Consider the following 115,343-nt stretch of genomic DNA (forward strand, 5'->3'; position numbering starts at 1 on the left):
TGTTGGTCAGGGCCATCCCCCCTTCAGCCGTAGTGACAATTTTTACAGGGTGGAAGCTGAACACCGTAATGTCGCTGTAACGGCCGTTACCGATAAACTCGCCCTTGTACATGCCACCTATAGCATGGGCGGCGTCTTCGATGATGCGGAAACCGTATTTCTGACTCAGCTTGTGGATAGCTTCCATATCACAAGACTGCCCGCAAAGGTGAACCGCCACCAATACTTTTGGCAGACGATCTTCGCGTTCTGCCTGCTCTAGCTTGGCTTCGAGAGCATTAGGGCAGAGATTATAGGTTTGTCGATCAATATCCACAAAATCTACTTTGGCGCCACAATATAGGCCACAGTTGGCCGAAGCCACAAAGGTAATCGGCGTGGTCCACAACCAGTCGCCCTCACCCAAGCCCAACGCGAGACAAGCTATGTGCAAGGCGGACGTTGCGCTGTTAACCGCCAACGCATACTTTGCACCCACGTGGCCAGCAACTTTTGCTTCAAATGCCGGTACCTTGGGCCCTTGAGTGAGGAAGTCTGACTGTAGCACCTCAAGGACTGCGTCAATATCTGCCTGGTTGATGTCCTGCTTACCGTAGGGAATCATACACTCTACCTAAAGTTCATTACTGCAACAGCTCGCTGGTGCCCCATGGACTGCGGGAAGCCTCGATGACTACCTCCCTGATCAGAAATCACCAACGCCCCTTTCTTCGCGAGAATTGGCACTATGTTCCGTAGTGGGACACACGGCGTCTCTGTATTATTTGGGAGCACCGAAGAAATATGTTTGTTTATCCTCGTAAAGGAAGATTCCAAATGACTCTTTTTTACATATGTATACGGGCCATCGTCGAGGCGGAGGCAGTCTTCAAGGTACACGAAACCTTTTAGTTGCTTACTATACGAATCCACATGGAATCCACGTGTTTGTGTGACACCGTTGTTTAGGTAAAGATTAAGATTTCTAGCCTCGGGACGAGCATCTCCCATATCCATCACCTGGCTTATAAGTTGCTGCTCAAAATATGGCCTCAACCTCTCTCCCAGAGAGGCCTGCCATTCATCAATGTTGAAGATGTCAATCATCCCCTGATCTTGTCCGTGACGAACCTGCACGACCGTTTTCCCATAACCCGAGAGCGCTACGTACCCGGATAACTTGGCATTTCCTTGCTGGAAAAGAACGCTTTCTTCTTCATTGACTGACTGGCCTGTTGACATAAATGCAGAAATTTTTTCTCTGATTTCGCTTAACTCCAGAGCCACGTCCTTCAATATATTTTTTGGAATAAAGTCAGGGATGATCACGACCCCCTCACTTGAGAGGGTCTTCTTGATATTCTCCTCTCCCTGATCAACTGTACAAATTACAGACTGAATCCTATCGGCAATATCTTGATTGGCAAGATTTTGTATATAATGCACCAGTTCATCATTGGTGAGTTTCACATCCGACAATGCCAGACAAGCCTCCTTGGACTGCTGCCTTGTTAACATAATCTCTAAGCCCAGAAAAGAGAACTTCACTTTACAACCTCACGTTATTCACTCTTGCGTTTCAGATCTTGCCAATTTCTGAGTAGTTTTTGTCGAGCCAAGCTTTTAAATGCGCATCGGTCATCCATTCAGTATTGTTATCACTGGAATAAATAAAACCCTCAGATACCCGTTTCCCATCCTTAATCCGATCAGCGCATGTCCCCCAATTATTGATATTCGGAAGAATCTTAAAATGCTCATGATACTCATAGGTAAAGTATGAATCTTCCGAACCAATCATCTGCTCGTGCAACTTCTCTCCAGGCCTTATACCTATAACCTCCTGTTTTGCATCCGGCGCAACAATTCGGGCTAGGTCGGTCACTTTCATTGAGGGAATTTTTTTAACATATATTTCACCGCCGACCATGTCTTCAAATGCGTGCCAGACAAGCTCTACACCTTCCTCAAGGCTAATCATGAAGCGAGTCATACGAGGATCCGTTATAGGCAGCACTCCCTTATTTTTTATGGACATAAAAAAGGGAATCACAGAACCCCTAGAGCCCATCACATTGCCATAGCGAACTACCGAAAACTTTGTCTCGTGCCCTCCCGAATAGGAGTTTCCGGCTACAAACAGCTTGTCCGATGCCAATTTTGTAGCGCCATAAAGGTTAATAGGACTACTTGCTTTGTCTGTGGAAAGCGCCACAACACCTTTTACTCCCTTATCGATAGCGGCATCAATCAGGTTCATCGCTCCATGGATATTGGTTTTCACGCATTCAAACGGATTATATTCGGCAGTGGGGACAATCTTAGTTGCAGCTGCATGAACAACATAGTCTACGCCATCCAGCGCCCGATAGAGACGCTCTTTGTCACGTACGTCGCCAATGAAGAAACGGAGTCTATCATCATCCTTGAATAACTTTGCCATCTCCCACTGCTTCATTTCGTCCCGGGAGAAAACAATGACTTTTTTTGGGTTGTACCTATCGAGGGTCATCGGGATAAATTTGTGACCGAATGAACCTGTCCCACCAGTTACGAGGATAGTGGAGTTTTCTAACATAATCAGCTCTTTTTTCTGAAGTTAAACCAAGGCATCGGATGCCGCTTCTGAGCGACCGCCCACGTAAGAAAGAATCGAAACGCCATTGAAATACAAAATGAATATGCTGCCCCTTCCAAACCAAACCTATTAATTAATAAGAGAAGGAGCAACACATTTAATCCACCGGAAGTTAAGGTGGCTAACGCTAGCAACCCGGTTTTTTTTGAAAAGAAAATATAACTGGTTTGCATATGATACATACCACCAAAAACCTGGCCTAATACAAGCCACCCAACCACAGCCCCGGCCCTTGCAAATGATTCACCAGCTACGAATGTAATTAGCCAAGGCCAAACTATAAATCCAAAACCTGCTCCACAAAGGATAAGCACATACCAAATATAAGTCATTCGAACGATCCGGCACTTCATACGTTCGTCGTCATACTTTAATTGCTCATAAATCCAAGGTACATAAGCCTTATTAATCGCATCAAATACCAAGGCCACTGCCATCGAAAACTGAACGGCCACCATGTAAACGCCAGTTTGGGCTAGACCGAGTTCGGCGTTAATGACAAATCGGTCTACAGCCGATAAAAGGAATACACTCCCTACATGAGGGATGAGCGGCACACCAAACCTTAAGGCTTCCCGAATATAATCTGGCCGCCAACTTAATAAACCAAGTAGATTGCCTCGCCTCAAAAGCCAAAGGGCTACAAACGCAAAGATTACGGCCGTCCAGACTTGCGCTGACATGCGGCCATCCGAGCCTTCTAAAAGTGCCACAACCAACCCCAAAGAGAGGGCAACATTCAGCAGGCTACGCGAGATTTGAAGCATGCCATACTTTAGGGCTTGTTTTCGAACCTGCCACTGCCCAAGCCGTAACTGAACGATTACGTTTGCTACACACACAAGGACTGCCAGCAGTATCCATTTTCTATCCAGGCCGAGCCACTCGGAAAACTTTGCGCTAAATAGTACCAGCACAATCAAAGATATAACGCTGGTTACCATAAGGATTTGCAGACAGGCCCCAATGAATTCGGCCAGGTCGTTTCTACCGAGGTTACCATCGTAAAACTTCCTACCCGCCGCGCCGTGCATACTAAGGCCGATAAAAGCAGAAAGCGCACTTATCAGAGTCTGGAACATAGCCACTTCGCCATATTCTTCCGGGCTCAGGTAGCGTGTGAGTATTGGTAATAGAGCGAAGGGAATTATCGCATTCAGGATATTCGAAATCAGATACACTGCAGAGCCGGCAAGCAATGTATTGCCTTTAAGTTTTTTTAACAACTGGAGCCTTTGGTTCTAGTGCTTTGCCATGAATTTATTGATCATCGATAGTCTTATGGGAGCGCCCAATAAGTCACATCATTTTTTACATTGCCAATTTCGAGACTAGGCCACTGCCTGAGAGTAGCTAAATTGGCTAGCCGTGCCAGCCATAGAATGCTTGCCTGATTTTTTGGCCTAGAAAGGGCCGCTCATAGAGTTTATGTCGTATAACCACGTTACAGCTTTTCTGCAACACCTTCTTTTCCCGAGCGTATAAATGCAATCACAAATACAGTAAACACACCAAGCATCCCACCTAACATAGTAGCCACAACTACTATCAGCGCCCGTTTAGGCTCACTTTTTTCCTGTGGCACAACAGCTGGATCCACTGTTGTGAACACATACTCGCTTTGGGCATTCGCCAGCATCACAGTACGGGTTTCGCTTTCAATAAGCTGGTAGAACACTTGCTGCATGCCGGCGATGTTAGTTTCGCTAAGTTTTCCTTCCAGGTATGCAATACGGGCTTCGGCTTTTTCTATGTCCTGCTTTCGCATGTATTCGTTAATGTCGTGCACGAGCTTTTCAGCCCACCCTTGAGCCACTTGCGGAGATTGGCTCTTGATGCTGATGGTGATCATTCCGGTGTCTTTGTTATCAGAGATGCTTAGGTGCTCTCTGATAGTCTTAACAAGATCCCAATCGGTAGGCTCAAGGCTTTTCCCGTCTTCATTTTTTGCCCATTCCCCAGTATCGGGATTATAGACTTCACGATTGATCACCCAGGTTTCCTGCTCCATGTTCCAGCTTTTGACTGCCATAAGTGGAACGACAAGGTTGTGGCGGTGTATGAAGCCCTTGAGGAAGGCTCTGGATTGCAACACCTCTTTGGCCATAACAGTCTGGTTGCCGCTCCCCCCACCAAGGCTGATACCAGCCAGGCTGGCCAGGCCGCCGAGCTGGCCACTAAGCCCCGCACCTCCACCCTCATCCTGTGCTGGAGCCAGGAGTACACTGGCCTGATAAATATTTGGTTTACTCAAAGCGTAGAAGACACCTGCGGCAGCAAAGATGACAGTAAAAAGAACGATGATCCACTTTCCGCGCCACAGGGTCGCAAAGAGTTCGCGGAGATCTATTTCATCGTCGGGGTAGCAAGACTGTTCTCTTACCTGAGGCCTGACTACTTCCTGGTTACCCATCAAAGATTCCCCACCGCTGCAGCACCCAGAGCCATCTGGTACACAATCTGACTTACGTTCGTCCACAACTCCAACTGATTCAGGCGGTCTACATCGATCGGCATGATAATGGTATCGCCTGGCTCCAATTGCTGGCTGCGGCCACCAAACCAGGCACTTTTCTCAGGCAACATCACTGAGCCGTCTGCTTTCACCACGTAAACCCGGTTCTCGTCTGCCTGGCGCGTGGGCCCGCCAGAGCGTTCCAGGTAGTCGTCTACCGTCAAACCTGCTGAGTGCAGGTGGCTTGTGGGGAACTGCACTTCGCCGAACACACTCACTGCCTGAGGGATAGTAGGAACGGTTAAAGCATCACCATCCTGGAGGCGAATGGATTGATAGCTGTCATCTTCCAGCACTGAAGCAAGGTCAATCACCATCCGCCCAACCGGGCGACTGCTCTGAACATCATCTAACAAGTCCTGCACCTGCTCTACACGCTGTGCAGTCTGACCACCGAAGCTATCGCCCTCTAGCTGAACCCCTAGCAGATCCCCCTGAAGTCGCTCTTCAGCTTCCCGCAAACGCCGGGCTTCCAGCTCACGCAGTTTTTTACGGGTAAATACCGCGCCACGGGGAAATGCATTGCTTGTAAGTCCTCCTGCTCGTTCAAGAACGTCTACAAGAGTCTCGCCGTCGCTGAAAGTGTATTCACCAGGATAGACCACCTCTCCGGCCAGCTTTATAGTTCGCGTTGCCCCAAACATCGGGATAGAACGGATCATCAAGCGGTCGCGGCTTTGCAACAGCAGGTCAACCCGGCCATTCATTGCATCAGCCAGACTGAACGTGCGCAGCTGAGTTTGTTCTATTCCATCACTATCCAGCTCCCTTCGGGCCAGCTCCGCATCAAACATCAGCGCAGAGTCGGTCAACCCGCCAGCCATAACAATGGCATCTTTTACCTTCCCTGTTGCTGGTAAAGGATATTCACCCGGATAGCGAACCGGACCACTGATGGTCATGGTTTGCTGAGGCGCCAAAGGCGTTGCCTGGGCTTTCAGGCGTTTGACTACGGGAGCCAACAAGGTTCTCCGGCTGTAGCGCTGGAAAGACTCGGTAGTTTTATCTGCTTCGTCTTGAGTGAGTTCATTTCTTCCCTCATCCGCAAATATCATCAACTGGTCTTTTTCCTGTAACACCAGGTCTTCTGCACCACCAGGATTGGCCATGGCGGCCTTAAGTTCCAGGCTTAGTACGGAGATTTTATGGGTTTCAGCATCTGTTCTGACCAAAGCCGCAAAATTCGTATCTGCGATTGGCAGTAGATCTGCGTCCAGGTTCCGTATTATGGAACTTACCCGCATACCCGGCACCCAGGCGAACTTACCTTCACGGGTTGCTGCACCGGTTATTTCAACATATTGCCCTGTTACATCCGCAATAGAGGCAACTGTAATCCTGTCGCCGGCTTTTACCTTCGCACGCTTGCCCTGGCTATCCGTGAGATCAGCCTCTGCTATTACGCGCAGAAACTCCTCGTTTGTCCGTTCAATGCGAGTTATCTGCGGATAGGCTTGCGACGTGAGGCCACCCGCCAGATTGACCAGTTCTTCCAGTGTGGTAGCGCCGGCAATTTCATACAGGGCCGGGCGATAGACTTCACCATCTATTCCGACACGAGGGCCTACGGAAGGAATAAACACGGCATCACCTGGTTGAAGGCGCACGTCACCACTGGTGTCTCCCTTGAGCAACAAGTCGTAGAGATCCAGAGTACTGACAACCTTCCCATTGCGCTTCAACTGAATGTTACGCAGCGAGCCCGTATGGCGGATACCGCCGGAAACATAGAGAGCGTTTGTTATGGTGGAAAGAGAGCTGACGCTGAACGATCCAGGCGTGCGCGCCTCACCCAAAACAAACACTCGCATGCTTCGCAACTCTCCCAGAGATACAGCCGCTTTCACGCCAATGTATTGCTCTGCAACAAGCCTGCTGATTTCTTCCCGGACCTGCTCAAAACTCATACCCGCCACATTGACCGGCCCTCTTTCGGGCATCTCTATTGTGCCGTCCCGTGACACAACCAGCGATAATTGGCGATTCTCGTTACCCCAAAGCTGTACCTTTAACTCATCGCCCGGGCCCAGTATATAGTTGGTTGGAACCGGGATTTCTGTCACTGGAGCAAAGGTGCTGGGCTTACCCTCAAACAGTTCGTAACCGTAGGGTTTCAAGCCATTATTCTTCTCGGTGAATGCCAGCTCCTCTGGAGATGATTTACTATCGTCTTCATCCTCATCCCTATCTTTGTCCAGCGGCTCAACGACCGATATCTGCTCGTTCACTTTCGGCCGGGTTTGTGTAGCACTCCCCGAAATCTGATCCAGGTCTACTCCATATTGCTGTGCCAGAGCCTCCTGCTGAGCTTTGGGCAGGGATTTAAACTGTTCGATCTGGGCAGATGTTATTGATTGAGCAGAAACACATAGCGGCATCAGGAATGCCAGAGGAAAAAGAAAGCGCTTCAGGTTCACAGCGGGTATCCAGTATATGTTTTGAATAAGAGTTTTGTATTATCGATTCGATGAAACACGTTAGAATCTGTATCGCCAACTGGCACCAACAGACCACTGCCCTGCTTCATTGTCTGCCGGATTGACCAGTTCAAGTTTTTTATCAGCAAGCTGTGCACTCAGGTCCAGCCAGCCGCTCAGAAACTCCGTGCCATACCCCGCCTTTGCGATCACTTGTCTGGCATTTTCAGCGGGGACCATCAGCTTTATGTCCTGATCGATTACCGGGGTTCGGCTTATGCCATCTTTGTTGAACTCTGCAAAACTGAGACTAAGGGACAGGTTGCGGCCGTCATCAAAAAAATGAAATCCCCCCAGTGTAATAGCCTCTGCATCACCACTGAAACTGGCACCCATGGTACGACCGTAATAGCGGTAGCCACTGGTGTAACGAGAGTGGTCGTAGGTGATATTGGGCATGGCATCTCCCAAAAAATCATCCGCTAAGGTGTTCACATATTCAACAAACCACTGCTGTTCACCGCTGAATAACTGGCTTGTCCAGTCTGCACCTAACAGCCAGGATTTACGTGCAGGAAATGCACCAGCTTCGTCTTCACCCATCATCTGGCCATACAACCCCATAGATTGCCCGCCCAGAGCTAAACCATAACGCGCATCTATGCTGGCAAGCTGATTGCCTGGATCGTCTTCTTCCAACTGGCCGTTATCCTTGCCGATCAGCGCATTCCAGATGGTAGACGCACCCTCTGGCCGGCCTTGCCCCCCGAGCATGATCGCCCGTGAAAAACCCAGCTCCAGACCATCCAATGGGCGCAGATTCAAACGCATACCAATCAGTTTAGCTTCCGGCACTTTGCGCTCTTTTTCGTACTGTCCGGCAAGCACTGTCAGTTGCCAGGGCCCAATCCAGCTCAACCAGCGACTTGCAGGCGCAGAGGCATCTTTACGATTTAACCATACGGAGGGCATCGGCCGGGCATTACTGGACAGGATAAGGCTGGATTGCCAGCCAGGGCCCCACCAGCGATCAATAGCGCCTGCACCAAACACCCAGTTGCCTGTGGTTGCTGCCAGATATGAACCATCGAAACGAACGTTTTCATCATCATCGGCGTTGTAGGCGTATGAAGGACTGAGCCCAAATGCCCAGTTTTGTCCCTGCCACTGCACATCTACTTCAGCGGATGCCTCTGCCATTTCACTACGGTCAAATCCTTGAACCATGACAACTTCACTGGTGCCGGATACTTCAAGCTCAGCCCGAAACCCCGGGGATGCTTGCTGGCCGAGTTCGAACTCGAGGTATTGGCGGGCCAGTCCCGTCGCGGAGTCAGGCCTGCTCCCTGCGTCACTCAGACCATTGGTTATGGAACCCCACATCAGCGGCCAACTAGTAATGGGTCTCGACAGTTGTCTGTGGTCAGCCAGCTTCTGAACGGCATACCGTGCACGTGTGTCACCTGGTTCAAGCCAAGGGGCAGCCCCTGCCAAATTGCTGATCAGGCACGCTACCGCCCCACCGACCAGAGTCCAGTGCTTTAAGGTCATATACGAATTGCCGGCAATAACAGGAAAACAACAAGGAGGGGACAACACGCTCCCAACTGCATCCCTGTCAGTGTGAATGTTCGATATCCGAAGCGTGGCGATTCTACGGGATAGTATGAGACAAACAAGTGACGGATAATCTGACACACGAGCTTTCAAGGACTTACCACGGTTAAGATTTGTTAAAGGGTGACTATCGCAATTAACTTGATTAAAAAGCACACCAATACAGAGCAATTGGTGGAACAGCCTAGAAATCTTAGATTTTAAGTGCAGATACCGGCACCCTGATCCGCTGCTGTTTCTGCATAAAATTTATCAGCACAATTGCCCGCTCTTCTCCCTCATACGCCTGAAAAACTGCATTGATACCTTCAAACGGCCCTTCACTCAACTGAACTATAGCTCCCGATTTTAGCCCACCCTGCTGCGCGAGCGAGTCAAGCCCCGCTTTTATATGCTGGATAATCTCATCTGAGATGGCAGCCGGCTTATTAGCAAAGCTGACAACACGGATTACTCCACGAGTCGAGCGGAGCTTTGCCCAGCTTGGGTCTGTCTGCTCCAGTTTCACGAACAGGTATCCAGGAAAAAGCGACTCAAGTTTCTGAGAACGCTTTCCGGCTTTAATTTTTTCTACCTGGATCTTCGGGTAGAAACAGACGATATCCTGATTCTGCAGGTGGGCAACTGCCCGGTCACCCTGGGCGGGCTTGTGTTGAAGCGCATACCAGGTCATGGGCTTGGCACGTATCCGTTTCCCGCAGCAATAAAATGCGGGTTCAGAACGTCCTCTTTGCCATATTGCAAAGACTTTCCATCTAAAGCGCGCACATTCCCACCTGCGGCGAGCAGCACTGCATGGGCAGCACCCGTATCCCATTCGCAGGTGGGCCCCATGCGCGGATAAATGTCGGCGTGACCTTCAGCTATCCGGCAGAACTTGAGCGAGCTACCGGCCTGAACAGTTTCATGTTCGCCAAGCGTCTCGATATAAGCTCGCGTCTCATCGTTCAGATGGTTTTTACTGGCAACCACACGCTTGGTTTCTCTCGGCTCCGACACCCGGATGCGATGAATCTGCCCGGTGCGGTCGCGCTTGTAAGCGCCCTCCCCTCTAATCCCCCAAAAGGCTTCTTTTAAGGCAGGAGCTGTGACCACACCCATTACCGGCACTCCATCTTCAATCATGGCAATATTTACCGTGAACTCGCCGGTGCGCTGGGTAAAGTCCTTGGTCCCGTCAATAGGATCAATCAGCCAGAACCGACGCCAATGCTTACGCTCCTCCCATGGAGCCAGCGCACTTTCTTCCGAAAGAATTGGAATATCCCGACTAATGGCACGCAATCCTTTGACGATGATGTCATGGCTTGCAATATCTGCGGCCGTAATCGGAGATTCATCTTCCTTGTAGCTCACCTTGAAGTCAGACTGGTAGACATGAAGCACCTTCGTACTGGCCTCATCCGCCACCTTAATCACTTCCGGAAGTATGGAACTGTAGTGCATAGTCTGCATCCTGCGTCTTTGATATTTTTGGAATAGTAGCAAATATTGTCAACTGTCCGTATTCAGTCTTTTTTGTGTCAGCGCTTTCAGGCACTCTGGCATAACCTGTTTAAAACGCGTTCCAATGCAAGCATTGAAAAGGTCCTTTGTGTATGAAACTTCGTTTCCTCGGCGGCACTGGCACAGTAACCGGCTCACGCTATCTGTTATCTGACGACAACCATCGCGTATTGATCGATTGCGGCATGTATCAGGGCGTTAAAACCCTGCGCCGGAGGAACTGGGCCAAGTTTCCTGTAGACCCGGGCACTATAAATGCGGTGGTTCTCACTCACGCCCACATCGACCACTCCGGTTATCTGCCTGCGCTGGTAAAAAATGGCTTCAAGGGCAAGATCTACTGCACCCAGGGTACTCATGACTTGTGCAAAGTGCTCCTTCCGGATGCCGGGTATCTCCAGGAAGAAGACGCAAAATACGCGTTCCGCAAAAAATTCTCAAAACATGAGCATCCGGAACCCTTGTTTACCGAGAAGGATGCCTGGGAAGCCCTGAAACACTTCGAGCCCCTTCACTACCACGAGACCTTTGAGCCGGTGAAGGACTTTGAAGTAACCTTTACCCCCGCCGGCCATATTCTGGGCTCTGCCTGCGTACACGTTCACCACAAAGCCGACAACCGTACAGTTGTATTCAGCGGTGACGTGGGCCGGCAGAATGACATGATCATGCGGGCACCGGAGCCTATCAAAGAAGCCGACGTGCTTGTGTGCGAATCCACCTACGGAGACCGGCTGCATGAGGAAACCGACCCGGAAACCGAACTGGCGGAGATCATTACCCGCACTGCGAACCGTGGCGGTATTGTACTAATACCCGCTTTTGCGGTTGGGCGTGCTCAGATGCTGCTCTACGCAATTCATAAGATCATGAAAGAAGGGCGAATTCCCAAGTTACCGGTTTTCCTTAACAGCCCTATGGCTATCAAAGCTACAGAGATATTTTGCAGGCATCATAAAGAACACAAGCTGAGCGCCAGTCAGTGCGAGATGATCGATAACCACACCGAGTTCGTCCGCACTGTAGATGAATCCATAAAACTGGATTCTGCCCGCTACCCTTGCATCATCGTATCAGCCAGCGGCATGGCCAGCGGAGGCCGGGTTCTCCACCATTTGAAAACACTGCTGCCAAACTACCGGAACAGCGTTATTTTTGCTGGCTTCCAGGCGCCAGGGACCCGGGGCGACAGACTGGTTGCCGGCGTAGATTCCGTGAAAATCCATGGGGAATACTGGCCTGTGAAAGCAGAAATCCACAACATAGGATCACTCTCCGCCCACGGCGATTACAACGAAATCCTGCAATGGCTCGAGCAGGGAACCCTGAAGCCAGAGAAAGTGTATGTCACCCACGGTGAAATGCTGGCCAGCGACATCATGCGCAAGCGGATCACAGAGAAGTTTGGATGGGACGCTGAGGTACCGGATTTGTATCAGGAGGTTGAGATTTAAGGTTTACTGGGTTCTTCTTTGGCTTCTTCTTACTCTTCATCGCCACTGGCACAGCCCTTGACGCTATCTGGCAGATCCGGGCTTTCAGGCGGAATCTTCACAAACTGCACTGAAGGCATCCGGTGGACAGGGCCTGCTGGGTGCTTTGGCTGTCTGAACGACACCACTTATTACCCCAGTTATAAATGGGGGGTTCCCCGGATAGCTCCACCGTCGACCTGACCTTCTGCTTTGGAGAAACTTCCATCAATATGCTTCAACTGAGTTGATTCATCGATTTACCTTCGTTCAAATTCTCCACCCATTCCAATGCGTATCCGTTCGAAATCATGCACCAGCCTCACAATTACAGCTACACCAAAAATCAAGAGCCGACGCGTGAGAGGAAGCTTACGTGCACACAAGATGACTTTAATCTTATCCAACAGGCCTTTGTTTGGCTGAATTTTCTCCAAGCCAACAACAGCTACAATCTCCGCATTATCTTCCAAACTCATGCGTCCACCAGCAACTCTTCGAGCCTGGATAAGAGCGCCTCTCAAGGTCGTTCGAGGCTTAGTCCATACCATTGCATCCTTAGAGAAATAAATCGGCACACCAAGCTTCCCGGCTCTCCACGACCATTCTCGGTCACCGCCCGACAAAAGGTCTTCATTAAATGCCCCCACTTGCTCAAATACCTGCCGAGAGACAAATAAGTTGGCCGTGGCAGAAAACTGCAACTCACTAATAGAGCGCTCTTGTCCGAATCCCATTAAAACCTGATAAGACTCTACAACACTCGGGTGCGGTGCCGTCTCGAAACGGACATCCCCACCAACAATGCTATCTTTCCCGTTCCTGCATAAAGCGTCTAACCCAGCACGAATCCAAAGCTTTTCTGGCCAACAATCAGCATCCAGAAAAACAAGAACTTTGCCGTTCGCCATTTTTACACCGGCATTCCTCGCGGAGTAGGCACCTTTTCTACTACAAATCAGCAACTTAACTGGAAAAGGAAGGCTCTTTGATACAGTCAACTTAGGTTCTGAACCATTATCAATAACGATCACTTCAATATCAGACATAGCTATGCCGTCTTGCCGAGCAATCGCCGCGAGGCAGCGCTCCACGCCTATCTGATTTTGAAAAACTGGGATTATGACACTGACCTCAGGAACCATTTGAACCTCCAATGCCTGAGAAATGCATTTAAATGAAAATAAATGATATTTTAACTTACATAAAAGTAACTCGTTATCTTAATGCTCCGGTTGTGCCGTGAAAAAAAGCCAATGCAGAGCTCACTTTAACGAGTGACTTCCAAACCAGGTAAGGTAAAAACTCATTGTCCATCAATTTTTTTAACGCAAATACATTTTTATCAATCGAAAGCCACAAAACAGACAGAGGAAAGCAATAAGCCACCGAATGCTCACGCGCATCAAAATACCAATAGCCTGTCTTACGGTAACAAGCTGGAAAGCGCTGAGAGAACACCTTGGCACTATAGGCTCCCGATTCAGAAGCCTTTGTCAAGACAGCTTCCACGCTGGTGGGAGGAGAGTGCGTCGCATAAACATCTGCAAGAAAAAGGGGGGAAATTCCAAACGATTTGATAAGGTTTTGAATCAGATCTCGATCTTCAAACCCATATCGTGTGTATTCCTCACTGAACCCGCCAATGCGGTCCAGCAGCTCCCGGCGGAACATACAAAAGGGCGTATTAAAATCTCGCGACCCTTTCAAATACGCGCTGGCTTTTTTTGCGTAAAGTTCATTGAGATATCGTGACCAATAGGATCGTCCATCAGCTCTAAGGTTTCCAAAGATACAATTTGCACCCGACTGCGCACCCCAAAAAAAGTGATCCAACCAACCGTCTTGAGGGACGCAATCCACATCGAGAAAAATAACGAACTCTGAGTTACCTGCGCGAAAACCGGTATTGCGCGCTGACGCTCTACCTCGATTTTTCATATGTCTAATCAAAGTCAAACGCGAATTCCCGCTAAACACGGGGGGCCATTCGAATCCAGGTTCTGATGAACCATCGTCGATAACGAACACATTCAACAAAGGGTATACGTCTAGCCAGCGTTCGATCTCGGATGATAAGGCAACTAGCGCTGACCAATTATTGTAGAGAGGGATTACTATGTCAGCGCTATAATTTTCAAAGCTCATAGAAATAGTCAAAACGCCCCCCAACATGAAGTACACACTAGTTTTTCGCCTTCTGTACGATTGCCCTATTAAGGATTGCGACGTAACCTTCGGTCACAACATTCCATCCAAAGTTATCACACAGCTTGGAATGGGAGCGCTTGACCTCAGTCAACCCCATATCCACATCTGAAAACACGGTGGTAATGGCATTAGCGATAGCTCCGCTGTTCCTGGTTGGCACTAAGTGGATATTCCCGGAATGCTCTATAATATCGGCGAGGGCTGGTATATCTGAAGCGATTACTGGACAGCCGCATCCTAGAGCTTCGATACAAACTAAACCCAAACCTTCTTGCAGAAAGGGCGCCACGAATACTGAGCTGGAACGGTATAGCTCTGGAAGTTCATTATGTGAGACCTTGCCCGCGAACTCGCAGCAATTTAACACGCCAAGCTTCTTGGCCATGTCTTGCAACCGAGTTTTATCTGGGCCATCGCCTACAATCAAAACAGTGGAATCAGGAAACCTTTGCAACAGTTCAGGAAGCGCCCCGATTAGATACTCCACACCTTTACTTTCAATTAGACGACCTACGGTGATAATCCGGCGCGCCCCGCCTTCTTCGTTGGTTGCTGGTCGGAAACGGTTTTCCAAATCAACCCCCATCGGCGCAACAACAACGTTTTTGACCGCGCCCACCTGATTGGCCAACTCCTTTAACATAGCCCTGCTAACAACGGTCACGGTAGAAGCTCTATGGGCGACCCATCCTTTAATCCCACACCAAATGCGACCCTTGAAAGACCAGAGGTCTGTTCCATGAGAAGTAACAACAAATGGAATCTTCCAACGGAAACACATCGATACCAATGCAGCAACCGCACCCTGAGGAACCAGCCAATGTGCATGCAGAACATCTGGCCGAGAACGAAGGCACAACCAAAGCGCAGTAAAAATCTGAGAAAGCACAAATGAGGGTAAAAGAACGGCTTTCCACGGCTTCGAGCGAATATTGTTGACTATGCCACCGTTATGCACCAACGTCTCCCATGCATTCGGAGCATATCGGTACCTGACAATGTTCACATTATCCATCGTCTCAACTCTGCTCGCGCCTTTAGCGCTTGGGCATAAGACCGTGACTTCCATGTTTTCAGCAAGCCGTCTGGACAGGTCGTGCACGAACGAGGGCTCGGTGTCGCCACTCCAGCGGGGATAGGTTGACGAGAGCACCAAAAGCTTTTTACGCATCATTAAGAGCTCACGCTCGACATCAGTCACGATCTTTATATATCAGGGACGTTATCTGCTCAGAGACAAGTCCTATGAGAAAAATTTGAACTGCAGCGACCATCAGAAGAGCAGACATATTGGTAAACGTCCCGAAATACCAATACGTATATCCATACCTAGACAGTCCCAACGCGAAACAAATCGCCGCCAATGGAACAAAAACTTTGAGCGGAGAGTATAAGGTTGCAACCTTAAAAATTATCAGAAGAAAACGAATTCCATCCCTAATGGGCCGAATATGGCTTTTTCCTTCTCTTTTAGCGACCTCAATTGGCACAAACCTGACGCTGTAGCCACTCCGCAGGAACGCCATCGTGCTTGTTGTTGGATAGGAAAAGCCATTCGGCAAAAGGTTGAGGAATTGTCTGAACTTGTTCGCATTTACGGCGCGAAAGCCGGAAGTAAGATCCTGAATCTTAAATCCCGTAACAAGGGACGCAAACCAGTTGTAAAATTTGTTCGCCAAGCTTCTTCCTATGTTGGCTTGCCCCCCAGAGTGTCGAGCACCCACAACAAGATCGGCACCTAGATCAATTTTTTCAAGCAAAAGCCTGATTTGCCTGGGATCATGTTGACCATCACCATCCATAAAAACAATCACTTCACCCTTTGCGGCACGGGCCCCGCTCTTAATTGCAGCACCATTCCCAACACTGTATTCATGATTGACACACCGTGCACCGGCCCCTTCGGCAACCTCCCTTGTATTGTCTGTGGAGCCATCATTAACAACAATGATTTCTGCACCCGGCAATTCCTCTCGAATGCTGAGTAACAGTTTCCCAAGATTTCGGGCTTCATTTTTAGCTGGTATAACCACACTGATTGATTCAGTCATTGGCGTGTTCCTGACTAGACAAACTCTTTGTCACTGACTCGAAGTCCTCTCTTAAATGCAAACACTTAACCGACCGCGCTTTCGCGCATTGCGCTTCAGCCTTAACCAAATAATCGCGAGCGGAGTCAAAATTCTGTCTGGTAATTTCGATTTGGGCTAAAGATAGCTTCACATCCACCCGGTCAGAACTTTCATTCGCAATAGTCATAAACTCGTAGGCCTTTCCCAATTCACCCTGGTAAAAATTAATTTTGGCCATAGAAATCAATAGATCAATGCGATCTCTACGAAAATTATCATTAGTTATCAGAGCATCAACGGTATCTTCGAGGTCCTGAATAATCTTCCCACTGCATTGTCCCGACTCGGACTTCCGGAGTATGGCTCCAATAATATTCTTGGCTTCCTTAAAATACTCAGACTCGCGCGCGTACTCCAGTAAAAACCTTCTGATTTTAATGTCTCCGAAATCTTCCCCCTGTGTGCATTGGACCTCGAGCCAGAGCAGCGGTTTTGTTATATCATTTTCGAACTGATCAACCGTCTGAGCATAAAACTCCGATGCTTTCTTGCTATGACCGCCAGCAATCAGCTCAACCGCCAGATGCCCGTGCGCGCGGTTTGAAGTGGGATTATTCTGGTACCAAATGATTGCCTGCTGGAGCGGGCGACCCCAAATCTTGCTTTCCTGAAACGTAATAAACGCGTTAACTGAGCCAAGCACTGCAAACACGGACAAAACCACTGGCAACTGGATTTTTTGCGGTATCCGGATCAGCCCTTCTAGCACGACGAAAAGCAACCCAATCGACGGGAAGTAGTTCCTGTGCTCAAAATACAATTCAAGCGACAGAAAACTAGACTCAAGAAGTTGGCCTACCGTATAAAAGAATGCACCCAAGAAAAACAAGGGGAATCTCGCACGGAATCGCCAAGCAAAAAAATGCAACACTGTGAAAGCTATACAGCTAACAATAACCACCCAAGATTCTAAAAAATCTCTGACAACAGGATAGTTCTCGTAGAAAAGGATGAAATCCTGTCCGACTGGGTAAAAAAACTTAAAGATATAACCCGGCACAATTTCAAACTGCGTCAGCATCCGTTCATAAGAATTGAAATCGCGAAAGTTAAAACCTGTAATAAAATATCCATCAAAATCGATGATCATTACGATCATGAGAGCAATGACAGGTGACATCATGAATAGAATCAGCGGAACCCTGAAAGCCCGGAGTCGCTGGAACACAGAGTTATCAATGAAAAGATACAAAAGGCACAAAAGCGGCAACAAAATGGCATTTTCTTTCGAGAGCACGCCGAATGTCGTGCAGATCAAGACAGCAAGCGCAGCGCCAAAAAAAACCTTCCTAGGATTTTGGGCATTCTCCATCCGAGCCAACAGTAAAACCCACACATTAAGCCCAAGCAACATCCAGAATGCTGCAAGAAGTGTCATTCGCTGAATGACATACTGAACCGCTGTGGTGTGAATTGGCGCTGACGCCCAAAAAAATGACAGTCCAACCCCTAGTGCAACCAATAAAATTGGATTATCACGTGCCCAATTAGGCTTAACCCGTCGAACAGTGGCAATTAACAAAAAGAGGACAAGCGCAAAATTAACTATGTGAAGGGCATAGTTAAACAATTTTAAAGAGACAATATCTGGCCAGGACTGGTATTGAAGAGCAAACGTCAGCAGGGAGAAGGGACGGCCGAGAGAGCCTATTCCCCCGAAAATAAACGCCACCCAATCTCTTAAGGTGCCCCCCTCAAGCTCTGCCATCCCTCTAAGGTTGCCAAGATCATCGAGAAGAAAAGCGCCATTCAATCCTGGAGAATAAATCAGATAAATAATAAATGTCAGGAGAAGAAAAAGAAGTGCGTAAAAAAAATGTACTGTTTGTTTATTTTTCATAAATAAAATGCCCGGCGTCACCACCGGGCAAGCCTATCATCAAGCTTTGTCTTACTTACAAGAGGAAGGCAGGTACGCTACACCGATGTCAGTTTGATTGGCAGCTTCACCACCAGACTCACCGCACTCCCACGAAGAACCACCATCAGTGGTAGAAATTGCGAACGTACCACCAGAGATGTTGGTGTTCACGTCACTGGTCTTCATGGTTGCTTGAATGTACCAAGTGTTTGTAGAAGCAGTGCCTATAGTCATCGAAGCCACGTAGCGACCTGAGTCTGTAGCGCCCAAGTCAGCAAGTGACGGAACACTGCCAGTACTTTGGAAAAATTCAGCAGCTGGCGCCTTAAGACCTGCTGTCAGGTTGACTGCTTCAGTAACCTGAGAGCGAGCAATGTAATCCTGATATGCAGGAATTGCAACTGCAGCCAAAATACCGATGATCGCAACAACGATCATAAGCTCGATCAGTGTGAAACCCTTCTGGGCGTGATTGATTTTCATGTTCTTCATATATGACCTCTATGATTGTCGTTGACCAACTCAGTTTGGCCCGGGGCCGGTGGAGCCTTGCCCCTAAAACCGGTTTTTTTGAGCCTACCTAGCCCAAGCATTCCTCATGCCAACCAAACGGAAAAATAATTAAATCTATATAAATCATTAGCTTATATTAAATCCAACTACCTAACGCGACATATCAATCCAGAGACCCTGGAGCCGCCCCCCGTCATTCGTTGACAAAATTTGTCACCCCTCTGCCACTCTCAGGCTTGCTCATTTGCAAACCCAATCCCAAATGGAACCCCAAATCAACTAGACACCTTTCCAAACCAACACCAGCCATCTAAACTCTCCTCAATCATGAAAACCTTCTTTCAGTCACTTAGACGGCATTCCTTATACAGTTTATGGCTACTAACCAAAGTAATATCACGCTTACCGGCCTGGCCCGGCGCTTTGTAGACGACGGACTCCTGGACGAGGCCATCGCCAAGGACGCCTTCGTTCAGGCCTCCCAGAACCGGATCCCTCTGATCACCTATCTCACCCAGAACAAACTGGCAGACAGCTCCAAGCTGGCATTTTCTGCGGCAATGGAATTTGGAGTGTCCGTTCTGGACCTTTCATCATTCCTCCCGGAAATGATGCCAGAGAAGATAGTCGACGAAAAACTAGTGCGAAAGCACAATGCCCTTCCGCTCTTCAAAAGGGGAAATCGTCTTTTCATTGCTGTGTCCGACCCCACAAACATTCAGGCACTGGACGAGATCAAGTTCAACACTGGCCTCAGCACAGACCCGGTCCTGGTTGATGATGAACGACTTCGTGAAGCGATCGACAAGTATCTTGAGTCCCATGACACCAGCATGGGAGACCTCGATGATACGGATCTGGAGGGTATTGAAACCGAAGGTGGCGAACAGGAGGATGATGAAGGCGACGTTTCTGCGAATGAGATAGACGATGCCCCGATCGTAAAATATGTAAACAAGATGTTGCTGGATGCTATTCGCGGCGGGGCCTCGGATGTACATTTCGAGCCTTATGAAAAAATCTACAGGGTGAGATACAGAACTGACGGCATGCTGAAGGAAATGTCCCGCCCCTCAATCAAGCTGGCACCAAAGATTTCAGCCCGTATAAAAATCATGGCACAACTGGATATTTCCGAACGCCGGGTACCTCAGGATGGCCGGATCAAGATGAAGCTATCCAAAACCAAAGCCATTGATTTCCGGGTGAACACCCTCCCTACGCTCTGGGGCGAAAAAATTGTACTTCGGATTCTGGATCCCAGCCAAGCCAAACTGGGTATTGATGCACTAGGCTACGAAGAAGACCAGAAGCAGCTGTATCTTGACGCACTCGCCCAGCCGCAAGGTATGATCCTGGTTACCGGCCCAACCGGCTCGGGTAAAACCGTATCCTTGTATACCGGCCTGAACATTCTCAATACTGAAGATATCAACATCTCGACAGCGGAGGATCCGGCCGAGATTAACCTTGAAGGCATCAACCAGGTAAACGTGAATAACCGAGTTGGATTAGGTTTCGCTGAAGCACTACGCGCCTTCCTCCGGCAGGATCCCGATGTAATCATGGTAGGTGAGATCCGGGACCTGGAAACAGCCAACATTGCTATCAAAGCTGCACAGACGGGCCACCTGGTTTTATCCACACTACACACCAACAGTGCACCGGAAACCCTTACCCGGATGATGAACATGGGCGTACCCGCCTTCAACATTGCAACATCCGTAAGCCTGATCATTGCCCAGCGGCTGGGCCGCCGTCTGTGCAGTGCCTGCAAACAGCCCGGCGATGTGCCAAAAGACGTACTTTTGACCGAAGGGTTCACACAGGAACAAATTGATACAGGCTTCAAGTTGTACCACCCCAAGGGCTGTGATAAATGCAATGGTGGGTATAAAGGCCGCGTCGGTATTTACGAAGTGGTCAAGGTTACTGATAAGCTGGCGAGCATGATTATGGAAGAGGCCAGCTCCATTCAAATTGCAAAACAGGCTGAAGCCGAAGGCTTCCGAAACTTACGCCAATCCGCACTGATGAAAGTGATTGAGGGCGTAACCAGCCTTGAGGAAGCCAACCGCGTGACGAAGGATTAAGCATGGCAGAGAAAGCGCAAAAGCTGGAATCGTACATCTGGGAAGGTAAAGACCGGAAAGGCAACAAGTCCAAAGGGGAACTTACCGGTTCCAATCTTGCCCTGGTGAAAGCCCAGCTACGCAAGCAGGGGATCATTCCGGACAAGGTAAAGAAAAAACCAAAGCCGTTGTTTGGTGGCAGCAAGAAGATCACGGCTTTCGACATTGCCATGCTTACCCGGCAACTGGCGACAATGATGAAAGCTGGCGTGCCCTTGGTTCAAAGCTTTGACATTGTTACCGATGGCCTTGAAAACAAAGGCTTGCAGGAACTGGTTATGGCAATCCGGAACGATATTGCGTCCGGCACCAGCTTTGCCGGAGCACTCCGCAAGCACCCGAAACACTTCGATGACCTCTACTGCAACTTGGTGGATTCCGGCGAAAAAGCCGGTGCGCTGGAGCAAATGCTGGATCGCATCGCCACTTATCTGGAGAAAACCGAGCTTCTCAAGAAAAAAGTCAAAAAAGCGATGACTTATCCCATTGCAGTTATTGTTGTTGCAATCGTTGTCACCGCAATTCTTCTGGTAAAGGTTGTTCCTCAGTTTGAAGCTTTATTCCAAGGATTTGGCGCAGAGCTTCCTGTATTTACCCAGATGGTTGTGAAGCTTTCCGAATGGATGCAATCATGGTGGTTTATCGTACTTTTGGGTATTGTGGCCACAATATTCCTGTTCAAAGAGGTCAATCGCCGCTCCCAGAAGTTCTCGGACTTTGTGGACAAATATGTCCTCAAACTTCCAATTGTCGGCGAAATTCTGGACAAATCAGCAGTAGCCAAGTTCGGCCGGGTTCTCTCTACTACCTTTGCCGCAGGTGTCCCCCTTGTAGATGCCCTGGATTCAGTGGCCGGCGCCACTGGCAATGCTGTTTATAGGGATGCCATTCAACGCATCAAAAATGATGTCTCCAGTGGCACCCAGTTGCAGGCATCTATGCGACAGCAGGATATCTTCCCTGTTATGGCGGTGCAGTTAACATCGATCGGTGAGGAATCCGGTAACCTGGATGAAATGCTGCAGAAAGTTGCCGAACATTATGAAGCGGTGGTTGACGATATGGTTGATAACCTGACAGCGCTGATGGAGCCGATGATCATGTCCGTACTAGGGGTTCTCGTGGGCGGTTTGATTGTTGCAATGTACCTGCCAATCTTCCAAATGGGGCAGGTTGTAGGCTAAATCCCACCGCGCGCAGATCATTGTGCCCCTCCCTGCTCCCTCGAAGGAGCAGGGAGAAATGCAAGAGAATCACTCAGAGCTTTTGAATGTCTACATTAAACGTCTTCCTCGCAACGCCGTGGCTCCTGTACCCCTCAGTAATCTTAGTTTCTCTCTGCATTGGCAGCTTTCTGAATGTGGTCATCCTTCGACTGCCGAAGATGATGCATCAGGAATGGCGCTGCCAGTGCGAAACTTTTCTGGAGATACCGGAAGCCCAACACAAGCAGGAAGAGCGCATCACTCTTTCCAGCCCCGCTTCCACCTGCCCTTCCTGCGGCCATAAAATCCGGGCCTGGGAAAACATTCCGGTTATCAGTTACCTTATTCTTCGCGGGAAATGTGGCAACTGCAAAACTCATATATCTGCCCGTTATCCGGTTATCGAGGCAGTAACCGCTCTGTTTTCTGTCATCACTGTTGCAGCCGGCGGCCCTACCGAGACAACGTTGCTTACCCTGCTGCTGGTGTGGGCTTTGGTCGCCCTTACCGTGATCGATTTCGACACGCAGCTTCTGCCAGACAGCATCACCCTGCCCTTGATGTGGCTAGGGCTGCTACTGAGCTACTTCGGATATTCAGGCGATTTCAACAGCGCTTTCCTGGGTGCGGTTTTCGGTTACCTTTCCCTTTGGTCTGTTTACTGGCTGTTCAAACTTGCCACTGGGAAAGAGGGTATGGGGCATGGCGATTTCAAGCTGCTGGCTGCCCTGGGTGCCTGGCTGGGCTGGGAACTTTTACCGGCTATTATTCTTTTATCCTCGGTGGTCGGCGCAGTTGTAGGCATCAGCCTGATGGTGTTCAAAAAACATGGCCGCGAAGTACCTATTCCCTTTGGGCCTTACCTCGCGACCGCAGGCTTGTTATGTTTATGGTTTGGAAGTGAGATCCAGGAATTCTGGTACGGACTACTGGGAGTTTGAGGGACTGAATGAACATTATCGGGCTCACAGGTGGAATAGGATCTGGTAAATCCACGATCGTCCGTCTGTTCGGAGATCTTGGCGTCCACTGGGTGGATGCAGACGATGTGGCCCGCGAAGTGGTAGAGCCTGGCATGCCAGCATTGGCCGCTATAGCCGACCACTTCGGGCAGGATATTCTCACCGCAGAAGGAGCTCTCGACAGGGCACGTCTCCGGCAGATTATTTTCGAGCAGCCTGAGCAACGAGCCTGGCTTGAAAGACTGTTACATCCAATCATCCGTGAAGAGTTGATCCGCCAGCTTCACCCCACCGACTATTGTTTGCCTTATGTTCTGTTAGTGTCTCCCCTGCTGCTGGAAACCGACCAGCACAAACTGGTTGATAGAATACTGGTAGTGGATGTTCCGGTGGATGTGCAGATTGAGCGCACCATGGCACGGGATACGAATTCCCGGGAGCAGGTTGAAAGGATTATTGCCGCGCAACTGCCCAGGGAACAACGTATCGCTCAGGCTCATGCCATAATTGATAACAGCCAACCCACAGATAAAGTTGCTGCCGAGGTTCGCGCATTGCATGAAAAGTTCATGGTGGACTTTGGCTAAACATTTTCGCCTGAAAAGTAGCTCTGCTTTTGCCTGGATCACAACCGCATCATGTTTCTTCATCAGCGCAAACAGTTACGGCATGGAGCCTGTGTTCAGGATACGGGAACACTCAATACCGGAGACTCTGGCCCCGGCAAAACTGCCGCTGTCGTTCTATACGTTCGAGCCTGAAGAGTATTGGGCTGAACCTGACGACTCCTACTGGATAGGCTTCAGCAATTTCATTCTGCGCCAGGAGCGTATTCAGGGCCCAAAAGTGCAGTCCTTCGGGCAGTGGGCAGACAGAACCCTTTCCGGCGAGACCCATGATCTCCCACATAACGAAAGCTACCTGCGCCTGGGCTTCGCTACTGAATCTGAATACGGCGATCCAGCCCAGTTCGAGCCGGAGGTTCGTTTCCGCCTGGATGTACCGACCACAAAGCGCAAACTGCGCCTGGTTATTGAAAGTGAAAGCGACGAACTCATTCCTCTGGAAGAACGCCAGCGTGACCGGCAACTCACGGAGCCTGACCGCACTACCGGAACTATGACAGGTGCTTTCAGGTACCTCTCACAAATAGGCGATGCCATTAACCTGTCAAACGACATAGGTGTCCGCCTCCACTTTCCTCCGGATGCCTTCTGGCGTGCCACTGCTGAAAAACGCTGGCGAGCGAATGCTGACTGGTCAGTGCGTGTGCAGCAGCGCTTTTACTACTACCATCAGGATGGCTGGGGTGCCCGCACCTGGTTCAGCGCCAGCAGGGATATTGGTAATGGCTGGCGCTTCTGGTCTTCTTCTGAACTTGAATGGGTGCACAGCGATAGCGAATTTGTTGCTTCGCAAATTTTCAGCACCAGCAAAGGCCTCAACAATCGATCAACGCTTACCCCACGCATAGGCGTTCTCGGCGAGAGCAAACCTGGCTGGCGGACCACGTCTGTATTCGCCGATCTTACCTGGCGTTACAGGCTACATAGCGACTGGTTGTTTGCCGAAGTAATCCCGGCTTTGACTTTCCCCAGAGAGGAGAGTTTTAAAGATCAGGGTTCAGTTCTTTTTCGAGTAGAAATGTTTTTTTCCGGTAGCATTAACCGCGACTTCTAGCATAAAAACCCGCTTTTAAACCTCAACCACTCAGTGTGAACCAGGACCCATGCCCAGACACCCTTCTATTCCTGCCGAAGACGCTCTGACCCTTGCTCCCATAGCCATCACACGCTCCTGTTTCAAAGACAAATTCGGGGTTCCTCGCCAGCCTGGGCTGACCCGTTATGCCAGAGCCGATCTGCTTATCCAGCCGCCTTATGACCGGGAAGACGCATTCCGCGGTCTGGAAACAGCCAGTCATCTGTGGCTGATATTCCAGTTTCACGAAGCTGTCCGGGCCGAGTGGCGGCCTGTAGTTCGCCCGCCGCGCCTGGGAGGCAACCGTAAAGTTGGCGTATTCGCCAGCCGTTCGCCTTTCCGGCCCAACAGCCTCGGGTTATCTGTCGTGCGTAACCAGGGGCTTGTCCGCAAAGATGGCCAGCTAGCACTCCAGATAAGTGATCATGACCTGATTGAAGGCACGCCAGTACTGGATATCAAACCGTATCTGCCATTTGCAGATGCTGTAGCGGACGCTGGGCTGGGCTGGGCTGAATCGGCACCCACTGAACGCCTGGAAGTCAGTTTTTTGCCAGAAGCCGAGGCTCAGCTTGCCAGGCTTCCACCGGAGCAGTATCCCGACCTGAAACTACTGATTACGGACATTGTGAGCTACGACCCCCGCCCCTCCTTCCGGCGAGGCCGAGACGAGGAGCGCATATATGGTGCTCATCTGTACGATCTCAACGTTCGATTCCGGTTCATGAGCGATCATTCACAGAAAAGTGTCGAAGTGCTGACGGTCTGTTAGACTTCGTTGACGATTAAGTAGTCAAAACGGGGAATTCCTTCATTGCCTTCAAATCGAATGTTCACACGCATAGGTATTCGACCGCTCGCTATGCGGTTGCTTGCGTATGTTCTGATGTTCAGCCTGGTAATTTCTCTGGTCGCCACCGGCGTACAGATGATCGGCGAGTTTGAGCGCCGCAAGGCTGATCTCCAGGAAACCCAGAAGCGTGCCGCCGGGCTTGTTTCTGGAGCTATGAGCAACAACATATGGCTGATGAATTTCAGCGAAGTGGCTAACAGCCTGGATGACATGCGTACGGTTGAAGCCATTGATTACGCCAGCGTTACCACCTCCACCGGGGAACAGTTCAGCACTGGCAGCCATCCTGAAGGCCGGGTTATTTCTCAAACCTTCCCGTTGGTGTTCAACCGCTCCACCTTTCACGGCCCGGAAGATATGGGCACCCTGACCATCACCTCCTCAATCGAGCAGGTTTATTCAGAATTGCGTAACGGCGCCCTGATAAACCTGCTGTTCCAGTCGATTGTGGTAATGCTGGGTACCCTCGGGCTGGTCGTCATTGTTCGCCTCACCCTCTCACGCCATCTGGAAACCATGGCAGATTATGCTGCCCGGCTGAATCTGGATGCACTGGTAGAGCCATTGAAGCTAAGGCGCAAACCACCGCGCAAACCAGATGAACTTTCAGAGCTGGAGCATGCACTGAACAAAATGCGCCTGCAGATTCTGGAAGATACACGCTCCCTCCGGCAAACCACCATTCAATCCCAGGGCGAACGGGATGAGGCCATCCGGGCCAACCGCGCAAAGAACCAGTTTCTCGCCAATGTAAGCCATGAACTACGCACCCCCCTTCAGTCCGTTCTCGGCTATGCCAATCTGTTGACGGATACGCCGCTGGATCAGGAGCAGAGCGAGTACGTACACACGCTGCTCAATGCCTCGGAAAGCCTCTCGGCCATCATCAACGACCTGCTGGATATATCCAGCATGGAAGCTGAGAAACTTGTGCTTGAAGACATCCCCTTCAACCTGAGAGAAACCCTGAACGATCTGGTACACATGCTGGGCGACCGGGCACGGGAAAAAGGGCTGGCACTGGAGTTACGTATTGATGAAGAGCTTCCCTGGGCTTTACGGGGCGACCCTGTCCGGGTACGCCAGGTTTTACTGAACCTGGTTTCCAACGCCATAAAATTTACTGATTCCGGGCACGTGCTGATCAGCATTGAAGTGCTGGGGCGCCGGGAGGAGAAAGTCCGGCTGCGCCTGGCAGTTGAAGACACAGGCATTGGCATCAACCCGGAAGATATACCCCTGGTATATGAACCCTATGTGCAGCTAGGCCAGAGATTCCAGCGCCAGCTTCCCGGCGCAGGGCTTGGGTTGACCATCTGCCGGCAACTCGTCAACCTCATGCAAGGCTCTCTGGACCTGGAAAGCCAACCTGGCGGCGGCTCCACATTCTGGGTTGAACTGACGTTGCCGGTAGCCCCGGAAAACACCTCCCGCCTGCGCCCGGATACACGTCTGGTGAAAGGCAAACGCATACTGGTAGCCGATTCCTACGAGCTTTCCCGCAAGATAACGCTGGAAATGCTATCCCGCCATGATGCACATATCGAAGCTGTAAAATCTGCGGGGGAGGCCCTCACATCGCTACGGTTGGCCTTCGACAATATGGAGCCGTTTGACGCCATTATCCTCGACGGCTTTTTACCAGACATGGACAGCGACCTGCTGTGTCGTCAGATTCGCAGTAACCCCTTATGGGCCGGCATGCGCCTCTTGATTCTCTCATCCAACCCTCAACGCGGCGATGCGGAACATTTCCGACAGGCCGGAGCGGATGCGTTTCTGAGTAAGTCCCTGCGAGAATCCTGCCTGACGCCAATTCTGAACAAGCTCTTTGAAGATGCCACTAAAGATGAACGGTGTTTTCTTACCCGTTTTTCTCTGCAGGCCGGTGACGATACTGAAAAACGCCGCGAACTCACATCTCGTCGCATGAAGGTGCTGTTGGTAGAAGATAACCCGGTAAACCGTACGCTGACCCGAAGGCTACTGGAAAAGCTGGGGTGCGATGTGATGACGGCAAATGATGGTGAGGCAGCCTCCAGCCTATGGCAATGGCATCCCTTTGATCTGATATTTATGGACTGCGTGATGCCCAGAGTTGACGGCTTTGAGGCCACCCGCCGCTTACGGGAATGGGAGAAAACCCGAAAGCGATCACGGGTGCCTGTCGTCGCCCTTACCGCCAGCGCAATGGAAGAAGATGAAGAGCGTTGCCGCCAGGCTGGCATGGATTCATTTGTTGCCAAGCCTGTCAATATTGAAATGCTACGTGCAGTACTGGAACAATACGCTCACGGAGTTCCTGCAAAGGCTCCTGTATAACGCCACAAAGCTGCCCGCGGCAGTTGCCGACTCGACACACGGATTCGAAAGGTCTCCATGAACGTAGAATGCCCCACATGTAAAAAAACCGTAGAATGGACGGATGCAAACCCTTTTCGACCATTCTGTTCAGAACGCTGCAAACTGATTGATCTTGGAGCCTGGGCCAACGAGGAGTACCGGGTTCCTGCGGAAAATGCGTCTCCGGACGATCTGGACCAGGGTGGCGAAACAACGCGTCACTGAATACCACAAGCACCCCCGTGCAAGCTTACAATGGACTTACACGCTTGTAAGTTGTGGTACCCAGGGTAGCCCGTTACCATTCCCTCACAATCAATACCGCCCCGCAATCAAGAAGGTAAAAGAATGAAAGCATCCCGTATTTCCGTGTTGGTTCTTTCCCTCGCTGCTGCCCCTGCTTTTGCCAGCGACGTGGATCTGAGCCTGACCAGCGATTCCGTAAAAGGCCAGGTAAACTTCTTCGGCACCAACAACGATCTTCAGCTTGGCGCCGGTTACACCTATCATGAAGGCAGCCGTCATATTGGCAACGTGGATTTTCATGCTCAGGGTCGTACCGCCCTGGGCAACCTGCCCACTACCGCCGGTATCGGCTTGCGCGCCATAGGATGGGATGACGACCATGTTGATGGCGGCGCAGTGGGCCTGGGTGGTTTTGCCACAGTGAACATCCCGGCTGTTCCGGGCCTTTCGTTCACCGGCGGATTGCACTATGCACCCAGAATTCTCTCGTTTGGAGACTCCGAAGAGCTGACCAGCCTTGAGCTGCGCGCCAGCTATCGGGTTATCCGCAACGCTGAACTTTTTGCCGGTTACCGCTACCTGAACACCGAACTTGACGAGCCGTACCGGGGTGATATCAACCTTGATGAAGGCGTTATGGCTGGCATGAAGATTTTCTTCTAAGGCCTGTTCGTCAGCTTTACAGGGCGCCCCGGGGCGCCCTTTTCCTGTCCTTCTCTCACTTTCCTGAAACTCACAACCTTACACAGCCCCATTCGTACAACCTGTTATAATCACTCATACATTATTCAGATATACCTGTCTGCCGGGCACTGACAGGCTATAAAGAGAGGCTCTATGTCTGCCGCAATGCGCTCGCTCATATTTGCCGTTCCGCTGCTTGCCTTTGCAATCGGAGGGGGAATTCATGTGCCTTCGGTGAATGATGACAACACCGGCTCGGAGCCAGCCTTGAGTTCGTTACCTCCTTTGCCTGCCTGGGCCCGTGAGGATCTGCCGGATTTTTCTGACTACCAGGACGCCACTGAAAAGAAGGTAGCTTTCTTTTCATTTTTGTACCCACGCATTGTACTTGCCAACTCCCGCATCCTCATTGAGCGGGATTATCTGGACAGCCTCACCAGAAAAGATTCGCTGTCGGCAAAAGAATATGCCTGGCTCGCTGCCCAAGCAAAACGACTGCGTGTTGAGGAAGAGCCCGGCAGCCCGGAACAACTTTTCCTGCTGAGAAAGCGCCTGGACATTATCCCTCCCTCTCTGATTCTGGCCCAGGCTGCAAACGAGTCTGCCTGGGGAACGTCTCGCTTTGCTCGTCACGGAAACAACCTGTTTGGCCAGTGGTGCTTCTCCAAAGGCTGCGGCCTGGTGCCACAGAGTCGCGTAGACGGTGCCAGCCACGAAGTAGCCTCCTTCGCATCGCCATACCACTCTGTACGAGCCTATATTCAGAACCTGAACCGACATGCAAGCTATCAGGGGCTCCGGGACACTCGTCTGGATGACAGAGAAGCCGGCACCCCGCTTTCCGGGCTTGCCCTTGCCCGTGGGTTAATCAGTTATTCTGAGCGCGGCGAAGAATATGTTAATGAAATTCGCTCGATGATCCGTTATAACAACCTGGAATTCTACGACATTGAGTTCAGAAAAATTTTAAGCGATCGCAGCCCGTCGCACCTGAAGGAACTGGCATCCGCAAATGCCGAAAATGCCCTTCTGCCAGGCCAGAGCACTGACGCTTCGGCCGAGAGCTGATCTCCGATTAACCCCTGATAACCTGAGACATTCCCGCATGCTTGATTTTCTGCCTGCGCCGCTGAAGGGAATCCTGGCGGCTCTGTTTATACTGCTGAACACCCTCGTGCTGTTTCCGTTCCTTATCCTGTTTGCGCTGCTTAAGCTCCTGGTTCCGGTAACAGCCACCCGCAAAGCCTGCACAGTGGTACTTAACAACATTGCCCGGCTATGGATAGGGGTCAACAACATGGTGATGGACTTGCTCCACAGGCTGGACTGGGACGTGCGGGGTGCCGAATATCTCAGCCATGACCAATGGTACTTCATTACCTGTAACCACCAGAGCTGGGCTGATATCCCCGCCATACAATATGTGCTCAATAGCCGAGTTCCCTTACTGAAATTTTTCCTCAAAAAGCAACTTATCTGGGTTCCATTGTTAGGTATTGCCTGGTGGGCACTGGATTTTCCATTCATGCACCGCCATACCAAAGAGCAAATTGCCCGGAAGCCTGAATTGAAAGGTAAGGATATTGCCGCCACCCAGGCTGCGTGCGAAAAGTTCCGCTATACGCCAGTAACCATATTTAATTTTATGGAAGGAACCCGCTTCACGCCGGCCAAACATCAGCGCCAGAACTCTCCGTACAAACACCTGCTCAAACCACGAGCAGGCGGCACGGCATTCGTTCTGGGAGCCATGGGCGAGATGCTGCATACCATGCTGGACGTAACCATTGTTTACCCGGGCAAGCAGCGTATAGGCATCTGGGATTATCTGTGCGGTCGCATCCGCAGGATTGTGATCGATATTCAGGTTCGGGAAATTCCGAAGCAATTTCTTGGAATGGATTATGAGAACAGCCGGGAAACCCGGGTGGAATTCCAGCGCTGGGTGGGAGAGCTCTGGAAAGATAAGGATGCCCGCATCGAACAAATCAAAAGCGAGAGTGCTGCCTGACGCAATTGCAGGCCATACCCAGCTCTACAGCAACCCCAGCTCCCGGGCACGGACTGTTGCCTGGGTACGGGAACGCACTTCCAGTTTAGCGTTTATGCGCCGGGCGTGAGTTTTGACGGTATGCAGCGAGATATGCAGCGTATCCGCGATCTCCTGATTTGATAGTCCTTTAGCGATGAGTTCAAGCACTCCCAGCTCGCGGTCGCTGATCGGCTCCGCAAGCATCGCAGGCTGCGTTCCTATGGATATTCCAAACAGCCGGCCCAACACATCCCTGAAGGGTGTCTCTGGTAACTGGCTGTACGCCTTCTCCATAAGATCCTTCAGCTCAAGCTTCAGTTCAGCAAATGGACTAACGAAGTGTTCCTTTTCTGCCTCCGAGACTACCGATGCAAGAATCTTCTGCGCTGGCGCCAGGCCCTTTTCCTCACTGACAAGTATGGCCTCCAGCAATCGTATGTGGATATCAACAACCCATGGAGTATTCTCACTATGACGCTTCCGAGCGTCAGCAAGGGTTTCACGGGCTTTTACAGGTTCACCCCGCGCGAGATCCAGCCGCACCTGAAGGCAATCCAGCAACCCGGGCATCATCGGGAACAGCTCAGGCACACATCCGGCGTCACGGTATGGCTGCAGTTTTGCCAGAGCCTGAGCCACACTTTCGAGCTGATTCTGAGCCAGCCAGCAACTGGCTTTCAGTGCCTCCAGAACTGGAACATAAAGCGATTCATCTACCTGCCAGGTGTGCATGGTGCGTTCGGCTCTTCCAATCCATACAAACGCGTCTTCCAGACGCCCCTGAGAGCGACACATCAACACCCGGATAGCCATAGCCAGTAAGAGCCCGAGATCCCGGGTCTGCTCCGCATGGCGCCCGCAGGTCATCAACAAGCGATCCGCCTCCGCGTCCCGGCCCTGGTGCCAGAGCACAAGAACCAGGTTTAGCTGAAGCCGGGTTTCACCTATGCGGGCGGGCCGTGTCAGTTCCTGCACTACGGTGTCCAGACCGGTTCGAAGCAACTGTTCCGCGTGCTTGAGAGCCCCTTTTCCCAGCTCAATCCGGGCATGGGCGTAGACCGCCAGCGCTTCTGAACCCGAGTCACCCGCTTCTCTGGCCAGTCGGGCTGCAGCGCGATTGGCTTCCCTGGCTTCTGTGAAATGCCCGGATGCACAAAACGCGCTGGCGCGAACCATCTGCGTGACCAGCTGCCCCTGAGTTGAAAGCTCCCGGCCAGAAAGAGCACGTTCCGCCAGCTCAAGAGCTGGCGCGACCTGACCTTCACCACGCACAATAAACGCCCTGAGAGCACAGATCCGTGCTTCATGCTCTTTGCGGCTGGCAGGATCCATACCGTCAATCAGCGCCTGAGCCTGGCGGAACTGACCTCCAATGGCATGCACCCAGCTATAAACAATCCTCAATCTGGCGCTGCGCTCAAGTAGCTGCGCCGGAAGGCTTTTACGTAAACGCAGCAGCGAAGCCGTATCCTGCCCCAGCAAAAGTGCCTCAGAACCCTCAGATGCAATACGGATCACCTCTTCTACATCACCAGCCAATAACGAGTATTTCAAGGCTTCGGGGAACTGATTGCGACTACCAAACCAGCGACTCGCTGCCAGCATCCTGTCAGCATAACCCGCCATTACCGGGGATTTCAGCCACTCCATCAACAGTGGGTTGAGGCGATACCAACGCCCCCAACCCGGCAGGATCTTGACAGGCAAGCCCCGCTCACAGGCCTCGGAAGGCAACATAACGCCATCAGGAATCAAAGAAGAGTCTAGTGCCTGAACCAGCTCATCAGAACAAAGCCCAAGCTCAGACATGATCCTCAGGGAACGTATCTGGCCAGGCGCCAGGCTGCCCAGCACGGACTCTTTCAGAAACCGCTCAACACCGGGCGTTTCTGCAACAGTGTACCTTTCAGAACTTTGCAGGATATCCCGGCGGTAGAGCGCCAGCGGAGTGGGCCAGCCCTCGGTAAGATCGTACAAATGATCAATTGCGACACTGGTTAGCTGCTGATTCCCCAGAATATCACTGAATAATTCAAAGGTTTCACTTCGGCTGAACTCCAGTTTTTCGGCACCAATACGGGTAAACCGGTTTTCCAGTTCCAGCGCGTGTGTCTCATAGGGCAATGACTGCCTTGAAAGCATGACGATCGAAAAATCACGAGGTATATCAGCTATAAGCTGTTGCAGTAACGCAATGACTGCCGGATTTGTAATATGCTGAAGGCCATCGAGGACCAGTACGGAGCGACTCTGCACCGGCTTGTTTTTCAGCCCCATGAGCATGATTGCAAGGGCGTCAGGGAATGTAGCTCCTCCTTGCAGACTGCTCTCCGAGGACTCGGGAATATCCAGCGCAACTGACAGCAGGCTGAGAAACCTGGCAGGCCCGTTATCCTGAGAATTCAGCGTCAGCCACCGGACATTTTCACCGGCGATTCCAGCTGCCTGAATCCCCATAGCTACCGTATGGGTCTTACCATATCCGCAAGGGGCTTCTACGAAAATCACACCTCCCGGAGTTAATGCGTCAGCTATCAATGCATTCAGATGAGGACGCTCCAGCGACTGAGCCGGAAGTGCAGGTACCTGCAACCTCTGTCTGAGCAGATCTCTTACGAGTTCACCCCGCTTGAGCCCATTGTTTGCTGATTGGAACTCGTCATTGGCTGCAAAGCCATCATGGACTGATTTCACAGACTGCCCCGAATACGCCTTTAGTATAATGAGGAGGTTAAACCAATTGAGGGGCTGGCTGCAAAGTTTTGACGTGAAAGGTGTTTATCCGGCGGCAGTTTTTTATCTAAAAAAAGAAACGGCGGGCCAGGGCCCGCCGTTTCAGTCAATCAGTTTACCCGTCTATCGGGTGCCCGCTCTGCGCAAAGCAGCCGGAGTGTAATCTCTGGACTGGCGCTGAACACCAAACTGATAAGGGTCAACCTCTTCGTTTGTCAGGCCCAGAACCAGGTAGCGGCCAGACAGAAGGTCATACAGGGTTTCAATGGCATACCAGGGAACAATCTGGTCATAAAACTGCATGGAATGAGCTTCCGCCACACGCCAGAGTTCACCGCGACCATCATAGTGATCGACAACCGCCGCCTGCCAGGTATCTTCATCAATGTAGAAGTCGCGCTGGGCGTAGATATGACGCTCACCTTCCTTCAGGGTTGCACGCACATGCCACACGCGATGGAGTTCGTAGCGGGTATAGTCCTGATTGATATGGCCTGCCTTGATAATCTGGTCGTAGCTCAGGCTACGATCAACCAGCTTGTAGGAATTGTATGGGATATACATTTCCTTTTTGCCAAGCAGTTCCCAGTTGTACCGGTCAGGTGCACCGTTGAACATGTCGAAATTATCAGAGGTACGCATGCCGTCAGCGGCGGTACCCGGCCCATCGTATGCTACCTGAGGGGCACGACGCACACGGCGCTGGCCCGCGTTGTAAACCCATGCCCGGCGTGGCTCAGCTACCTGATCGATCGTCTCATGAACCAACAGCACGTTACCGGCCAGGCGGGCAGGAGCTGTAATGGCCTGTTTGAAATAGAAGAGTACGTTGGCATCCTCATCCGGACTGTAATCTTGCAGATAACTTCTCCAGCTCAACTCATCCTGGAACTTGACGATGGAAAAAGCACCGTTCGGCGTCGGAGTTGCCTGCCCCACGTTACGCTGTACAGAGCCTCCACGATAACGAGTGATATGGTTCCAGATTACCTCCAGACCATTCTGTGGAATCGGAAACGGCGTTGCATTCTCGTAGTTGGCCAGACCATTACCGTCTTTGATCAATTCGGTAGTGGTGGCATTCGAGACCGTTTGATCCATGATGTCTTTCGGGTAAGCCGAAGTACGGCGTGTGTCATAGACCGGCAGCACATAGGTTGGATACTGCTTGATCATTGCAACCTGTCCTGGCGACAGATGATCAGCGTATTCCGCAACATTGCTCTGATCAATGGTGAAGCTGGGCTTATCATCCGGGAAAGGGTTTATATAGATACCATCACCCTTGTAACCCGCAGGCGGAGTTGTAAGGCCGCCTGTCCATTCAGGGATAGCTCCACCATTACCCGCCTTTTCAGCCCCCATAGGAGTCAGTGAATCACCCAGCTTGGCTGCCTCTTCGGCAGAAACCGCACCCCATGCCTGACTTGTAACAAGACTCGCCGCCAGTATGCCCGTGGCCAGTATTTTTTTGTTTAGTTTCATTTACGTTACCTCGTTATACGAATTCTCGGCGGTTCAGAATGAATAAGAAACGCTGGCAGTCACGAAATCACGATCCGTCAGCTCATTATATGGTTTGCCGCCGAAAAAGTTCGTGTAACCGATATTACCGGTAATTCGGTTCTGGTAGACCGCCTCAAGAGATAAACCAAGCGCCTTGCTACCTTCATTGAAGGCTCCGCCAGGCTGCGGGCTATACCCCTCCACATCATGACTCCATGCCAGTTGAGGAGACAGGTTTATACCGGCAAATGCATTGGGGTAGCTCCAGACCAGGCGGGTACGATACCCCCAGGAAAAGTCTGTTGTGAACCCGTCGTTAGTACAGTTACTGGGGTTAATGTTCACTGCTGTACACACATCAACGATAGTCCCCCCAACTTCCGTTGGCAGAGTCCCTATGCCAAAGGTGCCCGAACGACCATAACGGGCCTCATCCAGGCTTGGCAGGTCGTGAATATAGGTTGCACCAAATTCCGTGATCAGAGACAAGCGGCTTGCGCCCATTACCTGATCGAAGAACTTGATCAGCGTGAACTGAGCCTGGGAGACACCAAAACGGTCGTTACCCGATACTCTCGAACCCGGTGCAAGCACCCCGCCGGCCTCTTCAAGGCGCTGCTGTTCCAGCTTACTTATGGGAGTGCCGTCAAGCGGATTGGCTAGCTGAAGGCCACCGTAAATCAGCTCAAATGCGTTCCACTGCAGTGGCACATTGTCACGATAGGAGTATTCCGCTCCCAGAGACCAGCCCCCCGGGGTGTTGGTGTTGATGCTGATGCCATACAGATTGATATTTTCCGGATACTCAATGAAGTATGACGGGAAGTTACCGCCTGCCTCCTTGATGGTTCCACTCACATACGGCAGGCGACTGTTGTACTTGATGTAGTAGAAGCCAAGCTCGGAATCATTCAGGGCCGGCACATACCAGCGCATGGCCACACCGAACTGATCTTTTGAGTCTGCCTCTACATCACCCAGTCGCGGGGCTATAAAACCCTGAGAATAAGCCTGAGAATCTGACAACTGCCCAGCCAGAAGCACCGGGCCACAGCCGTCTCCTGCAAAATCATTAGTGGAGAAGAAAGTACCGCAATCATCCGGACGGACCGGAGCCCAGTCAGTCTGAACAAAGGCTTCCAGCGTAATATTTTCGGTCACACCTGCGGACATATAAAACATTTCAACCGGCAGAAGCGCGTCTTTCAACTCGGACCCCGGGGCCCGGAACGCTGGAACATCCACAGGGTTGATTGTGTTGATCCCGCCCTGAATAAAGGTGCTCTCACCCCAGCTCAGAACCTGCTGACCGTAGCGAACGCTCAGGGGGACGTCACCCAGATACCAGTCAGTAAATATATAGGCGTCCAGTATTTCACCACCGGAAGCATTGTCTTTTACCTGACTGTTCAACTCACGGGTTTGCCCCACATCGTCAACAGCGCGACTCTCGTCTTTCAGTTCAAAATCGTACCAGTAGCGGCCCCGGACCAATGCGCCAACTCGGGTAAGCATGTCGCCGTCAACATCGTAGTTAAGGAAAAGCTCACTGTTGCCTTTGACAATTTTGGAGTAGGTGTCGCCCTTGTCAAAGTTCAGGTTGCCATCATCGTAGTTGTTGGTGGAGGAACCCTGGGTAGTATTGGCGTATTGAGACCCCAGATTGCCCTGGGCGATCAGACGCTTGTCCTGATCTGAAACTCGCCAGCCTACGCCTGCGGAGAGCGTGGTATTGAACTGGGCTTCGACATCTCCGAGGTAAAAAGAATATGCAGATGCGTGACCGGACATTCCGGCCGCCACTGCCACAGCAAGCGGTAATCTTGTCCAACGCTGCCATTGATGTTTTTTTCTTGTCATTGGAAGGCTACTCCATTGTTGTTCTGAGTCGCTGCTCTGATTATTGGTATTCACGAAGTATTGGAGGCTTCATGCACAGTGCTCGTGATGTAGGCACTATAGCTAACGCTGTCCAGCGCTTTGATCAGTCAAAAGTATGATTTTGCGCTCACTACCCGCTCACCACCCCGATCAATGCCGGGTTTACTCGCTCAAAACCACTATAGACAACAATTCCGGATGCAACCACTTTGCTTTTGATAGCTTTTTTTCGCTAGGGTCTGTGTGGAGCCTCAAGATATTCCTGCGACTGCATTTCCAGAAGCCGCGATTCTGTACGCTCAAACTCGAAGCTCAGACGACCGCCGGAATAGAGCTCCGGTATAGGGACAGCTGCGGAAATAATAACTTTCACATTGCGGTCATAGAACTCGTCAATCATGTTCACGAACCTGCGTGACTGGTCGTCCTTATCTCCTCCCAGCACAGGAACATTGCTGATGATAATCGCATGAAACTGACGTGCCATTTCAATGTAATCGTTCTGGCTACGGGGGCCGTCGCACACATCTTTAAAATCAAACCAGACTACGTCGTCTGCATGGGCCTGTGCCGGAATCTTACGGCCATTAATTTCCATGGATTTACTGTGCTTGCCTGCTTCAAGTGCCAGCGCGTCAAAACTTTTTCGAAGGGAGGCATCCGCATGTTCACCCAGAGGTGAATAGTAGAGCTCAGCCTGCTCCAGGCTCCGCAAGCGATAATCGACACCGCCATCGACGTTAACAACGTCGGTATATTTTTTCACCAGCGCTATGGCGGGCAAAAAACGCGCCCGCTGCAAACCATCTTTGTAGAGGCCATCGGGAACAATATTGGACGTACACACCAAAGTAACACCGCGCTTGAACAACCCATCCATAAGGGTTGCAAGAATCATGGCATCACCGATGTCTGACACGAAGAACTCATCAAAGCAGATCACCCGGGTTTCATCGGCGAATCTTTTCGCCACCAGGTTCAGCGGATTTTTTTCGCCTTTGAAATTTTCAAGCTCCTGATGAACCCGCTGCATGAAGCGGTGAAAATGCACGCGCATTTTGCGTTTAAAGGGCAGAGACTCAAAGAAAGTATCCATCAGGTAGGTTTTGCCACGGCCAACTCCACCCCAGAAATACAGACCTTTAACGGGTTCTTCTCTTCCGTTTTTCAACTTGCGCCGCAATTTCGCCATTGCTTTTCCGCGTTCGCTTTCCGCCTCCACGAGTTTGTCGTAAAGTGTCTGAAGACGCTGAACGGCATCAGCTTGCGCGGCATCCCTGTGAAAATCCGGGCGTTCAAGATCCGCTTGGTAGCGCTGCCAGGGTGTCTGGAGTGCAGTCGTTTCAGAAGGCATAGAAGCTGTCATCAGGGAATCCCAGGGTCTGATCGTTGATTTCGGGGCGGCGTATTATCGCGTATTTCCGGTTTTTTCGCCACGCTGAAGGGCCACAGGGGCAATACGACGATTGGCGCAACACGCAAGCATGGGCTGATGAGGCTACGAGCGTTATACTGCTCCTCACGGATTGGTTCACTTTTCAGGCAACAGGACGACACAGCATATGACAAACCTGATTCTGGCAGCGATTGCCGCACTGATTGTTGGCATTGTCATCGGGGCACTCGTTGGCCGCTCCGGGCAAGGGTCTTCCCTTCGACAGCGCCGTGCGGAACAGAAAGTAGAGGAACTGCGCAACGAATACACCCGTTACCAGGCCCAGGTGAACGAACACTTTATGGAATCGGCCCACCTGCTGCGCCGGTTTAATGATGCATACCGCGACGTTAACCAGCATATGGCTCGTGGAGCGAATCGCCTGTGTAATGATGAAGACTGGATGGCCGAACTGGCAGAGGAAACTTCCCGCAAGCGCCTTGAGGAAGTCAGTGAGGATGGCGTAGAGCCACCAAGGGACTATGCTCCCAAGACTTCCGGGACTCTTTCTGAAGACTTCGGGCTTAAAAAAGGCGATAAGGCAACTGAGGCCTGATCACACCGGGTTATCGCAATCGATAAACCGGTGGTTAACAGCAAACTCCCTTTTTAATGCTTCACCGACTGCCGCCACCCCGTAACGCTCTGTTGCGTGGTGGCCTGCAGCGTAGTAGTGGATGCCGCACTCTCGTGCTGTATGGGTAGTCGGTTCGGAAATTTCACCACTGATATAGGCGTCGAGGCCTGCATCTATCGCTGTATTAATAAATCCTTGGGCAGCGCCGGTGCACCACCCCACCCTTTCAATCCTTGCTTTACCCTCGCCAACTCCCAGCGGTTCACGGTGGAGTGCTCTGGCGATGTGTAACCCGAACTGCTCGGGGCTCATCGCTTCCTGCAGCTCACCTTCCCAGACCAGGCCGTTTAACTGGCGCGGATTCCGGATACCGAGAATGTCAGCTAACTGCCGGTTATTGCCGTATTCGGGATGGTCGTCCAGAGGAAGGTGATAAGCGAGCAGATTAATATCATTATCCAGAAGCAGCTTGAGACGATCGCGCTTCATCCCCTGGATGCGCTGGTCTTCACCTTTCCAGAAATACCCGTGATGAACAATTACCATATCGGCATTGGCGGCGATGGCTGCCTCGATTAACGCGCGGGAGGCGGTCACACCGGTGATGATGGTTTTTACCTCGCCCTTGCCTTCAACCTGCAATCCATTCGGGCAGTAGTCCTGAAAGTTTTCTGGCTGTAGCCACTCATTCAGCTTCGCAAGAATACTGTCACGATGAGCCATTTGCGTTTCCCTCCTGACAAAACCTGTATTTCGGAGTTACCGGCTTGCGGGAAGAAGCGTNNACGCTTCTTCCCGCAAGCCTCTCTCGGACTTCGATTGGTTACAGAGACTCAAGCCCTGCAATCAACGCATCATTCTGGTCGGGAGTACCAATGGTAATTCTCAAAAAATCGCTGATTCTGGGCTTGTTGAAATGGCGAACGATAATGCCCTGCTCCCTGAGCGCCTTCGCCAGGCTTTCACCAGACTTTTCTCTATGACGGGCAAAAACAAAGTTGGCCTTTGAGGGCAGAACTTCAAAGTTCAGACCTTTCAGACTTTCTGTCACGCGCTCCCGCTCAGAAATCACGCCTTTACAGGACTTCTGGAACCAGGCTTCGTCTTCATAAGCGGCTTTTGCGCCTGCCTGTGCAAGCCTGTCCAGCGGGTAGCTGTTAAAGCTGTCTTTAACGCGGTTCAGGGCTTCAATCAGATCCGGGTGACCAATGGCAAACCCCACGCGAAGACCAGCCAGTGAACGGGCTTTGGAGAGTGTCTGGCAAACCAGAAGATTAGGATATTTATCCACAAGGGATATAGAGGTTTCGCCACCGAAGTCTATGTAGGCCTCGTCAACCACTACAACGCGGTCCGGATTAGCCCGGAGGATCGACTCTATGTGTTCAAGCTCCAAACAACGACCAGTGGGCGCATTGGGGTTCGGAAAGATGATTCCGCCATTTGGCTGCCTGTAATCTTCCGGATTAATCTCAAAACTGTCCGTGAGGGGAACCGTTTTGCCTTCGATGTTGTAGAGGCCACAGTAAACCGGATAGAAGCTATAGGTTACGTCCGGGAACAGAACAGGCTCTCCGTGCTGGAACAAGGCGTGAAAAATGTGGGCCAGAACCTCATCCGAGCCGTTGCCCAGGAAAACCTGCTCAGGCCTTACGCTGTGGTAGTCGGCCAGTGTCTTGCGCAGACTTTCCCCCTCCGGATCCGGGTAGAGGCGGAGGTTATCGTTGAGCTCTGCCTGTATGGCCTCTATGACTTTTGGTGAGGGGCCGAACGGGTTTTCGTTGGTGTTCAGCTTCACCAGATTCGCAATTTTGGGCTGTTCGCCGGGCACATAGGGTACAAGGCTACTGACCAAAGGACTCCAGAACTTACTCATCGCTTTTAACCCTGTATTCCGCTGAACGTGCGTGAGCTGTTAGCCCCTCGCCTCTCGCCAGAACCGATGCAACGCGCCCCATCCGGTCAGCACCCTGAGCGCTGAATCCGATAATAGATGACCGTTTCTGGAAGTCGTAGACGCCCAATGGTGATGAGAAGCGGGCCGTTCCGCTGGTAGGCAGCACGTGGTTCGGGCCAGCGCAGTAGTCACCCAGAGCTTCGGCGGTATATCGCCCCATGAAAATGGCGCCAGCGTGGCGGATTTCTTTCAGCAGGGTTTCCGGATCTTCAACCGACAACTCCAGGTGCTCCGGAGCAATCCGGTTCGAAACCTTTGCGGCCTCGCTGAGGTCGGCAACCTGAATCAGGGCCGCCCGGTCGGCCATGGAGGTGCGGATAATATCGGCGCGCTCCATGGTTGGCAGTAGCTTGTTAATACTTGCCTCGACGGCGTCAAGGAAACCCGCATCGGGGCTGACAAGAATGGACTGAGCCTGTTCGTCATGCTCTGCCTGGGAAAACAGATCCATGGCAATCCAGTCCGGATCGGTTTTGCCATCGCAAATCACCAGGATTTCCGACGGCCCTGCAATCATATCTATACCGACAGTGCCAAAGACTTCGCGTTTCGCTGTTGCGACAAAGATATTACCCGGGCCAACAATTTTATCTACAGCCGGAATGGTTTCCGTACCGTAAGCCAGAGCACCAACAGCCTGGGCACCGCCGATCGTGAACACCCGGTCGACGCCTGCAATGGCTGCCGCAGCCAGTACCAGATCATTCACAACGCCATCCGGGGTGGGAACCACCATAATGACTTCGCTGACACCGGCAACTTTCGCAGGGATAGCGTTCATCAGAACGGAGGATGGATAAGCTGCTTTCCCACCAGGCACATAAAGGCCGGCGCGATCCAAAGGGGTTACTTTCTGGCCCAGCACTGTGCCGTCTTCGTCCTGGTACTGCCAGGATTTCTGGTTTTGTCGTTCGTGATAGTCACGAACACGGGCGGCCGCGTGTTCAAGCGCGATGCGCTGATCTTCCGGAATTCCCTTCAGGGCCTGCTGCAGGCGGTTCTGGCTCATTTCCAGTTCCGCAACGCTGGTAACGTCCAGACGATCAAATTTTTCCGTGAACTCCAGTACTGCCCGGTCACCACGGGTTTTCACCTCGTGCAGGATATGGCGCACCGTCTCGTTCACCTGATGATCAACGCTGTCGTCCCATGCCAGCAATGTGGCCAGTGCGCTGTCAAAGTCACTCTGGGAAGCGTTCAATCGTTTGATGTTAACGGTCATTTCTCACGTCCTGCTTTGGGTTACGAACTCTATCTGCGTTTTTCGACGGCAGCCGCCATCTTCTCAATGATGGGGTTAATACGCTCGTGCTTCATTTTCATGGATGCCCGGTTCACCACCAGCCGGGTACTGATGTTATCAATCAATTCCCGGGCCTCAAGGCCATTGGCCTTAAGGGTATTACCAGTATCCACAATATCGACAATTTCATCGGCCAGCCCGAGTATCGGCGCCAGCTCCATAGCACCATATAGCTTGATAATATCTGCCTGTCGCCCCTGTGCCGCATAATACCGGCGGGCCAGGTTCACAAACTTGGTAGCTACACGGATTCGCCCGGCAGGCGGGGTTTCACCCTTGGGGCCAGCGGTCATCAGGCGGCAGCGGGAGATGTTGAGGTCCAGCGGCTCGTACAGTCCTTCCCCGCCGTGTTCCATCAGCACATCCTTACCCGTCACACCCAGATCAGCACCGCCATACTGAACATAGGTCGGAACATCCGTCGCGCGGATAATAAGTACCCGCACGTTCGGGTCTGTGGTGGGAAACACCAGCTTACGGGATTTCTTGATATCGTCTATCAGTTCAATCCCGGCTTCCGCCAGCAGCGGCAATGTCTCATCCAGGATTCGCCCTTTCGACAGGGCGATGGTAATGAAGTCTGTCATGCGTCCTTCCGGTTTCCCGTTTGTGTCTGTCAGGCTGGCAGGCGGCGGATACTCGCGCCAAGCAACTGCAGTTTCTCTTCGATACACTCGTAACCACGATCAATATGGTAAATACGATCGATAATGGTATCGCCTTCTGCCACCAGACCTGCGATAACCAGACTGGCGGAAGCTCGCAGGTCAGTTGCCATAACAGGTGCGCCTGTCAGGTGATCAACGCCTTTAATAATCGCAGCATTGCCTTCCTGGGTTATATCCGCGCCCATGCGGGTCAGTTCCTGCAGGTGCATGAAGCGGTTCTCGAACACCGTCTCGATTATGGTGCCGGTACCTTCTGCTACTGCGTTCATCGCAGCAAACTGAGCCTGCATATCCGTCGGGAAAGCAGGGTAAGGTGCCGTTCGGATATTGACCGCTTTCGGACGCTGGCCTTTCATATCCAACTCGATCCAGTCGGGGCCCGAAGTGATCCGGGCACCAGCCTCTTCGAGTTTGAGCAACACTGCATCGAGAAGGTCTGCACGAGTATCTTTCAGCTTGACCCGGCCGCCGGTCGCGGCGGCAGCAACCAGATAGGTGCCCGTTTCAATACGGTCTGGCAGCACGTTATAGTGACAGCCATGCAGGCGTTCAACACCTTCAATCTCTATGGTCGAGGTGCCGTGCCCGGTGATCTTCGCCCCCATGGCAATCAGGCACTCGGCCAGATCCACTACTTCCGGCTCACGGGCAGCGTTTTCGAGGATGGTTTTGCCATCAGCCAGGGTTGCTGCCATCAGCAGGTTTTCAGTGCCGGTTACCGTCACCGTATCCATGAGGATGTGCGCGCCTTTCAGGCGGCCATTTGTTTTCGCCCGGATGTATCCGTTTTCCACTCTGATATCCGCGCCCATCTGCTCAAGGCCCTGAATATGCAGATTTACTGGACGGCTACCGATAGCACAGCCTCCTGGCAGAGACACTTCAGCCTCGCCAAAATGCGCGACCAGCGGCCCAAGCACCAGGATAGATGCACGCATGGTTTTCACCAGCTCGTATGGAGCGTGGAAATGCTTGATGGTATTGGCGTGAATCTCAACGCTCATTTTCTCATCAATCATCAGTTCAACGCCCATGCGACCCAGAAGTTCGATCATGGTTGTAACGTCGTGCAAATGCGGCAGGTTGCCTACGGTAACCGGCTCATCCGCCAGCAAGGTTGCAGCAAGAATTGGAAGGGCTGCGTTTTTTGCACCGGAAATCCGGATTTCGCCGTCCAGAGGCTTACGGCCTCGGATCAAGAGTTTGTCCACAATAGTAGTCCTGTCGTGTGCGAGCAGTTCAGCCTTGGCGCGCAGCCCACTCAGCCGGAGTAAACGCTTTAGGGTGAAGGGCGTGAATAGTGCCATCCATAACTTTCTGGAATAGCGCTTTGTTGATCAGTTGCTGCCGCTTGATGGTCGACAGGCCTTCGAAAACATCACCTATAACAACCACCATATAATGGCTACCGTCGATCTGTACCTGCACCTCGCAATCGGGCAGTGCTTCTTTGACCAGCTCGGTGACTTCGGTGGCGTCCATAGTAATTCCTCGGAAATTTTTTAAATCAGGGGCGGGATTGTAACCAATCCTCGAGATTGCTCAAAGCAGCAAGAGATACAAGACGGGCAGGTGCATTCCTGAAAGACAGGGAAAGGCCCTGTTTTTCAGCCAGCCGGCTCCAGCACAAGAGCATGGAAAGGGCAACGCTATGAGTCGTGGATAAGCCACTGAGATCAACCACAAGGCTTCCACTGGCAGCAGATATCAGCTGCTCCCCTTCTGCCCGGAGCTGTATGACTGAACGGGTATCGACTGGTCCGGAAACCATGAGCACCCCATCCTGTAGCTGAACGGCTGGAGCTTCCGCGCTCATGAGTTATTCACTTCATCTTCCAGATTAAGGGATTTTACCGCATCACTCCATCCGTCGATCACAACTTGAACCTGCCCCCGACTGGCCTCCATTTCCTGGGTAAAACGATCCCGGAACGAAAGACCGATATTAACCCCTTCAACAATCACATTTTCCATCATCCATTTGCCACCGTTCTTCCGGTACATGGAATAGGTAACTGCGTGCCGGTTACCAGAGGCTGTTACCACTTCCATAGCCACCGAGGCACGGTTATCGTCCTGCGGGTTGATGGTGGCATCGTTGACATTGATGCTGAAATCTTCCGCGTTCACAAGTGCCTGAGCGTAACTGTCAAAAAGACTACGCTTGAATCTGCCCACAAACTCATTCCGCTGTTCCGGTGTCGCCTGGCGCGCATATCGCCCCATCACCCGTGCAGCGATCCGGCGAAAATCAACGAAACCGTCCAGAGCATCGTCCATATTCCGGTAAAAAGTTTCGGGATCCTCTTCATATAGCCCCCGCTCAGCATTAAGTTGCTTTACCAGTCGCTGGGTATTGTCATCGACATAGTGCAGCAGGTCTTCTTCCGGCCCCGCCTGTGCCGATGTCACATAAAATGCCATCAATGTCAGAGCAAGAAAGTATCGTTGTGTTAACGCAATCACCTGAGTTCTCCTGTTCTTTCGCAAAACCGGCTTATTTGCCTGACGCAAAATTACTGATAAGCCGTTCGATGTTCATGGCGGACTGAGTGGAATAAAATGTGTCGCCCGGCTTGAGCGATTCCATTTCACCACCAATGGATATATCAATGTACTGTTCGCCCAGCAGTCCGGATGTACGTATTACTGCTGCGCTGTCCGCAGGAATGTTATCCACATCGCTGTGTATGGACATGGCAACCCGCGCCTGAAAGGTTTCCTTGTTCAGGGTTACCGAGTCGATAGTGCCAATCGTGACGCCCGCCATAGACACCCTGCCCCGGGGTGTAATGCCACCCGTGTCATTAAAGTCTGCATATACGGTATAGGTGCTTTCGGCTGCTTTCGGTGACAAGCCACTTACCTGCAGCGCAAGAAAGAGCAGCGCAGCCAGCCCGGCGAGCATAAACAGGCCAACTGTGATGTCCGTTGTTCTTTGTTTCATTACCGGCTCCCGGTGTTATTTCGTCAATCGTTGATCAGAAGTTGCCGAACATTACGGCGGTAAGTACAAAATCCAGGCCCAGTACAGCCAGCGAAGAATACACGACAGTTTTCGTGGTAGCTGAGCTGATTCCTGCTGATGTAGGTACACAGTCGTACCCTTGGTAAACCGCAATCCAGGCACAGACAAAACCGAACACAACGCTTTTGATAACGCCGTTTACCACATCGTCCCGGAAGTCGACAGAGGCCTGCATATTTCCCCAGTATGAACCTTCAAATACCCCGAGCCATTCCACTCCCACAAGCATGCCACCCCATATACCGACCATGGAAAAAATGATCGCGAGTACCGGCATGGCAATAAAGCCGGCCCAAAGCCTGGGAGCAATAACTCTTCGCAGGGGGTCCACCCCCATCATTTCCATGCTGGACAGCTGCTCGGTCGCTTTCATCAACCCAATCTCGGCTGTCAGCGCCGAACCTGCACGCCCGGCAAACAGCAAAGCCGTGACTACTGGCCCGAGCTCACGCACCAGGGTTAGCGCAATCATCTGCCCTATGGCGGCCTCGGAGCCAAAATCACTGAGAATGGTGTAACCCTGAAGGCCCAACACCATGCCGATAAACAAACCGGACACAACGACAATAGCCAGCGACAACACGCCTACGGAATAAAGCTGTCGCATTAATAGCGGAAAACCGGTTACCGGACGCGGAACTCCTGACAGCACCCCGGCGAGAAAGCGGCCCGCACGACCAAAAGAGATGACCATACTGATTCCGCTGTGCCCCAGGGCCGCAATTTTGTCCATCAAGAAACACCTCCTGCAAGCCCGAAATCTTCAGCTGCGGCCAGGGACGGATAATGGAACGGCACGGGACCGTCTGGATGCCCCTGCAAAAACTGCTGCACCTGTTCAGACGGGTGGTTCTCCAACTCGGCCGGAGTACCTGCGCCAATTATTCTGCCATCCGCAACGATACAAGCGTAGTGACAGATGCTCAGGGACTCTTTGACATCATGAGAAACAAGCACACTGGTGAGCCCCATAGAGCTGTTAAGATCACGGATCAGCTTCACCAGCACACCCATGGCTATCGGATCCTGCCCGGCAAAGGGCTCGTCATACATAATCAGCTCGGGGTCCAGCGCAATACTGCGGGCAAGAGCAACACGCCGGATCATACCGCCAGACAGCTCAGATGGCATCAGATTGCGTGCCCCCCTGAGGCCAACAGCTTCAAGCTTCATCAGAACTATGTCGTGAATCATGTCTTCCGGCAGCTTGGTGTGCACCCGCATGGGGAAAGCCACATTCTCAAATACACTCAAATCTGTGAACAAGGCCCCGCTCTGGAAAAGCATGCCCATTTTTTCCCGCAACGAGTAAAGTTCCTTGCGGCGAAGATCCGGAACTGAGTGGCCATCCACCATTATGCTGCCGGAGTCCGGCCGCAGCTGCCCCCCTATCAGACGTAACAGTGTCGTCTTCCCGGTACCGCTGGGCCCCATGATGGCGGTAATTTTCCCACGGGGAATTTCCATGGAAACGCCATTGAAAATGCGGCGCCCGGAACGGGAGAATACAACGTCCTTCAATGAAATATACGAGCGCAGACCCATAGTTCTTACCTTTCAGCCCATAACCTTTAGCTTACAGCCCGGTGCCCCGGGCGCTATTGTGCAGGAATATCACAAATGGCCCTTGGCTCTCAGAGAGCGGCTACATTATGCCAAGGAGCTCGTAAGCTCAATCGCCTGAGCCCAAAATGTATTGATAGCAATGATCAGTTTCACTGAACTACCCTGACAATTCTCTCATTAACTCTCTGATGAACATGCCGTAACCAGACTGCTCAGGTCGCGGGAAATGTTATACTCCGCCAACCCAAGCGCAATCCCGTTTTTTAAATACAAAGCGTCAACGAGAAAGCAGGCCATTCGTCCGATGACTGAATTTAAAGCTTACGACTTCCGAACTCCCGCACTCCAGGCCATTCGTATTGAGCGCGATGCGATCAGCGCCCTGGAAAACCGTATCGACAGCCATTTTATACGAGCCTGCGAAGTGATCATGGCATGTCGCGGCCGGGTTGTGGTGACAGGCATGGGGAAATCCGGCCACATTGCCAACAAAATCGCGGCTACTTTTGCCAGCACAGGAACACCGTCATTTTTTGTTCATCCCGGGGAAGCCAGCCATGGCGACATGGGCATGATTACCAGCCAGGATGTTGTGATTGCCATTTCCAACAGCGGCAACACCAGCGAAGTGGTTACCATTCTCCCGCTTATCAAGCGTATGGGCGCTCCGCTGATCAGCATGACCGGCAACCCGGACTCCACACTGGCACAAGAAGCTGTAGCAAACCTGGACGTGAGTGTTAAAGCTGAAGCCTGCCCGCTCGGTCTGGCGCCGACATCCAGTACAACTGCAACCCTGGTCATGGGTGACGCCCTGGCGGTCGCCTTACTGGAAGCCCGGGGGTTCAGTGCAGAAGATTTTGCATTCTCTCACCCCGGCGGCAGCCTGGGGCGGAAACTTCTGCTGCGTGTAGCCGACATCATGCATACTGGCGATCGCATACCCACCGTAACTGAAGACACCACGCTCAGCGGCGCATTACTCGAGATCTCCCGCAAGGGCCTGGGCATGACCACCGTTGTAGACGCCACAGGCGCAATGACCGGCATTTTTACCGACGGGGACCTGCGCCGCACACTGGACAAATCCATCGATGTTCACACCACGCCTATGCGGGACGTAATGACACGGAACGGCAGAACCATACAGTCCGATCAGCTGGCGGCAGAAGCACTGAACATTATGGACGAACTCAAAATCAATGCACTCCCTGTTGTTGACGAGAGCGGCGCTCTGGTTGGCGCAATAAACATGCACGACCTGCTGCGCGCCGGCGTGCTCTGAGGAGCCATTTCAATGACCAGCCTGCATAGCCCCCTGGAAGAAAGCTGGACGGAAACCCTGCTGGCCAAAGCTGCACGCATCAAACTTGTTGCTCTGGATGTTGATGGAATCATGAGCGACGGAAAAATCTACTTCAGTGCAGAAGGCGATGAACTTAAAGGCTTTAACATTCTCGATGGACTGGGGCTGAAACAAATCATGGCAACAGGAATCGAGGTAGCCGTCATTACCGGGCGCAGCTCACCACTTACCGAAAAACGCATGAGAGATCTGAGGATTCCCCATCTGATGCAGGGGCGCGAAGACAAAAAAACCGCCTTGCAGGAACTGGTGAGTACTCTGGATATCCAACCAGACACAATTGCTTATATGGGCGACGATTTGCCGGATCTGCCGGCAATTCGCTACGCTGGCCTCGGGGTGACAGTTCCAAACGGATACTGGCTGGTGAGAAAATATGCAGATTATTGCACCCGGGTTAACGGAGGCCATGGCGCAGTACGAGAGCTTTGTGATCTTCTGCTAACAGCCGGAGGTAACCTTGAGACAACCCTGACGCCCTATCTGGAACCATAACCATGGCACAGAGCGAAACACAAAGCCTGCTGTCCTTGGTAGCCATGGCAAACAGGCCAAGGCTTCGCATGCTGGCGCTCGCAGCCACCATTGCAGCCACCATTTTTCTGTTGTGGCAGAGCGACGAGCCCGCAATAACCAGCTACAGCGATGCCAGACAGCTCAGAGGCGACGCAGAGCCCGACGGCTTTGTAATCAATGGCAACTATACGTCTTATGATGAAACGGGCCATCGGAAAATTGTCTTTACAAGCCCTCGCATCGAGCAGTTTGAAGAAGAAAACCTGGCCACCATGGAGTCACCCAGCGCAGAAGTGTTCAGCGCAGATGACGCAGAGCCCTGGCTCCTTGAAGCCGAGAATGGCAGCCTTCTGCGAGATGCAGATCTGCTATATCTGACTGGCAATGTTCGTGTAGTGCGTACAATTGGCGCCCGTACAGCAACGCTGGTCACTGAGAGCCTGACCCTGGATAACAATCAGGGCAGAGTCTACACCGATGACCTTGTAGAAATTACTGATAGCGTGGGCACTACCCGGGCTAAAGGCATGAACGCGTGGATTGATGAACGCATTCTGGAACTCAACTCCCAGGTGGAAGGACGCTATGACACCGTCAGATAACTCATCACGCAGGGTACTGGCTGCCATTCTGGCTGCGAGCCTTGCCAGCCCTGCTCTGGCATTCGATCTCGATTCTGATACGCCGATCACCGTCAGTGCTGACAGTGCCCGCCTGGATGATGGCAAGGGCATTGCCACCTACACCGGAGCGGTTGAACTGGTGCAGGGGAAAACCCGCCTGACGGCGGAACGGGTGGTGCTGTACAGGAGTTCCGAAGGCCTCAACCGCATTGAAGCCAAGGGTTCTCCTGCCCGCTACCAGCAACCGGTCACCAGTGGAGAAGGCGAAACCGACGCCAAGGCCCGGAACATCACCTGGTCTGCCACTGACAAGCAACTCACCTTTGAACGGGAAGCCGTAATTGAGCAGAATGGCAACGTATTTCGCGGCGACATTATTCATTACGATACCGAGCAAAGAGTGGTCACCGCAGAGGGCGGTGAAGATACCGGCACAGGCCCGGGCCGGGTCGAAATGGTCATTCAGCCCCGAAACAGCACTGACTCCACCAAATAGCGGAAAACAGGGATCCAATGGCAGTTCTCAGAGCGAGTAACCTGGCAAAAAGCTATAAACAGAAAAAAGTGGTTATTGATGTTTCGCTGGAAATTCGCAGCGGCGAGATCGTTGGTTTGCTCGGCCCCAACGGTGCGGGCAAAACCACCTGTTTTTATATGATTGTGGGGCTGGTGAATGCCGACAATGGCCGTATAACCATAGACAGCCAGGATATCACTCCACTACCCATGCACGGTCGGGCCCGCAAAGGTATCGGCTACCTTCCTCAGGAAGCGTCTGTATTCCGCAAACTCTCAGTGCGGGATAACATCATGGCGATTCTGGAAACCCGCAAAGCCCTCAGCCGTGCCGAACGTTTGACCAGGCTTGAACAACTACTGGAAGAATTCCATATCACCCATATCCGCGACAGCCTGGGTATGGCGCTCTCTGGCGGTGAACGGCGCCGGGTTGAAATTGCCCGCGCCCTGGCGATGGAACCCGCTTTTATTCTTCTGGACGAGCCGTTTGCCGGAGTAGATCCCATTTCGGTAAGTGACATCAAACAGATTATTCGCCACCTCAGGGACAAGGGCATCGGCGTTCTGATCACAGACCACAACGTTCGTGAAACACTGGATATCTGCGAAAACGCTTACATCGTTTCTGGTGGCCACATTATTGCCTCCGGAAACTCCGAAACCATACTTGCCAATCAGCAAGTTAAAGAAGTGTATCTTGGCAATGAGTTTCGCCTGTAGGACCTGTTTTCGACCTGCGACAGCACCCTTCGATTGTTTTGCTGAGCCGGAGCAAGTAAACTCGGCAAAGAACTTGCTAGGGTATTCTGTTTATGGCGGCAAGTAGCCGGCATACATAGATTTTTTAACCAATGCAAGAAATTCAGAGCAGGTAAGTGTGACGGATCCTGAGCAATGGTTATGAAAGCCTCATTACAATTAAAGCTGGGTCAGAGCCTGACAATGACGCCCCAGCTGCAACAGGCAATCAGGCTTCTGCAGTTATCAACTCTTGATCTCCAGCAGGAAATCCAGCAAGCCCTGGAGTCCAATCCCCTGCTGGAAAATTCGGAGGATGACGAGCAGGCTGAGCTGCCTTCCGCCGATAGCGATCAGAATCAGGACACGGCCACCCTCGAAACGTCTGCCGAAGCGGTTACTGATACATCCAGCCCGGACTGGGATGAAAACGAAAACGGCCCGGACTGGCAATCTGAAAATGAGATCCCGGACACGCTTCCCGACGATCTTCCCGTTGATACTGCCTGGGAAGATGTTTACCAGTCCGCACCAGCTCCCGCTGCGCGGAATGACGACGAGAACGACCACGATTTCGAAACCCGGAACTCTCCGACCGAAACCCTTAGAGATCATCTTGAGTGGCAACTCAACCTGACACCCATGAATGATAGGGATCAGGCAATCGCCCACGCCCTGATGGATGCGGTAGACGAGCGCGGATATCTCACCAGCCCAATCGAGGACATCTACGCCGGCCTGACCGACGATACCGATGAAGACCCTCTTGAGATGGACGAAGTCGAAGCTGTTTTACGCCGGCTGCAACACTTCGATCCACCGGGAGTTTTTGCCCGGGACCTTCAGGACTGCCTGCTGATCCAGCTTAACCAGCTACCACCGGAAACCCCCTGGCTTGCCCAGGCGCGGCTCGTCATCACCCACTACATAAACCTGCTGGGCAACCGTGATTATGCCCAGCTGCTCCGCCGCAGCCGCCTTAAAGAAGAGCAATTGCGCGATGTGCTTGCGCTGATCACCAGCCTCAACCCGCGGCCCGGCGACATCATCGACCGAACCGAGCCGGATTACGTCATTCCCGATGTTATCGTGCGCAAACACAACGGCCGCTGGCGCGTAGAGCTGAATCCTGAAATTGCTCCACGCATACGCGTGAATGCGAGCTATGCTTCATTAATAAGACGTGCCGATAGCAGCGCTGATAACACTTATCTTCGCGACCAGCTTCAGGAGGCCAAGTGGTTTATAAAGAGCCTGCAAAGCAGAAATGAAACCCTGCTGAAAGTTGCTACACGTATTGTTGAACATCAGCAGGGGTTTCTGGACTATGGGGAAGAAGCTATGAAGCCGCTGATTCTCTCGGATATTGCCCAGGTTGTGGAAATGCATGAGTCCACCATTTCCCGTGTGACTACACAGAAATATATGCACACACCACGTGGCATCTTTGAGCTGAAGTACTTCTTCTCCAGCCACGTCAGTACAGACGAAGGCGGTGAATGCTCCTCCACCGCTATTCGCGCCATGATCAAAAAGCTGATTGCAGCGGAAACACCGAAAAAGCCATTGAGCGACAGCAAGATTGCGGCCATGCTTGGAGAACAGGGAATCAAGGTAGCTCGACGTACGGTTGCAAAATATCGCGAGGCGATGCACATTCCGCCCTCGAACGAACGCAAACGCCTGGTTTAATTCGGGCACGCCTTACAGATTTCACTGGCGCAGCTACAGGTGTCAGTACCCAGGCCGGCTCCCAGAGCCGGAACGGATAACAACAGGAGACGTCTATGCAACTCAATATTTCAGGCCATCACGTAGAACTGACTCCCGCCCTGAAGGATTATGTGTCTGAAAAGTTTCAACGACTGGAGCGGCACTTCGACCACATCAGTAACTGCCAGGTGACACTGGAAGTAGACAAGGTTCGTCAGATAGCAGATGCAACGCTCCACGTGGTTGGCGGTGAGATTCACGCAAAGGCGGAAAGCGAGGACATGTACGCAGCTATTGATGGCCTTATCGATAAGCTTGACCGACAGATCCTCAAGCATAAAGAAAAGAGTGTAGACAGGATGCAGGGAAACACCGCCCGTTAGGCGGCTGTTTTCAGGCAAGTCATCTAATCAGACTGCGACGCGGACAACGTGTCGCAGTTTTTTTTAACGGAAGCGCGGTCGATTCATGAGCGACACATCCCTGACAATAGACAACATTCTTGCGCCGGAACTGACCCTGTGCAAGGTACCCGCATCAAGTAAAAAGCGGGTTCTGGAGTTCATTGCCGAGCAGATCCGTCAGCATAATGATTCACTCGGCGAGAGCCAGATTTTCAACAATCTGATTGCTCGTGAACGGCTGGGCAGTACCGGAATCGGCCAGGGGATCGCCATCCCCCACTGCCGCCTGGAAGGGCTTGAACACGTGATAGGCGTTTTGATAACGCTGGAAGAAGCCGTAGAGTTTGATGCTATTGATAACCAGCCGGTGGACCTGGTTTTTGCACTTGTTGTGCCGAAAGAAGCTACCAGCGAACATCTGGAGTTGCTGAGCCAGCTCGCGGAGAAGTTCAATGAAAGGACGTTTTGCGACAGCCTCAGGCAATGCGAAAATGCACAGACACTATACCAACGCATGACGGCCGCAAACGGCTGATATCCACTCTGGCAACAGGCTGTTTCACCATGAAGCTTATCATCGTCAGTGGCCGGTCCGGTTCCGGCAAGAGTACCGCTCTTCACGTATTGGAAGATCTGGGATACTACTGTATTGATAACCTGCCTATCGGGCTCCTGTTCCCGCTTACCCGGGAGGCGGCCAACCAGAGCGCACCGGGGCGGCTCGACAAGATGGCGGTCAGTATTGATGCCCGTAACCTGTCCGGGGAACTGGCCAATTTCGAAGAAATCTATCGAAAGCTCCGCCGAGATGACATTCAGGTTGAGGTTATCTATCTGGATGCCGATGAGCAGTCCCTTTTACAGCGCTTTCACGCCACCCGTCGCAAGCACCCTCTGAGCGATGACAAAACCTCACTCCGAGAAGCTATCAGCAACGAAAAAGCTCTGTTGGAACCACTATCAAAGCTTGCAGATCTTTACATCAACACCAAAGGGCTGTCGATGTACGAACTCAGGGATATGGTGAAGCAGCGAGTAGCAGGCCGCAAAGGTCAGGAGCTTGCCCTGCTGTTTCAGTCCTTCGGTTTCAAACACGGCGTACCACTGGATTCTGATTACGTATTCGATGTGCGCTGCCTGCCCAACCCTTATTGGGATGCCAGTCTGCGTAAATTTACAGGCCTCGATCAGCCGGTAGCAGAGTTTCTGGAGAAAGAACCAGCAAGCCGTAAAATGGTAAACGACCTTATTGCGTTTCTGGAAAACTGGATTCCCTCTTTTGCAGACAGCAATCGCAGCTACATGACCATTTCCATTGGATGCACTGGCGGTCAGCATCGCTCGGTTTACGTCTGTGAACAGCTGGGACGTTATTTTCGCGAACATAGCAGCAATGCACAGGTACGTCATACAGAACTGCCGCACTTGCAGACCCGGAACGAGGTCTGACCCAGAGTGATACGCCAGCAGATTATTATCATTAACAAGCTTGGGCTGCATGCCCGGGCCACAGCAAAACTGGTTGCAACTGCATCGGCTTTCGATTGCTCCGTCAGGATCTGCGGCAAAGGCCGTGAGGTCGATGCAAAAAACATTATGCAAGTCATGATGCTCGCGGCCAGCAAGGGTACCGAAGTAGAGCTTGTGGCTGACGGCCCGGGTGAGCAGGAAGCTGTTGAAGCCTTGGTCGCGCTGATAAACGATTACTTCGGGGAAGGCGAGTAGCCCGCCATTTTTCAAAGCACGCCCCTGCAACTCTTTCTCACGTACAGCGGCTAACTCCGTTATAATGCAGGCGTTTTCTGAGCGTAGGTGATTCATGTCCGATATTCTGGAAAAAAGTCAGGCCCGCCAACGTTTACGCTCACTGAGTGAAGCGCTGGACAGTGGTGCCCTGAAACAGGTCGCCCGTATCCTCAATGGTGGTTTGAGCCCCAGCGATATCGCTCACCTACTCGAATCCTCTCCGCCACGGCAGCGTGCCCTGCTATGGAATCTTGTAGATAAACAACTCGAAGGCGAAGTTCTCCAGTACCTCAACGAGGACATTCGTGCCGAATATCTGAGCCGGCTGAACGCTCAGGAACTGGCGGATATCATCGAGGACTTCGAGTCCGACGATGTCGCCGACCTTCTGCAACAGCTGCCGGATACAGTGATCCAGGAAGTTCTGGACACCATGGATGAGCAGGACCGGCGGCGGGTTGAAGAGGTACTGTCCTACCCGGATGATACCGCTGGCGGTCTGATGAACACGGACACCATCACCGTGCGCCCGGACCTGAGCATTGATGTAGTCTTGCGGTACTTGCGCCGACACAGAGCGCTGCCACCAATGACCGACAGCCTGATTGTGGTCAGCCGCCGTGACGAGTTTATCGGCGTGCTTCCCATCACAAAAATGCTGGTATCCAATCAGACCGCCACAGTGCGGGAGGTCATGGACACCGATATAGAACCTATACCCGTCACTCTTTCGGACACCAAAGTGGCCCACCTTTTTGAGCGCTATGATCTTATTTCTGCGCCGGTGGTAAACTCAGAGGGACGGCTGCTGGGCAGAATTACCATCGATGACGTGGTGGATGTTATCCGTGAGGATGCTGACCACTCACTGATGAGTATGGCGGGCCTGGATGACGACGAGGATACTTTTGCACCGGTCTGGAAAACCACCCGGCGCAGGGCTGTGTGGCTGGGCGTTAATCTCGTCACTGCCTTTATTGCCTCCGGGGTTATCGGTGTGTTTGAGGATACCATTGACCAGGTTGTCGCCCTTGCCATACTGATGCCAATCGTCGCCAGCATGGGAGGCATAGCTGGCAGCCAGACTCTCACCCTCGTTATCAGGGGGATGGCTGTAGGGCAGATCAGTGCGGCGAACGTGGGCTGGCTGCTGAACCGCGAGTTTCTTTCAAGCATCCTCAACGGCGTGCTTTGGGCAGGACTGGTAGCTGCTGCGGCCATGATCTGGTTTCAGGATTTGACGATTGGTGCAATCATTGCCGCTGCGCTGATTATCAATCTGGTTGCGGCCGCCTTAGTGGGCACGGTACTGCCGTTGTTCCTGAAATCCCGCAATATAGACCCGGCATTGGCCGGCAGCGTTATACTGACAACAGTCACAGATGTGGTTGGCTTTACGTCTTTCCTCGGCCTGGCCACCCTCTTCTACGCCTGATCCGACTAATCTGGAATGAACAATGATCGACAGTAACCAAGATGAGGCTCCGCAATACTCGGGGCCCAGCAAATCCCAGCTCAAGCGAGACATGCACGCACTCCAGGATATTGGCAAGCGCATGATGGAGCTGAGCGATGAGCAGCTTGATACACTCAGCATCAGCGACACCCTGAGAAACGCTATCGAGGAATCTCGCCGAATCCGGCAGAATGAAGCCAGGCGACGCCATCTTCAGTACATAGGCAAAATCATCCGTCAGGAAGATGATCCTGAAGCAGTTCAAAGGGCTATTGATGCCTTCGACTCAGGAAGCGTGGAACATACCCGTCGCCATCACCTGGCTGAACGCTGGCGTGATCGTATGATTACCGAAGGGGATTCCGTGGCAGGTGAGTTCTTCAGTTATTGCCCTGGTGCCGATATACAACACTTGCGCAACCTTGTTCGCAACGCCCGTAAAGATCTGGAAAAACAGAAAAATACCGGGCAGGCCCGCAAACTGTTCCGCTACCTGCGAGAATGCGTTGACGAAGCGGAAGCCTGATTTTCTGCCTGAGGCAAAAGGCTAGTTACCGGTATCAAAAACCTGTCGAAGGTCCACTTTGGGGTCGTCCCAGGAGCCGGTGACATTGTAGGTTGCGCTGGTCAGTTTGCTCAACGGATCACCCAGCACCTTGTCCAGCACAAACAGGGCTCCGCCTATCGGCGCACTGGCGCCCATCAGCAATGCAGCCAGAGGCAGGTTCTGGGTCAGTGGCAAAACGACTACCAGACGCATATCAAGCACCCCGTCGGTGAGGTTTGTGGAACCACTGAGCTTGAATGCTCCTGATGGTCCCACTACCTGAAGTTCCGGGTCCATGGTCAGCAGGCCCTTTTCCAGCAGTGCCTTACCCGAGATAGCATCGAACGCAACACCGCGTTCATACAGGTCGGAAAAGTCCAGCTTTAACCTGCGCCATAGAGTGTCTGCGTTGAGCAGGTTGAATACCCGGAACACCTGGGCACTGTTGTTTCGTTCCAGAATCACACCATCATCAAGCCGCAGACTGACGGCGCCGCTGAGCTCCGCTATGTCAAACTCGTCCGGCCTACCGGGCCAGTCCAGTTCCAGTTGAATGTCCGTCTGCTTATTGGAGAGCGGAATATCGGTATCGAACAACTCACCCAGATCCGCCACCGCTCCACCGGCTACGGACCCTGAAAACTGGCTGGTCTCCCGGTTATCTACAACACTCCATGTCATATCACCCAAAAGCGTAAGAGACTTCAGGCGCCCCTCAATCCCGGTGATATTCAGCTGATCAGGCTCTGGGCGCACCTGGAACGACCAGCTCCCCAGGCTGTCTTCATTAAGCTGCAGCTCGGAAATGGCTATATCAACATCGGGCCAGTTCGCGATATCCATTGCCCGGAAAGCCTCCAGCTGCTGATCAATCGTCAGCAGTTCCGGCGTCTCGGTTCCCGCGGAGTTATCCCGGGTAAGGCGTAGTACTTCAAAGTTTGCGGTTATCGGTCGGTCATCGTCCGGGAACACCACCCGGCCAACCGCTCGCTCGGAGCGGGTCGTGACAATCCAGCGATCAGCCAGCTCCAGAGCCTCCAGATGAATATCCGAGAGTATCTCTTCACCAAGATACAGCTTGCTAAACGTCAGCTCCACGCCTGAGCTTTTGAGCAGAAGATCGAAAATCGCCCGATCCTCCCAGCTTCCCTTAATGCTGATCCCGCTGGCTGCCTCGGGATTGATTTCCGCAACCAGAGGCGAGATTTCTTCCGGTTTCTTCGAAAACGGGCCGGGCCAGTCAATCGCCAACCCCTCAAGGCTTGAGCGAACGACAATTCGCGACCTCGCCTCCTCAGCCACATTGAGCTCTGCAGAGTAGCCAGTTCTGCCTTTCAGCCCGTAACCGCCCTCTTCTGCCCCGCCATTGTGTTCAGTATCTGAATCCAGCAAGCCGGTCTGACGAAGAGCTTCGGGGACAGATAGAGAACCGGTCTGGCGGATAGTAAGTGCACGTTTGCCGGAACTGTTGCCTGCCGGTGGCTGGCTGAAACTAACCTTGACGGGCTCGCCCAGAAACCTTGCATCCAGAGGGGGACCAGAAAAGCCCTCGGTTGAGTGGAATTTTACGGCCCCCGAAATTGCCTCCCAGTTCAGGTCTGCCTCGGAATATTCTATAAAGCCATTCGAGGTACTGACCTCAGCTGCCACAACCACATCGCCAGCGCCTGCAAGAGGCAGATCAATGTCCAGATCAAGCTCGTAATCACCGCCATATTTCAGGCTTGCAGCCTGAGGTCCGGCAATATCTCCAAATGGGCTATTTGCCATCCAGAATGCAATGGAATCACCAGGAACGGGAGCTGATACGTCTACCCGGACAAGGGCACCTTCATCACCGGGAATAACCGCTACGGTACCTGGATTCAATAAAAGCCCACCGGTTTTACCGGACTCAAGGGACACCAGAGTCTCCCCATTCTGTATGGAGACTCTCCCTCTGGCTTCCGTCACCTCGGGCCACTGTTCATCATATAAAACAGTGCCATTTCCGAACTCATACCACATGGATGAAACAAAAGAACCCGAGGGCGCATCTCTGCCAATCTGGCCGTGGCCGTAATACACGCCCGACGTAATATCAGCCTTCTGGATAGCGGTGGTCAGCCACTCATACAATCTATCGTCCACGACCTTTTCCGGAACAAACGCACCCAACATAGAAGCGTCGCCATTCTCAACGGCCACACGAAGCCCGAGATTGTCCTCTCCCTGACGGTCCAGTTTCAGATCAAATGCACCGGTCAGACGGGTGCTGTCGTTCTCGCCATTGCGATAGCTCATGCGTATATCGTCTGCATATACGCGGGTTACGGGACCATCCAGCTTCCAGGCCACGCTGGCATCAACCTCGGACATTGACCACACGCTGCCAAACAGCTCGGGAAAGGCGAGAGTAACCGGCTCCTCTCCAGACCGGACCATTACATATCCAGTACTCTGGTCAACATAGATAAAGCCGTTAACACCACTCACTGCAGGAGCCCCCTGGTAGGCAACAGCTCCAGCATCCCGGAGCTTTCCCGAGAACTCAAAACTGTTCTCGCCCTTCCCGGGGACACTGATTTTCATATCATCGAGAAAGCCAGAAGGCTGGTAGTGTTCGAGCGCCTCAGCTGCGACATCTGGCAACAAGGGTAGCGCACCAACCAGGTTCCTTAGCGGGTTCAGCGGCAAAGCGTCGGCTGTGATCGTAATTCCACCCGTGTCAGGCAGCAACCTCAGACTGAATGGCGAAACCTCATCCCCATTCCAGGTCCATGAAAGTTGCTTGAGATGCCATTCACCAATGGTTTCCTGGCGGTTTCCGGGCTCAGCCGCCACCTCCATCACAGCAGAATGTCGACGCCATCCAAAACGGGCACTGATATCTTCCAGCGGCGCCAGAGATTCTGCACCAACACCCAGCTGAAGATAAGGCGTTCTCACCGTTCCGCTGACTTGCTGCAAGGTTCCTTCACGAAAGGTAAGCCAGGCTTCGCCACCCAGGTCGAACCCTTCTACGCGAATATCCCGCCACTTGTATTCGTCAACGAGTCCATCGAACAAGCGTCCGGAATCCACATCGAGGTACAACTGACCGGTAAAGTCACCACGGAAGAAGTGTTTTCCCACCAGAGTAAAGCTGGCAAGCTGTTGGGTTGTTGCTGATTGCATGGCCCGCCCCGACGCGTGGAACAGGCCCTGGTGGTATATCAGGTCGAGCTGGGGAATATCCAGGTGCCGGAGCTGACCTTTATGATCGCGGATTCCCAGGCTTACACGGGTTACTTTTATGTAGGGGTCCGACAGCCATTTACGGGCAGCTTCGAGCCAATACCGGAACCGGTTGCTGAGCGACGCCGGCACATCAGCCCCCCGAAGGCCCAGGTCACCACTGTTTTTCTGGTTCAACGTCAGTTCAAGCCCTTCGGCTTCAAAATCCTCAAACACAATCCGGAAACGCATTAGCGAGGCCAAAGCATCAAACCGAATGGTCAGATGCTGAAGACTCAGCACTCGCACCCCGGAATCAGGGTTGGTAACTTCTATATCCTGGGCAGTAAAAGACGGGTCGAGCCAGAACCAGCGAGAGGAGAGCTTGCCAATGCTTACTTCATGGCCCAGGCGGGCGGAAAGCTCGCTGGAAAGGTCATCCCGGAAGGTGTCGATATTATGGGTAAGCTGCCGGCCAATCCCCGCATAGAGCGCAAACAACACCAGAATAATCACCAACAACCACCAGACAGCGCCGCTAAGCAGCGCCATCAAACGGATAGGTGAGCGTTCAGTAGAAGACGTTCCGGGCATCGTTTTATGTCACACCCAGTGCCGGTAACCCGCCCCGGGATCATAACAAAACAACATCGTACTGCTCCTGGCTATAAAACGGCTCTACCTGGAAACGGACGGTCTTGGCTATAAAGGTTTCAAGGTCCGCTACGTTGTCAGATTCCTCATCAAGCAGACGATCAACCACGCTCTGGGAAGCCATCACCAGATAGCTTTCGGCATCGTAGGCCCGGTTAATCCTGAGGATTTCCCGGAAAATTTCAAAACACACCGTTTCACTGGTTTTCAGAAAACCCCGGCCATCACAGACAGGACAAGGCTCACATAGCACCTGCCCCAGACTTTCCGTGGTTCGCTTGCGGGTCATTTCCACAAGGCCCAGCTCAGAAACGCCGGTAATTTTGGTTTTTGCGTGATCCCGTTCGAGCATTTTTTCCAGCATGCGGTGAACCTGACGCTGGTGCTCGACATCTTCCATGTCGATAAAATCAATAATGATGATCCCACCCAGATTACGCAGCCGCAGCTGCCGGCTGATAGCCCGGGCCGCTTCCAGGTTGGTTTTGAAGATCGTTTCTTCCAGATTTCGATGACCCACAAATGCACCGGTATTAATATCGATGGTGGTCATGGCTTCAGTCTGATCAATAATTACATAGCCGCCGGATTTGAGCTGGACCTTACGACTAAGCGCTCTCTGAATCTCATCTTCCACTGAATAAAGATCAAAAATTGGCCGCTCGCCCGGATAGTATTCCACCTTGTCAGCAAACTCGGTAACAAACTCCTCGACAAACTCCATAACCCTCTGGTGGCTTTCGCGGCTGTCGATGCGCACTTTTTCTGTTTGTGGCCTAATGAGGTCACGGATGGTGCGAATGAAAAGCGGTAAATCCTTGTAAACGGCTGCAGGCGCCTGAACCTTGTCAATCCGGTCATGGATGGATTGGCTGAGACGATGCAGGTAGCTCATGTCAGCCATCAACTCTTCTTCCGATGCTGCTTCTGCCGCAGTGCGAATGATGTATCCACCCTGCACATCAGGGTGCGTTGCAGCGCCCTCTTCTACGAGCGCTTTCAATCGGCTGCGCTCAGTCTCGTCTTCAATTCTCTGGGAAATACCCACGTGGTTTACGTCGGGCATGAAGACCAGGTACCGGGACGGGATGGAAAGCTGGGTGGTCAGCCGGGCGCCTTTCGTTCCGATGGGGTCTTTGGTCACCTGCACCACCAGTGACTGGCCTTCTCGCAGCAGGCTGCGGATATCCGGAACTGTTTTCGGCCCTTCGGCGGGATCTACTGAGGCAGGCTGGTTTGAAACAACATCAGAGGCATGAATAAACGCAGCCCTCTCCAGGCCAATATCTACAAATGCCGCTTCCATACCGGGAAGCACGCGTACAACCTTGCCTTTGTAGATATTCCCGACAATACCCTTGCGACTGGCACGCTCGATATAGGCTTCCTGCAGCATACCGTTCTCAACCAGCGCGACCCGGGTTTCAACCGGCGTTACATTGATCAGGATTTCTTCGCTCATGATTGGCTCTCCCGACTACTTGGCCAGTGTTTCCATACAGGGCAGCCTGCATTGGCCAGCAAGACAGCTGTCTCCTGCAATGGCAGGCCCACTACCGCACTGTAGCTGCCTTTAAGTTCTTGAACAAAAATACCACCAAGGCCCTGGATTCCATAACTTCCGGCTTTGTCCATGGGCTCTCCCGTGGCTACATAAGCAGCAATTTCAGCCGGAGCCAGGGAACGGAAGCTCACCTCCGTAGTCACCAGGCGGGATTCACAGTGCCCGTCCTGTGCCAGTGCAATAGCGGTCATGACCTGATGAGTAGCGCCAGACAATTGAGCCAGCATGGATCTGGCTTCGTGCTCATCGGCTGGTTTACCAAGAATGACATTATTCAGTATCACAGATGTGTCTGAACCAAGAACGAGCCTGCCGGGAAAGTCGACAGCAACCGCGAGCGCTTTCTCCCGGGCCAGACGCTCAACGTAATCACCAGGCACCTCAGCAGATCCTGGTGTTTCATCGATATGAGCAGGCTGCACGGAGAACGCAACGCCGATCTGCTCTAGCAGCTCCGAGCGACGCGGAGAGGCAGAGGCAAGAATAATAGAGGCCATGGCTATCCCATCTTCCGATTAATATTGTCCATCAGAATAGACAACACGGGCCAGACCAGGGCACTGGTCAGTGCAGGCCACAGATAACTGAACCCTGCATCTTCGCCTCCCAGCATCTGTTTCAGAAAATGCACCAGCATCTGGTTGATACCCAGCAGGAGAAAGACCATAAGGCACTGTTGCGGCATGGGATACATGCGCAGCCTCTGATGGACGGTAAGAACAAGAAAAGCGATAAGCCCCATAGCCAGCGCATTGACACCCAGCGGCGTCGCTTCCAGAACGTCAAGCAACAAACCGAGACACCACGCAAAAAGAATACCGAACTGTGCCGGGGCCCGGAACGTCCAGTAAAACACAATCAGACCAAGCCATTCAGGCCGGAACTCATACCAGCCAACAGGAAACAAAGAGATGCTTAACACCAGCGATACAAGCACCGACAGCGCAAACACCGGATAACTGATTACGGATAACATCAGCCCTGTCCCTCCTGCACATCACCGGTAACGGACGACTCCGGCTTACCCTGGTCATTATCACTGGCAGGAAGCGCCTTCACTCCGTCATTTGGTGGAAAAACCACGAGTACCAGACGACTCTGGCTGAGTTGCGCTTTTGGCGTAGCCTGAATGGATACAAAAGGTTCGCCCGGTTCTTTGTTGATAAGGCTGACTTCAGCCACCGGATACCCTCTCGGAAAACGCCCGCCAAGCCCGGAGCTGACAAGCAGGTCTCCCTCACGTATATCCGCTGTATCCGGAACGTGGACCAGATCAAGGGTCACCGAATCGCCGGTGCCCAGAAGAATGGCCCGCAGCCCGTTTCGCACAACTTCAACCGGCACCGCGTGACTGCTGTCGGAAACGAGGAGCACACGGGAAGTTACCTGACTGGTCTGCACTACCTGCCCCATCAAACCATGGGCATCCAGTATGGCCTGCCCTACCTGCAAGCCGTCACTGCGACCTTTATTAATAATGATTTCATGGGAATACGGATCCGGTGAAACACTCACCACCTCGCTGACAATAACCCTGTCATCGAGCAGTTCCGAAGAATTCATCAGACGACGGAGTTCGTTGTTTTCAGAGGCCAGAGCGGCATACTTGAGGGCTCTCCGCTCAAGAATGAGCAGGCGGGCTTTCAGATCTTCGTTTTCCTGCTTCACGTCTTCGCGGGTGGTAAACAGGCTGGCAACCCAGTCACTGAATTGATAGGGTGCGTTACCAAGCCAGTAAACAGGAGTAAGACCAGTTGCCAGAGTGCTTCGGACAGGCGTGAGACGGTCGTAATGGTGATCGGCAACAATAAGTGTTACCGATACGATAATAACCAGCAGGAGCCGAAGGCCAGGCATTGGCCCCTGGACAAAAATGGTTTTAATAACGATCCCTCCCCAAAGGATTATCCCTCCGGAGAGAACATTCCGATGCCGCCCCGGTCAATGACTTCCAGCGCCTTGCCACCACCACGGGCAACACAGGTCAGCGGATCCTCGGCAATGATGACTGGCAACCCGGTTTCTTCACTGATCAGCTTATCCAGGCCTCGCAACAGTGCACCGCCGCCCGTCAGAACAATGCCGCGCTCTGCGATATCAGAGGCCAGTTCCGGCGGGGATTGTTCCAGCGCGCTTTTAACGGTCTGAACAATCTGCGCAAGGGATTCCTGAAGCGCGTCCAGAATTTCTTCACTATTGAGAGTAAACGCCCGCGGCACACCTTCCGCCAGGTTACGTCCACGAACATCGATTTCTAGAATCTCCAGGCCTTCATACGCACAGCCGATCTCATGCTTGATGCGCTCGGCGGTAGATTCACCAATCAGGCTGCCATAGTTGCGACGCACATAGGTAACTATAGCTTCGTCGAATTTATCACCACCTACCCTGACCGAATCTGCGTATACAATGCCGTTAAGGGAAATGATTGCAATTTCAGAGGTACCACCGCCTACATCCACAATCATCGAGCCACTGGCTTCTTCAACCGGTAGCCCCGCACCAATTGCCGCAGCCATGGGCTCTTCAATCAGGAACACTTCCCGTGCGCCGGCACCCAGGGCCGATTCGCGGATAGCCTTACGTTCGACCTGTGTGGATTTGCTGGGCACACACACCAGCACCCTTGGGCTAGGAGTTATGAAGCTGTTCTCATGCACTTTGTGAATAAAGTGCTGAAGCATTTTCTCAGTAACGACAAAATCCGCGATTACACCGTCTTTCATCGGGCGAATAGCGGTAATGTTACCTGGCGTGCGGCCCAGCATGCGTTTGGCTTCAGCACCTACGGCGGCAACCATTTTCTGGGAGTTGGTGGTACGAATAGCTACAACGGAAGGCTCGTTCAGCACAATCCCGCGGTCACGCACGAAAATAAGGGTATTGGCGGTGCCCAGATCAATGGACAGGTCGCTGGAAAATAAGCCTCGGAGTCTTTTAATCAACATTCGTGTAGTTTCAACCTGAGAGTTGCGGTTGCAGAAAGATGCGGCAACTTTAGCAGTGCCCCCCCGCTCAGGCAAGGCACAGCCTGCTGTAAAGGCAAATGATATTGCGATCGGCGTGAACAATTGTTCATGCAACCAGGGGATAACCCGCCCTCAGGCAACAATTTGCACGCTGGCGTGGGCAATGAGTGGATCTTTGGTCCATATTTAAAGAGAGCTGAAAAGACGACCTGAAAATTTCCGGTCCATCCTGTTCAAACTGCCAGAATCGAGGCCCCAGTTGAGAATACAAGCAATCAGCCTGCCGCAGCACAACTGCACAAAAACCGTATCCTGCCACTTATTTCTGATTTTGGCATTGATTGTCGCGGCGGGACTTCCCTCCTTGACTCAGGCCCAGCAAAACGGAACCGAGCCAGCAGGCACTATCGCCCTGGAACCCCGGGCCGACAGTGATGCCCTGATCGCCGAGCGCATCATCAGCATTTTCAAGCAGATTCCGCACTTCGAGGGATTGCATGTCAGTGTTCAAAGCGGCGTGGTGTCCCTGACGGGACAGGTTGCCAATGAATCCCAGGCCCAACGAGCCCTGAAACTGGCCAGCCGAGTGGAAGGGGCCATTGCAGTTGATGACCGGATTGTGCGCACTCTGGGCCTGCAAGACAACCTCAACCCCCTGTGGGATTCATTGCAAAATACCTTGCAGGGCTGGGCAAGAGCCCTGCCACTATTACTGGTAGCGCTCAGTGTTTTTGCCATAGTGGCCTTCGCAGGGCACCGACTGGCAGACAACAACCCGCTCTGGTCACGGTTAACTAAAAACCCGTTCCTGGCGGAACTGGCCGGCCACGCAGTCAGGCTGATAACCATACTTACAGGCTTGCTTCTTGCGCTGAATATACTTGGAGCGACAGCGCTGATGGGTACATTACTGGGCGGTGCAGGCGTCCTGGGCCTGGCCATCAGTTTTGCGGTCAAAGATTCCATGGAAAACTACATTTCCAGCATCATGCTGAGTATCCGCCAGCCTTTCCGGGCGCAGGAGCATGTAGCCATCAATGAATACGAAGGGGTTGTGGTCCGGCTGACATCGCGCTCGACCGTTCTGATGACTCTGGAGGGCAACCACCTGCGCATCCCCAACTCGACAGTCTTCAAAGCCGTTATTCTGAATTACACCCGCAACCCTCAACGCCGCTTTGACTTTGTTCTGGGCGTAGACGCTGCAGACGATCCGGCTCAAGCCATCCAGACAGGCCTGGCCGTCCTGCAAGAACTGGAATGGATACTGGAGGATCCGGAACCCCAGGGGATCATCGATTCCGTTGGCGACTCCAACATTCTGATCAAATTCCTGGCCTGGATTGACCAGCGTGAGTCAGACTACGGTAAAGCCCGCAGCCTTTCCATTCGCGCCACCAAGAATGCGCTGGAAGCCAAGGGCTTCACCCTGCCCGAGCCCATCTACCGGCTACGTTTCGACCAGTCATCGGCACAGGCAGCTCTGGCAGCAACAGACACGCAAAAACTGCCAGCGGAAGCGTCGAAAACGGATACCGGTGCCGTTACTGCTTCGCGCACCTTCACACTACCGCCGGGCGATGTACTGGATGTACGCCCGAATACCAACATATCGAAACAAGTGCGTGAAGAGCGCAGCGATGCCGCAGTCAAAGATCTGCTGGATGATGCCCGGCCAATTGAATAGATGCTGATCTCACAAGATTCATGGCTGATACAAAGACTGAAGGATCCTGCACCCTCAGCTCTCCCGCACAGCCATGAATCTGTTACCATAACGGCCTTCATAAAAACGCTGTTTTATACTTTGGAGTCAACGTGACCATTTCCCGCGAAGACATTGAAAAAGTCGCCGTGCTGGCCCGTATTCGTCTCGACGAAGAGCAGATACCGGCACTGGAGAAAGATCTGGGCAATATCCTCAGCCTTGTCGACCAGCTCACTGCCGCCGATACCGATAACGTCGAACCGCTGGCTCACCCGCTGGATGCGGTTCAGCGTTTGCGTCCGGATGAAGTAACCGAGAGCAATCAGCGCGAGGCTTTTCAGGCTATTGCACCAGCCACCGAGAATGGCCTCTATCTCGTACCCCGCGTTATTGAGTGATCTGACGAACCACATCATCAGGATTGAACATGCATAACAAATCCGTAGCAGAGCTTTCCCGGCAACTGGAAGGTGGCAAGATTTCAAGCGTGGAACTGACCCGTGAGTTCCTCGATCGTATCAAGGCTGAAGACAGCCAGTACAACAGCTTCATTACCATCACCGAAGACCAGGCGATGGCCGATGCCAAAGCCGCTGACGAACAGCGTGCAGCCGGTAACGCCAGCCCCTGGACCGGCGTACCTTTTGCCCACAAGGATATTTTCTGCACCAACGGCGTAACCACCACCGCTGGTTCGAAGATGCTGGCCAACTTTGTACCCCCTTACGATGCCACAGTAGCCGCCAATTTCCGCACTGCCGGTGCGGTGTGCCTGGGCAAAACCAATATGGACGAGTTCGCCATGGGCTCATCCAACGAATCCAGCTTTTACGGCCCGGTTACCAACCCCTGGGGCCTGAGTGGCAGCGGAAAACGCGTTCCCGGTGGCTCCTCCGGTGGCTCCGCAGCAGCCGTCGCAGCTCGCCTCGTGCCAGCTGCAACAGCCACAGATACCGGCGGCTCCATCCGCCAGCCGGCGGCGCTATGCGGCATAACAGGGCTGAAGCCGACCTATGGCAGAGTCTCCCGCTACGGCATGATCGCCTTTGCCTCCAGCCTTGACCAGGGCGGCACCATGGCGCGCACCGCAGAAGACAACGCTCTGATGCTGAATATAATGGCCGGATTTGACCCGAAAGATTCCACATCCGCTGATCGTGCCGTGCCGGATTACACGGCAACTCTGAACGAGCCGTTGAAGGGTCTGCGCATTGGCCTTCCAAAAGAATATTTCTCGGATCAGCTCAGCCCCGCGATGGAAGAACAGGTACGCAACGCGGTCAGAGAATACGAAAAGCTCGGCGCGACCGTGAAAGAAGTGTCTCTGCCTCATGCAAATCTGGCTATTGCCGCTTATTACGTCATTGCGCCTGCTGAGGCCTCAGCCAACCTGTCGCGGTTTGATGGCGTTAGATACGGATACCGGTGCGAGGATCCTCAGGATCTCAGCGATCTGTATACCCGTACCCGCGCCGAAGGCTTCGGAAGCGAAGTGAAGCGCCGTATTCTGGTGGGCACCTATGCTCTCTCCGCCGGCTACTTTGACGCTTATTACCTGAAGGCGCAGAAAGTCCGTCGTCTGATCCAGCAGGACTTTATTAACGCATTCAAAGACGTGGACGTACTGATGAGCCCGGTTTCACCCTCTCCTGCCTTTGTGCAGGGCGAAAAAACCAGCGACCCGGTCACTATGTACCTGGAAGACATTTTCACCATTGCCGTAAACCTTGCGGGCGTGCCTGCCATGTCGGTACCGGCAGGTTTTGTAGATGGCTTGCCAGTGGGGTTACAGATTATCGGGAACTACTTTGACGAAGCCCGCCTGCTAAATACAGCTCATCAGTTCCAGCAGGTAACTGACTGGCACCAGAAGCTTCCCCAGTAAGCCCGAATCAGGAGAACGTTTATGCAATGGGATATTGTGATCGGGCTGGAAATTCACGTTCAGCTTGCCACCAAGACCAAGATTTTTTCCGGCTCCAGCACCGCCTTTGGCGCCGAACCCAATACGCAGGCCAGCGCCGTTGATCTGGCCATGCCAGGTACCTTGCCTGTACCAAATGAACAAGCCTTCCGTTATGCCGTAATGTTTGGCCTGGCGGTAAATGCCGAAATCGGTCGACGCTCGGTATTTGACCGTAAAAACTACTTCTACCCGGATTTGCCCAAGGGCTACCAGACCACACAACTGGACCACCCCATTGTTGGCCCGGGCTTTGTGGATATTGACCTGGCCGATGGCCGTAGCAAGCGTGTACGCATTCATCACGCCCATCTGGAAGAAGACGCCGGCAAATCCCTGCACGAAGACTTCCATGGCATGACAGGCATAGACCTGAACCGCGCAGGCACGCCGCTGATCGAAATCGTTACCGAGCCGGATATGAACAGCGCGGAAGAGGCCGTTGCCTTCGCCAAAAAACTGCATAGCCTGGTATCCTCCATCGGCATCTGCGACGGCGACATGAGCCAGGGCTCCCTGCGTTTTGATGTCAACATTTCACTCAAGCCCAAAGGCTCGGACGAACTTGGCACCCGCACCGAAACCAAAAACCTGAACTCGTTCCGCTTTATGGAGCAGGCCATCGCCCACGAAGTGGAGCGGCAGATGGACATTCTGGAAGACGGCGGCAGAATCATTCAGGAAACGCGCCTCTACAACGGCGACCGTGATGAATCACGCTCCATGCGCAGCAAGGAAGAAGCCAACGACTACCGCTACTTCCCCTGCCCGGATCTGCTGCCGGTTGAGATAGACGACGCTTTTATTGAAAGTGCCCGCGTACTCCTGCCAGAACTGCCAGACGACCGCAAAGCCCGCTTCAAAGAGCAGTTTGGCCTGAATGATTACGACGCAGGCCTGCTGAGCGCAGATGCCCGGCTTGCAGGCTTTTTCGAGGAAACCGCCAGCCACGGCAAAGACCCGAAACTGGCGGCAAACTGGGTACTGGGTGAATTCTCCGCTCGCCTGAACGCAGAAGATAAAACAGTCACTCAGGCACCTATTACCGGCACGCAGCTGGGCCAGCTGGTTACGCGCATTGCCGACAACACGGTTTCGTCATCCGGAGCCAAAAAGGTATTCGAAGCACTCTGGAATGGTGAAGGCGACAATGCCGATGCCATCATCGAATCACAGGGCCTGAAACAGGTTTCGGATACTGGCGCACTGGAACAGATGGTTGATGAGGTTCTGGCAAACATGCCTGACCAGGTAGCCCAGTATCAGCAGGAAACCGATCCGAAGAAGCAGAAGAAGATGCTCGGCGGCTTTATGGGGCCTTTGATGAAGGCATCCAGAGGGCAGGGTAACCCGAAGCTTTTCAACGAAATTCTGCTGAAAAAGCTCAAGGGTTAAGGAACATCGTCTCAAACTGACGGATGTTCTGCTGAACGTAATCAATAAATGCCCGCATGGCCGGCGTAGGGTGCCGAGCCTGCGGGTAGACTACACACCAGCTCCGTCTCAGCGGAAACCCCTTGATATCCAAGATGTGCAGGCTGCCCAAAGCGAGCTCCGCCGCCACCCCCAGCTTTGGCAAAACGGCCACACCCAGCCCTGCCAGAACCGCATGCTTCAGAGCATCATTAGAGCCCAGCTCAATGCCTGGCTTTGCCCGTAAACGCTGATTCTGACAATGCAGTTCCAGAGCCAGCCGACTACCTGACCCACTTTCCCGCACCAACAACCCACTATCCAGAAACTCCTGAGCGGTCACATTCTGCTGCTGGAGTAACGGGTGACCACTGGGTACTACCGGTACCAATTCATTATCCAGAAATGGCAGTGATGCCAGAGGCCGCTCTGCCGGAACCATACCCATAATCACCAGGTCATCCGCGTTATCATTCAGGCGCCGGAGAGCCTCCGCCCGGTTAACAACCGCCACTGACACAGTCACCTGAGGGTTCAGTTGCAGAAAAGCGCTCAGCATATAGGGCACCACATACTGCGCGGTATTGACCGCCACCAGCCGTAATTCTCCAGCCACTTGCCCCTCCAGCGCAGCCAGACTGTTTTGTACCCGCTCCAGCTCACGGAACACCGAACGCACGCAGCCTGCCATTTCCTCGCCCGCTGCGGTGCAATAGAGCTTACGCCCGACATACTCAAACATCGGCAGACCCAGAGCCTGCTCAAGGTGGCGTACCTGGCTGCTAACGGCCGGCTGAGTCAGCCCAAGCAGTTCTCCTGCCTTGCTGTAGCTTTTCAGATCATTAACAGCCTTGAACACCTGAAGCTGTCTGAACGTCAGGCGACTGGCCAGTTTCTGAGTGCTCAGGGGCATAGCATTCCTTCCTCTTCTATTCATAAGATATTACTTATAGATAAACAAAATAATATCAATTATCCGAAAAAGATCTATCCCGCTAACCTTTTCACACCTTCATTCGGGACGACGAAACGAGGAATCCCCCATGCTGAAGAAAGTGTTAATCGCCAACCGCGGCGAAATTGCCGTCCGCATCGTGCGGGCCTGCGCAGAGATGGGGATACGCTCGGTGGCCATATACACCGAACCGGATCGCTATGGACTGCACGTCAAGCGGGCCGACGAATCCTATTCCCTGGGCGAAGACCCTTTGGCTGGCTATCTCGACCCGGCTCGCATTGTGAACCTGGCTGTAGAAACCGGCTGCGACGCCATTCACCCCGGCTACGGTTTCTTATCGGAAAACGCTGGCTTCGCCCGTCTGTGTGAACAGAAAGGCGTGACTTTTATCGGCCCGGAATCCAGCGTAATCCACGGAATGGGTGACAAAACCCAGGCCCGCAACAGTATGCGCGCAGCCGGTGTGCCGGTTACCCCTGGCTCCGAGGGCAATCTGGACAGCCTTGAAGATGCCCTGAAGCTGGCAAACGACATCGGCTATCCGGTAATGGTGAAGGCTACATCCGGAGGTGGAGGCCGCGGCATCCGTCGCTGTGACACGCCTCAAGAGCTGAAGGCCCAGTACCCACGAGTGATTTCCGAAGCTACCAAAGCCTTCGGCTCGGCCGAAGTGTTTATGGAGAAGTGCATCGTGAACCCTCGGCACATCGAGGTACAGATACTGGCAGACCGCCAGGGCAACGCCATCCACCTCTTCGAGCGGGACTGCTCCATCCAGCGCCGCAACCAGAAGCTGATCGAGATTGCCCCCAGCCCGCAGCTGACTCCGGAACAGCGCCAGTACATTGGCGATCTGGCGGTCCGGGCTGCCAGGGCAGTTGGCTATGAGAATGCGGGAACCGTGGAGTTCCTGCTGTCCGGCAACGAAGTCTATTTCATGGAAATGAACACCCGGGTACAGGTGGAACACACCATTACCGAAGCCATCACCGGCGTGGACATTGTCCGGGAACAGCTGCGTATCGCCTCCGGCCTGCCCCTGAGCTACCGCCAGGAAGACATACAGTTCCGGGGCTATGCCCTGCAGTTCCGCATCAACGCGGAAGATCCGAAAAACGACTTTCTGCCCAGCTTCGGGCGCATTACCCATTACTATGCGCCCGGCGGCCCCGGGGTACGGGTGGATACCGCCATCTATACCGGTTATGAAATCCCCCCCTACTACGACTCCATGTGCCTGAAACTGGTGGTCTGGGCGCTGACATGGGAAGAAGTCATTGCCCGCAGCAAGCGCGCCCTGGACGACATGCGCCTGCACGGCATAAGGACCACCGCCAACTACTACCAGCAGATTCTGGGACACCCGGATTTTGCCCGCGGAAAATTCGACACCAGCTTTGTGCCCTCTCATCCGGAACTGCTGAACTATTCAACCAAGCGCCATCCCAGCGAGATCGCCCTGGCCATTGCCGCCACCATCGCCGCCCACGCCGGCTGGTAATCAGGAGGAACACCCATGAGTACCATCAAGCAAATCGAAGTTACCGATGTCATCCTGCGGGATGCCCATCAGTCCCTGATCGCCACCCGCATGCGCACCGAAGACATGCTGCCCATCTGCGACAAGCTGGATCAGGTGGGCTACTGGTCCCTGGAAGTCTGGGGCGGAGCCACCTTTGACGCCTGTGTACGCTTCCTAAAGGAAGACCCCTGGGAACGACTGCGCCAGTTGCGTGCGGCCCTGCCCAACACCCGGCTGCAGATGCTGCTGCGGGGGCAGAACCTGCTGGGTTACCGCCACTATGCCGACGATGTGGTGGAAGCCTTTGTCCAGAAAGCCGCAGACAATGGCATTGATGTGTTCAGGGTATTTGATGCCCTCAACGACCTGCGTAACATCGAAACCGCCATGAAAGCGGTGAAAAAAGCCGGCAAGCATGCCCAGGGCACCATCTGCTACACCACCAGCCCGGTGCATACCCCGGAACTGTTTGTGCGCCAGGCCCGGGACATGCAGGCCATGGGCGCCGACTCCATCGCCATCAAGGATATGGCCGGACTGCTCACCCCCTACGCCACCTTTGAGCTGGTACAGGCCATCAAGGCCGAGGTAGATCTGCCGCTGGTAGTACACAGCCATTCCACCTCTGGACTGGCCCCCCTGTGTCAGCTCAAGGCCATAGAAGCCGGTGCCGATCGTATCGACACCGCCATTTCCTCCTTTGCCTCGGGCACCAGCCATCCTGCCACGGAATCCCAGGTGGCCGCCCTCAGGGGTACCGGCTATGACACAGGACTGGATCTCAATCTGCTGAGCGAGATTGCCGACTATTTCCGTGAGGTCCGGAAAAAATACCATCAGTTTGAAAGCGAATTCACCCGGGAAGATGTGTCGGTTCAGATCAACCAGGTTCCGGGCGGCATGATGTCCAACCTGGCCAACCAGCTGAAGGAACAGAATGCCCTGGACCGGATCCGGGAAGTCTTCGAGGAAATTCCCCGGGTTCGCGAAGACCTGGGCTTCCCGCCCCTGGTCACCCCCACCTCCCAGATCGTGGGCACCCAGGCGGTCTACAACGTGCTGGCGGGGCAAAGATACAAGACCATTACCAATGAGGTGAAACGCTACCTTCAGGGCGGCTATGGCAAGCCTCCGGCGGAGGTCAACAGCGAGGTTCGGAAGCAGGCCATCGGCAGCGAAACCGTGGACGAAGGCCGCCCCGCCGACCAGCTGGCGCCGGAACTGGACCGGCTCAGGGATGAAATCGGCAGCCTGGCGAAGAACGAGGAAGATGTGCTCACCTACGCCATGTTCCCGGATCTGGGCCGGGAATTCCTGCAGCAGCGCCAGGACGGCACCCTGACTCCGGAACCCCTGCTGCCCGCCGATCAGGGCCGAAAGGGCCAGATGACTACCGCCGTGGCCAGCGAATTCCGTATTGACGTACACGGGGAAACCTACGAAGTGGCAGTCACCGGAGCGGGTGACGCCGGTGCCGGAAAACGCAAGCTGTACCTGTCACTGGACGGCATGCCTGAAGAAGTGGTGTTCGAGCCCCTGAACGAATTTATCGCCGAAGGCAGCAGCGGCCGCAAGCGGGCCACCGAGCCCGGACATATCACGCCGGCCATGCCCGGTTCCGTGGTGGACGTGCTGGTCAGCGAGGGAGACGAAGTCGCTGCCGGTCAGGCGGTCATGATCACCGAGGCCATGAAAATGGAAACGGAAGTACACACCAGCATTACCGGCACAGTGCGCGCCGTGTATGTGACCAAGGGCGACCGGGTGACTCCCGGTGAAGTCCTGATCGAAATCAGCGAATAACGGGAGCGGACATGGATCATATTGTTCAGGGTGTACTGAAATTCCGCAGCGACATCTACCCCAGCCGCAAGGATCTGTTCCGGTCACTGGCCGACAGCCAGAATCCGGATGTGCTGTTTGTCACCTGCTCGGACTCACGGATAGATCCGAACCTGGTGACCGGCTCCCACCCCGGAGACCTGTTCATCTGCCGTAATGCGGGCAACATCATACCGCCACACAGCAATGATACCGGCGGCATGACTGCCTCCATCGAGTATGCGGTCGCGGTGCTGAAGGTGCGCCATATCATTATCTGCGGACACACGGACTGCGGCGCCATCAAAGGCGCCCTGGATATGTCAGCCCTGGACGGCCTGCCCCATGTCCGGGAGTGGCTGGGGCACTGTCGGTCAGCCATGGAAATCGTACGGGAACGGCACGGCATAGCCACCGGCGCCTGCCTGGACCACCAGCACATGGGTGAGGCCATCGAGGAAAATGTGCTGCAGCAGGTGCAGCACCTGCGCACACACCCGGTAGTGGCCGCCAAGCTGGCCACCCGGAAAATCCAGATCCACGGCTGGATCTACGACATAGAATCCGGAGCAATCCGCTGCTGCGGCCAGGACAGCCTGGAGTTCCAGCAGTTCGATGACTTCTACGCCGAAGTGATCCAACGTATCAGCAAGGCCTGATTGCCCAGAAACAGAAAGGATCGCCACCGGTTACCGGGGGCGATCCTTTTTTTCTTCAGGGCCGGCGTCAGGGCAAGGCTCAGGCCAGACGGGCCCAGAGGTCATGCTCATCCGCATGCTCCACCACGACCTGCACCATCTGCCCCGGCTCAAGATCGGTGACGTCGTTCAGATACACCATACCATCGATTTCTGGCGCATCAGCCTTGGAGCGACCAATGGCCCCCTCCTCGTCCACTTCGTCAATCAACACATCAATCGTTGTGCCGATTTTTGCCTGCAAGCGAGCGGCTGAGATATGGGCCTGTTTCTCCATAAACCGGGCGAGACGTTCTTCTTTGACTTCCTCCGGCACGGCGCCTTCAATCTCATTGGCCTTGGCACCCTCAACCGCACTGTAGGTAAAGGCACCCACGCGGTCCAGCTGAGCTTCATCCAGCCAGTCCAGCAGATACTGGAAGTCTTCCTCGGTCTCACCCGGAAAGCCGACAATAAAGGTGGAACGGATGGTCAGCTCCGGGCAGATTTCCCGCCAGCGGCGGATACGTTCCAGGGTCTTGCTATCATGGGCCGGGCGTTTCATGGCTTTCAGCACTTTCGGACTGGCATGCTGAAACGGAATATCCAGATACGGCAGAATCTTCCCTTCGGCCATCAGCGGAATAATGTCGTCCACGTGGGGGTATGGATACACATAATGCAGGCGCACCCAGACACCCATCTCACCCAACGCTTCACAAAGTGACTGCATTTTGGTTTTCAGGGGGCGCCCCTGCCAGAACCCGGTACGGTATTTTGTGTCAACGCCATAGGCCGAGGTGTCCTGAGAAATCACCAGCAACTCTTTTACGCCAGCATCAACCAGGCGCTGAGCCTCGTCCATTACGTCGCCAATAGGCCGGCTCACAAGATCGCCGCGCATGGAGGGGATAATGCAGAAGGTACAACGATGGTTGCAGCCTTCAGAAATCTTGAGGTAGGCGAAGTGCCTGGGAGTCAGCTTGATGCCCTGAGGCGGCACCAGATCTGTAAAGGGATCATGCTCGCGGGTTTGCGGAACGAACTGATGTACCGCCCCGACCACCTCTTCGTACGCATGGGGCCCAGAAACCGCCAATACACCCGGGTGGGTCTCGCGGATCTTGTCGGCTTCCACCCCCATACAGCCGGTAACAATCACTTTGCCGTTTTCGCTAATCGCTTCGCCAATGGCATCGAGAGATTCCTGCTTGGCAGCATCAATGAAACCACAGGTATTCACCACCACTATGTCAGCATCGTTGTAAGTAGGAACAACGTCGTAACCATCCAGCCGCAATTGGGTCAGGATGCGCTCGGAATCAACCAGAGCCTTGGGGCAGCCCAGACTGATAAAACCAACTTTGCCGTTACCGGCCACTGTGTTCTCGGTTTTTTCTGTCATATAACGTTTCAGGATTCCTGGCGCCCGGCGAGAGCACACAAATGAATGGAGGCGGAATTTTACACCAGTCGAGCCCCCCTCTGCAGCAAAAGCCGAGCCGACCTGATATCTAAATGTTCCCGGCTTAAGTCAAATTTGTGACGCCTTGTTCAGAAAAATACATTAAATCTGCAACAATGTACGACACAAAAGTTGCTGATCAGAAAACAAACAACTACACTTTTTACCGGTTACGCCTTGTTCTGAAACATTATTTACATCCGGGCACACGCCATCAGGGCCATCAAAGCGCCTATAACGGGCGTTTATAAAGAACGACCAATTAGAAGAGCTTATTCAAGAGTCCCCATGAAAGCAGCCACAATCAAGCCCAACCTGCGCAACCAACAGCGTGTGGATGTCGAGAGCGATATCGTCATCGAGAAGCCGGATGGTCGCCAGCTCACCTGTAAAATATCCAACCTTTCCCGCTCCGGCGTAATGGTTCGTTGTGATCAGGAGACGGCAGGCCAGCTCATACCCGACCTGAAAGCCCCCGCACCGGGAAACTGGCTGACCGTAAAAGCCCAGTTCTCTGTACCGGTCGTCGCAACCCAGCCAGTGTCCATTTTAGCCAACGGGAACATTATTCACCTGCGAAGAATGGCCAGAGACGAATTCCAACTCGGCATTCAGTTTGCGGACTTTGAAGGTAACGGGTTCGATTATATAGACCTCTATGTTCGCAAACTTCTGGCCGATTCACGCAACCCCGCCTGAAACCGATCGACACAACAACAGCCCCAAACCCGCTCCAGGCCGCGCTCCTTTGAGCGCTATATTGCTATAACTTAAAACTCTAATAGCAGGCCTTCTTATAGCCATATTGCCTCTGATATGATTGCCGTTCATATTTGCACGCCATCAAGGCCCGCTGCGGCACGGATTATCATGACCACATACAACCTCACGCATCTGAAGCAACTGGAAGCGGAAAGCATCCACATTATTCGCGAAGTGGCCGCCGAGTTTGATAACCCGGTAATGCTCTATTCCATCGGCAAAGATTCCGCCGTTATGCTGCACCTGGCCCGCAAGGCTTTCTACCCGGGAACATTACCTTTCCCCCTGATGCACGTGGATACCACCTGGAAATTCCGGGACATGATTGATTTCCGCGAGCGCAAGGTGAAGGAATACGGGCTGGATCTGATAGTGCACATCAATCAGGACGGCGTGGAACAGGGTATTGGCCCCTTCTCCCACGGTAGCGCAAAGCATACGGACATCATGAAAACCCAGGCGCTCAAACAAGCTCTGGACAAATACGGGTTTGATGCAGCTTTCGGTGGCGCCCGCCGGGATGAAGAAAAATCCCGGGCCAAAGAGCGCGTCTACTCTTTCCGTGATGAATACCACCGCTGGGACCCCAAAAACCAGCGACCGGAACTCTGGAACACCTATAACGGCAAGGTAAACAAAGGCGAGAGTATTCGGGTTTTCCCGCTCTCAAACTGGACTGAGCTGGACATCTGGCAGTACATCTATCTTGAAAATATCGAAATCGTTCCTCTTTACTACTCTGCGGTACGCCCGGTGGTAGAGAGAGACGGCTCACTCATTATGGTGGATGACGACCGCATGCCTCTGAAGGAGGGTGAAAAGCCGATGATGAAGTCCATCCGTTTCCGTACTCTGGGGTGCTACCCACTGACCGGCGCCATTGAATCTGAGGCGGACACTCTGCCGGAGATTATCCAGGAAATGTTGCTGGCGACCAGTTCAGAACGCCAGGGCCGCGTGATCGATCACGACTCGGCCGGCTCCATGGAACAGAAAAAGCGGGAAGGGTACTTCTGATATGTCACACCAATCTGATCTCATCGCCGACGACATCCAGGCTTATCTCAAACAGCACGAGAACAAAGAGCTGCTGCGCCTGCTCACCTGTGGCAGCGTAGACGACGGCAAAAGCACCCTGATCGGCCGCCTGCTGCATGACACAAAAATGATCTACGAAGATCATATGGCCACCCTGAAAACCGACAGTGCAAAAATGGGCACCACCGGTGAAAAGCTCGATCTTGCCTTGCTGGTAGACGGCTTGCAGGCGGAGCGTGAACAGGGCATCACCATTGATGTCGCCTACCGCTACTTCTCCACCGACAAACGCAAGTTCATCATAGCCGACACGCCAGGGCATGAGCAGTACACACGGAACATGGCCACGGGCGCGTCCACAGCGCAGGTCGCTATTCTGATGATCGACGCCCGCAGAGGCGTACTTACCCAGACACGTCGACATTCATACATTGCCTCCCTGCTTGGCATACGGCACATCGTAGTGGCCGTTAACAAGATGGACCTGGTGGATTTCAGCGAAGACCGCTTTAACGAAATCAGAGAGGAATACCTGGCCTTTGCCGCAAAACTCGGGCTGAACGACATCCGCTTTGTGCCGATCTCGGCCCTGGAAGGGGATAATGTGGTCAACCACAGCAAGAACATGCCGTGGTTTAACGGACAGCCGCTGATGGAGATCCTCGAAACGGTCGAAGTGGGCCGTGACAAGAATCTGGAGCACTTCCGCTTCCCGGTTCAGTATGTAAACCGCCCAAACCTGAACTTCCGCGGCTTCTGCGGCACCATAGCCTCTGGCGTGATTCGCCCGGGTGACAAGGTTATGGCCCTGCCCTCCCGGCGCCTCAGTACCATCAGGGAAGTAGTCACGTTTGATGGTAACCTGGATGAAGCATACATCGACCAGGCGGTAACACTGACTCTGGCCGACGAGATTGATATCAGCCGTGGCGACATGCTGGTAAAACCTGAAGACGAGCCGGAAGTAAGCAATCGCTTCAAGGCCAACATCGTGTGGATGGCTGACGCCCCCCTGCAAACCGGCCGTCTGTATGACATCAAACTGGGCCCCACCTTCACATCGGGCACGGTTCGGAAAATCCACTATCAGACCGACGTGAACACTCTGGAGCAGAATGCAAATCCTGAACTGCTGCAAGTAAATGAAATCGGGCTGTGTGACGTAACACTGAGCCAGCCAATCGCGTTTGATGTATACAAGCGCAACCATGCTACAGGTAGCTTCATCGTTATCGACAGGCTGACCAACGTAACCGTTGGCGCCGGTATGATTGACGGACTGGCAGAAACTGCAGGAAATCTGGAACCGGTCAGCCCGCAAGAGCGTGAACGACGACTGGCTCAGCAGCCGACGATTATCGGCTGCTCCGGCAAACAAGCTCCAGCCCTTGCACTGGCGGTGGAGCGTGCACTTTTTGACCAGGGCAAGACTGCAGTGGTCCTGAGCGAAGACAATGCGGGCAATGCTGACGACCGCCGTCGTACTGCCCAGCTGCTCACAGCCCATGGGCTGATTGCGATTGCAGTGAATCTAGGCACTGATGTGGCCAGCGTTTCCGTATCGGCTGATAGCACAGAGGAAGTATCCGACATTGCTGCTGCTCTGGTGCAGGAACTGGTTCGCGATAAGAGAATTTAACCCGGGAACCAGGCATGGCTGTTTAGATGGAGGCCGCGGGGCGGGGAGTCTTTTCTTCTGGAAAAACAACTCGCTTCGCTCAGACATTTTTTCCGGCAGAAAAGACTCCCCGCCCCACGGCTATCAGGCTATGCAGTAATTCTCCCTTTTAGTCGTGAATGTAATCGTTGTACGTGGCAAAATCTGTGGCCCTGAAGGTTTCCTTCGGGGCTTTTTTTGCTTATTAATTCAGGAAATTTCTGTTTATGGCCATCAAACACCTGCGCACTGCTTTTTCCAGTCAATATCAGCCGGGGCAGCCTGCTCGCCTCCAAAGTGGTGAATCACTGCAGGAACCGGGTGGCGACTATGAAGCCCTGCACAAGCAGATGAAGCGGCTGTTCAACAGCAAGCCCGGTAAAAAATATGGGCGGTTTTCGGAGGATATTGGTGAAAGCCCGTTTGCTGGCTGGCTGAAGGATTACCTTGAGGACAAGCAGAGTTTTGCATCGTTCACTGACAGGTTGTTCGGGCAGTGGCAGGAATTGCTGACTGGATCCCAGGAGGAGTTTCAGGGGCAGCTTATGGTTGTTCACGAAGCGCTTGCGGACTCGGATGTTGTTTATGTAATGATTCTCGAAAGCGATGGTGCTCTGCGTTTCGATGGCAACCAGGCCTTGGACACAACAGATGTGCTGAGTACGTCGCGCCTGAACCTTGCGATGCGGGTTGAGCTGGACGACTGGCTGGGAGACAACGCAGCCGAGAACTACCTTACCCTGGTTCATGCCCGTGGCACTGGTGAACCTGGCGACCTGTTCATCCGCTTGTGTGGTTTCACCAATCAGGTGGATGTGGAAAAGGAAACCCTGACGTTTCTGGATGCGGTGGAGGCATTTGCAAAGTCGTCAGAACCCGAAAAGGCTGGAGAGGTTCGTACGCGAGCATACGAATTCTGCAAGGAGCAGCATGCGCTGGGCGAGCCGGTTGCTATTGAGGCATTGTCTGGCTATCTGGACGAGGATCAGCCCGAGCGCTTCCGGGAGTTCGCAAGCAAGTCGGCTGAGCTGCCGGAAAGCGGTGTTCTGCATCCGGATCATCGCAAGGTGAAGAAGCTGGTGCGTATTGCCGGCTCTGGTGGTGGCATGAGTGTTTCTTTTTCTTCGGACCTGGTAAACCAGGCGGTGTACTACGACCGGGATAAGGATGCACTTACTATTACCCGTTTGCCCAAGGCATTGCGGGAGCAGCTGGAGCGGTATCTCGAGAGTCGCGAGGACTGATTCTTCGGAACCATGTATCGGCCTGACTTACCTGGCGCTTCGATGGCTGGCTCCGGGGCGCGGTGGATCTTTTCTTCTGGAAAAAGCAACTCGCTGCGCTCAGACATCTTTTTCCGGCAGAAAAGATCCACCACACCACGGGCCGATCAGGCTGAGGGGTTTATCTGGTTAGGTTATCTCTTCCGGTTTTTTATCGGTCCACCTCGGGCGGTTTGCTCTTAGCTCCCTCACATCCTGCATCCAGCCAACCCCGTCAACCAGTTCGCCCGTTTCGTGGTCGAGTGGCGGGTATGGCAGATTGCGGTCGTCGCAGTAGCGTTTTACAACGGGCTGACACCAACTGAACAACAGGCGGTTGTATTCGTCATCCGGTATGCGTCGGGAGTTGAATAACCCCGCTTCTTTTCGCTGCCTCTGTGCTTCCGAGAGGATAATGGCGCAGGCGGCGGATACGTTGAGGGATTCCACCATACCCATCATGGGGATGACGATGTGTTCATCTGCCTGCTCGGCTGCACCGGCGCTGACACCATCCACTTCATTGCCCATGACGATGGTACAGGGCACGGTGAAATCTGCGGAGCGGTAATCAATGGCGCGGTCTGACAGCTGTGCCGCGTAGAGTTTATGCCCCTGCCCTTTCAGGTTCGTTATAGCATCATCCATGGTGCGATGGGTGTGGGGTGTTACCCATTTGAAGCTGCCACCAGCAGTTTTACGAAAGGCACGAAAACCTTCTTTGGGCCAAACCACGTGCATACTGGAAAGCCCGAAGGCATCGCAGGATCGCAGTATGGCGGAGAGGTTTCTCGGTTTGTGAACCTGGTCAGTCAGGACGCTCAGATCAGGTTGGCGGGTGTGTAAAACCTGCTTGATACGGGCAAGGCGTTCGGGAGTCATAATCTTGTGATGTTTGTGGTAAGTGATTGATACGCCGAAGCTCGACGAAGCGATTGGTGCAGGACTCTCCAAAAACGTGGAGCGCCAGGGATGGCGCGACCGAGCCCTACAGGGAAGTATTTACGGGCGCTTTTTGGAGAGTCCTGTACCAATTGCTCCAGACTCCGAAATTTAAACCGCAGAAATAATACCACAGCAAAACTGGCAGTTTACCGAGACAATGCTGGTTGCAGAATGATCACGCCGTTATAATGCGCAGTTCTTCTTTTCAGTGCGTCCGGTCCTGACTGCCCAAGGCTCCAGGCGCCAAATACATCCAGTTATGTTGAGAACCATGGCCAAAAAGCTGTTCATCAAAACTCACGGTTGCCAGATGAATGAATACGATTCATCCCGCATGGCCGACCTGCTTAAAACCGGCGAAGCGGTAGAAATGACCGACTCACCGGACGACGCCGACATTCTGTTGCTGAACACTTGCTCCATTCGTGAAAAAGCTCAGGAAAAAGTTTTCCATCAACTGGGACGCTGGAAAAAACTGAAAACGAAGAAACCGGAACTGATCATCGGTGTCGGCGGCTGTGTGGCCAGCCAGGAAGGTCAGGCTATTCTCGACCGGGCACCTTATGTTGACATGGTCTTCGGTCCACAGACCCTGCACCGCCTGCCGGATATGATTACCGAAGTGCGCGTAAAAGGTAACGGCGTGGGGCTTGTAGATGTGAGCTTTCCGGAGATCGAAAAGTTCGACAACCTGCCTGATCCGGGAGCAGACGGGCCATCCGCATTTGTTTCCATCATGGAAGGCTGCAGCAAATACTGCACCTTCTGCGTGGTGCCATACACCCGAGGCGAGGAAGTCAGCCGGCCAGCTGATGATGTGATCGCTGAGGTCGCTCATCTTGCGAGCCAGGGCGTGCGCGAGGTCAATCTTCTGGGTCAGAACGTGAATGCTTACCGTGGTGAAACCCATGATGGCGATTTTATGGATCTGGCGGAGCTGATCACCCTGATAGCCACCATCGACGGCATCGATCGCATCCGTTACACCACCTCCCACCCGGTTGAGTTCACCGATGCGATGATTGAAGTGTACAACCAGGTACCTGAACTGGTCAGTCATCTGCACTTGCCGGTACAGAGCGGTTCCGACCGCATTCTGGCGGCCATGAAACGCGGCCACACGGCGCTGGAGTACAAATCCAAGCTTCGTCGTTTGCGCAAGATTCGCCCGGACATCAGTTTTTCCTCTGATTTTATCATCGGTTTCCCGGGTGAAACCGATAAGGATTTTGAAGACACAATGAAGCTGATCAATGATATCGGTTTCGACATGTCGTTCAGTTTTATTTACAGCGCTCGCCCCGGTACGCCAGCCTCGGATTTACCGGACGACACTGAAATGGACGTCAAGAAAAAGCGCCTGAAAATCCTGCAGGACCGGATCAACCAGACAGTTATGGACATCAGCCGCAAGATGGTAGGCTCAACCCAGCGTATCCTGGTAACCGGACTGTCAAAGAAAGATCCCGGGGAGTATTCCGGACGCACCGAAAACAACCGGATTGTTAATTTCCGGCATGAGAATCCCGGGGTTGTCGGGCACTTCATAGACGTCGAGATTGTCCAGGCCTACGCAAACTCCTTACGCGGCGTGCCTGTTGACTCCGAGCTGCACTGAGCCTCACCCCCGGCATTCTATAATCTTCAAGCCGTATACCGGCTGAAAAGAAACGGAGTAAGATTGAACACCAACGATTCCAGACAATTTGATTTACATCCGATAGATCAACACAGGTTGACCACACTTTGCGGGCAGTTTGATGAGAACCTGAAGCACGTCGAACGGCGCCTGCAGGTATCAATCAGCCGCAGAGGCCATCACTTCCGGGTGGAAGGCGAAACCGAACACGTTGCCGCAGCAGTGGAAGTAATCCGGCACCTTTATCGGGAAACTGAGGCTACTGATGACATTTCGCCGGACACCGTGCATCTGTATATCAGGGAAACCGGATTTGAGCGGCTCCCCGAAGATGTTCCGTTCGATGGTTCGGTTACGATTATCAAAACCCCGAAACTTACCGCGAAACCCCGCGGCGCGAATCAGCAGAAGTATGTCCACAGCATTCGCTCCCACGACATCAACTTTGGCATTGGCCCTGCTGGCACGGGCAAAACCTGGCTGGCTGTGGCCTGTGCAGTTGAAGCGCTGAAAGATGAGCAGGTAAAACGGATTCTGTTGGTTCGCCCGGCAGTTGAAGCAGGTGAAAAACTGGGCTTTTTGCCCGGGGATCTGGCCCAGAAGGTGGACCCCTATCTTCGGCCGTTGTATGACGCACTTTATGAAATGCTCGGGTTTGATCATGTCACCCGGCTTATCGAGAAAAGCGTGATTGAAATCGCACCTCTGGCGTTCATGCGCGGCCGGACCCTGAATAACTCATTTATTATTCTTGATGAAAGCCAGAACACCACCCGCGAGCAGATGAAGATGTTCCTGACGCGAATTGGTTTTGGCTCTACGGCCGTGATTACCGGCGATACCACTCAGGTGGATCTGCCCCGCGGCCAGAATTCCGGGCTGACACACGCAGCAGGCGTGCTCAGTAAGGTTACGGGCATTGGTTTTACCCGTTTCGAGGCCAAAGACGTTGTCCGGCACCCCCTGGTCCAGCGGATAGTGGAAGCCTACGACTCGTTTGATGAATCAAACGTAAAAGGGAGTGACCACAGGCAGTGAGTGAACTGACGGTCGATTTCCAGAATGTCTTCGAAGGCTCCGGAGTACCGGCGGAGTCCCTGTTTCAGACCTGGGCTCAGGCAGCCTGGCTTGCGCCGGATTCATCCGAGGTAACCATCCGCATTGTCGGCATTGATGAGAGCCAGGCACTGAATCATCAGTACCGGGGAAAGGACAAACCAACCAATGTATTGTCCTTTCCATTTGAAGCCCCAGCCGGTATAACAATGCCATTGGCAGGAGATCTCGTTATTTGCGCCCCGGTGGTGGAAGATGAAGCCAGGGAGCAGCATAAAGAACCGGCAACTCACTGGGCACACATGGTGGTGCACGGTATGTTGCATCTTCAGGGTTATGACCATATTGATGATGAAGACGCAGAGGCCATGGAGGCCCTGGAAATCCGGTTGCTGGCACAGCTTGGGTTCAGCAACCCCTATACAGCAGAGGAAACGGTAAAAGACTCATGAGCGACGATCAGTCGAGTCGCAGTCAGGGCTCTCACAAGTCCTGGCTGGAGCGTATATCACATGCCTTCTCCAACGAGCCAGAGTCTATCGAAGACGTTCTGGAGATACTGCGGGATGCCGAATCCCAGGCCATTATCGATGGCGATGCAATGAGCATCATCGAAGGGGCCATGCAGGTGGTGGACATGCGGGTGGAAGAAATCATGATCCCCCGTTCCCAGATGGTCACTGTACGGGCCTCCCAGGATCCGAAAGAATTTCTTGATGAAGTCATCTCATCTGCCCACAGCCGGTTCCCGGTTATTGGCGACAGCCAGGATGATGTCATCGGTGTTCTTCTCGCAAAAGATCTTTTGCCGCTGGCACTCAATAACGATATGGACTGGTCCCATGTCCGCGAAATTCTGCGTCCACCAACGTTTGTGCCCGAGAGCAAACGCCTGAACCAGCTTCTCAAGCAGTTCAAGGAAAACCGCAACCACATGGCAATCGTTGTGGATGAGTACGGTGGAACGGCCGGCCTGATTACCATTGAGGATGTGCTGGAGCAGATCGTCGGAGAGATCGAGGATGAACACGATTTCAATGAAGAAACCCACATCAAGGCCCACGGCGACGGCTCTTACGCTGTTAAAGCGGTAACACCGGTGGACGATTTCAATGAGTTCTTCAAGACCGGGCTGGATGAGGAAGAGTTCGACACGATTGGCGGCGTAGTACTCAAGGAGTTCGGACACCTGCCCAGACGAGGCGAGACGATTGAATTCGGCGGTTTACGCTTTACCATTGCCAATGCAGATAATCGTGTCATCCGCCTGCTACAGGTAACCCGTAGTGAGCAGTGACGAGTCAAAACCCCTTATCACCCCGGCTCATTCATTTTTCTCCAATCGCTGGTCAGGCGCGGCGACCCTTGTGGTTGCCGGTGCCTTGCAGACTCTCACCTTTTCACCGTTTTATCTCTGGTGGCTCGGCCCGGTTTCCGTACTGCTTGTTCTGCTGGTCACCATCCCACTGGCAGCCAAACGGCTCTTCGCCGCCGGCTGGCTGACGGGGCTGGGTCTGTTTGGCTCGGGAGCAAGCTGGGTTTATATCAGCATCAGCGAATTCGGAAACACCTCTCTCCCCGTTTCGGTACTACTTACAGCGGCGTTTGTAGCCGGACTGGCCCTTTTCCCGGCTCTCGCATTCTGGTTCTGGAGCAAACTGGCCAGCAACAGCGCTGTGCGGCGGCTCATTCTCTTCCCTGCTATCTGGATCCTCGGAGACTGGCTGCGAGGCTGGCTGCTGACCGGTTTTCCATGGCTATATCTGGGAACAGCGCACACCGACGGCCCGCTGGCAGGCCTCGCGCCGGTTATCGGGGTTCACGGCATCACCTTCTGGGTGGCAGCAAGCGGAGCTGCAATTTTTGCAGCCGGCTGGCTTATATCACGGCACCGCCTGATCAGTGCCGGAATACTGGTGACAGCTACGCTGATTCCCTGGGTCACTGCGCCGGCATTGAACCGTATCGACTGGACAGACATGAGCACCGAGCCCGTCTCTGTTGCAGCCATGCAGGGGAATATTCCACAGCTGGTCAAGTGGGACCCGGAATTTCTGAAAGATCAGATTGTGGCCTATCTGGGCATGACAGAACCCTATTGGGATACAGATCTTATTCTCTGGCCCGAAACCGCCATCCCCATACCACAGGACCAGGCGGGAAAAATCATTGATCACATCAAGGAGAACCTCGGGGATGACAGCACCCTTATCACGGGTATCCCCTGGTACGGCGTAAGCGCACGAACTGGCAAGTTTACGTATCACAACAGCATTACAGCCATTGGCAACGGCAATGGCATTTATCACAAGCAGAAACTGGTACCTTTTGGTGAGTATGTTCCCCTCGAAGGCGTTTTGAGGGGGCTGATCGGATTCTTTGATTTGCCAATGTCGAGCTTTACACGTGGTCCGGAGAATCAGGGGCCATTAATTGCCAACGGCTCCCGGGTGATGCCGTTCATCTGCTACGAAGTAGCATATCCGGATTTTCTGGCTCGTAACGCCGTAAATTCGGATTTATTGCTGACGATCAGCAATGATGGCTGGTTCGGAGATTCGGTAGGGCCTCTGCAGCATCTTCAGATTGCACGCATGCGAGCGCTGGAAACCGGTCGATATATGATTCGCGGCACGAATAACGGGGTCACCGCAATCATTGACAACAAAGGGCAGATCACATCACGTATTCCGCAGTTTGAGCGCGCGGTGCTTACGGGCGAGGTATTCAAGGCAAGTGGAAGTACGCCGTATATGATGACCGCTTCCTGGCCGGTTTTGACACTGGCGTTGATTCTGATCGTTTTTGTTCGCGAGCGGGTTATTCCTGAAAACTGATTCGATTCAGGCTCTGGTGCCCAAACTTAACACAGTGCTCCCAAACCTCCCGCTTTTCAGGCCAGCATCAGCTTTCTTTTCGCGGCCACCGGCTGGTCACACGTTTGAAATACTTTGAACCACAGGCTTCACAGGGTTCCAGGTGACTGGTCGACGTCAGGCACAGCATGTGTTTGCAGTTCAGGCACTGAAACATACCGGCCGTCGCAACCTCACCGGCTATGTATTTCCCGGCGTCATGGCTTTCGAGTTTTTGCCGCAACGCCAGTGTGTCCACCAAAGTCTGATCAGCAACCGACAGCAAGCGCTCAGTGAGGCGGTTTTCCAGGAGTGAAAGATCAAGCTGAAGCCATTCAGCGAGTCCTTCTCCGGTTTCATCCACAAAGTGAATGAGGTGCTCAAGATCCCGCTGCAGGTATGTACCGAGAAGGCTTATTTCATCCCGGGTCATTTCCTCCAGTTCCTGCTCCACTTCTATCGCCTTATCAACCTCCTCTTCCAGGGTTTCCAGCGTAGTTTCCTGAGCGGTTCGCAGGCGGCTCTGCACCTGTTCAAGCATGCGGTCATATGCTTCGAGAGCCTTTCCCGAGAGATGGTCTTTTTCCTGGGCCGTCATTGCACTTTCCTTTTATGAATGCCGTTATTTTATTGTGGGCCATCATCTGCAGCCGGACAAGCATGGGGGCATACGCATTTACAACAGAGCGCCGGACTACCTGTTACGCCTTCTGTGCGTTAGAATGTCCGGCCGCTCCGCACATCACTTTTATACAGGGTAACTTTGGTAATGGCAGGTATGGACGAGCAGTACAATCCCCGTGACGTAGAACTCAATGCGCGCACCTTCTGGGAAGAGAATAAAACCTTTGAAGTAAGGGAAGAACCGGGTAAGCCGAAATACTACTGCCTGTCCATGTTCCCTTACCCTAGCGGCAAGCTCCATATGGGGCACGTCAGGAATTACACCATAGGCGATGTCATCTCCCGCTACCAGCGCATGCAAGGCAAAAATGTCATGCAACCCATGGGCTGGGATGCTTTTGGCCTTCCTGCCGAGAATGCCGCCATTGCCAACAAGACCGCTCCCGCCAAGTGGACTTATGCCAACATCGAATATATGAAAAACCAGCTTAAACAGCTGGGTTTCGGGTATGACTGGAGCCGGGAGCTGGCCACCTGCAAACCGGATTACTACCGTTGGGAGCAGTGGTTTTTTGCGCGCCTTTATGAAAAAGGCCTGGTGTACAAAAAAATGTCTACCGTGAACTGGGACCCTGTCGACCAGACAGTTCTGGCCAACGAACAGGTTGTTGATGGTCGCGGATGGCGTTCAGGCGCGCTGGTTGAACAGAAAAAAATTCCTCAGTGGTTTATTCGCATTACCGATTACGCTGAAGAACTACTGAACGACATGGACGATCTGGATGGCTGGCCGGAGCAGGTCAAAACCATGCAGCGCAACTGGATCGGAAAGTCGGTCGGCACAGAGCTTACCTTCCCCCTGAAAGACAGTGATGAAGGCCTCACCGTCTATACCACACGCCCGGATACACTGATGGGCGTGAGCTATATGGCTGTGGCTGCCGAACACCCTCTGGCCAAAGCTGCAGCTGAACGCCATCAGGATGTCGCGGCGTTTGTGGAAGAGTGCCGTAACAGCAAGGTGGCCGAAGCTGATATGGCCACGATGGAAAAGAAAGGTGTGGATACCGGGTTTAAAGCCATAAACCCGCTCACACTGGAAGAGATTCCTGTGTGGATCGCAAATTTTGTACTCACTGACTATGGAACCGGTGCGTTGATGGCGGTACCTGGCCATGATGACCGCGACCACGAATTTGCACTCAAATATCGCCTGCCCGTGAAACAGGTTATTGCCGCCAGCGATGGCCGCGAAATTGACGTGCAAGAGCAGGCTTTCACTGGCAAGGGAGTACTGGTGTCCTCCGGTAAATACTCCGGTATGACCAGCGACGAAGCCTTTGAAGCCATTGCCGACTATCTGGAAAGCACGGGCATCGGCAAGCGCACGGTAAACTATCGTCTTCGTGACTGGGGCGTATCGCGCCAACGTTACTGGGGAGCCCCCATCCCGATGATGACATTGGAAGACGGCACTCAGCGCCCGGTGCCGGATGATCAGCTACCGGTTCTCCTGCCCGAAGACGTTGAAATGGACGGAGTTCAATCGCCCATCAAGGCTGATCCCGACTGGGCAAAAACCTCTTTCCAGGGCCAGCCGGCAACGCGGGAAACCGATACCTTCGACACCTTCATGGAGTCGTCCTGGTATTACGCCCGGTTCTGTAGCCCGAATTACGACAAGGGTATGCTGGATCCGGCAGCAGCAAACTACTGGCTGCCTGTAGACCAGTACATCGGCGGCATTGAGCATGCCATTCTGCACCTGTTGTATGCGCGCTTCTTCCACAAACTGCTGCGGGATGTAGGCCTGGTAACCAGTTCTGAGCCCTTCAAACAACTTCTGACTCAGGGCATGGTTCTGGCCGACACCTATTACCGTGAAGATGACAAAGGCGGTAAGGTCTGGATTTCCCCGGCAGATGTGATTGTCGAGCGGGATGAAAAAGGCCACGCGATCGGTGCGGTTCACAAGGATGACGGGCAGCCCGTCATCGCGGGTGGCGTAACCAAAATGTCGAAGTCAAAGAACAACGGCATAGATCCTCAGTCCATCATTGATGCACACGGCGCTGATACGGTGCGCCTGTTCATGATGTTCGCAGCACCACCCGAGCAGTCCCTGGAGTGGTCAGACAGTGCCGTGGAAGGGGCTCACCGCTTCCTCAAGCGCCTTTGGCGCCTGGTGAACGAGCAAATATCTGGCGGAACCGCTCCTGCCCTGGATGTGAGCACCCTGAATCAGGCCCAGAAAGACCTGCGTCGCAAAACCCATGAAACCATTGCCAAAGTGAGCGACGATATCAGCCGGCGCCTTACATTCAACACCGCCATTGCCGCCGTAATGGAACTTCTGAATGAGGTCAGCCGTCTGAATGGTGAAGAGCCTCAGACCCGAGCTGTGCGCCAGGAAGCACTGGAAGCAGCCGTCATGATGCTGTCACCGATCGTTCCACATATTTGCCATACGCTCTGGCAGGCATTGGGGCACAGCACCCCGGTGGTTGATGCGCCCTGGCCGTCAGCCGACGAATCCGCCATGGTACGTAGCGAGATTCAGGTTGTTCTTCAGGTCAATGGCAAAGTGCGGGCCAAAGCAGAAGTTCCAGCCGACATAAGCAAAGCCGATCTGGAAGAGTTTGCCCTGAAAAACGAAAACGTTATACGCTTTATCGAAGGCGCTACAATTCGTAAAGTTATTGTCGTACCCGGCAAGCTGGTCAACGTGGTGGCTAACTGACATGAGGCTCGGCACTCTGTATCTGAACACAACCCGACTGATAGCCCTAAGCACTATGGCTGCCAGCCTTGTGGCCTGTGGTTTTCAGTTACGGAGTGCACCACAGGTTTCTTCGGCCCTTGCGCCCCTTGAGCTGGATTGCCAGCCCCCTGCTCCCACTTCTCTCTGCTCGTCCGTGCGTGAACAGCTTGAGCTCAACGGTATTGAGCTGACATCGGGAGACGGCGCGAAATACCACCTCAGGATTCACGATTTTGAGGAAGATCGCCGGGTGTCGGCTATCACCAGTGAGGCAGCAGCTGCAGAATATACCCTCAGGCACTCGGTTAATCTTGAACTGATCAGTAACGATGGCATCCCTGTTATCGCCAGAACCCCCCTTACAACGGTTGAAAGTTATCTGTACGACGAAACCAGCGTACTCGCCAAGCAGCGCGAAGAAGAAGGCGTCCGGCAACAGCTTAATAACCGTCTGGCGCACCAGATCATCTTCCGGCTGACACCCATCTCTCCGGAACGGTTACAGGAAATCAGGGACAACCACGAGAAAACAAGCACCCCGGCCAACACGCCAACTGACGCCCTATGAAGACCAACCCGGGTCAACTGCCGCAACTGCTCCGTAAAGGCCTGGCCTCTGTCTATCTGGTTTCAGGAGACGAACCTTTGCTGGTTCAGGAGTGCTGCGACCTGATCCGGAGCGCGGCCAGAGATGCGGGCTTTCAGGATCGCCTGACCTTTCATGCAGACCAGCAACTTGACTGGAATATGGTTGCGGATGAATTCAATGCCATGTCCCTGTTTGCTGAACGACGCCGAATAGAGATACGCCTGCCGACAGGTAAGCTGGGGGATGGTCGTGCGGTTCTGGAAAGGGTTCTGGCTCAGCCTCCCGAAGACATAATTGTCCTGCTGATCAGCGCCCGGCTGGACGCAGCTGAAACCCGGCGCAAATGGTACAAAGAACTCCAGAGCAAAGGCGTCCACGTGCCTGTGTGGCCCGTGGATGCAGACAAATTTCCGGGCTGGCTTCAGCAAAGAGCAGGAAATAAGGGCCTGAGCCTCACCCGCGGAGCCCTGGCGATGCTTGCCGAGCGGCTGGAGGGCAACCTGCTAGCAGCCAGCCAGGAACTCGACCGCCTGTCTCTGCTGACCAACGGCAACACCATAGACGAAGAAACCATTGAACAAGCAGTACAGGACAGCTCTCGTTTCAATGGTTTTGAACTGGTTACCGAATTGCTTTCGGGCCGCGCGCAGCACGCTGGCAAGATGATTGGCGTACTGCAGCAGGAGGGCGAGAACCCTCTGGGGCTTCTTTCGGTGTTAAACCGTGACCTCAATCTGTTACTTGAACTGAAAACAGGCCAGAACAGGTCGGAGAGCCCATCTGCATTTTTTAAAAAGCGCGGAGTCTTTCAACCACAGCGGGCCCGGGCCTTGGAACAGGCAGCACGGCGACTGAATCCACATCAGCTTCACGAAGCCCTGAAACTTTGCAGCCAGATTGATCGCGCTGCAAAAGGTTTTGAAGAACTCTCTCCCTGGCATTATCTGAGAGATATGTCGGCACTTCTCGCAGCCAGATCCTGACCTGGGTCAAACCGGCTATATATACCGCCAGTTGTTACACCTCCCTCACTTGACAGTTTTTCACAATCAAAGGCATTGTGAGCATTCCAGTAACTCAAAGAGGTTTCTGATATGGGTCTTCAAGATGAGCTCAAAACTCTCTCGGATAAAATCAAACAGTATCGTGATGAGGCTCGTGTGCAGCTCCATTTGGCTCACCAGGATGTAAAAGATGAGTTCGATGAGCTGGAGCAGGAATGGGGCAAGTTCAGAACCCGGTTTGACCAGGTAATGGACGATGCAGGCGAAGCATCCCAGGAAGCACGTCAGACAGCCAGAAAACTTGGAGAAGATCTGAAAAAAGGTTATGAGAATATTCGCGATAAAATGAAGTGAAATCGTTAAGCCGTTAACAGAATACTACAAATATCTGCCTTTAAGGGCCCCTGCTCCGGGGTCCTTGTGCCATAGTTTCTCTAATAAGTGAACTGCGATTCATCGTTTTTTGACGACTCAGCCTGAGTCGTACTCTCCGTACGATTTAACCAGGCCCGTTGCGCTGAAGCGCTTGCAGACGCTGAGAGGAATAAATGGCATATGAACAAGTTGTATCTCACCCCAACCGCCCTTGTTTTACTTCTGACCGCGACGGTTGTTTCCGGCCAGAACGCTCGATCCGGTGATCCCGAAACCCTTATCAGGGACCAGTTCTGGGGCAACCTTTACAAGGAAGGCGGCCAGTCATTTTTTTGCGATATACCCTTTTCCCGCAAAGGGTTTGTACTGACGGAAGGCTATATTTACCCTCTTGCAGATGTGCGTGACGCGCTGTCATGCGGTACCGCCCGCCAGTGCGGGAAAGACAACCGTTACCGCCAGATAGCATCCGACCTTCATAATATGATTCCTGTACGTAACCGCACCGAACTCCGGCGCCGCAATGCCCGCTACGAAGAGCTCGGACCAACCGTTAAAGAAGACGAATGCGGCATCCGGGAAAGCGCCCCCTTCTTCGAACCACCCACAAGAGTGAAAGGCGATATAGCTCGTGGCATAGGTTACATGGTCAACACCTATGGTCTTCCCTGGCTGGGATCAGCCAGAGTATTCCAGGGCTGGAACCGAATAGACCCACCGGATGACAGAGAAATCTCCCGTCACAACAGAATTGCTGAGATCCAGGGCAACGAGAACCCCTATATCACCGACCCCAGCCGCCTGGAACACCTCTGACACATGATTCTTTTGCGATTACGGGCATCCACCGAAACACCAAAAAAAAGCAGGCCCTGAGGCCTGCTTTTTTGCTTTCAGGAACCAGTTCCCGTCAGAACTCTTCAGCAGTGAGCGCCATCATAGAGTCACTACCGCTACGAATACTCTCTGCGAGAGACACGGTTTTCGGCAACAGACGATCATAGTAGAAGCGAGCGGTTTTGAGCTTGCCGGTGTAAAAGCCGGAGGTGTCATCACCAGCCTTGGGTGCTGCGGCCTTCACAATACGTGCCCACATATAAGCCAGCGCTGTGAGACCAAACAGGTCCAGATAGTCTACTGACGCAGCCCCAACTGCATCAGGAGTTACCGACGCCTGCTTGATCACATGCTCAGTAACATCCGACAGACGCTCAAATGCCGCCGCAAGTGGTTCCAGGTATGAACGCAGACTTTCTTCACCTCTGTTTTCTTCAATGAAGCTTGCCACATCACCTGCAAACAACTCGTACAGTTTGCCCTGGCTTCCAACCACCTTACGTCCCATCAGATCCAGCGCCTGAATACCGTTGGTACCTTCGTAAATCTGGGTAATACGGCAGTCCCGTACCAGTTGTTCCTGACCCCATTCACGAATAAATCCGTGACCACCAAACACTTGCTGACCCATAATGCAGGCATCCAGACCGCGGTCAGTCAGGAAGGCTTTTGCAACTGGAGTCAGTAATGCAACCATGCCTTCGGCATGCTTGCGGCGATCTTCTTCGGCGGCATCTGCATACTTGGAGATATCCAGCCATTGCGCCACGTAGGTTGAGAAAGCGCGGCCGCCTTCAACATAGCCCTTCATGGTCAGAAGCATACGACGCACATCCGGGTGTACCAGAATCGGATCAGCAGCTTTTTCCGGCTGCTGTGCACCGGTAGGCGCGCGGCTCTGGATACGATCCATAGCGTATTCACGCGCGCTCTGCAGGGAGGCTTCCGCAGCACCGATACCCTGAATACCCACACCCAGGCGCTCGTAGTTCATCATGGTGAACATGGCATTCAGGCCTTTATTTTCCTCACCTACCAGCCAGCCTTTGGCTCCGTCAAAGTTCATCACGCAGGTCGCAGAGCCTTTGATCCCCATCTTTTTCTCAATGGAGCCACAGCTGAAGCTGTTGCGCTCACCCAGAGATCCATCTTCGTTCACAAGGAATTTAGGCACCAATAACAACGATATACCTTTCGGCCCTTTTGGCGCGCCCGGCAGTTTCGCCAGAACCAGATGAATAATGTTTTCCGCCATATCGTGCTCGCCCCAAGTAATAAAAATCTTGGTGCCTGTCACGTTGAACGAGCCATCTTCGTTAGGTTCAGCTTTGGTACGGATAATACCCAGATCGGTTCCTGCGTGGGGTTCCGTCAGATCCATGGCTCCGGCCCATACACCGGAGTACATATTGGGCAGGTACTTTTCCTTCAACTCCTGGCTGCCGTGTGCGTCCAGTGCCAGACATGCGCCGGCAGTCAACATCGGAGCCAGACCAAAGGCCATGTTGGCGCCCTGCATCATTTCCTCAAACTGGGCGACGAGAGTTTTGGGCATACCCATACCGCCAAATTCGGTATTACCGCCCAAACCATTCCAGCCGCCTTCCACAATCGTCTGGTACGCTTCTTTGAAGCCATCCGGTGAAGTAACTTCGCCATCGTTCCACTTGCAACCCTGTTCGTCTGCTTCACGACTCAGGGGTGCCAGTACACCGCTAGTGATTTTTCCGGCTTCTTCAAGAATCGCATCGGCGGTCTCAGGGTCCACGTTCTCCGCTACTTTGGGCAGAGAAGCCCAAAGCGCAGGGGCATCGAATACCTCGTTCAATACAAAACGCATATCACGTAAAGGTGCCTGATAATCGGCCATTTAAACTCTCCAGGTTCCAAAATCAATCTGTCTATGCAGGCGATAAAAAGGTCTGTGCCTGATCGCCGGCCCGGGCTGTGTGTCCGGTTCTGTTAATTTTTATTGGTTTCCATTCTAACGCAAAACCGTCATCAACTCATGAAAAAAGCCCGGCTCCTGAGAGCGCGGGCTTTAGCTTACCGGTAAACCTTCACCTTTCTGAAAAATCAGAGTGCAAAGGCTTCTTCCGGCATATCCAGCAAGGTATCCGCTCCAGCCAGCATGGTTACTGCATGGGTTCTGGTACGCGGCAACATGCGGGTAAAGTAGAAACGGGCAGTCTGCAACTTGGCGTTGTAGAACAATTCTTCCGTGGTACCTTCCGCCAGCTTGTCCTGGGCAATTTTGGCCATACGGGCCCACAAATATGCAAAGACGCTATATCCGGAGTACATCAGATAATCAACGGACGCGGCTCCCACTTCTTCGCGATTCTTCATGGCGACCATACCCACTTTCATGGTCAGTTCACCCCATTCCTTGTTGATCGCATTCAGAGGCTCGATAAACGGCTTCATCTGCTCGTTATCAGCATTTTCTTTACAGAATGTGTGTACCAGTTTGGTAAATCCCTTGAGCGACTCGCCCTGACTCATCAGCACCTTGCGTCCCAGCAAATCCAGAGCCTGGATACCGGTTGTACCCTCGTAGATCATGCCAATACGGGAATCACGTACGTTTTGCTCCATGCCCCACTCGGAAATGAATCCGTGACCACCAAATACCTGCATACCCAGGTTGGCGGCTTCGTAGCCCATTTCGGTAAGGAATGCCTTGGCGATTGGCGTCAGGAAGCCCAGCAGTTCATCGGCTTGCTTACGCTCTTCCTCCGACTTGCCGCGCGCGACAAGGTCAGCCTTCTGTGCAGTCATATAGATCAGCGCACGAGCGCCTTCTGCAACGGCCTTCTGTGTCAGCAGCATACGGCGAACGTCAGGATGAACAATGATCGGGTCTGCAATGCCTTCCGGATTCTTGGGGCCGCTCAGTGAGCGCATTGCCAGACGCTCTTTTGCATAGGCCAGTGAACCCTGGAATCCCAGTTCAGCAGCACCCAGACCCTGGATGGCAGTACCGATACGAGCTACGTTCATAAAGGTGAACATACAGTTCAGGCCTCTGTTCTCAGGCCCGATCAGCCAGCCTTTGGCTCCATCGAAGTTCATCACACAGGTAGCATTACCGTGGATACCCATCTTGTGCTCGATAGAGCCACAGGAAACCGCATTGCGCTCACCAGCCGACCCGTCTTCTGCAGGCAGGCGCTTGGGCACGATAAAGAGGGAAATCCCTTTGGTCCCTTCAGGTGCACCCGGCAGACGCGCCAGCACAATGTGAATAATGTTGTCCGTCATGTCGTGTTCACCGGCAGAGATGAAAATCTTGGTGCCGGTAATACTGTATGACCCGTCCGCGTTCGGTTCTGCCTTCGTACGCAAGGTGCCCAGATCCGATCCACAATGGGACTCGGTCAGACACATGGTCCCCGTCCATTCACCGCTGATCATCTTGGTGAGATAGGTCTGCTTCTGTTCTTCTGTACCATGTGCCTCAAGCGTGTTGATTGCGCCGTGGCTGAGGCCCGGGTACATGCCCCATGACCAGTTGGCAGTGCCATTCAGTTCGCTCATCACGATGCCAAGAGAATCGGGTAAGCCCTGGCCGCCGTAATTGGGGTCTGCAGCCAGCGAAGGCCAGCCACCTTCCACAAACTTGTCATAAGCTTCCTTGAAGCCTGTCGGTGTTTTTACCCCGTCTTCACTCCAGATACAGCCTTCTCTGTCGCCAACTGCGTTCAGCGGGGACAGTACCTGCTCAGCAAACTTTGCACCTTCCTGGATAATGGCATCAACCATATCCGGAGTTGCATCTTCCGCACCTTCCAGATTGGCGTAGTGGGCCTCGCTGTCAAGCAGCTCGTTCATTACGAATTTGATATCACGCAGGGGCGCTTTGTACTCAGGCATGTAAACCACCTCGGTTTTCGGTCTTGGCTGAAAAGAAAAGTAACAGCTTGTGGCCTTGGGTTTGCTCAGACGCTGCAACACTGACCGCTGCAGCATTATTTAAACACTTGTTTGAAACATACGTTTAGAGGCACAGAATTGTCAATAGCCGAGGTCACAATTTTGTGTATATATTAATCATCCGCTGAGGTTTGAAGCGATTTGTGCCAGCATGAATAATTCAACACTGAAAACAAAAATCCGCGAGCGAGGTCAGAAGCCGTCAGGCCGAAACAGGTAGAAAACCAGCAGAGGAAGATACAGAGGCCGACCCGAAGCCCGCAATATCCTGATAGGCATTTCGGGCCTGTTCAATGGCTCTGGGAGACAGCCCGGAAATGCTTTCCTGCAACCGGGTATCGCTCCGGGCGTTTACAGAAGAATCCTCACTGTCACCAGCCTGGCTTGTTGCCTGAGCACCCTGCTCCGAGGCAAGCTCTGACTGAGCCTGAAGCATAACCTGCATGGCCTGGGCAGCCACGGCACGATCCTGACCAGAAGGCTCAGCCGGGGCCATGGCAGCTGCACGGACCACCCGCATTTTCTCAATCGTGGCCTGTGGATCGCCGTTGACGGAGGAGACATCGATAGATACCTCTCCACCTACGGCATATTGCGCTCCGTCAGGCCCTCGCTGATAGGTAAATGACATGGCACCGGCGTATTGACCACCAACTGCCTGATGCGCCGCCTCGTGAGCGCGCACTTCAAGATCCCTGGCTTTGAGCTCAGCAAGCTCTTCAAGCTCGGCTTCATCCAGCCCGCCAGCGGCCTGGCCTGACACGTCCGCCGCACCAGCTTTACGGTTTTCTCCTGCAGCTTCACTTCCATCCCCGGCGGGAACGGCTTGATTGCCAGCCTCTGAAGGCTGCTCAGCATTCGAATCATCGGTATTGCCCGATTCACGGAGAGCAGGTGCGGCCAGGCTAGATGAAGAGTTTCGAGGGAATTCTGACTGATAACCAGCAGAAGAACTGGCCGAACCAGTCACAGCAGAAAAAGCAGATATTGCAGGAAGCGACGAAAGAGGGCTCACAAAGCCAGAGCTCAGACCATTATGTCCAAAAGCGAGCCAAGGGTCTCGTCGGCCACCTTGACCACCTGAGCTGAGGCTTCCACGCTGCGCTCATAGAGCTTGAGGTCCACAATGGGTTCCACAAGACTGCTTCCGGTTTGAGCGGAACCCTGAGGGCCATCAACACCGGCACGGGCAATTTTCCGGGCGGCATTTTCCATGCCGTACATGCCGTCCTGAATGCCTTGAACGCCAATCGCGAGCGTATTATTGATCATAACAGCTGCTTCCAGTGACCATTAATTGACACCATTAAGCCACATTATTGTTCAATTTTCAAACAACACGTCAATATTGATATAGCGACTCAGAACTTCTGGCCCCACCTGTTCAACCCAAGGCAAAACGCCCAGACACGGAGCTGAAATATGTTCCCGGATATAACTCAGGGTGTCCGGTTCGCAGCTCATGGTCTCTGATCCGGTACGGTTTGCAACCCAGCCGGCCAGCACTAAGCCGTCACGCAGGATGGCTTCCGCTGTCAGCAGCGCGTGGTTGATACAGCCCAGCCTGAGATCAACCACGAGTATCACGGGTATCTGGAGTTCACGAGGCAGCGCCGAGTATACCTCCCGACCGTTCAACGGAACCCGCCAGCCGCCAGCGCCTTCAATCAGCAAGAGATCGGCCGGACGCATTTGCATTCCCCGGCAGAATCCCACTAACCGGCTGACCGAAACAGCCCGGCCAGCCTGCCCGGCAGCAACATGAGGTGCAATAGCCGGAGCCAGGGCAACCGGGTTCACCATATCGTAGGCAAGGTGTTCACTGGCAGCCGCCTGGATAATAAGAGCGTCCTCATTGCGCAAACCTTCTGGGGTATTCTCGCAACCTGAAGCAATGGGTTTCATTCCCAGCGTGCGCTTGCCGGCCGCCTTAGCCGCCTCCAGGATTGCGGCCGACACCATGGTCTTGCCCACACCTGTATCCGTGCCCGTCACAAAAAATGTTTTTTTTGCCATGTTGACCGTTCTGCACCACTTTGATTATCAGTCTTCAGCGCCGTCGCACACCCAATAAACCCAGGCAGCCTCGTAGCTAGCCATAATCCCACCATCAGATTCCCGGGGATAATGTTGACACATAGCCCGTGCGCGGCCCGGGGCCGTAACCGTCCGGCGCTTCCCTTCTCCCTTGTAGCTGGCGCCCAGCTGTTTGAGTTCTGCCGCCAGAGCGAGCGGTGAAGTATAAGCCAACCTTAAGGTTCTGGTTTCTATTTTGGCTCCCGCCAACTCTTTCAAGACAGTGTTCCGAAACCCTGCCTCCGACTCAAACCGGTTTATGTGATTATGATCAGGATCCGCTTTTTGCCACGCCTTTGCGAGTTCGTTAAGCGTACCCTCAAGAAGCGTTGACAGCATTATTCTGCCTCCCGGCCGAAGCACTCTCCGACACTCTCGCAACACTCGCTGCGGGCCTGCGCACCACTGAATCATCAGATTACTGAATATCAGATCACAGCTCTTATCCGGCAGAGGAATCGCTTCAGCATCCGCAACAACCCACGCAACACCCGGGATTCCACATACACTGGCATGCCTGATCATGCCTGCCGACAGGTCCATTCCTGTCAGGGATACATCATGCCCTGCCTCTGCCAGCTTGCGTGTAAACCAGCCAGTACCGCAGCCAAGATCCAGAACACAGCCAGACAAACCATCCGCGCCTACCCGGTTTTTCAGCTTTTCAAGCATGGCATCACCCGTTACGCGCTGTAATCGGGATGCGCTCTCATAGGAAGACCGCGCCTTGCCAAACCCACGGGCAATATCGATTTTACGGGCGGGAGAATGTTTCACCTCATTCGGGACATTCATGGACCAACACTCCCTCCAGCCAACAGATGCCGGCAGTCCGCCAGGGTCTCAATCAGGCAATCCAGATCCTTGTGGGAGTGAGCCGCACTAAAGGTAACTCGTAAACGTGCCTCACCTGCCGGTACTGTTGGTGGCCGGATTGCAGTTACCAGTATGCCTCGCTCCTCAAGAGCCTGGCTCAACGCCAAAGCTGAGTGGTTATCACCGATCAGAATTGGCTGAATGGGGGTGCAGGACGGCATAAGTGCAAGGCCCAGGGTACGAGCCGCCTCCCGGAACCGTTCAACGAGACTTCGCAGATGGGTACGGAGGCCGTCGGCAGACTCGATCAGGTCGAGACTGGCACAGGTTGCCACAGCCAGTGCCGGGGGCATTGCGGTAGTATAAATGTAGGTTCGGGCTTTCTGCACAAGGTAATCCATGAGTTCAGCTGGCCCCGACACAAAGGCCCCGCTGGTACCTACGGCTTTACCAAGCGTTCCGACCAGGACTGGCACATCCTTCTCGGACAAGCCAAGTTCCGCCAGGCTCCCCCGTCCTTGCGGTCCGAGAACTCCAAAACCGTGCGCATCGTCAACCACAAGCAATGCGTCATGATCCCGGCAAACCTTCGCCAGGTCCCGCAATGGAGCAACATCACCATCCATGCTGAATACGCCATCGGTGACCACCAGTTTGTGTCCGGCAGTCTGTGAAAGCATGCCCTCAAGTGACGTTACGTCCCCGTGTGCATACCGGCACACCCTCGACCTGCTCAGACTGCAACCGTCAATAATGGATGCATGATTAAGCTGGTCTGAAAAAACAGTATCTCCACGACCTGCCAGCGCTGAAATCACGCCCAGATTAGCCATATAACCCGTGGAGAAAAACAACGCCGAACTGCGCCGGGTAAATGCTGCAAGGCGCTGCTCCAACCGGTGATGAGCCTCATGATGCCCACAGATCAGATGGGATGATGCTCCACCGAGACCGGTTTCTGGTATAGCTCTTCGCAAGGCTTCCAGATTCGCTGGATGATTGGCCAGGCCAAGGTAATCGTTGCTGCAAAACGACAGTAACCGCTTGCCGTCAGACGTTAAAGCCGGCTGTTGGGGGCCGGAAATCTGCCGGCGGGTACGGTAGAGGCCGGACTGTTTTCGTTCTTGTAATTCAGATGTAAAGTCACGCACGTTAGTTGCTTCCACCCATAAAATCTATGCGGATTCCCGGGTTGCGTCATAAAACATGTGACGAGTTGCCTCATACTCCAGATCGTCGGCAATCGACTCTTCCTCCTGTGCCTCAGTAATACACTGTTCCCGCTTCTCGGGACGGATGCCCAAACGACGGAACAACGCCATATCTGCATCAGCTTCCGGGTTCGCCGTCGTCAGTAGTTTCTCGCCATAGAAAATGGAATTCGCACCGGCAAGAAAACACAATGCCTGCAACTGCTCATTCATCATCTCCCGACCTGCAGACAAACGAACGTGTGAAGCCGGCATCATGATCCGGGCCACAGCTATGATGCGAACAAACTCGAATGGGTCCAGGTCCTCCACATGCTCCATGGGTGTTCCCTTCACCTTGACCAGCATATTCACGGGCACACTTTCAGGGTGATGCGGCAGATTTGCTAACTGAACCAGCAGACCAACCCGGTCATCTTCATCCTCGCCCATACCCATGATGCCGCCACAACACACCTTCATACCCGCATTGCGAACGTGATCAAGCGTATCCAGTCGGTCCTGATAGGTGCGCGTGGTAATAATGTGGCTGTAATACTTCTCGGAGGTATCAAGATTATGGTTGTAGTAATCAAGCCCGGCTTCGGCCAGCTCTTCCGCCTGCTCCGGCTTCAGCATGCCCAGAGTCATACAAGTTTCCAGGCCGAGAGATTTTACCTGCCGGACCATATCCAGCACGTAGGGCATATCCTTGACGGAGGGACTACGCCATGCGGCACCCATGCAGAATCGCGAAGCACCTTTTTCTTTTGCCGCGCGGGCTTCTGCAACTACTTTTTCCAGCTCCAGGAGCTTTTCCTTTTCCAGACCCGTGTTGTAATGACCGCTCTGGGGGCAGTATTTGCAGTCTTCGGGACAGGCACCGGTTTTGATCGACAGTAAAGTGCTGACCTGCACCTCATTGGGGTCAAAATGCTCCCGGTGCACAGTCTGTGCCCGGAACAGAAGATCATTGAACGGAAGATCAAAAAGTGACCGGGCATCCTGGAGCGTCCAGTCATGGCGTAATGCTGTGGCAGTCATACAGAAGTCCTGTTAACCTTTTTGTTAATCTGGGTTTACGGATGAATCAGATGATAAAGAGACTGAGATTGCTGTCAACCTTAAATAAAATAAAGGTTAACAGAGAAGACAAAAGGAACACTTGTGTGGGCTGCCTGTCCACCAACGCCACCAATGGTCTGTGCGGACCTTGCCGGGCAGACCTTCCGGTAAATCACTGGCACTGCCGCTGCTGCGCTCTGCCTATGGCATACCCCGGAGACAAGCACCTTTGCGGTGATTGCCTGACATCACCACCCCCGTTTGATTGCTCATTCATACCCTGGCGCTATCAATATCCGGTCGACAGCATGATCAGCCGTTACAAATACAAGGGGCAGAGAAAGTTCGCACGACCACTGGTTACCGGCTTTGCGGATTTTATCGGACCCGCCCTTGAGGCGTACGGAGCTGAGAAGCCGGATATACTGATCCCCTCACCCATGTACCCCTCACGCCGGAGAAAACGCGGTTTCAACCAGGCCCGGGACATTGCCGAGAGCATTGGACAAGCAATCGACGTCCCGGTTGGCATCAGCATAGTTCGCCGGGTACACAAAGTTCAGGCGCAACGTGGGCTGAACAGAGAATCCAGGCTCGCGAACCTGCGCGGCGTTTTTAAAGTGTGTTCAAGGGTGCCAGAAAGAGTTGCCATCGTGGATGATGTGGTGACAACCGGCGCAACTGTGCGGGTACTTGCGTCGGTATTAAGGGAGGCGGGAGCACAGGAGGTCCAGATATGGGCATTGGCGAGGACCCCGGGCTGAGCCGGCCAGGCCTATGCCAGCTTGCTCCTCACGAGGTCGGCAATCGCCAGGCAGGAGGTCAGTCCCGGCGACTCAATACCAAACAGGTTTACCAGCCCCGGAACACCATGCTCACAGGAACCATCGACCCGGAAATCAAAAAAGCCCCCCTCTGCATTTCTGAGCTTCGGCCGGATGCCGGCATAAGCCGGCTGTAAACGGTCAACCTCCAGGCCCGGCCACCATTGCCGGATACCGGCAGCAAAGTCCTGTGCCCGCCCGGGATCAACCGTGTAGTCCTCCCGCTCAATCCATTCTACATCCGGGCCAAAACGTGCCTGTCCGGCCAGGTCAAGCGTAAGGTGAACGCCCAGTCCGCCTGGTTCGGGAACCGGATAGATAAGACTGGTGAACGGATGGCGGCCGCTATAGCTGAAATAAACACCCCGGGCGAACCATTGCTCCGGTTTCTGTTCATCGGGAAGCCCACCCCAGCGACGGGTCAAGGGCACAGCACCCAAGCCGGCAGCATTCACAAGGTTCCGGACCCTGAGCTTGCACGGCATATCGCCAGCAACGTGAAGCACATGACAACCATTAGCCGACTCAATGCTCTCAACCCGTGAGCGCAATGCGAGCGAGCCTCCCGCGTCTTCCAGGTCCCCCAGCAAAGCCAGCATCAGACCATGAGTATCCAGTATGCCGGTTTCACTCGACCAAAGCCCTGCGCTTACGCTGACTTCCGGCAATTGGCTGGTGACTGCAGTCCCATCCCGAAAAACCAGCGGGGCACCGTTTGCCTCCGCATGGCACTGTACGCCCTCAAGTATGGGAATCTGTGCTTCGCTGGACGCAATAATCCACTTTCCACACTTGCGATACCTTACCTTGTGACTTTCACAGTACTCGTACAACTGCCTGCGTCCCTCAACGCAAAGGCGGGCTTTCAACGAGTTTTGTGGATAATAGACTCCGGCATGGATAACCTCGCTGTTCCGAGACGAGATACCTTCGCCAAAGCGATCTCCGGCTTCCAGAACAATCACATCCCGCCCGCTCTGGGCAAGAGCCCGGGCAACAGCCAGCCCTACAACACCTGCTCCGATAACCGCTGTATCCAGTTCGAGAAAATCACCTGTCACGAGAACACCTGCCATATGCGTCTGTTGGATAACCCAAAACCTCCAGAGCTTACGTTAACCCAATCCTGCACAGTCCGGAACCATGGAAACATACCTCGCTTGCATTACGGGAGAGCCGCCAAGCAGGTATACTTGGGCCCACATTTACCAGCCGGGCTGCGCTTTATAATGAACGTTTCAACCCACCCCTACGACGCCCTCACACCAGACGCCATTCTGGACGCCATGGAAGAGGCTGGTTTCGCGGTAAGTGGCCGCCTGTTTGCCCTGAACAGCTACGAAAACCGGGTATACCAGATTGGCCTGGATGAAGGGGCTCCGGTAATCGCCAAATTCTATCGCCCCGGCCGCTGGACAGAAGAGCAGGTGCGGGAAGAACATGAGTTTACCCGGGAGCTGCTGGCAGCGGACATTCCCGTGGTCGCACCCCTGGTGATGCCATCGGGAGACACCCTGGGGAAACACGGTGACTTTTTTTTCGCCGTTTTTGACCAGCGTGGCGGGCAGGCACCCGATACGAGCGTTACCGATACGCTCTACCGGCTCGGGCAATGGCTCGGCCAGATTCATAATATTGGCGCGCTTAAACCTTTCCGTCATCGTGAAGCCTTATCCCTGATGGATGGTATTGAAGCGAGCAATCATCTGTTACTTGAAGGAGACTGGATTCCCAAAGACCTTCGGCCAGCCTGGGACAGTCTGATACCGGATCTGCTAACACACTGCCGGGCCAGGATGGAAGATGCCGGAGAAGTTGAAACACTGCGGCTACACGGGGACTGCCACGCCGGCAACATACTGTGCCGTGATGAGCAGATGCTGTTTGTGGACCTGGACGATTGCCGTTCCGGTCCGGCCATTCAGGACATGTGGTTATTGCTGAATGGCGAGGACAACGAACGCGGGGCACAACTGGGCGAATTGCTGGAAGGCTATGAAATGTTCCGGGATTTTAATCGCCGGGAGAGGCACCTGATTGAACCTTTGCGTTGTTACCGGCAGATCAGCCACTGCGCCTGGCTGGCGAAACGCTGGGATGACCCGGCATTTCCACGCTTTTTCCCATGGTTTGCCCAACCACGGTTCTGGTCTGACCAGGTACTGTCGCTGAGAGAACAGCTGGCGGCTTTGCAGGCGCCTTCTATTGTACTTCCCGGTCAATACTGATCATTCATTTATAGCAAATTGAGGTAGGCATGAGCCAGAACGAGACCCGCTACACTATCCGCAGCCTGTTTTTAACCGCCCTGGCAGCCATCATCGGCACGGTACTGGTGCTGGAAGTGAGCGGAAGCATCAAGCACTCAGACAACAAGGACAATGTACCGGTCGGCGACTTCCAGGCAATTCATGTAACTCCCGGAGAACCCTTCAGGATGTCACCCAAGGCCTCTGAACTTCATGCAACCTGTGAAAACGGTTATCTCGCTATTGCGGCAGACGTGGATCCATCTTTTCGCGGCATCCTGGTAGATTACAAAAACCGCGGTGTCCGCTGTTACCGCCCCTCTCCAACAGCACCTGCAGCGATACCTCAGCCAGAAATGCCCGTGCAACCAGAGGGACCTGCCAGCGATGAGTAAAGCCAATCGCTCACCAGAACAACTGACAGACCGGCTTTTCGCCACCGAACGGCAGCCAGAAGACTTTCGGTTCGATGCAGCGGTTGCCCGCGTATTTCCCGACATGATTCGCCGCTCGGTACCTGGGTACACCACGATCATTCCGATGATTGAAGTGATCACTGAGCAATATGCCCAGGCGGGTTCCAATTGCTATGACCTTGGTTGCTCACTGGGCGCATCCACTCTGGCTATGCGTCATGGCATTTCATTTGATAACTGTTCACTGATCGGCGTAGATAACTCCGCCGCCATGATCGAGCGTTGCGAACACTACATCGCTCTGGATGATCATTCGTTGCCGGTCAGGCTCCGGTGTGAGGATATTCAGAACACAGAGCTTACGGACGCCTCGGTGACAACCCTGAATTTTACGCTGCAGTTTATTCCTCCTGAGCAGAGGAGCAGCCTCCTGAGCAGGATTTCCGAAGCAACCCTTCCTGGAGGCGTACTGATTCTTTCTGAAAAAATCCGCTTTGACTCAGGAGATGAACAGGATATTCAGACCTGCCTTCACCATGAGTTCAAGCGTGCTAACGGATACTCCGACCTGGAAATAAGCCAGAAACGCAGCGCCATCGAGCAGGTACTCATCCCGGAAACACTGGATGCTCACAAGCAGCGTCTTACAGACGCAGGCTTTGACCGCGTGCTTGTCTGGTATCAGTGCTTCAACTTCGTATCCATGCTGGCTATCAAGGCCGCCTGAACCCCAGACGGAGACTACGCCCCCATGTCAAATTTTGACTGGAAAACCTGTTTCGGCCAGCTTCTGACTGACTTGCACGACATTGGCCAGAGCCAGTGGGCAGACATTATCAGAAGTCAGCTCATACAGCGCTTCGATGAGAACCCCCACGGCGACCTCAGCCGCTGGCAATCAGCTCTCGACAGTCTCCCGGATATTCCCGGAGCTACCTCGGAGCTGAACACCTCAGCGATCTCCCTGAGTTCAGAAACCCCTCTAAGCTCCAGTCAGCAGCATATGCTTGAAAGTGGGCTCAGAGGGCTTATGCCCTGGCGCAAAGGGCCTTTTGACTTTTTCGGAACTCACATTGATACAGAATGGCGTTCCGACTGGAAGTGGGATCGGGTATCACCTTACCTTTCAGACCTTTCGGGCCGGCGCGTTCTGGATGTGGGGTGTGGTTCAGGCTACCACTGCTGGCGTATGCTGGGCGAGGGTGCAAAGCGTGTAATTGGTATTGATCCCGGGTTGCTGTTCATGTTCCAGTTTCTCAGCGTAAAACGCTATCTGGGCGAGGTTGCGGTTGATCTTCTGCCCATACGAATGGAAGACCTCCCTGACGGACTTGAGCTCTTCGATACCACCTTTTCCATGGGCGTCCTTTACCACCGCAGGTCACCACTTGACCACCTGCTGGAGCTCAAGGGTACACTACGCCCAGGCGGAGAACTGGTACTGGAAACTCTGGTGGTGGATGGACCTGAGGGTTACAGCCTGATGCCCGAAGATCGCTATGGGCAGATGCGCAACGTATGGTTCCTGCCAAGCTGCGACACACTGCTTCGGTGGCTGGACCGTACCGGCTTCCGCAATGTCCGCGTTGTAGATGTGTCTGAAACCAGCACAGATGAACAGCGCAGCACAGACTGGATGCGCTTCAACTCCCTTCAGGATTTCCTGGATCCCAACGACCCCACCAGAACCATCGAAGGTTACCCCGGCCCCAAACGGGCCACATTCATTGCCGAGAAACCCTGATAATAAAAAACCCGCCGTGCCGTTCAAGGCAGGGCGGGCATCCGACCTGGCTGACGATCAGCTGTCAAACGGGTGGCGCAGGATGATAGTTTCCACACGATCCGGACCAGTGGAAATAATATCGATCGGGGCTTCGATCTGCTCTTCCAGGAACCGGATATAGGCTCGGGCGTTTTCCGGCAACTGTTCCAGCGTGGTCAGCCCGAACGTGCTTTCATTCCAGCCCGGCAATTCGGCATATATTGGTTCTATATCCTTGAAACTATCGCAACCGATCGGTGGGCGGGTAATTTCACCATTCGGTGTTTTATAACCTACGCAGACCTTGACGGTTTCCAGACCATCAAGAACATCCAGCTTGGTCAGACATATGCCGGACACGCTGTTGATCTGGATTGCGTGGCGCAGCGCAACCGCATCAAACCAGCCACACCGGCGGGAACGACCGGTAGTCGTACCAACTTCATTTCCTTTAACTGCCAGGTGCTGCCCCAGATCATCAAAAAGCTCTGTGGGGAAAGGGCCTGAACCCACTCGCGTGGTATAGGCTTTGGTAATACCCAGTACGTAATCCAGATACAGGGGACCAAAACCAGAGCCGGTAGCCGTGCCTCCTGCCGTGGTGTTGGAGGAGGTTACATACGGGTAGGTGCCAAGATCGATGTCCAGCAGGGAGCCTTGTGCACCCTCAAACATAATATGGTCGCCGCGCTTGCGGTAGTCGTGAAGCAAATCGGTAACGTCTGCCGCCATCGGCAGAATTTCTTCGCCCATCTGCTTCAGCTCTTCCAGAGCCGCATCTACATCTTCAGCTTCTTCCTTGAAATATTCAGTCAGTACAAAATTATGATAAGACATAATTTCCCGCAGTTTCGATTCGAAATCTGCCGGGTTACACAGGTCGCCAAGACGAACGCCGCGGCGGGAAACCTTGTCTTCGTATGCAGGACCAATACCTCTGCCGGTGGTACCGATTTTGTCATTACCCCTGGCGCGTTCACGGGCCTGATCAATACGCACGTGAGTGCGCAGAATAATCGGACAGGCCAGGCTGATGCGCAGCCGTTCACGAACCGCAACGCCGGATGCTTCAAGCTCCCGGACTTCTTTCAGAAGAGCTTCCGGAGACACAACTACGCCATTACCGATCAGGCACTGAACGTCCTGCCGCAGGATACCGGAAGGAATCAGGTGAAGAGCTGTTTTCTTACCTTCTATAACGAGAGTATGGCCCGCGTTGTGGCCGCCCTGAAAACGCACCACCGCTGCGACTTTTTCGGTCAGCAGATCGACGATTTTACCCTTGCCTTCATCACCCCATTGGGTGCCCAGCACAACAACGTTTTTACCCATGATTCTCTCTCAATGCGCACAGATTAGAGTGTGCGTCTTGCAAATTTGGCATATGTACCTGAACGAGTTCACCGCAGCTCACTGATATCAGCCCAGCGTCTGAACAACCCAATGACTACCCTGCTTTACCAACTCCCGGTCACAACCCCGGGTTGAGGGATCCACTCCATTGTCTTCCGGCAAGGCCCGGACGACCGCATCCGTCAGCCTCAGCTCTGAGACAACCTGTTCCAGCTCTGCATCATTGTCTGCAGGTGCCCACACGGCTTTGCCGGAGCGGGCCGGACGTCTGCCCAGAGTTACCAGTGCCCCTATGTCCAGACTAAAGCCTGTAGCAGGGCGCGCCCGACCGAAATCACTGCCAATGGAGTCGTAACGACCACCTTTGGCAATGGAATCACCGCAGCCAGGTACATAAGCAGCAAACACCAGACCAGTGTGGTAGTTGTAACCGCGCAACTCGCAGAAATCGAAGCCGAAGCTGACTTCCGGGTAGTCTTTCTCAAGCTTTTCGGCGACCCGACCCAGCTGATCAAGAGCAGTGCCAAGACTATCCGAAGCTCCGTCAAGTATTCTGCGCGCTTCTGTCAGTGCTTCCGGGCCTCCGTTAACACGGGCGAGCTCACGCAGACGTGCACCCGCTGATCCAGAGGCGCAATCACCAAGCAGTTGGTCCAGTTCGGGTACTGATTTGCGCCCCATGGCGTCGAAGATTGCCGCACTTGTGTCGCGGTCAAACCCGGCTTCGCCGATAAGACTTTCATAGATGGACACATGCGCCAGGTCAAGGTGGACACCAGGCAAGCCAGCGACGCGAAGCGTCTCAAGCATCAAGCTGATGATTTCCAGATCCGCAGCCTCAGAGGCACTGCCAAACAGCTCGCAGCCCGCCTGAATAGGTGTACGCCCGGCCAGCATATGCTTGGGACGAGTATGCAGCACATGGCCGGCGTAACACAGGCGGGTTATCCCCTCCTGCCCAAGGGTATGGGCGTCAATGCGCGCTGCCTGGGGTGTCATGTCGGCACGAACACCCATCATGCGGCCGGTCAGCTGATCGGTCAGCTTGAAGGTCTGCAACTCCAGGTCGTGTCCGGTTCCGGTAAAAAGGGATTCGAGATATTCGATTAGCGGTGGGATTACCAGTTGGTAGCCCCAACGCTGGCAGGTATCCATTACATCCCGGCGCAGGGATTCTATCTGTCCGGCCAGTGGCGGCAAGATATCCGCCACCCCGTCCGGCAGTAACCAGCGATCAGATACTGTCATGAGATTCCGTTGTCCATCCTGCAAACACATGCCTATGAGGCAGAAGAAGCGTGCAGGTTTTTTTAAGGTGAAATCCGGGGCAGAAAAACCCGAACCAAAACCTGACGGATTTTACACTGTTGGCGGACACAAAAAAACCGGAATACTGAGTATTCCGGTTTTTCGGCGTACAGAACAGAAATTAGCTTCCGCCCTTCGAATCCTTCATGAACTTCATGAATTCACTTTTGGAGTCAATAACCATTATATCGTCTTTGGTTGAGAAGGTATTCCTGTATGCCTGAAGGCTACGGTAGAAGCTGTAGAACTCAGGATTGGAGCCATAAGCATCTGCGTAGATCCGCGCTGCTTCACCATCCCCTTCACCCCGGGTTGTCTCTGAAGCGGCAAAAGCCTCAGCCAGGGTAACGGTTTTCTGGCGGTCTGCATCGGCACGAATTCCTTCCGCCAGCTCACGCCCCCGGGAGCGGAACTCCTGAGCCAGTTTTTCACGCTCTGTCGCCATACGACGGTATACGTTTTCACTGACCTGACCCGGAAATTCAATCGCCTTGACCCGGATATCCATTACTTCGATACCGAACTCTGTTGTCGAAGTTTCGTTCACACGGTCTCGCAGGGTGTGCATCAACTCATCACGCTGCCCGGAGACAACTTCGTGCATGGTGCGGACACCGAATTCATCCCGCAGGCCGTTGTCCACTCGTGACAACAACAGAGACTGAGCACGGAACTCATCGCCACCTGTAGCCCGATAGAACTGGTCCACATTGCGGATTTTCCAGGCAATATAGGAATCAACATCCAGCGGCTTCTTTTCGACGGTCAGATACTGCCGCGATGGCAAATCCATAGTCAGTACGCGGATGTCAAACTCCCGGACCTGATCGATTACCGGCACCTTGAAGTGGATACCAGCCCGGATATCGGTCTCAACCAGCTCACCAAATCTCAGCATCACCCCGCGATGGGTTTCCGGAATAATATAAACACTCGACATTACCAGCAGGACAACGATAAGAGCGCCTGCAAGACCCACTATGCCTTTAGGTCCCATGATTATCTGCTCCTCCGTGTATTAGCTTCCTGCCTGGTTCGAATTTCCTGGATAACCTGATCTGTGACCGACTGGATATCCATCTCTCCACCAGTGCCGGAAGACTGACTTCCGCTGCGCGGCAAAGAGCCCTGAGTCAGGCGGTCCAGAGGCAGATACATCATATTGCCACTGCTTTCCGTATCCACAAGAATCTTGCTGCTGTTAGAAAGTACCGATTCGAGCGTCTGCAGATACATCCGCTCGCGGGTTACCTCAGGTGCCATCTGGTATACAGCCAGTAATTCTAGGAATCGGGCTGTTTCACCACGGGCACGCTCAATAACTTCCTGCTTGTAAGCGCTAGCTTCCTCAAGCATACGCTGAGCCTGACCGCGGGCCTCCGGGACCACCTTATTGCGATAGGTTTCAGCTTCTTCTTTCACGCGCTGCTCGTCTTCACGGGCGCGCTGAACCTCACGGAACGCGTCCTGCACTGCCGCTGGCGGCTGAGTGCTTTCAACGTTAACCCGTACAATTTCGAGACCGGTTCCATATTCCTTGAGAAAGCCCTGAAGCCGTTGTTCAACACGAACAGCGAGCTCGGCACGTCCTTCGGTGAGTACGTCGTCCAGTGACGAACTACCTACTTCGTGACGTAACGCACTATCAGTGGCAAATGCCAGCGCCTGGTTGGAATCCCGTACATTCAGCACATAATCACGGGCATCACCCACCCGGTACTGCACCTGCAGATCAACCGTAACCAGGTTTTCATCCTGAGTCAGCATCTGGCCGCTGGACTGGGCGGTTCTCACGCTGGTAACGCGAACCTTGGTCACGTCATCAATCAGGGGAACCTTGAATCTCAGACCCGGGCTTTCAGTTTTCGAATACTCACCAAAACGCAATACAACTGCGCGTTCCTGCTCGTCCACCGTGTAGAAAGACTGGAATATCACATATCCAACTAAAAGTATGGCGCCAAGCGCGACCACGGCACCGAAACTTCCAGCACCGCCAGAACTGCCACCGCTGCCGCCGGACTTCTTACCTTTACCACCCAGCATCTTGTTAAGTTTATCGAGACCTTTTTTCAGTGCCTCATCAAGGTCTGGTGGTCCCTGATCATTACCGCGACGACCACCGCCATTTCCCCAGGGGTCATTGTCGTTGCGGTTTCCACCCGGTTCATTCCAGGCCATAGTACTCTCCGTTCCTAACGTGTCGAATGGTTGCAAATACTAGGGATTTATCATCGTCCCGGCAATAGCTGCTATGGTTTCTGGCTTACCTGTCTTCCAGGTTCACCTCTTCTTCACTCATGCCGGCGCGGCTCAGAAGCTGCAGCCAGTCCCGGCGTTGCAGCCGGACTTCAAGTACAGTTTCTCCGGTCTCACGATGCTCTTCGCCGAGCACAGAACCCGCCTCGTGCAGGAGCGCCCTGAGCTTGCCGTCCGCAGGCCCGAGCAAAACAAAATGGTGAACAACATCCTCAGCGAGCCGTTCAACGATAGCATCGTACAGGCCATCAAGACCTTCACCCGTAACGGCCGAAACCCAGGCCCGAACAGGGACACCATCTTCATTACGCTCGACCCGGGGTGCAAAATCATCCATCAGGTCGATTTTATTGAAAACCTGCAACACAGGTATCTCATCGGCACCAATTTCTGCCAGCACCTCTTCAACCTGTTCAATGTTTTCATCACGACGACTGTCGTGGCTGTCAACGACGTGCAACAGGATAGTGGCTTCGGTGGTCTCTTCCAGTGTTGCCCGGAATGCCTCCACAAGCTTGTGAGGCAGATGCCGGATAAAGCCCACTGTATCCGCCATTACGACCGCACCGATATCCGGAAGTTCCAGACGCCGGATTGTCGGATCCAGCGTTGCGAACAGTTTATCTGCGGCGTATACGGAAGACGTGGTGATCCGGTTGAACAACGTGGACTTGCCAGCGTTGGTATAACCTACCAGAGATACGGTCGGAATATCAGCACGCTTGCGCGCTCTGCGGCCTTGATTGCGCTGCCTTCGAACTCGCTCAAGGCGCTTGTGAATCGACTTTATACGTTCGCGCAGGAGTCGGCGGTCGGTCTCCAGCTGGGTTTCACCAGGACCACGTAAACCAATTCCCCCTCCCTGCCGTTCAAGGTGGGTCCAGCCACGAACCAGCCGCGTTGACATGTGCTCCAACTGGGCCAGTTCCACTTGCAGCTTACCTTCGTGTGTACGCGCTCGCTGAGCAAAAATATCCAGAATAACGCCAGTGCGGTCCAGAACGCGGCATTTGAGCTCACGCTCAATATTCCGCTCCTGACTGGGGCTGAGTGCATGATTGAACAAAACCACATCAGCCTCGTGCAAGGTTACTGCATCGCGAATTTCCTCAAGCTTCCCTTCACCCACAAACAGCCGGGGACTGGGTTGCTTACGGGATCCGGTTACAATTCCAACCGATTCGACTCCGGCCGACGACACAAGCTCCCGGAACTCATCAGGATCTTCAGAGCCATCGTGGGAGGTAAAATCGATGTGGACGAGTATCGCTCGCTCACCTACATCAGGGCGTTCAAACAATGGGCATCAACTCCGCAACAATCAGTTTGTTTGTTTACATCACAAAAACAAACACCCGCGACCATCAGAACCCGGAGGCTCGTCAGGGACGCGGGTGGTAATACCGAAAACCGGGGCAGATCAGTCCTCGGACTCATCCTCTCCCGCCGGGTTCTGCTGTGGAATGCGAACA

106 protein-coding genes (2 of these 106 cut by a window edge) are annotated in these 115,343 nt (G+C 53.3%); 51 read left to right on the forward strand and 55 right to left on the reverse strand.

From position 1 onward, the window contains the following. The 9 genes from pseC to cysQ all read right to left on the reverse strand — a co-directional run. Positions 1-604: the 5' portion of a UDP-4-amino-4,6-dideoxy-N-acetyl-beta-L-altrosamine transaminase gene (pseC, locus tag DS878_RS08680; RefSeq protein WP_113815588.1), read on the reverse strand. 557 nt of this gene lie to the left of the window's left edge; the window shows 604 of its 1,161 coding nt (coding positions 1-604); the start codon lies at positions 602-604; its stop codon lies off the left edge, out of view. Positions 605-609: 5 nt separating this feature from the next. After that, complete coding sequence (locus tag DS878_RS08685; protein ID WP_113815589.1) at positions 610-1,527, reverse strand: hypothetical protein; 918 nt, start codon at positions 1,525-1,527, stop codon at positions 610-612. A gap of 31 nt (positions 1,528-1,558) precedes the next feature. Further along, entirely contained in the window at positions 1,559-2,557 is a 999-nt protein-coding gene (gene pseB, locus DS878_RS08690; protein WP_113815590.1) for a UDP-N-acetylglucosamine 4,6-dehydratase (inverting), read from the reverse strand. 2 nt (positions 2,558-2,559) lie between these two features. Then, the gene (locus DS878_RS08695; protein WP_113815591.1) at positions 2,560-3,843 is read right to left on the reverse strand and encodes a lipopolysaccharide biosynthesis protein; all 1,284 of its coding nucleotides are present in this window, start codon (positions 3,841-3,843) and stop codon (positions 2,560-2,562) included. A 218-nt stretch (positions 3,844-4,061) separates the two neighbouring features. After that, positions 4,062-5,030: a Wzz/FepE/Etk N-terminal domain-containing protein gene (locus tag DS878_RS08700; protein WP_113815592.1), complete on the reverse strand. Its 969-nt coding sequence runs from the start codon at positions 5,028-5,030 to the stop codon at positions 4,062-4,064. Beyond that, positions 5,030-7,549 carry an SLBB domain-containing protein gene (locus DS878_RS08705; protein WP_113815593.1) on the reverse strand — a complete coding sequence of 840 codons (2,520 nt, stop codon included), beginning with the start codon at positions 7,547-7,549 and terminating at the stop codon, positions 5,030-5,032. The genes DS878_RS08700 and DS878_RS08705 overlap by 1 nt, the downstream gene beginning before the upstream one ends. A 60-nt stretch (positions 7,550-7,609) precedes the next feature. Further along, positions 7,610-8,932 carry a capsule assembly Wzi family protein gene (locus DS878_RS08710; RefSeq protein ID WP_315971921.1) on the reverse strand — a complete coding sequence of 441 codons (1,323 nt, stop codon included), beginning with the start codon at positions 8,930-8,932 and terminating at the stop codon, positions 7,610-7,612. Between the two features lie 427 nt (positions 8,933-9,359). Beyond that, entirely contained in the window at positions 9,360-9,839 is a 480-nt protein-coding gene (gene rfaH / locus DS878_RS08715) for a transcription/translation regulatory transformer protein RfaH (protein ID WP_113815595.1), read from the reverse strand. Next, positions 9,836-10,612 carry a 3'(2'),5'-bisphosphate nucleotidase CysQ gene (gene cysQ / locus DS878_RS08720; RefSeq protein WP_113815596.1) on the reverse strand — a complete coding sequence of 259 codons (777 nt, stop codon included), beginning with the start codon at positions 10,610-10,612 and terminating at the stop codon, positions 9,836-9,838. Before cysQ ends, rfaH begins: the two co-directional genes overlap by 4 nt. 152 nt (positions 10,613-10,764) lie before the next feature. Between cysQ and DS878_RS08725 the strand changes: the two genes are divergently transcribed. Beyond that, positions 10,765-12,126: an MBL fold metallo-hydrolase RNA specificity domain-containing protein gene (locus DS878_RS08725; RefSeq protein WP_113815597.1), complete on the forward strand. Its 1,362-nt coding sequence runs from the start codon at positions 10,765-10,767 to the stop codon at positions 12,124-12,126. Between the two features lie 278 nt (positions 12,127-12,404). Here DS878_RS08725 and DS878_RS08730 read toward each other — a convergent pair whose 3' ends face one another. The 6 genes from DS878_RS08730 to DS878_RS08755 form a co-directional block, all read right to left on the reverse strand. Beyond that, positions 12,405-13,289 (reverse strand): glycosyltransferase family 2 protein, encoded by an 885-nt coding sequence (locus DS878_RS08730; protein ID WP_113815598.1) that lies wholly within the window; start codon positions 13,287-13,289, stop codon positions 12,405-12,407. Between the two features lie 73 nt (positions 13,290-13,362). Then, the gene (locus tag DS878_RS08735) at positions 13,363-14,304 is read right to left on the reverse strand and encodes a glycosyltransferase family 2 protein (RefSeq protein ID WP_187298770.1); all 942 of its coding nucleotides are present in this window, start codon (positions 14,302-14,304) and stop codon (positions 13,363-13,365) included. 25 nt (positions 14,305-14,329) lie between these two features. Next, complete coding sequence (locus DS878_RS08740) at positions 14,330-15,556, reverse strand: glycosyltransferase (protein ID WP_113815600.1); 1,227 nt, start codon at positions 15,554-15,556, stop codon at positions 14,330-14,332. Then, complete coding sequence (locus DS878_RS08745) at positions 15,549-16,406, reverse strand: glycosyltransferase family 2 protein (RefSeq protein WP_113815601.1); 858 nt, start codon at positions 16,404-16,406, stop codon at positions 15,549-15,551. Before DS878_RS08745 ends, DS878_RS08740 begins: the two co-directional genes overlap by 8 nt. Then, positions 16,399-18,327, reverse strand: a complete 1,929-nt coding sequence (locus DS878_RS08750) for a tetratricopeptide repeat protein (RefSeq protein WP_113815602.1) — start codon at positions 18,325-18,327, stop codon at positions 16,399-16,401. Before DS878_RS08750 ends, DS878_RS08745 begins: the two co-directional genes overlap by 8 nt. 51 nt (positions 18,328-18,378) lie before the next feature. Beyond that, a complete protein-coding gene (locus DS878_RS08755; protein ID WP_222837449.1) occupies positions 18,379-18,840 on the reverse strand; it encodes a pilin in 462 nt (153 codons plus the stop codon). Positions 18,841-19,235: 395 nt separating this feature from the next. On the opposite strand from DS878_RS08755, the gene pilB reads away from it, so the two are divergent. From pilB to DS878_RS08810, 11 genes are all read left to right on the forward strand, one after another. Beyond that, on the forward strand, positions 19,236-20,954 hold the full coding sequence (gene pilB, locus DS878_RS08760; protein WP_113815603.1) for a type IV-A pilus assembly ATPase PilB: 1,719 nt from the start codon (positions 19,236-19,238) through the stop codon (positions 20,952-20,954). A 2-nt stretch (positions 20,955-20,956) separates the two neighbouring features. Then, positions 20,957-22,177 (forward strand): type II secretion system F family protein, encoded by a 1,221-nt coding sequence (locus tag DS878_RS08765; RefSeq protein ID WP_113815604.1) that lies wholly within the window; start codon positions 20,957-20,959, stop codon positions 22,175-22,177. Positions 22,178-22,263: 86 nt separating this feature from the next. After that, positions 22,264-23,139, forward strand: a complete 876-nt coding sequence (locus DS878_RS08770; protein ID WP_113815605.1) for a prepilin peptidase — start codon at positions 22,264-22,266, stop codon at positions 23,137-23,139. 8 nt (positions 23,140-23,147) lie between these two features. After that, positions 23,148-23,747 (forward strand): dephospho-CoA kinase, encoded by a 600-nt coding sequence (coaE, locus tag DS878_RS08775; protein ID WP_113815606.1) that lies wholly within the window; start codon positions 23,148-23,150, stop codon positions 23,745-23,747. Then, a complete protein-coding gene (locus DS878_RS08780; RefSeq protein ID WP_261977710.1) occupies positions 23,740-24,840 on the forward strand; it encodes a hypothetical protein in 1,101 nt (366 codons plus the stop codon). The genes coaE and DS878_RS08780 overlap by 8 nt, the downstream gene beginning before the upstream one ends. Positions 24,841-24,889: 49 nt before the next feature. Beyond that, complete coding sequence (tsaA, locus tag DS878_RS08785) at positions 24,890-25,633, forward strand: tRNA (N6-threonylcarbamoyladenosine(37)-N6)-methyltransferase TrmO (protein WP_113815607.1); 744 nt, start codon at positions 24,890-24,892, stop codon at positions 25,631-25,633. Positions 25,634-25,675: 42 nt separating this feature from the next. Further along, complete coding sequence (locus DS878_RS08790; RefSeq protein ID WP_113815608.1) at positions 25,676-28,036, forward strand: response regulator; 2,361 nt, start codon at positions 25,676-25,678, stop codon at positions 28,034-28,036. 57 nt (positions 28,037-28,093) lie between these two features. Beyond that, complete coding sequence (gene yacG / locus DS878_RS08795; protein ID WP_113815609.1) at positions 28,094-28,282, forward strand: DNA gyrase inhibitor YacG; 189 nt, start codon at positions 28,094-28,096, stop codon at positions 28,280-28,282. A 123-nt stretch (positions 28,283-28,405) separates the two neighbouring features. After that, complete coding sequence (locus DS878_RS08800; RefSeq protein WP_113815610.1) at positions 28,406-28,966, forward strand: YfaZ family outer membrane protein; 561 nt, start codon at positions 28,406-28,408, stop codon at positions 28,964-28,966. 174 nt (positions 28,967-29,140) lie between these two features. Further along, positions 29,141-30,055 carry a glucosaminidase domain-containing protein gene (locus tag DS878_RS08805; protein WP_113815611.1) on the forward strand — a complete coding sequence of 305 codons (915 nt, stop codon included), beginning with the start codon at positions 29,141-29,143 and terminating at the stop codon, positions 30,053-30,055. A 37-nt stretch (positions 30,056-30,092) separates the two neighbouring features. Beyond that, on the forward strand, positions 30,093-30,998 hold the full coding sequence (locus DS878_RS08810; protein WP_113815612.1) for an acyltransferase: 906 nt from the start codon (positions 30,093-30,095) through the stop codon (positions 30,996-30,998). Positions 30,999-31,022: 24 nt separating this feature from the next. Here DS878_RS08810 and DS878_RS08815 read toward each other — a convergent pair whose 3' ends face one another. The 4 genes from DS878_RS08815 to zapE all read right to left on the reverse strand — a co-directional run bounded on the left by DS878_RS08815 (position 31,023) and on the right by zapE (position 38,493). Next, positions 31,023-33,713 (reverse strand): LuxR C-terminal-related transcriptional regulator, encoded by a 2,691-nt coding sequence (locus DS878_RS08815; RefSeq protein WP_113815613.1) that lies wholly within the window; start codon positions 33,711-33,713, stop codon positions 31,023-31,025. A gap of 162 nt (positions 33,714-33,875) precedes the next feature. Then, entirely contained in the window at positions 33,876-35,237 is a 1,362-nt protein-coding gene (locus DS878_RS08820; protein ID WP_113815614.1) for a DUF1329 domain-containing protein, read from the reverse strand. Between the two features lie 33 nt (positions 35,238-35,270). After that, on the reverse strand, positions 35,271-37,118 hold the full coding sequence (locus DS878_RS08825) for a DUF1302 domain-containing protein (protein ID WP_113815615.1): 1,848 nt from the start codon (positions 37,116-37,118) through the stop codon (positions 35,271-35,273). Positions 37,119-37,371: 253 nt separating this feature from the next. Beyond that, entirely contained in the window at positions 37,372-38,493 is a 1,122-nt protein-coding gene (gene zapE, locus DS878_RS08830; RefSeq protein ID WP_410003477.1) for a cell division protein ZapE, read from the reverse strand. A gap of 208 nt (positions 38,494-38,701) precedes the next feature. Between zapE and DS878_RS08835 the strand changes: the two genes are divergently transcribed. Continuing rightward, positions 38,702-39,130 (forward strand): YhcB family protein, encoded by a 429-nt coding sequence (locus DS878_RS08835; RefSeq protein ID WP_113815617.1) that lies wholly within the window; start codon positions 38,702-38,704, stop codon positions 39,128-39,130. On the opposite strand, the gene DS878_RS08840 is transcribed toward DS878_RS08835, so the two are convergent. From DS878_RS08840 to DS878_RS08890, 11 genes are all read right to left on the reverse strand, one after another. Beyond that, the gene (locus tag DS878_RS08840) at positions 39,131-39,874 is read right to left on the reverse strand and encodes a Nif3-like dinuclear metal center hexameric protein (protein ID WP_113815618.1); all 744 of its coding nucleotides are present in this window, start codon (positions 39,872-39,874) and stop codon (positions 39,131-39,133) included. It lies immediately after the preceding gene. 100 nt (positions 39,875-39,974) lie between these two features. Then, positions 39,975-41,027 (reverse strand): histidinol-phosphate transaminase, encoded by a 1,053-nt coding sequence (hisC, locus tag DS878_RS08845; RefSeq protein WP_113815619.1) that lies wholly within the window; start codon positions 41,025-41,027, stop codon positions 39,975-39,977. Beyond that, positions 41,020-42,330 carry a histidinol dehydrogenase gene (gene hisD, locus DS878_RS08850; RefSeq protein WP_113815620.1) on the reverse strand — a complete coding sequence of 437 codons (1,311 nt, stop codon included), beginning with the start codon at positions 42,328-42,330 and terminating at the stop codon, positions 41,020-41,022. Before hisD ends, hisC begins: the two co-directional genes overlap by 8 nt. Before the next feature lie 29 nt (positions 42,331-42,359). Continuing rightward, on the reverse strand, positions 42,360-42,998 hold the full coding sequence (gene hisG / locus DS878_RS08855; RefSeq protein ID WP_113815621.1) for an ATP phosphoribosyltransferase: 639 nt from the start codon (positions 42,996-42,998) through the stop codon (positions 42,360-42,362). 29 nt (positions 42,999-43,027) lie between these two features. After that, positions 43,028-44,290 (reverse strand): UDP-N-acetylglucosamine 1-carboxyvinyltransferase, encoded by a 1,263-nt coding sequence (gene murA / locus DS878_RS08860; RefSeq protein WP_113815622.1) that lies wholly within the window; start codon positions 44,288-44,290, stop codon positions 43,028-43,030. A gap of 28 nt (positions 44,291-44,318) precedes the next feature. Beyond that, positions 44,319-44,561, reverse strand: a complete 243-nt coding sequence (locus DS878_RS08865; protein ID WP_113815623.1) for a BolA family protein — start codon at positions 44,559-44,561, stop codon at positions 44,319-44,321. A gap of 25 nt (positions 44,562-44,586) precedes the next feature. After that, positions 44,587-44,895, reverse strand: coding sequence for a lipid asymmetry maintenance protein MlaB (locus tag DS878_RS08870; RefSeq protein ID WP_113815624.1), 309 nt, complete (start codon positions 44,893-44,895; stop codon positions 44,587-44,589). Beyond that, entirely contained in the window at positions 44,892-45,503 is a 612-nt protein-coding gene (locus DS878_RS08875) for a phospholipid-binding protein MlaC (protein ID WP_113816626.1), read from the reverse strand. Before DS878_RS08875 ends, DS878_RS08870 begins: the two co-directional genes overlap by 4 nt. A 73-nt stretch (positions 45,504-45,576) precedes the next feature. After that, on the reverse strand, positions 45,577-46,026 hold the full coding sequence (gene mlaD, locus DS878_RS08880; protein ID WP_113815625.1) for an outer membrane lipid asymmetry maintenance protein MlaD: 450 nt from the start codon (positions 46,024-46,026) through the stop codon (positions 45,577-45,579). A gap of 34 nt (positions 46,027-46,060) precedes the next feature. Then, on the reverse strand, positions 46,061-46,843 hold the full coding sequence (gene mlaE, locus DS878_RS08885; protein ID WP_113815626.1) for a lipid asymmetry maintenance ABC transporter permease subunit MlaE: 783 nt from the start codon (positions 46,841-46,843) through the stop codon (positions 46,061-46,063). Further along, positions 46,840-47,652, reverse strand: a complete 813-nt coding sequence (locus tag DS878_RS08890; RefSeq protein ID WP_113815627.1) for an ABC transporter ATP-binding protein — start codon at positions 47,650-47,652, stop codon at positions 46,840-46,842. The genes mlaE and DS878_RS08890 overlap by 4 nt, the downstream gene beginning before the upstream one ends. A gap of 325 nt (positions 47,653-47,977) precedes the next feature. Between DS878_RS08890 and DS878_RS08895 the strand changes: the two genes are divergently transcribed. The 12 genes from DS878_RS08895 to yjgA all read left to right on the forward strand — a co-directional run bounded on the left by DS878_RS08895 (position 47,978) and on the right by yjgA (position 57,280). Continuing rightward, complete coding sequence (locus DS878_RS08895; RefSeq protein WP_113815628.1) at positions 47,978-48,958, forward strand: KpsF/GutQ family sugar-phosphate isomerase; 981 nt, start codon at positions 47,978-47,980, stop codon at positions 48,956-48,958. Between the two features lie 12 nt (positions 48,959-48,970). Beyond that, complete coding sequence (locus tag DS878_RS08900) at positions 48,971-49,534, forward strand: KdsC family phosphatase (RefSeq protein ID WP_113815629.1); 564 nt, start codon at positions 48,971-48,973, stop codon at positions 49,532-49,534. Positions 49,535-49,536: 2 nt separating this feature from the next. Next, positions 49,537-50,157 (forward strand): LPS export ABC transporter periplasmic protein LptC, encoded by a 621-nt coding sequence (lptC, locus tag DS878_RS08905; RefSeq protein WP_187298771.1) that lies wholly within the window; start codon positions 49,537-49,539, stop codon positions 50,155-50,157. Next, positions 50,141-50,674: a lipopolysaccharide transport periplasmic protein LptA gene (gene lptA, locus DS878_RS08910; RefSeq protein ID WP_113815630.1), complete on the forward strand. Its 534-nt coding sequence runs from the start codon at positions 50,141-50,143 to the stop codon at positions 50,672-50,674. The genes lptC and lptA overlap by 17 nt, the downstream gene beginning before the upstream one ends. A 17-nt stretch (positions 50,675-50,691) precedes the next feature. Further along, positions 50,692-51,417: an LPS export ABC transporter ATP-binding protein gene (gene lptB / locus DS878_RS08915; RefSeq protein WP_113815631.1), complete on the forward strand. Its 726-nt coding sequence runs from the start codon at positions 50,692-50,694 to the stop codon at positions 51,415-51,417. A gap of 174 nt (positions 51,418-51,591) precedes the next feature. Then, a complete protein-coding gene (locus DS878_RS08920) occupies positions 51,592-53,127 on the forward strand; it encodes an RNA polymerase factor sigma-54 (protein ID WP_187298772.1) in 1,536 nt (511 codons plus the stop codon). A gap of 95 nt (positions 53,128-53,222) precedes the next feature. Then, positions 53,223-53,531: a ribosome hibernation promoting factor gene (hpf, locus tag DS878_RS08925; protein WP_096781183.1), complete on the forward strand. Its 309-nt coding sequence runs from the start codon at positions 53,223-53,225 to the stop codon at positions 53,529-53,531. An 85-nt stretch (positions 53,532-53,616) separates the two neighbouring features. Next, positions 53,617-54,087: a PTS IIA-like nitrogen regulatory protein PtsN gene (gene ptsN, locus DS878_RS08930; RefSeq protein ID WP_113815632.1), complete on the forward strand. Its 471-nt coding sequence runs from the start codon at positions 53,617-53,619 to the stop codon at positions 54,085-54,087. A 29-nt stretch (positions 54,088-54,116) separates the two neighbouring features. After that, positions 54,117-55,001, forward strand: a complete 885-nt coding sequence (gene rapZ / locus DS878_RS08935; protein WP_113815633.1) for an RNase adapter RapZ — start codon at positions 54,117-54,119, stop codon at positions 54,999-55,001. 6 nt (positions 55,002-55,007) lie between these two features. Then, entirely contained in the window at positions 55,008-55,277 is a 270-nt protein-coding gene (locus DS878_RS08940; protein ID WP_113815634.1) for an HPr family phosphocarrier protein, read from the forward strand. Between the two features lie 94 nt (positions 55,278-55,371). Beyond that, the gene (gene mgtE / locus DS878_RS08945; protein ID WP_113815635.1) at positions 55,372-56,733 is read left to right on the forward strand and encodes a magnesium transporter; all 1,362 of its coding nucleotides are present in this window, start codon (positions 55,372-55,374) and stop codon (positions 56,731-56,733) included. A gap of 22 nt (positions 56,734-56,755) precedes the next feature. Continuing rightward, positions 56,756-57,280, forward strand: coding sequence for a ribosome biogenesis factor YjgA (yjgA, locus tag DS878_RS08950; protein WP_113815636.1), 525 nt, complete (start codon positions 56,756-56,758; stop codon positions 57,278-57,280). A 21-nt stretch (positions 57,281-57,301) separates the two neighbouring features. On the opposite strand, the gene DS878_RS08955 is transcribed toward yjgA, so the two are convergent. The 6 genes from DS878_RS08955 to DS878_RS08980 are packed head-to-tail and all read right to left on the reverse strand — an operon-like array spanning position 57,302 to position 65,659. Further along, positions 57,302-61,090: a YhdP family protein gene (locus DS878_RS08955; RefSeq protein ID WP_113815637.1), complete on the reverse strand. Its 3,789-nt coding sequence runs from the start codon at positions 61,088-61,090 to the stop codon at positions 57,302-57,304. A 40-nt stretch (positions 61,091-61,130) separates the two neighbouring features. After that, a complete protein-coding gene (gene rng / locus DS878_RS08960; protein ID WP_113815638.1) occupies positions 61,131-62,612 on the reverse strand; it encodes a ribonuclease G in 1,482 nt (493 codons plus the stop codon). Beyond that, positions 62,609-63,211 carry a Maf family protein gene (locus tag DS878_RS08965; protein WP_113815639.1) on the reverse strand — a complete coding sequence of 201 codons (603 nt, stop codon included), beginning with the start codon at positions 63,209-63,211 and terminating at the stop codon, positions 62,609-62,611. Before DS878_RS08965 ends, rng begins: the two co-directional genes overlap by 4 nt. Before the next feature lie 2 nt (positions 63,212-63,213). Beyond that, positions 63,214-63,690, reverse strand: coding sequence for a rod shape-determining protein MreD (mreD, locus tag DS878_RS08970; RefSeq protein WP_113815640.1), 477 nt, complete (start codon positions 63,688-63,690; stop codon positions 63,214-63,216). After that, on the reverse strand, positions 63,690-64,571 hold the full coding sequence (mreC, locus tag DS878_RS08975; protein ID WP_113815641.1) for a rod shape-determining protein MreC: 882 nt from the start codon (positions 64,569-64,571) through the stop codon (positions 63,690-63,692). Before mreC ends, mreD begins: the two co-directional genes overlap by 1 nt. Before the next feature lie 47 nt (positions 64,572-64,618). Continuing rightward, positions 64,619-65,659, reverse strand: a complete 1,041-nt coding sequence (locus DS878_RS08980) for a rod shape-determining protein (RefSeq protein ID WP_072797766.1) — start codon at positions 65,657-65,659, stop codon at positions 64,619-64,621. A 388-nt stretch (positions 65,660-66,047) separates the two neighbouring features. Here DS878_RS08980 and DS878_RS08985 point away from each other — a divergent pair, with 388 nt between their 5' ends. The 4 genes from DS878_RS08985 to gatB all read left to right on the forward strand — a co-directional run bounded on the left by DS878_RS08985 (position 66,048) and on the right by gatB (position 70,749). Further along, positions 66,048-67,370 carry a mechanosensitive ion channel domain-containing protein gene (locus tag DS878_RS08985; RefSeq protein ID WP_148707075.1) on the forward strand — a complete coding sequence of 441 codons (1,323 nt, stop codon included), beginning with the start codon at positions 66,048-66,050 and terminating at the stop codon, positions 67,368-67,370. A 131-nt stretch (positions 67,371-67,501) separates the two neighbouring features. Then, on the forward strand, positions 67,502-67,789 hold the full coding sequence (gatC, locus tag DS878_RS08990) for an Asp-tRNA(Asn)/Glu-tRNA(Gln) amidotransferase subunit GatC (protein ID WP_096781171.1): 288 nt from the start codon (positions 67,502-67,504) through the stop codon (positions 67,787-67,789). Positions 67,790-67,818: 29 nt separating this feature from the next. Next, positions 67,819-69,276, forward strand: a complete 1,458-nt coding sequence (gene gatA / locus DS878_RS08995; protein WP_113815643.1) for an Asp-tRNA(Asn)/Glu-tRNA(Gln) amidotransferase subunit GatA — start codon at positions 67,819-67,821, stop codon at positions 69,274-69,276. 21 nt (positions 69,277-69,297) lie between these two features. Next, on the forward strand, positions 69,298-70,749 hold the full coding sequence (gene gatB / locus DS878_RS09000) for an Asp-tRNA(Asn)/Glu-tRNA(Gln) amidotransferase subunit GatB (RefSeq protein ID WP_113815644.1): 1,452 nt from the start codon (positions 69,298-69,300) through the stop codon (positions 70,747-70,749). On the opposite strand, the gene DS878_RS09005 is transcribed toward gatB, so the two are convergent. After that, positions 70,739-71,680, reverse strand: a complete 942-nt coding sequence (locus tag DS878_RS09005; protein WP_113815645.1) for a LysR family transcriptional regulator — start codon at positions 71,678-71,680, stop codon at positions 70,739-70,741. The genes gatB and DS878_RS09005 overlap by 11 nt on opposite strands. Before the next feature lie 130 nt (positions 71,681-71,810). Between DS878_RS09005 and DS878_RS09010 the strand changes: the two genes are divergently transcribed. Genes DS878_RS09010 through DS878_RS09020 form a run of 3 tightly spaced genes read left to right on the forward strand, consistent with a single transcriptional unit; the run spans position 71,811 to position 75,727 of the window. After that, a complete protein-coding gene (locus DS878_RS09010) occupies positions 71,811-73,226 on the forward strand; it encodes an acetyl-CoA carboxylase biotin carboxylase subunit (protein WP_113815646.1) in 1,416 nt (471 codons plus the stop codon). Between the two features lie 15 nt (positions 73,227-73,241). Continuing rightward, positions 73,242-75,050 (forward strand): sodium-extruding oxaloacetate decarboxylase subunit alpha, encoded by a 1,809-nt coding sequence (gene oadA, locus DS878_RS09015; protein WP_113815647.1) that lies wholly within the window; start codon positions 73,242-73,244, stop codon positions 75,048-75,050. 11 nt (positions 75,051-75,061) lie between these two features. Continuing rightward, the gene (locus tag DS878_RS09020; RefSeq protein WP_113815648.1) at positions 75,062-75,727 is read left to right on the forward strand and encodes a carbonic anhydrase; all 666 of its coding nucleotides are present in this window, start codon (positions 75,062-75,064) and stop codon (positions 75,725-75,727) included. A 79-nt stretch (positions 75,728-75,806) separates the two neighbouring features. On the opposite strand, the gene rimO is transcribed toward DS878_RS09020, so the two are convergent. Further along, positions 75,807-77,150, reverse strand: a complete 1,344-nt coding sequence (gene rimO / locus DS878_RS09025; protein WP_113815649.1) for a 30S ribosomal protein S12 methylthiotransferase RimO — start codon at positions 77,148-77,150, stop codon at positions 75,807-75,809. 348 nt (positions 77,151-77,498) lie between these two features. Between rimO and DS878_RS09030 the strand changes: the two genes are divergently transcribed. The 4 genes from DS878_RS09030 to DS878_RS09045 all read left to right on the forward strand — a co-directional run bounded on the left by DS878_RS09030 (position 77,499) and on the right by DS878_RS09045 (position 81,911). Continuing rightward, positions 77,499-77,909: a PilZ domain-containing protein gene (locus DS878_RS09030; protein WP_113815650.1), complete on the forward strand. Its 411-nt coding sequence runs from the start codon at positions 77,499-77,501 to the stop codon at positions 77,907-77,909. Between the two features lie 171 nt (positions 77,910-78,080). Then, on the forward strand, positions 78,081-78,989 hold the full coding sequence (gene cysD, locus DS878_RS09035; protein ID WP_113815651.1) for a sulfate adenylyltransferase subunit CysD: 909 nt from the start codon (positions 78,081-78,083) through the stop codon (positions 78,987-78,989). A gap of 1 nt (position 78,990) precedes the next feature. Beyond that, a complete protein-coding gene (gene cysN / locus DS878_RS09040) occupies positions 78,991-80,649 on the forward strand; it encodes a sulfate adenylyltransferase subunit CysN (RefSeq protein ID WP_113815652.1) in 1,659 nt (552 codons plus the stop codon). A 245-nt stretch (positions 80,650-80,894) separates the two neighbouring features. Continuing rightward, positions 80,895-81,911: a nucleoid-associated protein gene (locus DS878_RS09045; RefSeq protein ID WP_113815653.1), complete on the forward strand. Its 1,017-nt coding sequence runs from the start codon at positions 80,895-80,897 to the stop codon at positions 81,909-81,911. Between the two features lie 168 nt (positions 81,912-82,079). On the opposite strand, the gene trmH is transcribed toward DS878_RS09045, so the two are convergent. Next, positions 82,080-82,811 (reverse strand): tRNA (guanosine(18)-2'-O)-methyltransferase TrmH, encoded by a 732-nt coding sequence (gene trmH / locus DS878_RS09050; RefSeq protein ID WP_113815654.1) that lies wholly within the window; start codon positions 82,809-82,811, stop codon positions 82,080-82,082. 334 nt (positions 82,812-83,145) lie between these two features. Between trmH and miaB the strand changes: the two genes are divergently transcribed. From miaB to lnt, 5 genes are all read left to right on the forward strand, one after another. Next, positions 83,146-84,492 (forward strand): tRNA (N6-isopentenyl adenosine(37)-C2)-methylthiotransferase MiaB, encoded by a 1,347-nt coding sequence (miaB, locus tag DS878_RS09055; RefSeq protein WP_113815655.1) that lies wholly within the window; start codon positions 83,146-83,148, stop codon positions 84,490-84,492. 63 nt (positions 84,493-84,555) lie between these two features. Next, positions 84,556-85,551 (forward strand): PhoH family protein, encoded by a 996-nt coding sequence (locus DS878_RS09060; protein ID WP_113815656.1) that lies wholly within the window; start codon positions 84,556-84,558, stop codon positions 85,549-85,551. Next, positions 85,548-86,021, forward strand: coding sequence for an rRNA maturation RNase YbeY (ybeY, locus tag DS878_RS09065; protein ID WP_113815657.1), 474 nt, complete (start codon positions 85,548-85,550; stop codon positions 86,019-86,021). The genes DS878_RS09060 and ybeY overlap by 4 nt, the downstream gene beginning before the upstream one ends. Further along, positions 86,018-86,866, forward strand: a complete 849-nt coding sequence (locus tag DS878_RS09070) for an HlyC/CorC family transporter (protein ID WP_113815658.1) — start codon at positions 86,018-86,020, stop codon at positions 86,864-86,866. Before ybeY ends, DS878_RS09070 begins: the two co-directional genes overlap by 4 nt. Then, positions 86,856-88,406 (forward strand): apolipoprotein N-acyltransferase, encoded by a 1,551-nt coding sequence (gene lnt / locus DS878_RS09075; protein WP_113815659.1) that lies wholly within the window; start codon positions 86,856-86,858, stop codon positions 88,404-88,406. Before DS878_RS09070 ends, lnt begins: the two co-directional genes overlap by 11 nt. A gap of 67 nt (positions 88,407-88,473) precedes the next feature. Here lnt and DS878_RS09080 read toward each other — a convergent pair whose 3' ends face one another. After that, a complete protein-coding gene (locus tag DS878_RS09080; protein WP_113815660.1) occupies positions 88,474-89,022 on the reverse strand; it encodes a zinc ribbon-containing protein in 549 nt (182 codons plus the stop codon). Between the two features lie 180 nt (positions 89,023-89,202). On the opposite strand from DS878_RS09080, the gene leuS reads away from it, so the two are divergent. The 5 genes from leuS (at position 89,203) to DS878_RS09105 (ending at position 94,593) form a co-directional block, all read left to right on the forward strand. Beyond that, positions 89,203-91,788: a leucine--tRNA ligase gene (leuS, locus tag DS878_RS09085; protein WP_113816629.1), complete on the forward strand. Its 2,586-nt coding sequence runs from the start codon at positions 89,203-89,205 to the stop codon at positions 91,786-91,788. A 1-nt stretch (position 91,789) separates the two neighbouring features. Continuing rightward, positions 91,790-92,377 carry an LPS assembly lipoprotein LptE gene (lptE, locus tag DS878_RS09090; protein WP_113815661.1) on the forward strand — a complete coding sequence of 196 codons (588 nt, stop codon included), beginning with the start codon at positions 91,790-91,792 and terminating at the stop codon, positions 92,375-92,377. After that, positions 92,374-93,381 carry a DNA polymerase III subunit delta gene (gene holA, locus DS878_RS09095; protein ID WP_113815662.1) on the forward strand — a complete coding sequence of 336 codons (1,008 nt, stop codon included), beginning with the start codon at positions 92,374-92,376 and terminating at the stop codon, positions 93,379-93,381. The genes lptE and holA overlap by 4 nt, the downstream gene beginning before the upstream one ends. 111 nt (positions 93,382-93,492) lie before the next feature. Beyond that, positions 93,493-93,756 (forward strand): hypothetical protein, encoded by a 264-nt coding sequence (locus DS878_RS09100; RefSeq protein WP_113815663.1) that lies wholly within the window; start codon positions 93,493-93,495, stop codon positions 93,754-93,756. Between the two features lie 201 nt (positions 93,757-93,957). Next, on the forward strand, positions 93,958-94,593 hold the full coding sequence (locus DS878_RS09105) for an endonuclease (RefSeq protein ID WP_113815664.1): 636 nt from the start codon (positions 93,958-93,960) through the stop codon (positions 94,591-94,593). Between the two features lie 94 nt (positions 94,594-94,687). On the opposite strand, the gene DS878_RS09110 is transcribed toward DS878_RS09105, so the two are convergent. The 8 genes from DS878_RS09110 to bioB all read right to left on the reverse strand — a co-directional run bounded on the left by DS878_RS09110 (position 94,688) and on the right by bioB (position 103,676). Continuing rightward, positions 94,688-96,484: an acyl-CoA dehydrogenase C-terminal domain-containing protein gene (locus DS878_RS09110; RefSeq protein WP_113815665.1), complete on the reverse strand. Its 1,797-nt coding sequence runs from the start codon at positions 96,482-96,484 to the stop codon at positions 94,688-94,690. Between the two features lie 206 nt (positions 96,485-96,690). Then, the gene (locus DS878_RS09115; protein WP_113816630.1) at positions 96,691-98,490 is read right to left on the reverse strand and encodes an acyl-CoA dehydrogenase C-terminal domain-containing protein; all 1,800 of its coding nucleotides are present in this window, start codon (positions 98,488-98,490) and stop codon (positions 96,691-96,693) included. A 262-nt stretch (positions 98,491-98,752) separates the two neighbouring features. Next, positions 98,753-99,313 (reverse strand): putative metalloprotease CJM1_0395 family protein, encoded by a 561-nt coding sequence (locus DS878_RS09120; protein WP_410003469.1) that lies wholly within the window; start codon positions 99,311-99,313, stop codon positions 98,753-98,755. Between the two features lie 263 nt (positions 99,314-99,576). After that, a complete protein-coding gene (locus DS878_RS09125) occupies positions 99,577-99,822 on the reverse strand; it encodes a flagellar biosynthesis protein FlgE (RefSeq protein WP_113815667.1) in 246 nt (81 codons plus the stop codon). Between the two features lie 51 nt (positions 99,823-99,873). Then, positions 99,874-100,566, reverse strand: a complete 693-nt coding sequence (gene bioD / locus DS878_RS09130) for a dethiobiotin synthase (RefSeq protein ID WP_113815668.1) — start codon at positions 100,564-100,566, stop codon at positions 99,874-99,876. Positions 100,567-100,593: 27 nt separating this feature from the next. Then, positions 100,594-101,421, reverse strand: coding sequence for a malonyl-ACP O-methyltransferase BioC (gene bioC, locus DS878_RS09135; RefSeq protein WP_113815669.1), 828 nt, complete (start codon positions 101,419-101,421; stop codon positions 100,594-100,596). Then, positions 101,418-102,593, reverse strand: a complete 1,176-nt coding sequence (gene bioF / locus DS878_RS09140; RefSeq protein WP_113815670.1) for an 8-amino-7-oxononanoate synthase — start codon at positions 102,591-102,593, stop codon at positions 101,418-101,420. The genes bioC and bioF overlap by 4 nt, the downstream gene beginning before the upstream one ends. A 24-nt stretch (positions 102,594-102,617) precedes the next feature. Beyond that, positions 102,618-103,676: a biotin synthase BioB gene (gene bioB / locus DS878_RS09145; RefSeq protein ID WP_113815671.1), complete on the reverse strand. Its 1,059-nt coding sequence runs from the start codon at positions 103,674-103,676 to the stop codon at positions 102,618-102,620. Between the two features lie 125 nt (positions 103,677-103,801). Between bioB and DS878_RS09150 the strand changes: the two genes are divergently transcribed. After that, the gene (locus DS878_RS09150) at positions 103,802-104,461 is read left to right on the forward strand and encodes a ComF family protein (RefSeq protein WP_261977714.1); all 660 of its coding nucleotides are present in this window, start codon (positions 103,802-103,804) and stop codon (positions 104,459-104,461) included. A gap of 11 nt (positions 104,462-104,472) precedes the next feature. On the opposite strand, the gene DS878_RS09155 is transcribed toward DS878_RS09150, so the two are convergent. Next, positions 104,473-105,597: an NAD(P)/FAD-dependent oxidoreductase gene (locus tag DS878_RS09155; protein WP_113815673.1), complete on the reverse strand. Its 1,125-nt coding sequence runs from the start codon at positions 105,595-105,597 to the stop codon at positions 104,473-104,475. Positions 105,598-105,750: 153 nt separating this feature from the next. On the opposite strand from DS878_RS09155, the gene DS878_RS09160 reads away from it, so the two are divergent. Genes DS878_RS09160 through cmoB form a run of 4 tightly spaced genes read left to right on the forward strand, consistent with a single transcriptional unit; the run spans position 105,751 to position 108,930 of the window. Continuing rightward, positions 105,751-106,749: a serine/threonine protein kinase gene (locus DS878_RS09160; RefSeq protein WP_113815674.1), complete on the forward strand. Its 999-nt coding sequence runs from the start codon at positions 105,751-105,753 to the stop codon at positions 106,747-106,749. Between the two features lie 29 nt (positions 106,750-106,778). After that, a complete protein-coding gene (locus DS878_RS09165) occupies positions 106,779-107,165 on the forward strand; it encodes a kinase (protein ID WP_113815675.1) in 387 nt (128 codons plus the stop codon). Next, on the forward strand, positions 107,158-107,913 hold the full coding sequence (gene cmoA / locus DS878_RS09170; protein ID WP_113815676.1) for a carboxy-S-adenosyl-L-methionine synthase CmoA: 756 nt from the start codon (positions 107,158-107,160) through the stop codon (positions 107,911-107,913). The genes DS878_RS09165 and cmoA overlap by 8 nt, the downstream gene beginning before the upstream one ends. A gap of 24 nt (positions 107,914-107,937) precedes the next feature. Further along, positions 107,938-108,930 carry a tRNA 5-methoxyuridine(34)/uridine 5-oxyacetic acid(34) synthase CmoB gene (gene cmoB / locus DS878_RS09175; protein ID WP_113815677.1) on the forward strand — a complete coding sequence of 331 codons (993 nt, stop codon included), beginning with the start codon at positions 107,938-107,940 and terminating at the stop codon, positions 108,928-108,930. A gap of 57 nt (positions 108,931-108,987) precedes the next feature. On the opposite strand, the gene DS878_RS09180 is transcribed toward cmoB, so the two are convergent. The 6 genes from DS878_RS09180 to hfq all read right to left on the reverse strand — a co-directional run. Continuing rightward, on the reverse strand, positions 108,988-110,283 hold the full coding sequence (locus tag DS878_RS09180) for an adenylosuccinate synthase (protein ID WP_113815678.1): 1,296 nt from the start codon (positions 110,281-110,283) through the stop codon (positions 108,988-108,990). A gap of 87 nt (positions 110,284-110,370) precedes the next feature. Next, on the reverse strand, positions 110,371-111,552 hold the full coding sequence (locus tag DS878_RS09185) for an ATP phosphoribosyltransferase regulatory subunit (protein ID WP_113815679.1): 1,182 nt from the start codon (positions 111,550-111,552) through the stop codon (positions 110,371-110,373). Between the two features lie 181 nt (positions 111,553-111,733). Continuing rightward, the gene (hflC, locus tag DS878_RS09190) at positions 111,734-112,609 is read right to left on the reverse strand and encodes a protease modulator HflC (RefSeq protein ID WP_113815680.1); all 876 of its coding nucleotides are present in this window, start codon (positions 112,607-112,609) and stop codon (positions 111,734-111,736) included. 2 nt (positions 112,610-112,611) lie between these two features. Next, positions 112,612-113,793, reverse strand: coding sequence for an FtsH protease activity modulator HflK (gene hflK, locus DS878_RS09195; protein ID WP_113815681.1), 1,182 nt, complete (start codon positions 113,791-113,793; stop codon positions 112,612-112,614). Positions 113,794-113,878: 85 nt separating this feature from the next. After that, the gene (hflX, locus tag DS878_RS09200) at positions 113,879-115,171 is read right to left on the reverse strand and encodes a ribosome rescue GTPase HflX (protein ID WP_113815682.1); all 1,293 of its coding nucleotides are present in this window, start codon (positions 115,169-115,171) and stop codon (positions 113,879-113,881) included. Between the two features lie 120 nt (positions 115,172-115,291). Then, positions 115,292-115,343, reverse strand: the end of a protein-coding gene (hfq, locus tag DS878_RS09205; RefSeq protein ID WP_096781132.1) for an RNA chaperone Hfq. It continues 200 nt past the right edge of the window; 52 of the gene's 252 nt are visible here — the last part of the coding sequence; its start codon lies beyond the right edge, outside the window; its stop codon occupies positions 115,292-115,294.

Source organism: Marinobacter sp. F3R11 (genome assembly GCF_003318275.1).
Taxonomy (GTDB): Bacteria; Pseudomonadota; Gammaproteobacteria; order Pseudomonadales; family Oleiphilaceae; genus Marinobacter.

What these genes read in the sequence shown, in the direction of transcription:
- coaE (WP_113815606.1), top strand. Translation starts at nt 23,148, where the DNA reads ATGAACATTATCGGGCTCACAGGTGGAATAGGATCTGGTAAATCCACG.
- DS878_RS08870 (WP_113815624.1), bottom strand. Translation starts at nt 44,895, where the DNA reads ATGAGCGCGGAAGCTCCAGCCGTTCAGCTACAGGATGGGGTGCTCATG.
- DS878_RS08920 (WP_187298772.1), top strand. Translation starts at nt 51,592, where the DNA reads ATGGTTATGAAAGCCTCATTACAATTAAAGCTGGGTCAGAGCCTGACA.
- mreD (WP_113815640.1), bottom strand. Translation starts at nt 63,690, where the DNA reads ATGTTATCCGTAATCAGTTATCCGGTGTTTGCGCTGTCGGTGCTTGTA.
- pseB (WP_113815590.1), bottom strand. Translation starts at nt 2,557, where the DNA reads ATGTTAGAAAACTCCACTATCCTCGTAACTGGTGGGACAGGTTCATTC.
- DS878_RS08710 (WP_315971921.1), bottom strand. Translation starts at nt 8,932, where the DNA reads ATGTGGGGTTCCATAACCAATGGTCTGAGTGACGCAGGGAGCAGGCCT.
- hpf (WP_096781183.1), top strand. Translation starts at nt 53,223, where the DNA reads ATGCAACTCAATATTTCAGGCCATCACGTAGAACTGACTCCCGCCCTG.
- cmoA (WP_113815676.1), top strand. Translation starts at nt 107,158, where the DNA reads ATGAGTAAAGCCAATCGCTCACCAGAACAACTGACAGACCGGCTTTTC.
- DS878_RS09110 (WP_113815665.1), bottom strand. Translation starts at nt 96,484, where the DNA reads ATGGCCGATTATCAGGCACCTTTACGTGATATGCGTTTTGTATTGAAC.
- lptE (WP_113815661.1), top strand. Translation starts at nt 91,790, where the DNA reads ATGAGGCTCGGCACTCTGTATCTGAACACAACCCGACTGATAGCCCTA.
- bioD (WP_113815668.1), bottom strand. Translation starts at nt 100,566, where the DNA reads ATGGCAAAAAAAACATTTTTTGTGACGGGCACGGATACAGGTGTGGGC.
- hisC (WP_113815619.1), bottom strand. Translation starts at nt 41,027, where the DNA reads ATGAGTAAGTTCTGGAGTCCTTTGGTCAGTAGCCTTGTACCCTATGTG.
- DS878_RS09045 (WP_113815653.1), top strand. Translation starts at nt 80,895, where the DNA reads ATGGCCATCAAACACCTGCGCACTGCTTTTTCCAGTCAATATCAGCCG.
- lptC (WP_187298771.1), top strand. Translation starts at nt 49,537, where the DNA reads ATGGCACAGAGCGAAACACAAAGCCTGCTGTCCTTGGTAGCCATGGCA.
- cysN (WP_113815652.1), top strand. Translation starts at nt 78,991, where the DNA reads ATGTCACACCAATCTGATCTCATCGCCGACGACATCCAGGCTTATCTC.
- gatA (WP_113815643.1), top strand. Translation starts at nt 67,819, where the DNA reads ATGCATAACAAATCCGTAGCAGAGCTTTCCCGGCAACTGGAAGGTGGC.
- leuS (WP_113816629.1), top strand. Translation starts at nt 89,203, where the DNA reads ATGGACGAGCAGTACAATCCCCGTGACGTAGAACTCAATGCGCGCACC.
- mreC (WP_113815641.1), bottom strand. Translation starts at nt 64,571, where the DNA reads ATGCCTGGCCTTCGGCTCCTGCTGGTTATTATCGTATCGGTAACACTT.
- DS878_RS09010 (WP_113815646.1), top strand. Translation starts at nt 71,811, where the DNA reads ATGCTGAAGAAAGTGTTAATCGCCAACCGCGGCGAAATTGCCGTCCGC.
- DS878_RS09160 (WP_113815674.1), top strand. Translation starts at nt 105,751, where the DNA reads ATGAACGTTTCAACCCACCCCTACGACGCCCTCACACCAGACGCCATT.
- DS878_RS08730 (WP_113815598.1), bottom strand. Translation starts at nt 13,289, where the DNA reads ATGGTTCCTGAGGTCAGTGTCATAATCCCAGTTTTTCAAAATCAGATA.
- DS878_RS08900 (WP_113815629.1), top strand. Translation starts at nt 48,971, where the DNA reads ATGACCAGCCTGCATAGCCCCCTGGAAGAAAGCTGGACGGAAACCCTG.
- cmoB (WP_113815677.1), top strand. Translation starts at nt 107,938, where the DNA reads ATGTCAAATTTTGACTGGAAAACCTGTTTCGGCCAGCTTCTGACTGAC.
- DS878_RS08840 (WP_113815618.1), bottom strand. Translation starts at nt 39,874, where the DNA reads ATGGCTCATCGTGACAGTATTCTTGCGAAGCTGAATGAGTGGCTACAG.
- tsaA (WP_113815607.1), top strand. Translation starts at nt 24,890, where the DNA reads ATGCCCAGACACCCTTCTATTCCTGCCGAAGACGCTCTGACCCTTGCT.
- mgtE (WP_113815635.1), top strand. Translation starts at nt 55,372, where the DNA reads ATGTCCGATATTCTGGAAAAAAGTCAGGCCCGCCAACGTTTACGCTCA.
- bioB (WP_113815671.1), bottom strand. Translation starts at nt 103,676, where the DNA reads ATGACTGCCACAGCATTACGCCATGACTGGACGCTCCAGGATGCCCGG.
- DS878_RS08825 (WP_113815615.1), bottom strand. Translation starts at nt 37,118, where the DNA reads ATGACAAGAAAAAAACATCAATGGCAGCGTTGGACAAGATTACCGCTT.
- DS878_RS09125 (WP_113815667.1), bottom strand. Translation starts at nt 99,822, where the DNA reads ATGATCAATAATACGCTCGCGATTGGCGTTCAAGGCATTCAGGACGGC.
- DS878_RS09020 (WP_113815648.1), top strand. Translation starts at nt 75,062, where the DNA reads ATGGATCATATTGTTCAGGGTGTACTGAAATTCCGCAGCGACATCTAC.
- gatB (WP_113815644.1), top strand. Translation starts at nt 69,298, where the DNA reads ATGCAATGGGATATTGTGATCGGGCTGGAAATTCACGTTCAGCTTGCC.
- oadA (WP_113815647.1), top strand. Translation starts at nt 73,242, where the DNA reads ATGAGTACCATCAAGCAAATCGAAGTTACCGATGTCATCCTGCGGGAT.
- DS878_RS08745 (WP_113815601.1), bottom strand. Translation starts at nt 16,406, where the DNA reads ATGACTGAATCAATCAGTGTGGTTATACCAGCTAAAAATGAAGCCCGA.
- DS878_RS09180 (WP_113815678.1), bottom strand. Translation starts at nt 110,283, where the DNA reads ATGGGTAAAAACGTTGTTGTGCTGGGCACCCAATGGGGTGATGAAGGC.
- holA (WP_113815662.1), top strand. Translation starts at nt 92,374, where the DNA reads ATGAAGACCAACCCGGGTCAACTGCCGCAACTGCTCCGTAAAGGCCTG.
- DS878_RS08875 (WP_113816626.1), bottom strand. Translation starts at nt 45,503, where the DNA reads ATGGCATTTTATGTGACATCGGCACAGGCGGGGCCGGAAGAAGACCTG.
- DS878_RS09185 (WP_113815679.1), bottom strand. Translation starts at nt 111,552, where the DNA reads ATGACAGTATCTGATCGCTGGTTACTGCCGGACGGGGTGGCGGATATC.
- DS878_RS09070 (WP_113815658.1), top strand. Translation starts at nt 86,018, where the DNA reads ATGAGCGACGATCAGTCGAGTCGCAGTCAGGGCTCTCACAAGTCCTGG.
- rimO (WP_113815649.1), bottom strand. Translation starts at nt 77,150, where the DNA reads ATGACAGAAAAAACCGAGAACACAGTGGCCGGTAACGGCAAAGTTGGT.
- DS878_RS08755 (WP_222837449.1), bottom strand. Translation starts at nt 18,840, where the DNA reads ATGAAGAACATGAAAATCAATCACGCCCAGAAGGGTTTCACACTGATC.
- lptA (WP_113815630.1), top strand. Translation starts at nt 50,141, where the DNA reads ATGACACCGTCAGATAACTCATCACGCAGGGTACTGGCTGCCATTCTG.
- hflK (WP_113815681.1), bottom strand. Translation starts at nt 113,793, where the DNA reads ATGGCCTGGAATGAACCGGGTGGAAACCGCAACGACAATGACCCCTGG.
- cysD (WP_113815651.1), top strand. Translation starts at nt 78,081, where the DNA reads ATGACCACATACAACCTCACGCATCTGAAGCAACTGGAAGCGGAAAGC.
- rng (WP_113815638.1), bottom strand. Translation starts at nt 62,612, where the DNA reads ATGAGCGAAGAAATCCTGATCAATGTAACGCCGGTTGAAACCCGGGTC.
- DS878_RS08865 (WP_113815623.1), bottom strand. Translation starts at nt 44,561, where the DNA reads ATGGACGCCACCGAAGTCACCGAGCTGGTCAAAGAAGCACTGCCCGAT.
- DS878_RS08835 (WP_113815617.1), top strand. Translation starts at nt 38,702, where the DNA reads ATGACAAACCTGATTCTGGCAGCGATTGCCGCACTGATTGTTGGCATT.
- DS878_RS08820 (WP_113815614.1), bottom strand. Translation starts at nt 35,237, where the DNA reads ATGAAACTAAACAAAAAAATACTGGCCACGGGCATACTGGCGGCGAGT.
- DS878_RS09155 (WP_113815673.1), bottom strand. Translation starts at nt 105,597, where the DNA reads ATGGCAGGTGTTCTCGTGACAGGTGATTTTCTCGAACTGGATACAGCG.
- DS878_RS08955 (WP_113815637.1), bottom strand. Translation starts at nt 61,090, where the DNA reads ATGCCCGGAACGTCTTCTACTGAACGCTCACCTATCCGTTTGATGGCG.
- DS878_RS08800 (WP_113815610.1), top strand. Translation starts at nt 28,406, where the DNA reads ATGAAAGCATCCCGTATTTCCGTGTTGGTTCTTTCCCTCGCTGCTGCC.
- DS878_RS08890 (WP_113815627.1), bottom strand. Translation starts at nt 47,652, where the DNA reads ATGGGTCTGCGCTCGTATATTTCATTGAAGGACGTTGTATTCTCCCGT.
- DS878_RS09080 (WP_113815660.1), bottom strand. Translation starts at nt 89,022, where the DNA reads ATGACGGCCCAGGAAAAAGACCATCTCTCGGGAAAGGCTCTCGAAGCA.
- DS878_RS09100 (WP_113815663.1), top strand. Translation starts at nt 93,493, where the DNA reads ATGGGTCTTCAAGATGAGCTCAAAACTCTCTCGGATAAAATCAAACAG.
- DS878_RS08770 (WP_113815605.1), top strand. Translation starts at nt 22,264, where the DNA reads ATGTCTACATTAAACGTCTTCCTCGCAACGCCGTGGCTCCTGTACCCC.
- hisG (WP_113815621.1), bottom strand. Translation starts at nt 42,998, where the DNA reads ATGACAGACTTCATTACCATCGCCCTGTCGAAAGGGCGAATCCTGGAT.
- yjgA (WP_113815636.1), top strand. Translation starts at nt 56,756, where the DNA reads ATGATCGACAGTAACCAAGATGAGGCTCCGCAATACTCGGGGCCCAGC.
- DS878_RS08895 (WP_113815628.1), top strand. Translation starts at nt 47,978, where the DNA reads ATGACTGAATTTAAAGCTTACGACTTCCGAACTCCCGCACTCCAGGCC.
- lptB (WP_113815631.1), top strand. Translation starts at nt 50,692, where the DNA reads ATGGCAGTTCTCAGAGCGAGTAACCTGGCAAAAAGCTATAAACAGAAA.
- DS878_RS08965 (WP_113815639.1), bottom strand. Translation starts at nt 63,211, where the DNA reads ATGGCCTCTATTATTCTTGCCTCTGCCTCTCCGCGTCGCTCGGAGCTG.
- DS878_RS08700 (WP_113815592.1), bottom strand. Translation starts at nt 5,030, where the DNA reads ATGGGTAACCAGGAAGTAGTCAGGCCTCAGGTAAGAGAACAGTCTTGC.
- miaB (WP_113815655.1), top strand. Translation starts at nt 83,146, where the DNA reads ATGGCCAAAAAGCTGTTCATCAAAACTCACGGTTGCCAGATGAATGAA.
- hflC (WP_113815680.1), bottom strand. Translation starts at nt 112,609, where the DNA reads ATGGGACCTAAAGGCATAGTGGGTCTTGCAGGCGCTCTTATCGTTGTC.
- bioC (WP_113815669.1), bottom strand. Translation starts at nt 101,421, where the DNA reads ATGAATGTCCCGAATGAGGTGAAACATTCTCCCGCCCGTAAAATCGAT.
- DS878_RS08765 (WP_113815604.1), top strand. Translation starts at nt 20,957, where the DNA reads ATGGCAGAGAAAGCGCAAAAGCTGGAATCGTACATCTGGGAAGGTAAA.
- trmH (WP_113815654.1), bottom strand. Translation starts at nt 82,811, where the DNA reads ATGACTCCCGAACGCCTTGCCCGTATCAAGCAGGTTTTACACACCCGC.
- yacG (WP_113815609.1), top strand. Translation starts at nt 28,094, where the DNA reads ATGAACGTAGAATGCCCCACATGTAAAAAAACCGTAGAATGGACGGAT.
- mlaD (WP_113815625.1), bottom strand. Translation starts at nt 46,026, where the DNA reads ATGAAACAAAGAACAACGGACATCACAGTTGGCCTGTTTATGCTCGCC.
- DS878_RS08810 (WP_113815612.1), top strand. Translation starts at nt 30,093, where the DNA reads ATGCTTGATTTTCTGCCTGCGCCGCTGAAGGGAATCCTGGCGGCTCTG.
- DS878_RS08805 (WP_113815611.1), top strand. Translation starts at nt 29,141, where the DNA reads ATGTCTGCCGCAATGCGCTCGCTCATATTTGCCGTTCCGCTGCTTGCC.
- rfaH (WP_113815595.1), bottom strand. Translation starts at nt 9,839, where the DNA reads ATGACCTGGTATGCGCTTCAACACAAGCCCGCCCAGGGTGACCGGGCA.
- DS878_RS09030 (WP_113815650.1), top strand. Translation starts at nt 77,499, where the DNA reads ATGAAAGCAGCCACAATCAAGCCCAACCTGCGCAACCAACAGCGTGTG.
- DS878_RS09115 (WP_113816630.1), bottom strand. Translation starts at nt 98,490, where the DNA reads ATGCCTGAGTACAAAGCGCCCCTGCGTGATATCAAATTCGTAATGAAC.
- DS878_RS08750 (WP_113815602.1), bottom strand. Translation starts at nt 18,327, where the DNA reads ATGAAAAATAAACAAACAGTACATTTTTTTTACGCACTTCTTTTTCTT.
- DS878_RS09005 (WP_113815645.1), bottom strand. Translation starts at nt 71,680, where the DNA reads ATGCCCCTGAGCACTCAGAAACTGGCCAGTCGCCTGACGTTCAGACAG.
- ptsN (WP_113815632.1), top strand. Translation starts at nt 53,617, where the DNA reads ATGAGCGACACATCCCTGACAATAGACAACATTCTTGCGCCGGAACTG.
- DS878_RS08725 (WP_113815597.1), top strand. Translation starts at nt 10,765, where the DNA reads ATGAAACTTCGTTTCCTCGGCGGCACTGGCACAGTAACCGGCTCACGC.
- pilB (WP_113815603.1), top strand. Translation starts at nt 19,236, where the DNA reads ATGGCTACTAACCAAAGTAATATCACGCTTACCGGCCTGGCCCGGCGC.
- cysQ (WP_113815596.1), bottom strand. Translation starts at nt 10,612, where the DNA reads ATGCACTACAGTTCCATACTTCCGGAAGTGATTAAGGTGGCGGATGAG.
- DS878_RS09105 (WP_113815664.1), top strand. Translation starts at nt 93,958, where the DNA reads ATGAACAAGTTGTATCTCACCCCAACCGCCCTTGTTTTACTTCTGACC.
- zapE (WP_410003477.1), bottom strand. Translation starts at nt 38,493, where the DNA reads ATGCCTTCTGAAACGACTGCACTCCAGACACCCTGGCAGCGCTACCAA.
- hisD (WP_113815620.1), bottom strand. Translation starts at nt 42,330, where the DNA reads ATGACCGTTAACATCAAACGATTGAACGCTTCCCAGAGTGACTTTGAC.
- DS878_RS09165 (WP_113815675.1), top strand. Translation starts at nt 106,779, where the DNA reads ATGAGCCAGAACGAGACCCGCTACACTATCCGCAGCCTGTTTTTAACC.
- rapZ (WP_113815633.1), top strand. Translation starts at nt 54,117, where the DNA reads ATGAAGCTTATCATCGTCAGTGGCCGGTCCGGTTCCGGCAAGAGTACC.